The sequence below is a fragment of the Flavobacterium sp. MMS24-S5 genome (assembly GCF_050320125.1).
Taxonomy (GTDB): Bacteria; Bacteroidota; Bacteroidia; order Flavobacteriales; family Flavobacteriaceae; genus Flavobacterium; species Flavobacterium tyrosinilyticum.
The window spans coordinates 1,499,458-1,614,800 of record NZ_CP190016.1 but is presented as its reverse complement, the minus strand read 5'-3'; the positions used below and the strand labels follow the sequence as shown (position 1 = coordinate 1,614,800).

Below are 115,343 nucleotides of genomic sequence, written 5' to 3'. Positions count from 1 at the left end.
CCAGAAACCTGATCGCTTACGGCAATAGTTGATAATAAAACAAGCATCAAGATAGCGACGATATCTTCTACAATTAAAGCTCCGAAAACAATCCCGACGAATTTTTTTCCTTTAACTCCCAATTCGTCAAAAGCTCTAATGATAATAGTTGTGGATGAAATAGAAAGTGTGGCTCCTAAGAAAATACTATCCATTTTTCCCCAGCCCATCCATTGCCCAACGCAATAACCAATTACGGTCATAAATAGAATCTGGGTTATGGCGGTGACAGATGAAGTCCCTCCAACCTTCATTAGTTTCTTAAAGCTGAATTCGAGTCCTAAACTGAAAAGTAAAAATATAACCCCGATTTCGGCCAGACTTCAACACTCTTCATGTCGGTTATGGATGGGAAAAAATCAAAATGGTTTCCAGCCAAAAAACCTGCAATCAGGTAGCCTAAAACCAAAGGTTGTTTCAATCTTCTAAATAATAGAACGGCAATTGCGGCAGTCATTAGGATTAAACCTAAATCACTAATTAAAGGTTGTAAGTGGTGTGTAGTTTCAGCAGTGGCGCTTAGTGCAATCATAGGTGGTATTTTAGTTTTCAGTGAGCTTGATCCAGCTTTTTATTTAAAGTTTTTTGTTCAAACTCTGGCTTTCTGAACAAAAGACTTTTTTAATGTAATTCACTGAACTCCAACTAAAATAAAGTTAAGTGAAGTAATCTGGACTACCCCGGGTTAAATAAAAAAAGCTATCTCGATAAAGATAGCTTTTTTTGATAAAATATTTGGTATTTTTCTTAAATTCCTGTGTAGTTACTAGGTGTTATCGCTAATAATTCTGCTCTAACTGCATCTGAAACTTCCAAGGTTGCAATGAAGTTATGAATCGCATTTTTGTCAATTGCTTCATTCGTTCTTGTTAGACCTTTTAAAGCTTCATACGGGTTTGGATAAGCTTCACGACGTAAAATTGTCTGAATAGCTTCAGCCACAACTGCCCAGTTTCTCTCTAAATCTTCAGCAAATTTGTTTTCGTTTAAAAGTAATTTGTTTAAACCTTTCAAAGTAGCTTCAAAAGCAATAATAGTATGTCCGAAAGGAACACCAACATTACGCAAAACAGTGCTGTCAGTTAAGTCACGCTGTAATCTTGAAATAGGAAGTTTTGCAGCCAAGTGTTCGAAAATTGCATTGGCAATTCCTAAGTTTCCTTCAGAGTTTTCAAAATCAATTGGATTTACTTTATGAGGCATTGCAGACGAACCAATTTCTCCAGCTTTAATTTTTTGCTTAAAGTAATCCATTGATACATATGTCCAAATATCACGATCTAAATCAATGATGATCGTATTGATTCTTTTTAAAGCATCGAAGAAAGCGGCAAAATGATCGTAATGCTCAATTTGAGTTGTTGGGAAAGAATGCTTTAAACCAAGATCGGTTTCAACAAATTTATTTCCAAACTGTTTCCAGTCAATTTGCGGATATGCTACGTGATGCGCATTAAAGTTTCCTGTTGCTCCTCCAAATTTAGCAGCAAACGGAATATTGAATAACAAACGCATTTGTTCTTCTAAACGTTCTACGAAAACCAAAATCTCTTTTCCTAAACGAGTAGGAGAGGCTGGTTGTCCGTGTGTACGTGCCAACATCGGGATGTCTTTCCATTCAACACTTAATTCTTTTAATTTTGCAATTAACGCGATTAAGGTTGGCATATAAACTTGCTCAAACGCTTCTTTTGTAGAAAGCGGAATAGCAGTGTTGTTAATATCTTGAGATGTTAATCCGAAGTGAATGAACTCTTTGTACTGAGATAAACCTAATTTCTCAAAAGCATCTTTAATAAAGTACTCAACTGCTTTTACGTCGTGGTTGGTTACTTTTTCTGTTTCTTTAATCCAAAGCGCATCTTCTGTTGAGAAGTTTTTGTAGATATTTCTCAAGCTTTCAAATAAACTAGAGTCAATACCTTGTAACTGAGGTAATGGAATTTGGCATAAAGCAATGAAGTATTCCACTTCAACCAAAACGCGGTATTTTATTAAAGCTTCTTCAGAGAAGAAAGGTGCTAGATTTTGAGTTTTATTTCTATATCTTCCATCAATTGGTGATATAGCATTCAATTCGTTTAGAGTAGTCATTGTTATGTTGTTTTTCGAAAGGTGCAAATATAAGGTATTGTTAAAACTTCTGAAAGCTATATTATAGCTTAAATTATGGTTTTGAAAATTTTATCCCAGATTGTAAAGTAAAAACCATAATTGCGAGATTCATTTTTGTGATGATCATTATGAAATTTAGTAGTCGAAATCCATTTTGTGAAGTAATTGTTGTACCAGAAAGATGGAAATATGTCTTTTTTTAAATGTCCAAATATTCCATAAGAAAGATTGAGAATCAAATAAATAATGATACTCAAATAATTAAAATTAAAAATCGTAATTAAAAACAGCCATATAAAACCGAAACCTAGAGTTTCTATCGGATGAAGCACATATAAACTATAAACATTCGTTTCAACATGTGTATGATGCAGTTTATGAATGGGGTAAAGCCATTTTAAATAATGAACCAGAAAATGAAAAATAAACATAAAAAGATCCATTAAAAGAATCAATAATAGTATGTCAAAAATGATAAGTTTTAAGGATCCAGAAAAATCTACTTTCAGTATTCCGTAGCGATATAATTCAAAACCTATTAAAGTGATGAATGTGTTACAAAGCAGTGTAGAAAATACCCATTTTCGATCTTTATTCTTTAAAACGGTGTTCTCAGATTCGATTACTTTTCCAATTAAAACAGATAAACCTACTAACGTAGCATTTTCTATTAAAAAGAAAACAAAGAGCCAAAATATATTAAACGGAAATAACTGTTGTAACCAGCTTTGAAAAATCATGTTGTTTTTTCTAAGGTCAGTAATTTTTCTCTTAAATCTGCGACTCCTTCAGAAGCAAATTTGGCAATAGTTTCGACTTTATTTCGAAGGTTCGGAATCGAAATGGGTTTCGGATCAATATAGAAAACCAGTGTTGTACTTGGAGTATAAGCAATTAACCCAGCAGCTGGATAAACCTGAAGCGAAGTTCCAATTACGGCAAAATAATCTGCGGTTTCTGTAATGTCAATAGCTTCTTCGAGTGCAGGAACTTCTTCGCCAAACCAAACAATATGCGGACGTAATTGATGCCCGTTTGCATCAAAATCTCCAGTAAGTAAATCTTCGGTTCAGTCTAAAATTAGATTTTTATTTTGTGTGCTGCGTACTTTTAATAATTCGCCATGCAAATGCAAAACATTTGTGCTTCCTGCACGTTCATGGAGATCGTCAACATTTTGAGTGATAATTTGTACATCAAAATCTTTTTCCAATTCAGCCAAAATGATATGCCCAAGATTCGGATTGACTTCTTTTAACTGCTGGCGTCTTTTGTTGTAAAAATCGAGAACCAATTCTTGATTTTTATGCCAGCCTTCCGGAGTTGCAACTTCCATCACATCATGCCCTTCCCAAAGACCATCACTGTCTCGAAAAGTTTTAATTCCGCTCTCAGCACTTATTCCTGCTCCTGTTAAAACAACAAGTTTCTTTTTCATTTTTAGTTTAATTAAAAGATAAAAATAGTGATTTCTTTGTTCAAATGGCTAGTAAATAAAGGGTATTTATACTCTTTGTCTCTCGTTCTAAATTATTTAGTTTTAATGTCACGTTTTATAAAAGTGATGCTAAAATGATTTTAATTCAATTTACAGGATTATCTGGTTCGGGAAAAACGACATTGGCAGAAAATGTCAGACATCTTTTGCTTCAAAATAATTTTGAAGCCGAAATTGTAGATGGTGATGTGTACCGACAAACGATTTGTAAAGATTTAGGGTTTTCTAAAGATGACCGTTGCGAGAATGTAAGACGTCTTTTTAATGTTGGGCGAAATCTAATTGAGGAAAAGAAAATAGTTCTCATGTCGGTTATTAATCCATATGAAAATCTTAGAAATGAATTAAGGTCTTTTGAATTTGTAAAAACGGTATTTCTGGATTGCGCCATTTCTAATTTGATCGAAAGAGATCCAAAAGGATTGTACAAAAGAGCCTTGTTGCCAGACAGTGATCAAAATAAAATTAAAAGTTTTACAGGAATAAGCGATGTTTTTGAAATTCCGAAAAAAGCCGATTTAGTATTGAAAACAGATTCTGAAACCGTTTCAGCTTCTACCCATAAACTCTACCATTTTATACTTAGCAATTTAAATTTTTAAGGTTATGAATCCTTCATCCTGTCAGCTTCCCATTTCTTTCTCAATAGAAAAACTGCAAAATGATTTATTGATTTGCGAAACCAATTTATGGACACCACATTTTAATACCAATCGATATGAAGGAAATTGGACAAGTGTTTCTTTACGATCGCAATCGGGTTTAGAGAATGATATTTTTTCTTTTCCAGACAAAGAGTATAAAAATACGCCTTTGCTTGACAGTTGCTCTAATTTTAAAGAAATAATGGATTGGTTTGAATGCGAAAAAGAAGCCGTAAGATTATTAAGACTTGGGCCTAATAGTGAAATTAAAGAGCATGTTGATAATGATACTTCGTATGAAGATGGATTTTTTAGAATTCATGTTCCAATTATTACAAACTCGGAAGTTTATTTTTATGTCAATCATGATCAGGTTCCAATGAAAATGGGAGAGTGCTGGTATGCTAATTTTCAATTACCGCATAGTGTTCAGAATAAAAGTTCAGAACCTAGAATTCACTTAACGCTCGATTGCATAAGAAATGATTGGTCTGATGAATTGTTTTCTAAAATGGGTTTTGATTTGAATTTTATACCCAAGAGAAAATATTCAGATGAGGTAAAACAACAGATTATTGCAGAGCTTTCAAGAAATCCATCTGAAACTAGTGCTAAGATTATTGCCGAAATTCAATCACAAATGAATTTATAAAAATGGAAAATGTAGAAAAACTTATTTCAAATTGGATTCCGATTAAATTGATTGAAAAAGAAAATGAAGTCTATTTTGAATGGATTTATCTTTCGGATATACCTTTTACAGATCCTTTTTTTGATGAAACAATTGCAAAATGTAGAAGTCGCAGCTATAATTCAAAACCGTTTAAATTAATAAGTACAGCAGAGAATATTATTGACTGGTCTAAAGAACTCGATTTTGTAGAATTAAAAGGATTGGTTTTTCATGTGTCAAGATGCGGATTTACCATGTTGAGTCAGTCTCTTGCCACTTCATCTGAAAATATAATGGTTTCTGAAGCTCCTATTATCGATCAGATTTTAAGAAGTAATGCTTTTGATTGCGCAATCAAAACCACTTTGCTGAAATCGGTTTTGAGATTCTTGGGGCAAAAAAGATTTTCTGAGCAAAAACATTTAATTATAAAACTAGATGCTTGGAGTATTTTTAAAGCTTCTTATTTAAGATCTGTTTTTCCTGAAATTCCGTTTGCATTATTGTACCGAAATCCAGGAGAAGTTTTGAGATCGCACCAAAAAAAGGCAGGCATGCACATGATTCCAAATTTAATTCCTTCAAGTGTTTTCGGAATCACTTCTAGAGAAATTGAAGAAATAAGTTTTCAGCAATATCAAGTTTTGGTTTTAGAAAAATATTTTCAAAGTTTTCTAGATTTTTATGAAAGAGACCAAAATATAATAATGCTTAATTACAATGATGGAATGAAGAATGTAATAGAGCGATTTATAGCTTTTATTAATGCTGATTTTTCTGAAAGTGAATTGAACGCGATGCTGGAACGTCTTAAAAAACATTCTAAAAATGAAAAAGCAGTTTTTACGGGAGATTCGTATAAAGACGATATTTTGTCTGTGAATTTGACTCAGCTTCATGCTTTGCACGAAAAACTTAATGCCAATTTTATTGAAGATTTAGCAGGTTGAAAAATAAGGTGAAGTCTTCTTTCTCATTTATTTATTATTTTTGCGCCAAACATAAATAAAATGATTGATTTAGATTACCTCGCATTCTTAGAAAATATATTGACAGAAAACAGAAAAGCAAATTTTTTAAAAGTACTAGAAAATAGAACAAAGCATTTTACAGTTGCAGTAGAAGATGTTTATCAAATGCATAATACAAGCGCAGTAATGCGAAGCTGTGAAGTTTTTGGAATTCAGGAATTAAATGTAATTGAACAGCGTTTTGGAAAAAGAATCGACAAAGAAATTGCTTTGGGTGCGCAAAAATGGGTTGACATTAATCGATTTGATTCGGTTTCAGGATGCCTTTCTGATTTAAAAAGTAAAGGATATCAAATTATTGCGACTACTCCACATGAGAAAGATTGCATGTTGGAAGATTTCGATATTACAAAACCAAGTGCTTTATTCTTTGGAACAGAAAAAGAAGGATTGTCACAAGAAATTATGGACAACGCCGATGGTTTCTTAAAAATACCAATGGTTGGTTTTACAGAAAGTTTGAATATTTCTGTGTCGGCTGCCATTATCATTCAAAGTTTAACCAATAGACTTCGCAGATCTGATATTAATTGGAAATTGACAGAGGAAGAAATTTTAGTAAAACGTTTACTTTGGGCAAAAAACTCTATCAAAGATATAAAACGAATTGAAGAACGTTATTATCAGGATAACCCGAGAGATTAGTGTTCAGTATTTAGTGATCAGTCTCAGTTCTAGGACGAGGGAGTGAATTGGAAATAAAGATAATTTTCTAAAAAATAAAAGACCGATAGTTTAAACTATCGGTCTTTTTTATGGATTTAAAATATCAGTTGGTAAACTGTGATTGAATACTGCGACTGAATACTTAAAATAGTATTAGTTAATTAAAACCCAAGTTCCAGCTGCGATTAAAGCTTCAGCTTTTTTGTATTTCATTGTTTCTGTTTTACCAGTAGCAACTTCTTGAACTACAACCGTATCATTTCTGTTGATTTTTGGCATATCTCTAACGATAGTTTCAGTAACTTGACGTTGTTGAGTTTCTCCAGCCTCACGGTTGATGCTTTCGCTATTTGGAATTTCGTCTTTACTTAATTGTAAATTTTCTTTTGGACGAGCTACTTCTCTTGCTTCGTGAATTTCAGGAGCGTTTTGAGCTGGTAAATCACCTTTGAATAAGAATGAAATAACTTCTTTGTTAACGTTGTCCAACATTCCTCTAAACAAGTTGAAAGCTTCTAATTTATAGATAAGCAATGGATCTTTTTGTTCGTGAACAGCCAATTGAACAGATTGTTTCAATTCGTCCATTTTACGCAAGTGTTTTTTCCAAGCTTCATCCACAATAGAAAGTGTGATGTTCTTTTCGAAATCAGCGATTAATTGAGCGCCTTGGCTATCATAAGCTTTTTTCAAGTCAGTTACCACATTCAAAGTTTTGATTCCGTCTGTAAATGGAACTACAATTCGTTCGAAATGGTTATTTGGCTCTTCGTAAACTCCTTTGATAATTGGGAAAGCTTCTCTAGCGCTTCTTTCTGTTTTTTCAGTATAGAAAGCTAAAGCTTCTTTGTACACTTTTCCAGTAACTTCAATATCAGATAATTTTAAGAAATCTGCTTCAGAAATTGGAGAAGTGATTCCGAAATAACGAATTAAATCAAACTCAAATCCTTTAAAATCATTTGTTACTTTACTGTTGCTTACGATTAATTCGCAAGTATCATAAAGCATATTTGCAATATCCAGTTTCAAACGCTCTCCGAACAATGCATGACGACGACGTTTGTAAACTACTTCACGTTGCGAGTTCATTACGTCATCATATTCTAATAAACGTTTACGAACACCAAAGTTGTTTTCTTCTACTTTTTTCTGAGCACGTTCGATAGATTTAGTCATCATAGAATGCTGAATAACTTCACCTTCTTTCAATCCCATTCTGTCCATTACTTTCGCAACTCTTTCAGAACCGAATAAACGCATTAAGTTATCTTCAAGAGAAACATAGAATTGAGAACTTCCTGGATCTCCTTGACGACCAGAACGACCACGTAACTGTCTGTCTACACGACGAGAATCATGACGCTCTGTACCAACAATTGCTAAACCTCCTGCAGCTTTTACTTCTGGAGATAATTTAATATCGGTACCACGACCAGCCATGTTTGTTGCAATAGTTACAACTCCAGCTTTACCTGCTTCTTCAACGATTTGTGCCTCTTGCTTGTGCATTTTAGCGTTCAATACGTTGTGTGTGATTCCTCTCATTTTAAGCATACGGCTTAATAATTCTGAAATCTCTACAGAAGTTGTTCCAATCAAAACTGGTCTTCCAGCTTGAGATAGTTCCGTAACATCTTCGATTACAGCGTTGAATTTCTCACGTGTTGTTTTGTAGATGTAATCTTCCTTGTCAATTCTTGCAATTCCACGGTTTGTTGGAATTTCAACAACATCCAATTTATAAATCTGCCATAACTCTCCTGCTTCTGTAACAGCTGTACCGGTCATACCAGCCAGTTTGTTGTACATTCTGAAGTAATTCTGTAATGTAACAGTTGCAAAAGTTTGAGTTGCAGCTTCGATTTTTACGTTTTCTTTTGCTTCGATCGCTTGGTGAAGACCGTCTGAGTAACGACGCCCGTCCATGATACGACCTGTTTGCTCATCGACAATCATAATTTTGTTGTCCATGATCACGTACTCTACATCTTTTTCGAATAAAGCATACGCTTTTAAAAGCTGAGTAAGAGTGTGAATACGCTCGCTTTTTACTCCAAAATCTTGGAATAATCTTTCTTTAGCTTCAGCTTCAGCGTCTTTATCTAATTTTTGTTTTTCAATTGCAGCGATTTCTGTTCCAATGTCTGGTAAAACGAAGAAATCAGCATCAGTATCTCCAGAAAGGTATTTAATACCATTGTCTGTTAATTCTACTTGATTGTTTTTCTCTTCAATCACAAAATACAAAGCTTCGTCTACTTTGTGCATTTCGCGATTGTTATCTTGCATGTATTGATTTTCAGTTTTTTGAAGTAATTGTTTAATTCCTTCTTCACTTAAAAATTTAATTAATGCTTTATTTTTAGGTAAACTTCTGTAAGCTCTTAATAATTGGAAACCTCCATCTTTAGTATTACCTTCTTTAATTAATTTTTTAGCTTCAGCTAAGAAACCATTCGCTAACTGACGTTGTTGTGCAACTAAGTTTTCGATTTTTGGTTTCAATTCGTTGAATTCGTGACGATCTCCTTGCGGAACTGGTCCAGAAATAATAAGAGGTGTTCTAGCGTCATCAATTAATACAGAGTCAACCTCGTCGACAATTGCAAAATTGTGTTTTCTCTGCACTAAATCGCTTGGAGAGTGCGCCATATTATCTCTTAAGTAATCGAAACCAAACTCATTGTTCGTTCCGTAAGTAATATCAGCATCGTAAGCTTTTTTTCTTTGCTCTGTGCTCGGCTGGTGATTATCGATACAATCAACAGATAAGCCGTGGAATTCGAATAAAGGAGCTTTCCAAGTACTATCACGTTTTGCCAAGTAGTCATTCACTGTTACTAAGTGAACTCCATTTCCAGTCAAAGCATTTAAATAAAGTGGAAGAGTAGCAACCAAAGTTTTACCTTCTCCCGTTTGCATTTCAGCAACTTTACCTTCGTGCAATACCATACCACCAATTAACTGAACATCGTAGTGAATCATGTCCCACGTGATGTCTTTTCCAGCAGCATTCCATTTGTTTGCCCAGATCGCTTTTTCGCCATCAATAGTAATGTATGATTTTGTTGCTGAGAATTCGCGGTCTTTTGGAGTTGCAGTAACTTCAATATGAGAGTTTTCCTTAAAACGACGAGCCGTTTCTTTTACTACAGAAAACGCTTCTGGAAGAATTTCCAATAAAGTTTTTTCAGAGATTTCATAAGCCTCTTTTTCAAGAGCGTCTATTGCATCATAAATGTCTTCTCTTTTATCGATGTCTTCGATGTTTTCTACTTCTGCTTTAAGCGAAGCAATTTTAGCATCTTTATCAGCTCTAGCTTCTTTTATTCTGTCTTTAAAATAAACGGTTCTTCCTCTTAATTCGTCGTTTGATAGACTCATTAAAGGAGCTTCGAATGTTTTAATTTTGTTTAAGTAAGGTTGTAAAGCTTTGACATCTTTCTGCGACTTATCGCCGACAAAGACTTTAATAATACTGTTTATGAAACTCATGATTTATTGTATTTCTTTATTATATATATGTATTTGAACCAAAAAAAAAGTCTCTATGATGAGAGACTTTTTCCTTTGGTTTATTTTTTAATATTCATCCTCATTCCAAAGATAATCTTCGTCTGTTGGATAATCAGGCCAAATTTCTTCCATTGATTCATATATCTCACCCTCGTCTTCGATTGATTGAAGGTTTTCTACTACTTCTAATGGAGCACCTGCTCTGATAGCGTAGTCTATAAGTTCATCTTTGTTAGCAGGCCATGGCGCATCACTTAAATAAGATGCTAATTCTAATGTCCAATACATCTGTTATCTGTTTAGTTTGTGCAAAAATAAATTTTTTACTGAAAAAGACAAGTAAATTTTGATTTATTTTAATAAAATTTAAGAACGTCGATTATTAAATTCCAATTTTTAAATTCCAAACTTCAAAAAAGAAGTTTAAAAACCAATATTTAAATTCCAAATCCCAATGTTGGAAGGCTTTTTTGTTTTTTATAAATTCAAAAGAATTTAAATTTCTCTCTTGGAATTTGGGATTTCAAAAATTTGGAATTTTCAGAAAATTCATTTTCTGGGTATCCATTTCACTTCCTCCGCTTTTAAGTCTGAGGACAACTTTCGTGCCAAGACAAAAAGGTAGTCAGAAAGTCGGTTTAAGTACGTGATTGCTATTTCAGGAACGTGTTCATTATGACTTAAATGTACTGCTAAACGTTCTGCGCGACGACAAATACAGCGCGCTATATGACAATGTGACACGGTAGGATGGCCGCCTGGTAAAACAAAATGAGTCATTTGCGGAAGGCTTTCGTCCATTTTATCTATTTCGTTTTCCAGTAATTCGATATCTGAGTCAATTATGCCAAGATTTTCTAAGCGAAGTTTTCCGTTTTTCAAAACTTCTTTTTCTTGTGGAGTTGCCAAAATGGCACCAACAGTAAAAAGGCGGTCTTGAATCTCTATTAAAATAGTTTTATAATGAGAATCCATTTCCTGATCGCGAATCAATCCGATATAAGAATTCAATTCGTCAACAGTTCCATAACTGTCAATTCTGATATGGTCTTTTGGTACACGCGTTCCTCCAAAAAGAGCTGTTGTCCCTTTATCGCCTGTTTTGGTATATACTTTCATTTTTTTAAAGATGCTAAGGTTCTGAGATTCTGAGATGCTAAGTTTTCTCTTCTTTGAGCTTATTTTTCTAGATTCTATCCCTAGAATTTATCTGGATTGAACTGAAATTATAAGTTTTTCTTTTTCCGATTAAACGATTAACCAAATAAACGATTAAACAGTTTTTCTCGTGTCGCTTTCAATTAGACCATCTCTTAAACGGATAATTCTGTGCGCATAAGCTGCAATATCTTCTTCGTGTGTTACTAGAATTACGGTATTTCCTTGTGCGTGAATATCTCCAAAAAGTTTCATGATTTCTACAGAGGTTTTACTGTCTAAGTTTCCTGTTGGCTCATCGGCTAGAATAATAGAGGGTCTGTTGACTAATGCTCTTGCAACCGCAACACGCTGACGCTGTCCTCCAGAAAGCTGATTTGGCTGGTGATCCATTCTGTCGGCAAGATTAACCTGTTTTAAAACTTCTGTGGCGCGAGCAATTCTTTCAGATTTTCCGTAACCGGCATAAATCATTGGTAAGGCAACATTATCTAAAGCCGTAGTTCTTGGCAAAAGATTGAAAGTCTGAAACACGAAACCAATTTCTTTATTCCTGATTTCTGCCAATTCATCATCTTTCATTTTACTCACGTCTTTTCCATTTAAAATATAACGACCCGAAGTTGGAGTATCTAAACAGCCTAATAAATTCATTAATGTAGATTTTCCTGATCCGGAAGGCCCCATTAAAGCGACATATTCACCTTTTTGTATTTCTAGATCTATTCCTTTTAAAACATAAACGATTTCATTTCCTAAAGTAAAATTTCGTTTGATGTCGGTTATTTTAATTAATGGTTCAGCCATTTTGTTTTACAATTTTGGATTTAAAAGTACAAAACACTTTTCAATAAAAAGGATAAGTAGTTGAGAATTGGTTTTTGTTACAAATGCTCTTTCGTAAATACAGTTTTGTATAAAATGTTATAAAAAAAAATGTTATATCTTTTTAGAATTATATTGTAATATTATCATTATTTTAAATGTTTTATAGTTTTAAGATGTTTTTTATTTTAAAAACATGATAATAATGTAATTTATTAAGAAAAGCATTTGGTAAATTTGATTAATCAATTAATTAAATAATCAAGATTATGAAAAATATCAAAATAGCTACAGGAATTGCTTTATTAGTATTAGGGTTAACATCGTGTAAAGATGAAAAACAAGAAAGAGCTCAAAAAACAGTAGACAACTATGTAATCTATGTTGACTCTGTGAAAAATGTTGCAGCTACTGACTTAAAAGAGAATTGGAAAAGTGTAGAAGCAGAATATGATAGAAGATCTCAGGAAGCGCAAGCTGCGTTAGCTGATATTAAAGACAATTCTGCCGCAACAGAAAAAATAAATGCAAGCAAAATTAAGTACGAGGAATTTAAAAATGAAATGACCGCCCAATTTGCCCCTCCAGCTCCTAGTCCGAAACAACAGTTAAGAGATGCTTTGTTTGGTGCAGGAAAAATTGGTGATGATATGAGTTTCAACTGGGTTAATGCCCAAAACATTCATAGCGTTTATCAGCAGTTTGTTCATACTGTAGAAAATAATAAAGATAAATATTCTAGAGAAGACTGGGATGAAATCAAATTAATGTATGAAGCTCTTGACAGCCGTAAAAATACAGTTGAAAAAGAAGGTTTAACAGCTGAAGATAATCGTAAAATTGCTGGTTTGAAAGTTAAATTTGCACCAATGTATACTGTAAATAGAATGGGAGCTAAGTCTGAAGAAAACAAAGACGCTAAAAAATAAGATTTTAAAATTTTGAATTAGAAAATAAAAAAGACGATCAGAAATGATCGTCTTTTTTTATGCTCGAATAATAAAATGCTCTTTAGGTTGTTCTCGTCTAAAGAATGCAAATCCCCATTGAAAAGTATCAATCGTAACTTTTACTTGAGGATGATTTTTGATGATTTCCCAAGCTTCTTCCATGTCTTCTGACCAATGAATATCGTCGAAAATCCATACAGAATCATTGTCGATTGTTGGTAGTAAAAGATCAAAATAAGCTAGAGTTGCTTTTTTAGAATGATTTCCGTCAAAATATATGAGGTTGTAATTTGTTGCTTGAATGTTCTCAGAAATTAAAAAAGATTCAAATTCAGAAATTACATTTTCAACATTATTACAATCAAATTCAGCCAATTGATTTTGGGCAACATTTGCAGTATTTGGACAGCCTTCAATAGTAACGACTTTTGCTTTCGGGTTTCCTAAAGCTAGGGCAGAAGTAGCCAAACCCAAAGAAGTTCCAATTTCTAAAATATTCTCTGGCTTAAAATAATTGGTAACACGAAACAGCAATTCTGCTCGTTTTGGTGAAATTCCTGCTGTTTGTGCAATTTTAGAAATTTGTCTTCGATTTGATTTAAAAACTCTCGAACCTGCCCCAAAATCGGTTACTTCAATGAAGTTTTTGTTTCCTAAAAGTGATTTTCTATATTTTTTTAGAATTGCATATTCAGGTTTTGTTTTCTTATCATAAAAACATTTTGTCAGTAAATTAAAAACAAACGGCGAGTGAACGGCATGTTCGTTCTTAGAATGCCAAAGAAAGCTTAGATAAGATTTTATTTGAAAAAGCATTTAGAAATTTAGAATGAAAGATTAATTTACTTTAATCAATTTTACGTCGAAAATAAGTACAGAACCTCTTGGTATTGTCATATAATCATAACTTCCGTAACCTAAGCGAGATGGTATTAATAGAACTCCAGAATCCTCCTTCTTTAAAATAAGGAATACCTTCTGTCCAACCTTTAATTACTTGATTCAAACCAAATGAAATACCTGTATCTTTGCTTTGATCAAAAACTTTTCCGTTTGTATAATAACCTTTATAAGCAACTGTTACATTAGAAGTAGAAGTTGGTTGAGCGCCATTACCTGGTTCTGTAATGATATAATAAAGACCTGAATCGGTTCTGGTTGCAGTTAAATTATTTTTGGCTAAGTAATCTTTAATATCCTGTTCGTTTTGTTCTGTGAAATCTTTTGCTGGTTCAGATGTGTCTTTTTCCGTACTGTTGCAAGAAATAAATAAGGTTAAAGTAAATACTGCGGCTAATAGTTTTTTCATTGTGGATTTTTTTTAAAATATTTAATATAGTAAAATTAGTTTTTAGTCTCAGTCACGGTCTCAGTTTTCAGTTTGTTGCAGTCTTTAGTTTTTTTCGCAACCAAACTTATTTGGATTGTTAATCATATAATTTATCAATCTTCCTATTTCGAGACTTTTAATATTTAGTTTTTCAAATGTTTCTTTTGTAATATATTGGCATTCTAATGAAAATTCAAGCCAAGTATTTGTTTCTGAGTTTTCAGCATCGCTATCAGTTAATTTACTTATAAAATGATTTGGGTATCTTCTTTTTCTGTATGATTCAGCAATATTTGCACTAACACTTCTCGAAGATCGACGTATTTGATCAGTTAATGAAAACTTTTCTTCTTTTGGAAATGTTTTTGACAATTCAAAAATTTCCATTGCAAGCTCAAATGACTTCTTATAAGCTAATAATTCTTTAAAATCCATAATTTAATTTTTATACTAAATTAAGATTTTTCTTTCATTATTTAAAAAACTGAAAACTGTTACTGCGACTGAAAACTAAACTTATCCTTCAAGTTTAGCAGAAAGTTCAAACCAGCGTTCTTCTTTTGCTTCGATTTTATTGATTATGTTTTGAAGTTCGTTTGCTTTTTTCTCGATATCGGCATCTGCAATTTTTCCGTCAGAGAATAATTGTTCGATTTTGGCTTTTTCAGCTTCTAAATCTTTAATTTCTCTTTCGATTTTCTGATATTCTTTTTGTTCGTTAAAACTTAGATTTCCGGTTGGATTATTTTGTTTCCATTCTTTCTTTTCTGCTTTGTTTTCTTCTTTTTGAGCAACATCAGCACTGTCTTCGTAAGCACGGAAATCAGAATAGTTTCCTGGGAAATTTTCTATTTCGCCTTGACCTCTAAAGACAAATAAATGATCGACAATTTTATCCATGAAATAACGGTCGTGAGAAACTACCAATAAACATCCAGGATAATCCAAAAGGAAACTTTCTAGAACGTTTAGTGTTACAATGTCCAAATCGTTTGTAGGCTCATCTAGAATCAAGAAGTTCGGATTCTGAATTAAAACCGTACACAAGTATAAACGCTTTAATTCTCCACCACTTAATTTCTCAACATAATCATATTGTTTTTTGGCATCAAAAAGAAAACGCTCCAATAATTGCGAAGCCGAAATAATTTTTCCTTTTGTCAACGGAATATACTCTCCGTACTCTTTTATAATATCAATAACACGCTGACCTGGTTTTGGGTTAATTCCAGACTGTGTATAATATCCAATTTTTATAGTATCTCCTTTAACAACACGTCCGCTGTCTGGAGGAATTGTTCCTGTCAAAAGATTTAAGAAGGTCGATTTTCCAGTTCCGTTTTTACCAATAATTCCGATTCTTTCTCCACGTTGAAAATCAAAACTGAAATTGTCAAGAATAACGCGGTCTTTGAATTTTTTAGAAAGTTTATGAAGCTCAATGATTTTGCTTCCCATTCTTTCCATATTAATTTCAAGCTCAACTTTATTTTCTTTTCGTCGGCTTTGCGCTTTTTCTTTAATAATGTAAAAGTCATCCTGACGTGATTTAGATTTGGTTGTTCTCGCTTTTGGCTGGCGGCGCATCCATTCTAATTCTTTTACAAACAAGTTTTTAGCCTTGTCAACACTAGCGTTTTCAGAAGTGATTCTTTCTTCTTTTTTCTGTAAGTAGTAAGAATAATTTCCTTTGTATTGGTATAGTTTTCCGTTGTCTAGTTCTATAATTTCGTTACAAACGCGCTCCAAAAAGAAACGGTCGTGCGTTACCATAAACAGAGTGATGTTTTCTTTAGCAAAATAACTTTCAAGCCATTCGATCATTTCTAGATCTAAATGGTTGGTTGGCTCATCTAGAATCAATAAATCGGGACGATTGATTAGAATTATGGCTAGCGAAAGACGTTTTTTCTGTCCTCCAGAAAGATTTTTAACTTTAAGTTTAAAATCTTCCAGCTTTAATTTGAATAAAATCTGTTTGTATTGCGTTTCAAAATCCCATGCATTATGCTGATCCATAGCGTCAAAAGCTTTTTGGTAAGCTTCTTCGTCAGCAGGATTTTCTAAAGCCTTTTCATAAGCTTCAATAACTTTAAGTGCTTCATTATCTGAGGCAAAAATACTTTCTTCGATCGTAAGTTCATCTTGAAGATTATTGTCTTGTGACAAAAATGCCATTCTGATTCCTTTTCTTAAAACAACTTGTCCCGTATCTGGTTCTTCCAAACCATTAATAATGCTCATTATGGTTGTTTTTCCAGAACCATTTTTTGCAATAAAAGCGATTTTTTGATCTTTATTAATTCCAAAAGAAATGTTGTCAAAAAGGACTCTTTCTCCAAATGACTTTGATATATTTTCGACTGATAAGTAATTCACTTTGTAATTATAAGTTATAAATTATGAGTTATGAATGTTTTCTAAAACATAACTTTCTGCAAAAGTAAACTATTATCTTGCATTTGCGAATTATTTATGGAGATACAACCTTAGAACGGAACTTAAATCGAAATAATGAATTTGCTGAAGAACATTTATAACTGGTTTTCGAACAAGAGATTCATTCGTTAAGAAATAATGTAAACCATCTTTCGTCGCAATTCCTTCAATTTGATGAAAAGGAAGTTTTAAATCGATTCGCTTTTTATTTCCAGATAAAAAATCTTGATCTTTAAAATCGTAAAGCAGATATAAAAAAGGTTTTCCCACTTTAGTATAGCCGCACAAAGTAATTAGTTTTTTGTTTTCTAAATAAGTGGCACCAGTAACCAGACCCTTGGTGTCAAGTGTTGCTTTAAGTTTTGCAATTTGTGTCCCTTCTTGCTTTGATAAAGCGTAAATATTGGTCTTAGACGATTTCCATTGTTTGGTAAACAGATAGATACTGTCTTTAGAAACAATAAATGCCTCACAATCAAAATCGGTTTTGTTTGGTTTTGATGGAGAAAAATCAGTTTGGTCAGAATAAGAAAATACAATAGTTTCAATTTTCGGATTTTCCTCTAAAAAAGATCTTTTTTCAATTTTAAGAATTTTCAAATCGGTTCTATTTCCAGAATAATTATTACCAAAATCGCCGATATAAAGATGTGTGCTGTCTTGCGAGATTTCTTCCCAATCGTGATTGATAGTTTCGGGAAGAATAATTTTCTTTTTGATTTTTCCTAAAGTATCCAAGCCATAAATTGCGGTATCATGATCGTCATTATGTGTCCAGAGTAAATTTTGAAAAGCAATTAAGCCAGAGGTTTCTCGTATAGAATCGCTAAGATGATGAGAATATATAGGTCTGATTTTTAGTTTTTTGTAATTGCAACTTCCATTGTTTTGTAGAGATGATGAACTGTAATTTTCTGCTTGCGGATTGGTACAGCTAGGAATTTGACTATGGGCTGACGTGAAAAATAATAAAAAAAATAATAGCGTTTTTTTCATTTAAAGATTTGGTTTAATTCCTCTGTAAAAATAGCTTTTAAAACTAAGACGAGTTGTCATAGATTTTAAAATATTTTGAGTATTGCTTTTTTTTGAAAGAGGAAGAGTACGTTTTTTTTGTATTAAAATAAGACATTTCTTTCATTTTGACTTTTAAATATACCTTGTCTAAATTACTTTTGCATAAAATAAAAAAGTTTACCTCATTTAAAATTACGATTTTTTTAAGGTTTTTTATTTAAAAACTAGGATTTGAGTCTGATTCATGTGAGTTGGAAGAGCGGAGCTATGCTTTTTTATTTTTTTGCTAATTATTACTAGATATGAAGATAGGAATTACGTTTAGTGCTTTTGATTTACTGCATGCTGGTCATGTTAAAATGTTAGAAGAGGCTAAAAACCAATGCGACTATTTAATTGTTGGATTACAGATAGATCCTGCTTTAGATCGTCCTGAAAAAAATAGTCCTACACAAACAGTCGTTGAAAGATATATCCAACTTAAAGGATGCAAATTTGTTGATGAAATTATTCCTTACACAACAGAGCGAGATTTAGAAGATATTCTGCGTTCCCATAAAATTGATGTTCGTATTATTGGTGAAGAATATCAGAATAAAAACTTTACAGGGAAAAATTATTGCGCTGAAAAAGGAATAGAGCTATATTTTAACAAACGTGATCACCGTTTTTCTAGTAGTGGGTTGAGAAAAGAAATTGCTGTTAAAGAGTTAATAAAAACAAAATAACTTTTGTGAGAATAAACAGCTATTATATTATTTTAATTTCCCTTTTATGTATTAACGTTAAAGGCAATCATAATGAATTCAAAACTCCTATTTATGCTATTGTGAGAAGTAATACCTCTGATGCGAATTTAATTAAGGTATTAGAAAATCCTCAAGTAGCGGGTATAACATATTATGTCGGTTGGTCTAAGTTAAATCCTGAGGAGAATATATATGATTTTGCTTCTTTGGAGAGAATTTTGACTATAACTAAACAATATAACAAAAAAATAAACTTAGGAGTTCTAACTGGCCGATGGTCTCCTGATTGGTTAGAAAACAAGCATGTAAAATATTTGTATTGGGAACATTCCGATAATTATGTTGAAAAAGGAAAAGTTTGTCAAGCAAAGTCACCATTGCCTTGGGACAAAACTTGTAATGATTTCTTTAAGTTTTTTTTATTACAACTAAAAGTTATCGTAGATCAAAATCAAAATATTTTTAATGCAATTGAAATTACTGGAGGAAGCAATACTAATGGTATTGAAACTAATTTAATTTGCTCTAATAAAGAATTAAGTAGAGTTAGCTTTAGTTATTTCAAATACACTGAAAATTGGAAGAAAATTATTGATGAGTTTATAGAGCTGTTTCCTCATACAGTTTTAACATTAGCCATCCATGATACCTATGGCTCTGAAAGAACCGATTTAGTTTCTAAGGAACTGATTAGATATTGTACTTTAAAATACAGGAAAAGAATAAAAATTGCAGCTTTTGCTTTTACTGAAGAGCAATGGTTTAATAAAGGGAATCAATATGCAGATCTTGTTCTGCAATTGCATACTCAAAGTATAATGTTACAAGCAATACGTATATATTCTAATATAAGTAATACAAACCAAGATTTTTACAATATGTTGTTAAAAGCAGATAAAATTGGACCTGCATGGTTAGAAATTTGGAGCGAAGATGTTATTGCAGGATTTTTAAACCCGAGATAAATGATTTTATTTTTTATAAGTTTTGTCGTTTATTTTTTTTCAATTTATAATAAAAATAATAAGGACTTTTTTCAGCCTGAAATTTTTCTTAATTTATACTTTATTATTCTAATAGGAATTGGTCCTATAGCACTTTATTTCTTTTCAGCAGAACTTTTTAACACAGCAAACTATCAGCTTGTATCTTTTATAATATTATTAGGATACTCATCTATTAATTTAGGATATTACGCAGCTGCATCTGGAAAATTGGTTTTTAATAATAAGACAGAATTTGTTATTTGTAAAATTAGAAAGCAACGCAGAAGCTGGAAATTTAAATCAACAGGATATTTATTTATCATAATAGGCTTAGTAGCTGCAGTTATCTTTTTTATGAGAGCTGGCAGTATACCTATTCTTGCTCCTAATAAAGAAGTCGCAAGAGTAATGGCGCTGGGTGTGGGCGGTAATGGGTATTTTCTTTATTTGATGACGTTGAGTATGTATGGAATTTTATTATTGGCATTGTATACCTACTTATATGATAATAAACAAGCCTTCTTATTTGTCTTAACCATTCTCGTTGGAGCTGTCATGACAGGAACTGGTTCGCGAAGATATTTTCTATGTCTCTGTTTGTACGTATTTATGGCTAGACATTTTCTATACTCGTTTATTCCAATAAAAAAAATGACGATTTTTACGATAGCGGGATTACTTTTTGTTAATTTATTTGAAATGTTTAGAAATCCTGACAGCATGACTACTGTTGATTTGAAAACAACATTTCTTTATAGGTTCTTGATCTATATATCAAATTTAGAAAAAGTATTATCTGCTTTTATAAAAAAAGATAGTTTTGAATATGGAGGAACTTTTTTCATGGACTTGTTGACTGCTCTTCCAGGTAAACAAATAGATTATCAATCATGGCTCAAAGAGGTTACAGAGTTAGAATTTGAAGGATTTGGAATTCCTCCCACAATTATGGGAGATTTTTATGTCAATTTTGGATATCCCGGAATTATAATTGGATGTTTTTTATTTGGATATATAATTAGGAGATTGTATAACAGGTTTATTATAGAAAAGAAAACACTATTTGATATATTCTTGTATATAGTGTGTTTAGAAATTGGATCAAAGATTATTACCTCGGGTATTTCTGCACAGTCTGTTAGTATTGTATGGCTGTTTGTATTCATATCTATTCATAAATTCTGCCACTCGATGATAAATGCCAAACGACCATTCTTTTATAAAAGATCTTCATTATTATTTAATAAATGTTAAAGTTAGTAAGAATACTATGTTCTGGAGTTGGCGCAGCTGGAGCAACTTTTCTCTTGCAGGTTTTGTTAAGTCATAAATTGCCAATGCATCAATTTGGTATTTATGCAGCGGCAAATTCTTCACTTACGATGATTGGCAGCTTTTGCAGGAATGGGTGTTGGAGGTTTGTTCTTACGTAAAGCATGTGTTGATGAAAATAGATACGATGAATATTTTTCCGTAGCTCTAAAATGCGTTTTCATAAACATAATCATTGCAATCATTGTTAGTCAGTTTATTTTTTTTAATACAGGATTAGATATTATTCAGGCACTTTGTTTGGCCTCTTTTTATTTGCCAATTGCATTTCAATATTTTGTTATTTCTTATGCTCAGGTTTCAGAAAATTTTGCCAAGGTTTCGATAGCACAGATCATTAATCCCTTATTACGAGTTGCTACAATTTTATTTCTATTCCTTCTATCACCAACTTTAACCAATACAACTATTTTACTGTTTTTTGCAAATCTAGGCTCCTTTGTAGTCCTTTTGAAACTTATCGATCAAAATAAAATATTTCAACTTTTATTTTTTAAGCAATCTAAAAGTGTATTCTTTTCTTTTTTTAAAGAATCATTTTTGTATTCTTTTAATGGAACTATAAATGTTGTCCAGATCCAATTATCCATTATTATGGCAATGTATCTTTTTGGATTTAATACTTCAGGGATTTATTCTTCTGCTATTGTATTACTTACCGCATGTTATATACTTCCTAATATAATATTTGGAACATATCTTCTTCCTCAATATCATAAGTTAGAAAAAACCGTATTAAAAATCACAAGTCTGCAACATTCCATTGTCGCATTTGTATTGGGTATATTGTTTTTTATTGTGGTTTATGCATCTTCAGAAATAGTTATAAAATTATTGTATCCCGCTACCTTTAAAAATTCAGCCCATTTATTAAATATTTTGGCTATTAGTTTACCATTTCGTTTTTACTCAACAGGAATTGGCGCAGCTCTTTTAAATGAAAAATGCATAAAACGCAAAGTTTCAGCATCATTTTTAGGACTTATATTCCAGGTTTTTTTGATGCTTTCTCTCCGAAATATAGGAGAAGAATCTTTATCAATATCTTTTGTTTTAAGTGAGGTTCTTACGGCTGTTATTTACACGATAATTTTTTTAAAATATTTTAACAATAAGGCAATAAGTTAAAAATGAAGATTTCGTTTATAGGCTATTACGGAAGTAATTTTGGAGATTTATTAATGCTTACTTCACTTATTGATTATTATGGTCAGCATTATAATCAAATAAATATTTATACATATGGGAATGAGGATAATTTGTGTGATTCACTTTTATTGAATGCTCATAGAAATAAAATTCAAATTTTTGGTCTAACGGGAGATAAGAAAGTTAGCTATAGTAATTTTTTTAAAACAGTAAAAGGTTCTAAATATATTATCTGGGGCGGTGGGACTTGTTTTATGGATTAAGGAGGAACAGGAGGACTAAAATATATGATCGAAGCATATTTTGCTAAAGTTTCAATATTGTATTTAGGAGTCGGAATTGATTCAGATCATAAAGCAAAAACTAAACTTATAGTTTTTACAGCTGTTTTATTATCTAAGGCATTATATTTTAGAGATGAAAAATCTTTACTGAGAGCTAATAATTTAACGTTTAATTTATTTAAACATAAGATTAAACATGTGCCTGATATAGCGCATATCAATACAATTCAAAACAAGTCTGATTCTAGTGATTATATTGTTTTTTGTTGCCGTGATTTATCGAGTTATGAATACGTAAATAATGAAAAAGTAAACAATTATTTAACTGGTCTTGCTATTGCTGTTTGTAAACATTTAAGTATAAAAAGAATTGTCAATTTAATTTGCGATTTGGAAGTAGATGATAAACAAAGCCGAATAGCGAATGAATTATTTGTGCAAAATGGAATTGTTGTAAATAATGTTTTTGGATACGAAGTTGAAGATTCTCTTATAGCTATTAAAAATTCAAAATTTGTAATTAGTTCACGTTTGCACCCTGCGGTTATAGCGCAAAATCTGAGTGTTCCGTATGCATTGTTTAACTATTCAGATAAGAACAAAAAATTTGTAGAAGATACAAACGAAAATTCAAGGTTGATTGGCAGGAATAATTTCGAAGAATATATTCCAGATTTTCAAAAGCCTAAAATAGGTAATCTTGAAAATAAGAGACAAAGTATTCTGAATGTACTTGCAAAATATAGTAAATAATGATCATGAGGGTAAAGGATTTTTCAATTGGTTTAATTGAACCAGTAGGAGGGCATGGAGGAATGGATTATTATGATTATGGCTTGGCAATGGGATTAGCTGAGAATAATGTAAAAGTAGTTTATTATACGTGTAGTGAAACCAATGAAAGAAAATATGATAATGTACAAACTTTCATTTGTTTTAAAAAAATGTGGAAAAGAAACTTTTTTATTAAAGTTTTTAAGTATCTAATTGGCCACTGTTTGGCAATTTCAGATTTAAAAAAAAGAAATATAAAAATTATTCATTTGCATTTTTTTTCATTTAGAAGCATTGATCTGTTTATTCTTTGGTATGCTCGAATGAATAATTTTAAAATGATAATTACACTTCATGATATCAATTCTTTTTATAAAAAAGCAAACAGAATTATTGAGAAAAGATGTTTTAAGTATATCGATGGTATAATTGTTCATAATAAAAGTTCGTTAAAAGCTTTAGATAGTAAATTTAAATTACCTATTCCAAAAGCGATAATTCCACATGGTAATTATTTACCATTTATTAATAATTTGCCAAATGTTGAATCTATAGACAAAGACAAGTTTTCACTCTTGTTTTTCGGACAAATAAAAAAAGTAAAAGGGTTAGATGTTTTACTTAAGGCAATAAGTATTTTGAAAAAAAAAATGCTACGTTGAGTTAACCATAGCAGGTAAGGTCTGGAAAGATGAACTGGGAAAATATCAAGAAATAATAAAGACACTTGAAATAGAGGATAGAATTATAACGGATTTTAGATATATTCCAGACAACGAAGTCGTTACATTTTATCAAAAAGCAGACTTAGTTGTTTTGCCCTACCGCAATATTTATCAAAGCGGGGTATTGCTTCTAACTCTAAGTTATGGAAAGCCTGTACTTTGTTCTGACTTAGATCCTTTTAAAGAAATTATTAATCATAATGAAAACGGTTTCTTATTTCAAACTGAAAACGCTCAAGATTTAGCTCATAAAATTCGAGAAATAATTTCTAATAAGTCTAATCTAATGAAAGTTAAAAATAATGCAGATCTTATAATTCGAGATAATTATAACTGGATTAGAATAGGACAATTGACTAAAAAATTTTATGATCTAATTCTTTCAAAATAACTCAAAATTAAAAGTCACATTTTCTTTTATGCAAATAACTACTTGTTCTAGACAGTTTAATCAACTTTTTAGTCAAGTATATTTTATAAATTAATTAGTAATTTAAATGAAAATCGCAATTATAGGAACAAGAGGAATTCCTAATTATTACGGAGGCTTTGAGCAATGTGCCGAATATTTAGCTTTAGGATTAATAAAAAGAGGTTTTGAAGTTATTGTTTACAACTCTCACAATCATCCTTATAAAGAAAAACAGTGGAAAGGTGTCAAAATTGTACACTGTTATGATCCTGAAGATAAATTAGGAACTGCAGGACAGTTCATTTATGACTTAAATTGTATTCTCGATGTTAGAAAACGCGACTGCGATATTATTCTGCAATTAGGGTATACAAGCAGTGCAGTTTGGAATTGGTTAATGCCAAGAAAATCTATTGTTACAACTAATATGGATGGCCTAGAATGGAAAAGAAGCAAATACTCTAAAATAATTAGAAAATTTCTTCATTACTCAGAATCACTGGTAATAAAACATAGCGACTACTTAATTTCTGATTCAATCGGTATTAAAAATTATTTAGAAAAGAAATACAAAGTGACATCAACTTATATTGCTTATGGAGCCAGTCTCTTTGTTAATAGTAATGATATAGTTATAGAACGTTATGGTTTAAAGCCTTATAAATATGATATGCTAATTGCCAGGTTAGAACCAGAAAATAGTATAGAGATAATCCTTGATGGAGTTACAAAATCAAATCCTTCAAGACCTTTTTTAGTTATTGGAAATCATAATACTAAATATGGAAATTATTTAAAAATGAAGTATTCTTCATTTGAGTACATTCAGTTCTTAGGAGGCATTTACAATATAGAAATTCTAAATAATCTTCGATATTACTCTAATATTTATTTTCACGGACATACTGTAGGCGGGACAAATCCTTCTTTATTAGAAGCAATGGCGTCTAATAGTCTGATTTGCGCACACAATAATGATTTTAATAGATATATTTTAGAAGAGCATGCTCTTTATTTTACAAATGATGATGATGTGGCACAGCATTTAATGAATGCAAAATATGAAGATTCTGGGATTCAGTCCATGCTAATTGAAAACACAAAGAAGATAAACGAGATGTATGATTGGGAGATTATTATTGATCAATATGTTAATCATTTCACCTCTATTGTAAAATAAATTTTAGTAGAAATCTTTATGAAAATTTTACAAAAATTATCGCAATATAGTTTTTCAAGATATTTCCAGATTATATTTATCCTTTGGGATATTGTATTAATAAATATTTCAATTCTCATTTCTGGATTACTTAAGTTTGAAAGTTTAGACAAGTTTTTTTTGAAGGAGGTACAAACGATATCTTTATTAGGGAATTTAATTTGGCTTGGTCTTCTTTTATATAAAGACTCCTATAGAATTATAAGGGTAGAAACCATAGAGTCTATATTGTCCAGAACCATAAAAAAAGTTATTATCCATAGTGCTATTGTAGCCATTTTTGTTGTCTTTTTAGATTATTCGGATATTTCAAGATTACAATTGTTTTATTTCTATATTTTTTTCTTTTCATTTTTAATTTTTTCACGAATTTTTTCGATGAAACTTCTGAAATATGTTAGAGCGAGGGGCTATAATTTTCGCAATGTTATTATTGTAGGTGCAAATGACGCAGGAAAACGTATTCGTAAAATTTTAGCTAAAAATTTGACTTATGGTTACAGATTTCTGGGTTTTTTTGACAAACCAGAAAACATGTCAAATTCAGTATTAGCAAATTTTTTAGGAGGATTTGATGATATTCAAGATTTTATAAAAAAAAATCATGTTGATGAAATGTATATAACGCTTCATATTGATGATATTGATGTCATCAATAAGCTAATTGAAATATGTGAACAACAGATGGTACGAATTAAATTTATTCCAGACTTTCAATTATATACTAAGTCTAGTAGAGTTGAAATTTCTTTTTATGAAAATACGCCTGTTCTAATGTCTAGAAGAGAGCCATTAGAAAACACATCAAATAGAGTTTTAAAAAAGATTTTTGATATTTGTTTTTCTTTCTTAATTATAATATTAATATTTCCTTGGCTGTTTCCTGTTCTCATGGCTATTATTAAAATTGAATCTCCAGGACCAGTTTTTTTTAAACAAGAGAGATCAGGAAGAGATAATAAAACATTTTTATGTTTAAAATTTAGAAGCATGCATGTAAATGATGTTTCGAATAAAAAACAAGCTCAGAAAGGAGATAAGCGTGTTACAAGATTTGGCGCTTTTATGAGAAAGACAAGTATCGATGAACTCCCGCAATTTTTTAATGTTCTGTTTGGGCATATGTCAGTTGTTCTGACCAAGACCTCACATGTTATACCATACAGAAGAATATAAAGAATTAATCAATAATTATTTGGTTCGTCATTATGCAAAACCAGGTATAACAGGTTGGGCTCAAGTTAATGGATATCGCGGTGAAACCAAAGAACTTATCGATATGGAAAACAGAGTAGAGTTTGATATTTGGTACATTGAAAATTGGAGTTTGCTCTTAGATATAAAAATCATAATAAAGACAGTTCTCAATGCTTTTCATGGAGAAAAAAATGCCTACTAATTTTACTTCTATAATTAAAAAATAAGATTCCTTATAATGTAATACGCTAGCAGAATAGACTTTTTTATTTTGTTATTGATGTTTACGATTAAAAAAAATAAAACAAATGAAATTTTATTGTATTTTTTTGATGAAAAAAATTGTTTTTTTATCTCTTTTGTTTGTGTTTTTTTCTTGTGCTTCAAGAAAAAATATAGTCTATTATCAAGATATTGATTCGTTATCAAAAGAACAAAATCTGAGTTCTTACGAAATTAAAATACAACCTGATGATTTGTTAATGATTCTCGTTTCTTCTGATGATCCCGAAGCAGCTGTACCTTTTAACTTAAAGACTTACAGTATTTCGAACAATAATAAAGCAGATATTGCCCGTGCTCAGGAAACGGTACAGACGTATCTGGTTGATCAAAATGGAAATATAGAATTTCCGGTATTGGGAAATATTAAAATAGGTGGACTTACTCGTACAGAAGCACTTCAGTTCATGCAAAGTAAAATCGCTAAGTATATTAAAAATCCAATCATAAATCTTCGTATAACAAATTTTAAAATTTCATTACAGGGTGAGGTTAATTTACCTGGAACTTATTCAGTTGTTTCAGAGAGAATTACTTTGATAGAAGCTTTAAGTATGGGCAAAGATTTAACTATTTATGGTAAGAGAAATAATATTCTGGTTATTAGAGAAAACAACGGACAAAAAACTTATAATAGAGTTGATATAACAAAATCAGACTTTATTAATTCCCCTTTTTACTATTTGGCTCAAAATGATGTAGTGTATGTTGAACCTAATAAAACAAGAGTGAATTCTTCGGCCGTTGGTCCAAATACTTCTGTAATCATTTCTGCGATCTCTATTTTAGTTTCGCTTTCAGTTCTAATTTTTAAATAAAATCGAAATAATAAATTATAATGAAAGAGTTTTATAATGATGTTGATGATGATGATATCGAAGATCTTGGTCTTAAACAACAATTAGAAAAATATTTAGTTCATTGGCGTTGGTTTTTATTGAGTATTATAATAGGCCTGTTGTTGGCTTTCTTATATTTAAGATTTTCAACAGCTTTTTATGAGGCTTCAACTACAATACTTGTTAAGGATGAGAAAAAAGGAGGAATGCTTTCAGAACTTTCCGCTTTTTCAGATTTGGGTTTGGGGGCAAGTGTGAAGAGTAATATTGACAATGAAATTGAAATTTTAAAATCAAGAACTTTGGTAGAAAGTACAATTTTGAAACTTAATTTAAATGTTGCTTTGTTTCATGAGGAAAATTTTATAGAACGTGATATATATGGCGAAGCTCCGATAAAAATTCATTTTGTAAACAAAATGCCATCATTTAAAGAGGCAAGTATTAATCTTAATTGCGAATTAATAACTGCTGAAACTTTTTCATTGGTAGAGAAAACTGAAAATAAGGAAAGCTCTATAGTATCGCCTAAGAAAGGGTTTAGATTTGGAGAAAAAATTTTCACGAAAATAGGAACTTTAGTGGTAAACAAAACAGCTTTTTTTTCTGATTTTTATTCAAATGGAGAGAAATCTATCTGTATTTTGATAAAACCATTAGATGATTTGACAGAAGATTTTAGAAAAAAACTCAAAGTAGAGCCTATTAGTAAAACCAGTAGTGTGGTTAGTATTTCAATTTCAGATCCAGTTGCAAAAAAGGCAGAGGAGTTTTTAAATAACATGGTTGAGATTTATAATGAGAGTGCAAAACAAGATAAAAATTTCATTTCAGAAAACACCTCTAATTTTATTTCCAACAGGCTTGCTCTAATTACTAAAGAACTTGATGGTGTAGAACAAAATGTTGAAAGTTTCAAAAAATCAAATCGACTAACTGATATTGAATCTGATGCAAAGCTGTATGTTGAAAGTTCAAATGAATATGATAAAAAAGGGATTGAAACTGAAATTCAGTTAAACGTAGTTTATTCGTTGCTTGATTTTATTAAAAAAAGTTCAAATTCAGATTTGTTACCTTCTAATCTAATTTTAGATAAAGGAGATGCATCTAATTTGATTAATTCCTATAATCAATTGGTTTTAGATCGTAATCGAGTTTTGAAATCGGCAACAAATGAGAATCCAACAGTTGTAAAATTAGACCAGCAAATAAGTTCGTTAAAACTTAATGTAGCAGAAACTTTAAATAGGATGCAGTCTAATTTACAAATTCAAAATCGCGATCTAAAAACTAAAGAAGGAGTTTTGAATAGTAAAATTGAAAAAATTCCAGTTCAAGAACGTCAATTTAGAGTAATAGCAAGACAGCAAAAAGTAAAAGAAGAACTGTATTTATACTTATTGCAAAAGAGAGAAGAAACTGCAATTTCATTAGCTGCAACTGAACCTAATGCTCGAATAATTGATACGGCAAAAGCAGAAAAAAATCCAGTAAGTCCAAAGAAAAAGATAATTTATTTAGCAGGAATTTTATTTGGGATATTGATCCCATTGAGTATTATTTATGCGGATGATTTATTAAATACTAAAATTAAAAGCAGAGATGATTTAGAAGGGAAAACGCAAATTCCGTTTATAGGAGATGTGCCTCATTGCGAGCATGTATCAGAATTAATCAAACCTAATAGCAGGAGTAGTTCTGCAGAAGCGCTTCGTATTGTTAGAACCAATCTTGGATTTATGCTGAATAAAGGTGAAGAAGGTAAAGCAAAAACGATATTTGTAACTTCAACTTTAGCTTCCGAAGGAAAAACATTTATTTCGACAAATTTAGCAGCCAGTTTTGCATTACTAGAAAAAAAGGTTTTACTCATTGGTATGGATATTAGAAGTCCAAAACTGAATGAATATATTAATCTTCCTCCTGAAGGGCTTACAAATTATTTGTCTTCAAACAATAAAGAAATTGAGGATTATATTGTAAAGCATGATAAATATGAGAATTTTTATATTTTGCCGGGAGGAATAGTCCCCCCAAATCCGCCTGAATTGTTGACGAATAAAAAAGTAGATCAGTTATTTGAAAAATTAAAAGCAGAATATGATTATATTATAGCAGATACTGCTCCAGCTAGTCTTGTAACAGATACATTGCTTATAGCAAAAAATGCTGACACGTTTGTTTATGTAATGCGTGCCAGATTTTTAGAAAAAAGAATGATATCTATTGCAAACAGATTTTTTAGAGATAAAAAGCTTCCTAATATGTGTATTGTTCTTAATGATACAAATTCGAAAGGAAAGTATAGTTATGGTTATGGAGAGAAATTGGAGAAAAGAGGATGGATTAAAAAAATTATCGGCTAAAATAAGAAAACGGTTCAAAATATTTTGAACCGTTTTTTTTTGCAAACAATTGATCTGTATTGTTAATTTAATGTTTCACAAGAATTGACTTAAAAATAGTATATAGCAATAATTAAAATACTATTTTCGTCATTTAGACTAAAAACAAATCTTACTCAGACAAAAAGCTTGAAAATGAATTTTTTACAAAACCTATCACGATATCGTTTTTCGCGTTACTCTAAAATATTATTTGTGTGCTGGGATCTTTTATTATTAAATTTTGCTGTATATCTGTCTGCTATGACAAGATTTGGAGATACAGACAAGCTTTTTTTGAAAGACGAAAAAACGATTTCATTATTAGCGAATTTGATCTGGATTGTTTTACTAATGCAAAAAGATTCTCATAGAATTATAAGGATAGAATATATCGAATCAATTTTAAAAAGAACAATTAAAAAGATTCTTATCCATGTCGCATTAATAGTCTTTTTTGTGGTTTTTTTAAAGTATACAGACATTTCAAGGCTCAGGTTGTTATATTTTTACCTGCTTTTTTTCACTTTACTGATGATATCCCGATATATACTAATGAAACTCTTAAAATATATTAGAGCTAAAGGTTATAATTTTAAAAAAATTATTATTGTAGGTGCTAATGAAACAGGAGAAAAGATGCGGAAAATATTAGCTAAAGATTTAACATATGGATATAAATTTTTAGGTTTTTTTGATCAAAAGAATGAAATCGAAAATCAATATATTCCAGTTATAGGAGGATTTGATGATGTACAGGAGTTTATTATTAGAGAAGAAATAGAAGAAGTGTATGTCGCTTTGCATATAGATAATATTAAAGTAATAAATGAGTTAACAAAAGTATGTGAGCAAAACTTGGTCAGAATTAAGTTTGTTCCTGATTTTCAGTTGTATACAAAATCCAGTAAGGTTGAGGTAGCTTTTTATGAAAATACACCTGTGTTAATGCTACGTCCTGAACCTTTAGAATTAGCAATAAACCGACTTTTAAAAAAAATATTTGATCTTTGTTTTTCTACACTTGTTATAATTTCGATCTTTCCTTGGCTCTTTCCAATAGTCATGATAATTATAAAATTGGAATCAACTGAACCTGTATTTTTTAGGCAAGATCGTTCTGGTCGCGACAATAAATCATTTTCATGTTTTAAATTTAGAAGCATGCACCTAAATGATTTGGCACATAATAAACAAGCAAAAAAAGGAGATTTACGTATAACAAAATTTGGAGCCTTTATGCGTAAAACAAGTATTGACGAGTTGCCTCAATTTTTTAATGTCCTTTTCGGAAACATGTCTGTAGTAGGTTCCACGACCCCATATGGTCAATTTAGCCAAAGAATATGGGGAACTTATAGATAATTATTCAGTTCGTCATTATGCTAAACCAGGAATTACGGGTTGGGCACAAGTAAATGGTTATCGAGGAGAAACAAAAAAGCTTTCTGATATGCAAAATAGAATAGAATGTGATATTTGGTATATAGAAAATTGGAGTTTGCTATTGGATATTAAGATTATAATTAGAACAATTATGAATATTATTCAGGGAGAAGAAAATGCTTATTAGTAAGTTTTAGATTTTTTTAAAATTTGAAAAAGGAATTATTTGCAATTACTTCTTTCAAAATGGAAACATCGCTAATATTTACCTTCTGCTCAAAAGATTTAACATGCTTATTGTGATGTACATCAGTTCCTGTAAAATCATACATTCCTTTTTTGAGAATCTGTTCGGCTATTTTGTTAATTTCACTTCCATAATAGCCAACAACTGAAAGTAAGTTTAGCTGAAATCTGCATCCCGCTTTTTTTAATTTATCGTATTCATTAAAGTTTTTATGATAAAATAAATATCTTTCAGGGTGAGCCAGAACAGGAATATATCCTGCTACTTGTAAGTCAAAAAGTGTTTTATAAAGTTGTATTGGAGCATTCATGTAAGACATTTCTACCAATACGTAATTGTCTTTTAAAGTTAAAAGCTTTTCATTTTTAAAGTGATTCTCAAACCAGTCGTCCATGAAATATTCTGCAGCTGCTTTAAGAGGAGCATTTATATTTTCCTTTGTTATAATCTGTTTAGTTTCTAGACAAGAATTGATAATAGTCGAAGGAGAGTTATCCCAAAGATAGTGGCTAATATGTGGAGTAGTAATAAATTGAGAGACTCCCAATTCCTGTAAAGATTTAATGAGCATTTTAGTATTATCAATAGTTTTTGCGCCATCGTCAATTCCTGGTAACAGGTGAGAGTGAATATCTACAAAGTTACCGCCCAGCAGATCTCGTAAAAGAGGTTTCGATTTAAAAAATGATAACATAATATAAAAAAGGTATAGCTCAATTCATTGTGTTGCAAAATTAATCTAGAATTTGTAACAAGACATTTTAGATTTATGTTATATTTGATTTTTAGTAAAAAAGTAAAAAATTATGAAAATAAAAGAGAATTTGTTTAATCAGCGTATTATTTCTATTGATGCTTTGCGTGGAATTACCATTTTTGTAATGATTTTTGTAAATGAGCTTGCGAGCATTCAAAACGTGCCACAATGGTTAAAACATATGCCTGCAGATGCCGATGCAATGACTTTTGTTGATTTAGTTTTCCCTGCTTTTTTATTCATTGTTGGAATGTCTATTCCGTTTGCTTTTAATGCCAGATTGATAAAAGGTGACAGCCCAAAAACAATTTGGACGCATACTCTTAAAAGAGCGATTGCTCTTATTGTAATTGGCGTTTTTATGGTCAATGCCGAATATGGTTATGATGCTACAAAAATGATAATCGCACCTGCGTTTTGGGGGCTTTTAGCCTATGCGATGCCAATTCCGATTTGGAATAAATATCCAAAAGATTTTCCCCTATGGTTAAAAAATATACTTCAATACGGAGGGATTTTAGTTCTAATAGCACTGTATTTTTTATATGTTCAAGAAACCGGAGATCGAGGAATGACTCCAAAATGGTGGGGAATACTTGGGTTAATCGGTTGGGCGTATCTTTTTACAGTAGTTTATTATTGGCTAGTTTCTGGAAATTTATGGGCAATGATTGCATTTTTAGCTTTTTCTGTTGCAATGAATTCGCTTAATCTAACTGAAAACTCTTTTGTACAAAATACTTCTTGGTTAAGTTTTATAGCTGGACATTTAACGCATGCTTCTTTAGCTTCGGCTGGAATAATAGTTTCGTTATTGTTTTTTGATCGAAAAATTAGTTCCAAATTCAACTGGCCAGTAATTGGTTTTGTTGCGCTATTTACAATCACGGCTATTTTGCTTCGTCCTTACTTTGGAATTTCAAAAATTAAAGGAACACCATCGTGGACGATGTTTTCGGCAGCGATATGTACCGTTTTGTTCTATTTGTTGTATTGGCTGATGGAAGTTAAAAAACAAACCAAATGGAGTGAATTTTTTATGCCTGCAGCGGCAAATCCGTTATTGATTTATATTTTGCCAGGTGTAATTTATTATTTCTGTAAAGCGTTTAATCTCCATATTATTCCCGGATATTTTAGAGAAGGAGTTCCTGGAATTATTTGGTCTCTAGTATTTTCTATCATTATGCTTTTCGTAATGAAAATCTTGAATAGATATAAGATTCAGCTGCATCTTTAATGTTTCAAGTTTTATGCAGAACTTGAAACTTGAAACCTGACCATGGAATTTTTATTGTAGAAAAGCGTTTAGGAGAAGCAGGTATAGAAACTTTTGGATGCGAGCCTCCTTACACACAACCGGTACCTTATTGATGTGTAATTTAGATTAGCATAAAAAAATGATTGATATTCTTAATAAAATTCTAAATTTGTAAGAGGGTGTTTTTAAAATATTGTGTGTGAATGGTTTAAAGAATAAATACATTGTAGTTTTATTTTTAATTGGATCGTTTTGTCAAGCTCAAAATGATAGCACAAATGTGGGTACACGAGATATTTTGGATGTTATACATCGAGTTTTTGATAAGCAGGACACCATTCGCCCAGAAAGAAATAAAAAACTGGCTTTTTCCTTATTGCCAGTTCCAGTTGGCGTTAATTCCAGTACAGGTTTGGTGGTTTCTTTTCTGACTACATTTTATTTAGGAGATCCCAAAACAACCAGAATGTCTCAGGTTACTTTTTCGCCTTATTTTAGTTTTAGTAAGCAATTTGTATTTCCAATCCAGTCTTACATCTATTCAAAAGATAATAAATGGAGTCTTATTGGAGATTATCGATACATGATTTATCCCCAAGATACTTACGGTTTGGGCGAAGACAATTCAGATAAAGAAATGTCAACGCTCGATTACCAGCAATGGCGTTTTTATCAGTTTATTACCAGACAGGTTATTGGAAATTATCGTTTAGGAGTTGGCTTTCTTTTAGATAATTATAATAATATTTCGGAAGAATCTTATATAGATGGAGAAACCGATTATTACCAATATATGAATGGTGATTATTCTGATGAGACTTCGTTTGGTTTTGCCTTGCAAGGACTTTACGATTCGAGGGAAAACATTATTAATCCCGAAAAAGGTTTGTATGTCGAAGCCGATTTTAGAATAAATACTAGCGGTGTAGAAGGAGACAAATGGCAATCTTTGTATTTTGATGCTCGAAAATATCATTCTTTCAGTAAAACTAAACATCGGGTTTGGGCTTCAAGAGCTTTTTACTGGTCAACGTTTGGCGGAAAACCCCATTACTTAGATTTACCAAGTATTGGTTGGGATCGTGAAGGAAAAACAGGACGAGGATTTACTAAAAATAGATACCGAAGCAATGCCCTTATTTATTTTGAAACCGAATACAGAACAGACATAAGCCGAAACGGATTTTTTGGGGCTGTTTTTTTTACTAATATTTCTTCGGTTTCTAAGTTAGATACCTATCAATTTAAAAAATGGAATCCTGCGGTTGGAACAGGAATTCGTATTAAATGGAATAAACGTAATGGCAGTAATTTGGCATTAGATTACGGAATTAGTAAAAACGATTGGTCACTGCGTTTGGGGTTATCAGAAAATTTCTAACTTCGGCCAAAATCTACAGATTCAATTTTCATGCAGTTATCGGTTGTCATTTTAAATTATAATGTGCGTTACTTTCTAGAACAATGCGTTTTAAGTGTTCAGGAGGCAATTGCGGCAATCGATGCAGAAATTATTGTGATTGACAATAACTCATTAGACGAAAGTGTTTTGATGATGAAGGAAAAATTTCCAGACGTAAAACTGATCGAAAACAAAGAAAATTTTGGATTCCCAAAAGGTAATAATATTGGTGTTCGTCAAGCGAAAGGAAAGTATATTTGCATTTTAAACCCAGATACCGTTGTTGCAGAAGATACTTTTACGAAGATTTTGGCTTTCGCCGAAAGGCAAAAAAATCTCGGAATTGTTGGCTGTAAATTAATTGATGGAACAGGGGAGTTTCTTCCAGAAAGCAAACGCGGAATTCCTTCGCCTTGGGTTGCTTTCACCAAAATTTTCGGATTGTATAAAGTTTTTCCCAAATCCAAACTCTTCAATCAATATTACGCACAGCATTTAGATGAAAATAAAACGGGGGAAGTAGATATTCTTGTTGGCGCTTTTATGCTTTTGAAAAAAGAGCTTTATGAAGATTTAAAAGGTTTTGATGAAGATTGTTTCATGTATGCTGATGATATCGATTTATCGTATAGAGCATTGCAAAAACAAAAGTCAAATTTTTACTTTCACGAAACTACAGTTTTGCACTATAAAGGAGAAAGCACCATAAAAGACGAAAAATATATGAAACGTTTTCAGGAAGCTATGAATTTCTTTTATCAGAAGCATTTTAAGAAATCACTGTTTTTTAGTTTCTTCATCCAAATCGGAACTTGGTTTTTCTCTTTTGTAAAAATGTTTCAAGGCAAAACAAGAATAAAACCAAATCCAGAATTGCATGTTTTTTATTCTTTAAACGAAGATTTGTCTCACAAAATAGCCCTAATTTTAAAAAATAAAGTCCAGTTTTTAAAAATCCCGAAAGAAAAAATGGTAAATTCGTGCCTGATTTTTAAGGGAAAAAACGTCGAAATAATTTTGGATAATCAGTACATTTCATTCAAAAAATGTATCGAAATCATAGAAACTATTAAAGATAAGAGTATTACTTTTAAAGTTTTGCCTAAAAATACCCATTTTATTATTGGAAGTAATTCCAGAAATGACAGAGGGCAAATTATAAAAATCGAGTAAAAAATTATATTAAATGAAATTTATGTTTAAAATATTCATTAATTTCGCAATCTGAAAATCAAAAACATCTTTTAGATTAACAATATGGCAAGATTTGAATTAAAGCTTCCTAAAATGGGAGAAAGTGTCGCTGAAGCAACTATTACAAATTGGTTGAAAGAAGTTGGAGACAAAATTGAGGCTGATGAAGCTGTACTCGAAATTGCAACAGATAAAGTTGACAGCGAAGTGCCTAGCGAAGTATCAGGAATTTTAGTTGAGCAATTGTTTGGTAAAGATGATTTAGTGCAGGTAGGGCAGACTATTGCTATTATTGAAACTGAAGGCGGAGAAACAGCAACTCCAGAAGCTGCAAATACAGTTCAAGAAACTGCCGCTCCTGCAGAAGCTGCAGAAATCGAAAAAACAATCGAATCGGTTAAAGAAACGGTAACTTCTCAAGATTTCTCAGGATCAGATAAATTCTTTTCTCCATTAGTAAAAAATATTGCAAAAGAAGAAGGTCTTTCTTTAAACGAACTCGAAAACATTCCAGGTTCTGGAAAAGATGGACGTGTGACTAAAGAGGATATTCTAAAATATGTAGAAGCTCGTAAATCGGGTTCTATTAAAGCTCCGCAAACAGTTGAAGTTGCTCCAAAAGTTGTTGCAGAAACTCCAAAAGCTGAAGCTCCAAAGGCAGTTGAGCCAGTTGTTCAAAAAAGCCAGCAGGCAGTACCAGTTTCTGTAAATGGTGGTGACGAAATTGTTGAAATGGACAGAATGCGTAAACTGATTTCGGGTTACATGGTAGCATCGGTTCAGACTTCGGCTCACGTGCAATCTTTCATTGAAGTAGATGTAACGAATATTGTAAAATGGAGAGATAAAGTAAAAGCCGCTTTCGAAAAAAGAGAAGGCGAGAAACTGACTTTTACTCCAATTATGATGGAAGCAGTTGCAAAAGCTTTAAAAGATTTCCCAGGAATGAATATTTCTGTTGACGGAGATTATATCATTAAAAAGAAAAATATCAATTTAGGAATGGCAGCAGCATTGCCAAACGGAAATTTAATTGTTCCTGTAATCAAAAATGCAGATCAGTTAAATCTTGTTGGAATGGCAAAAGCGGTTAACGATTTAGGAAACCGTGCAAAAGCTGGAAAACTAAAACCAGACGATACTCAAGGCGGAACTTACACGGTAACCAATGTTGGTACTTTTGGAAGCGTTTTTGGAACTCCGATTATCAATCAGCCTCAAGTTGGAATTCTAGCGCTTGGCGCAATTCGTAAAGTGCCTGCAGTTATTGAAACTCCAGAAGGTGACTTTATCGGAATTCGTCAGAAAATGTTCTTATCGCACTCTTACGATCATAGAGTCGTAGATGGTGCATTAGGAGGAAGTTTTGTGAAACGAGTAGCAGAATATTTAGAAGCTTTTGATGTAGATAGAGATTTCTAAAAATAAAATATAAATAAACTCAAAATCCGATAGGTTTAAAACCTGTCGGATTTTTTGTTTTGTAAGAAAAGAATTAAGCAGTACTACGCAGACTTATTAAAAGCTTGTTTTTGAAAAGTTAAAATTGAGTAATTGAAAGCATTTTTCGACAAAAAAAATCAGAATAAAGAGAGATATTCCGCTTTAAAAATTACATTTGTAAACTTATAAAAATTAGAAATGGAATTAAAACTTAACAAGCCAATTTGCTTTTTTGATCTCGAAACAACGGGAATTGATATCGGTAAAGATAGAATCGTAGAAATTTCAATATTCAAAGTTTTTCCAAACGGAAACAAAGAAAGTAAAACCTGGTTGGTTAATCCAACAATTCCAATTCCTCCACAAACAACTGCAGTTCATGGTATAACAGACGAAAAAGTTGCCAATGAACCCACTTTTGCAGAACTTGCTCCGCATATTCATAATATGATAAAAGACAGTGATCTTGGCGGATTTAATTCAGATCGTTTCGATATTCCGCTGTTAGCAGAAGAATTACTTCGCGCAGGAGTTGATTTTGATATGAAAAACAAAGTTTCTGTAGATGTGCAGACTATTTTTCATAAAATGGAAGAGCGTACTTTAAGTGCTGCTTTGAAATTTTATTGTGGAAAAAGTTTAGACAATGCGCATTCGGCAGAAGCAGATACAATGGCAACATACGAAATCTTGAAAGCACAATTAGATCGTTATCCAGAATTAGAGAACGACATGAAATCTTTGTCTGAATTTACGACACGTAAAAAAATCGCCGATTTTGCAGGAATGATTGCTTTTGATAAAGATGACGAAGAAATTTTTACTTTTGGAAAACATAAAGGTGCTAAAGTGGAGAAGGTTCTAGAAACAGAACCAGGGTATTTCAGCTGGATTCAAAATGCTGATTTTCCGTTGTACACCAAAAAAGTTTTGACAGCAATTAAATTAAGAAAATTAAATACTAAATAAGTTTCTAAGATGCTAAGATTCTGAGATTCTAAGTTTTTTAGATTCTTAGTATCTTAGCATCTCAGTATCTCAGTAACTTAAAAAAGAATGAAAATTATCTGTGTCGGCAGGAATTATGCCAATCATATAGAAGAGTTGAAAAACGAACGCCCAAGCGAGCCGGTTGTTTTTATGAAGCCAGATTCAGCGGTTTTGTTGAAACAGCATCCTTTTGTTATTCCAGAGTTTTCTGAAGATGTTCATCATGAAGTCGAAATAATCGTAAAGATTAATAAGGTCGGGAAATATATTGAGCCAAAATTTGCTCATAAATATTATGATGAAATAAGTGTGGGAATAGATTTTACAGCGCGAGATCTGCAAAGTAAATTGAAAGAAAAAGGACTTCCGTGGGAAAAAGCCAAGGCCTTTGACGGTTCTGCAGTTATTGGAGATTTTTTGCCAAAAACTGATTTTGTTTCTATGGAAAATCTTAATTTTGAATTAAGAAGCAATTCGGAAACAGTTCAAAAAGGAAACTCAAGTATGATGCTTTGGAAGATCGATGAATTGATTTCTCACGTGTCTCAGTTTTTTACCTTAAAAATTGGAGATATTATTTTTACAGGAACGCCTGCAGGTGTTGCGGCTGTAAAACCAAATGATGTTTTAGAAGGCTTTTTAGAAGATAAAAAATTATTCAGAATACAAGTAAAATAATGGCTTTAAAGTACAACCTTTCGAAAGTTTATGCGCTTTCAGATAATGACCCTGAATTTGTAAATCAAATTTTAACCTTATTTGTTACAGAAGTTCCAGAAGATTTAAAACAAATTAAAGAAGGAATAAAAAAGAAGGATCATAAATACGCCTATTCCTATGCTCATAAAATAAAGCCTACACTTGATTTGATGGGGTTAAATGTGGCTTTTGAAGAAATTTTGCAGGTAGAAGCTTGGACAAAAGCTGAAGGCAAGAAAAAAGATATTATCGAAACTTTTAAAAGTATTAAAGTACAAGTAAAAGAAGCGATTAAAGAAATTAAAAAAGATTTTGATCTTTAATATAAAATTTGACTTATTCCTGTTTTTATAAAAGGAATAAGTCAAAATATTTTTTAAATTTTGTAAACGGGCTTATAGTTTGTAAAAGCCGTTAATACCTTCCTCCTAGACAAAATTTAATTTTCTACTTATAAATTTTAGCTTATTTATTTAAGCGACACAAATATTTCACTGATTATGAAAGCAGCAATTATTACTATTGGAGATGAAATCTTAATTGGTCAAATCGTAGATACAAATTCGGCTTTTATTGCCAAATCACTCGATAGAATTGGAGTTGAGGTGGCAGAAATGCTGTCAATAAGCGATGACAAAAAACATATTTTAGGCACTTTTGCGCAACTACAAAACAAAGTAGATGTTGTGATTGTGACAGGCGGATTAGGCCAACCAAAGATGATGTAACAAGGAAAACTTTCTGTGAATACTTTGATGATGAATTAATTGTAGATCAAAAAGTTTTGGCGCATGTGACGGAATTAATTGAAGGGTTTTATAAAAGACCCATTTCTCAATTGAACAAAGATCAAGCTCTTGTTCCGTCAACCTGTACTGTTTTGCATAATAAAGTTGGAACTGCGCCAGGAATGTGGATGAAGAAAGAAAATACCGTATTTATTTCGCTTCCGGGAGTTCCGTACGAAATGAAATATTTGGTAGAAGAAGAAATAATCCCGAAAATTGTCCGCGAATATAAACGTCCTTACATTATTCATAAAACCATTTTGACGTATGGGCAAGGAGAAAGTTTAGTTGCAGAACGTATTGAGCAATGGGAAAACAACCTTCCTGAATTTATAAAACTGGCTTATTTGCCCAATCCAGGGCGAGTTCGTCTGCGTTTAACTGCTCGTGGGACTAATAAAGAGGAATTAGAAGAAGCTATAGAAAGCAACGTTCAGTCCTTGGATGCCATCATTCACGATATAATTGTAGGTTACGAAGAGAATGAAACAATTGAAACAGTAATTGGTAAGCTGCTTTTGAAGCAAAATAAAACCATCTCAACAGTAGAAAGTTGCACAGGTGGGAGAATTGCATCATTATTGTCATCTGTTCCAGGTTCGTCAAGCTATTTTAAAGGAAGTATTGTTTCTTATGCCACAGAAGTCAAAATAAATGTTTTGGGAATACCGAAAAATTTAATTGATCAATTTTCGGTAGTTAGTGCTGAGGTTGCATCGGCTATGGCTTTGAGTGCTAAAGATTTGCTGAAAACCGACTATGCGTTAGCAACGACGGGTAATGCAGGCCCATCAAAAGGCGATTCTGATGTTGAAATAGGCACTGTTTTTATTGCTTTAGCAACGCCAGACGGGGTAATTGTCGAGGAATTTAACTTCGGACAACCTCGTGAAAAAGTGATAGATAGGGCGTCTGTCAAGAGTTTGGAAATATTACAGAAAGAAATTTTAAAATTTGTGCAATAATTTTTTGCTACAATGGTTTATTTTTCTTTTCTTTGCACCCTGATTTTGAATAACGATAAAAGATAAGTATAATGTCAAGAGTTTGTGACCTTACAGGTAAAAGAGCGATGGTAGGAAATAACGTTTCTCACGCTATGAACAAAACTAAGAGAAAGTTTTCTGTAAACTTAGTTAAAAAGCGTTTTTATCTTCCAGAAGAAGATAGATGGATTACTCTTAGAGTAGCAGCATCTACGATAAAAACAATTAATAAAAATGGAATCACTGCTGTTTTGAAAAAAGCACAGTCAGAAGGATTTATCAAATAATCTTTTCCTAAATAAATATATAGCAAGATGGCAAAGAAAGGTAATAGAATCCAAGTAATTTTAGAATGTACTGAACACAAAGCTTCTGGTGTTGCAGGAACTTCTAGATATATTACAACTAAGAACAAAAAAAATACTCCAGACAGATTAGAGATTAAAAAATTTAATCCAGTTTTAAAAAGAGTAACTGTTCACAAAGAAATTAAGTAATAATTAGAGATTTTGATTAAATCTCAAATGGTTTTTCATTTGAAGATTTAATGAATTTCAAATAACATTTGAATCATGGCAAAGAAAACCGTAGCATCGTTACAAACATCTTCTAAGAGATTATCAAAAGCCATCAAAATGGTAAAATCTCCTAAAACTGGTGCATATACATTCGTAGAATCTATTATGGCTCCTGAAGAAGTTGATGAGTTCTTGAAAAAGAAATAATTACAATTACATTATATAGAAAAGCTACTTTCTTTCGGAAGTAGCTTTTTTATTACCTATATTTGTCTAAAAATTTAAAGAATCGTAACAATTGGCCTTTTTTGGGAAAACAATTGCGCTTTCTTTAAAGATTTTGATTTCTTGCGTGAAAATCAAGAAATCTAGTAAATCTAAATAATCTACAAAAAATGAGTTTTTTTAAAAAATTATTCTCTACCGAAAAAAAAGAGACTTTAGACAAAGGTCTTGAAAAAACGAAAACTACTTTTTTCTCGAAGTTAAGTAAAGCCGTTGCAGGGAAATCTAAAGTTGATGATGATGTTTTAGATAATCTGGAGGAAGTTCTTGTAGCTTCTGATGTTGGGGTAGATACTACTTTGAAAATTATTACAAGAATTGAAAAGCGTGTTGCTGAAGATAAATATCTAGGAACAGAAGAATTGAATCAAATTCTTCGTGATGAAATTGGTGCTTTATTATCTGAAACGAATACAGGTGAGGCAACAGAATTTGAAATTCCGAAAGATAAAAAGCCTTACGTTTTAATGGTTGTTGGAGTAAATGGAGTTGGAAAAACTACAACAATTGGTAAATTGGCTTATCAATTTAAAAAAGCGGGTCATAATGTTGTTTTAGGTGCTGCAGATACATTTCGTGCTGCTGCGATCGATCAATTGCAAGTTTGGGCAGATCGTGTAAATGTGCCTATTGTAAGACAGCAAATGGGAAGCGATCCTGCTTCTGTAGCTTTTGATACTTTACAATCTGCAGTTGCTCAAAATGCTGATGTTGTAATTATCGACACAGCTGGACGTCTTCATAATAAAATCAACTTAATGAACGAGCTGACAAAAGTAAAACGTGTAATGCAGAAAGTGGTTGCTGATGCACCTCATGATGTACTTTTGGTTTTGGATGGCTCTACAGGTCAAAATGCTTTTGAACAAGCTAAACAATTTACGGCAGCTACAGAGGTTACTTCATTGGCTGTTACAAAATTGGATGGAACAGCAAAAGGTGGAGTGGTAATTGGAATTTCAGATCAATTTCAAATTCCTGTAAAATATATTGGTGTTGGTGAAGGAATTGAAGATTTGCAAGTCTTCAATAAATATGAATTCGTTGACAGTTTCTTTAAATAATTTACAATGAAAAATATATCAGCTTTAACTTTTTATTTTGCTAGTGTAATATCTTTTGTTTTGGCAAATGTTTTAAAAGATAAAAATCTTTCGATATATTATATTTTACTAGTTCTAGGAATTGTTTTATTCTTTTTGGGAGTTCTTAAAAGAATACGTTCTAATCGATAAATATAATTGAAAATTTATTGAGTCTTTAAATAGGATTCGTTTAGGCGTTTCTATTTAAAGACTCTTTTTTATTGGTAATGCCTGTTTTGAAAAATAGTTGAATGTGTTTTCGATTTTTATTTCTTTTGATGATTATAAGGTTATCTTTGTAGTCTGAGAAATTCTCTTTTGAAAACGGGAGCCCTAGCCCTGATGGGAGCGGCATCCTTTTGTGCCGGGGTTCGGCGCAAAAGATACAGCGGACAGCAGGAAATAGCTTCTAATTCTTCGACTTCATTCAGATTAAAAAAGAATAAATTTTAATATTTTTATTTATGAAAAACACTTTTATAGTTTTGTTTTGTTCACTTTTATTTGTGAGCTGTAAACAGGAAATAAAACCTGCAGACCTCGCCAAATTAAATGGTTATTGGGAAATTGAAAAAGTGGTTTTTGAGAAAGGCGAGGAGAAGGAATATAAAATGAACGAGACTTTTGATTTTTTTCAAATTAAAAACAATAAAGGAGTTCGAACGAAAGTGATGCCACAATTTGATGGTACATTTTTGACAACAGACACTTTTGAGAATGTTTCGGTTCGTTTTACTGGAGAACAAGTTTTCTTAGATTATAAAACGGATTATGCAAAATGGAGTGAGGAAATTATTTCGCTCTCCGATGACAAATTAGTGGTTAAAAATCCACAAAAAATTGAATATCATTATAAAAAAGCTGAACCAGTAAATTTATTAAACGATGGCGAAAAGACTAAATAACGAAAGTACTATTAGTGCTGTATTACAGCAAATTATTCAAGTGAATAAATTACAGCCAGGTATGGATCAAATTGATGTTCGTGACGCTTGGAAAAATCTTATGGGGAGCGGGGTCAATACTTATACTCGAAATGTTGTACTGAAAGGCAGTACACTTTATGTAGAATTAGGTTCGTCTGTTCTGCGCGAAGAATTAACTCATGGAAAATATAAAATTGTTAAAATGATTAATGAAGAATTGGGACGTGAGGTAGTGAAGGATGTGGTTTTACGCTGATTTCATTAGGTTTTTTTTAATAAGATTAACTTTAAAAATAATTAACACTTCTATTGTGAAGTGTTTTTTTTTTGCGATACATTTGAGCGTTATTTTTTGTAAGTAGCATCTTTTAGTAACCCAAAAACAATTAAAAAAACAATGAAAAAAATTTTACTTATTTTAACCGTATTATTTGCTTTTACTAGCTCTGCACAAAAGAAAAAAGTTGCTGTTGTCTCTTTTTATACAGATAAAACAATAGATCTTTCTGAGCTTGGTTTAAATGGTCTGGCTGCAGTGACAGATTTAGGAAGTAATCCGAATTTTAATTTATTGCCAATTTTGGAGAAGTATCATAATGCATTTTTCAATGATTATTCTAAAAAATTCCCATTTGATTTAATTCCTGAGACGGAGGTAACTCAAAAACAAGAATATATTGATTACGTTCCTCATTTTGATAAAGAAGGAGATGCTGGAAAATATATTATCAACTATCCTGGATACAAATATATTTATGAAGGAATAAATGGTTCTGCAAACGAAGTAGCAACAGCGACTATGTTTAAAGATAATGCTGATGGTGTTTTGTTTACTGAAATTCATTTTGCTGTAGTAAAAGGATTTGCTGTGGGTGGAACAGGAACTATTAAAATGAAAGCTTATGCAAGAATTGCTTTGTATGACAAAAATGGAAAAAAATTATTTGCTTTCAATGAAGGAGCAACATCTAAGAAAACTGGAACAATTGTAGGAGGTATTCCTGTTTTATCTTTTGATAAAGTATTACCAATGTGTGAGAGTGCATTAGATGAGCTTTTGAAAGATTTGGATGGAAGAATCGAGAAAATGGTAAAAAAGACTGCTAATACTCTATGATCAGTTCGTAATAAGAATAAAAAACCCGCTTCAATTTGGAAGCGGGTTTTTTTGTTTGATTTGTAATTCTTATTAGAATTGCTCTCTTCCTGCAAAGTGGAATGCGCTTTCGATAGCAGCGTTTTCGTCGCTGTCAGATCCGTGAACTGCATTTTCTCCAATTGAAGTAGCGTATGCTTTACGAATAGTCCCTTCAGCAGCTTCAGCTGGATTTGTAGCTCCAATTAAAGTTCTGAAATCTTCTACTGCGTTATCTTTCTCTAAAATAGCAGCAACAATTGGTCACGAGACATGAATTCAACTAATTCTCCGTAGAAAGGTCTTTCTGCGTGAACTGCGTAAAATGCTTTTGCATCTGCTACAGTTAATTGAGTTAATTTTAATGAAACGATTTTGAAACCACCATTAGTAATCATTGCTAAGATATTCCCGATGTGTCCGTTTGCAACAGCATCTGGTTTAATCATTGTAAAAGTTCTATTTGTTGCCATTTTATATTTTATTAAATTTTGTGCAAAAGTATACTTTTTTTATGAATTGATTTTAATTAATTCGTAATTAAAACATAGTAGAATAATGTTTTAACCAAGAATAGGTTTTTTTTGAGTCATTATGTAGAGATGCACTGCAGTGCATTTAGCACAAAGTAAATATTTAATGAAAAAAGACGCACTGCTGTGCGTCTCTACAATTGTGTTTCTGTCTATATATCGTGTAAAAATTAGACTTTAAAGATTAATTTGTTTCTGTAGAATACCCACAAAATAAATGTCCAGATTGCAACGTATGTTAATGCGCCTGCCAAAGAAGCAGTCATAGGATTGCTGAAAAATGGTGCAATTCCGAAACGATATAGATAATCTAAGAGGTTAATTTGTTCGCCAGCAAGCGATGGATGTTGAAAACGAATGAGTACCAAAGCTTGAGGAATAATCTGTGAGGCAAAGAAAACAATCATTGGGTTTACTCCCCAAATAACAAATAGTTTAAAGCCTTTTTTGAATTCTTTTATGTCAATTATATAATATAGTGCTGTAAGACAAATTGTTGCCAATCCTGTTGTATATAAAACGTAACTGCTTGTCCAGATTGATTTGTTTATTGGAAAAACTAAATCCCAGATTAAACCGAAAAAAATTAACGCAGTGCCGATCATTCCCATTCTTTGGGCTTTTTGGATTTTAGTTACATTAAGCAATAGAATTTGTCCGATGAATAAACCAATAATGCCGTTTACAATTGATGGCAAAGTGCTTAAGATTCCTTCTGGATCCCAAGTATTGGTTTCATGGTACATATGTCCTTTCAAGAAAATGCTGTCAACCCAAGCGGCTAAATTAGTGCCTCTTTCTAAATTTGCTTCTCCAAAACCCGGAACAGGAATTAAGGTCATAACCGCCCAATATCCTAGAAGTAAAATTGCTCCCGTAATAATTTGAGTTTTTCGAGATGTCTTTAAATATAAAAGCGAAACGACAAAATAGACTACTGCAATACGCTGTAAAACTCCAGGAAGTCGAACATCTTGATAATTTTCAAATCCGCCGTAGGCTAAAATGAGATAAATAGCCAATATGCCAAATGCAAAAATGTTTTTTAGACGCGTGCTAAAACTTCCCATCAAAGCATAACCAACTGCAAAAGTAATGACCAATCTTCCAATTAGAAGCGGAATTCCATCCAATCCAAAAAGCTGAATTTTTCCGAAGAAATTAAAGAAAATCCCTAAACAGAACATTCTTAAAGAACGAATCAGGATTTTGTTAAATGTTGTTTCGTCATATGCTTTCTCTGGCATTGCAAGCGGTACAGCAACTCCCATTATAAAAATAAAAAACGGGAATACAAGATCGGTTGGTGTACAGCCATTCCAGTGCGCGTGTAAAAGCGGAGGGTAAACATTTCCCCAATCACCAGGATTGTTTACAATAGTCATTAATAGAATTGTCAGTCCGCGAAAGACATCAAGCGAAATTAATCGTTCTCTTACCATTAGGTTAGTTAGTTAATAGGTTATAAAATATAATTCTATTTGGTTTGAGAGAGTAAAGATTTAGAAAATGTGCTGGTTATTTGTTCCTAAATCTGTACTTTTTAATTTCTAAAGATAATTATTTTAGATTATTATGATGTCAAAATTATGTTCTAAAGGTTTTAATTTCTGAATTATAAGCGGAATCAATTGTTCTCCTTTTTCTAAATAAAATTCAGAAAAATTGGCTTGGCGTTCTTGAAGGCTATTGTTTGGAAATAATTCGCATTGCAAATCGGTTACACGCTCCAATTGGTCGGCTAGTTTTCTTTTTTGTGCTTTTAACAAACGTTTTTCTAAATTTTCTATACCTTTCTTTTGTTTTACTTCTTGAGCTTTAACTGCTCCAGAAAAAGATTTGTCGGTCTTTTCGGCCAATTCAAAAAGATAAGCAAACTGTTTTTCAAGCGCTTCTTTTTGAGGAGTTAAATCTATTGGAAATGGAGAAAGTTTATGCGTAATTTCATTGACTAAATTCTCTGATTTACTGAATAAATCTTTCCAAGTTAAATTTAAATTATCGGCTTTTTTAACTTGTTTTTCGGTTGCTAAAAGAACTGAATTTCGAACTAATAATATTGGGAAAGTAATGTTTGCTGCCTCAAAGAAAGCTTTTAATTCTAACCAATAAGCAATTTCCCCGCCTCCGCCAATGTAGCAAAGATTAGGAAGAATAATTTCCTGATATAGCGGACGCATAATTACATTGGGACTGAATTTTTCAGGATTGCTTTCTAATAGTTTTAGAATTTCTTCTTTCGAAAATGAAATTCTAGTGTTGTTAACCAGGTATTTATCATTTTCAAAAATGATTCTTTCTCGCAGTTTATCTTCAATGTAAAATAAATTTATTTCACGAGGATTTACTTGAACAGTATAGGCAGAAAGTGCTTCAATTGATTTTTGAACGGCTTTAAATGAAGTCTGATTTTCTAATTCTTCTTTTACAAACGGAATAAAAGCACGTTTTAAATTGGTGTCGTCTGCATCTATAATTACTAAGCCATAGCTTGAAAAAAGCGCATTGGCCAAAAAGCGAGTTGCATCGGCTAGATTTTCGTGTTTTAAATACGCATTTTCAAAAAGCTTCTTAAGTGCGTTTGCATTGGTGCTTGAACCTAATTCTTGAGAGTAAATTTCAAACAAATTTTCTAAGCCTTCAGTTGAAAGCCTTCCAACGGGACCGGTACTTTCTGCATTCCAACGGATTTTTTTTCCTTTAAAATTAAAATAATTAATTTCTTCAAAATCGTGATCTTCAGTCGCCATCCAATAAACTGGAACAAAATTGTATGAAGGATATTTCGATTTTAATTCTTTAGTTAAATTAATCGTAGAGATGATTTTATATAAAAAATATAACGGTCCGCTAAATAGATTTAACTGATGTCCAGTTGTAATGGTAAATGTATTTTCGAGTTTTAAAAGCGCAATATTATGTTGAGTGGATTCCGAAATTTCAATATTTTGATATTGTTTTTCCAGTGTTTCAACCAATGCAGTTCTATTGTTATGATCAAAATTGGCTGATTTTTCAGCTATTTGTTTTCCAAAATTTTCTAGGCTTGGAAAATGGTTGTACAGCGGTTTTAACTCTGGTTTCTGATCTAAGTAATCTTGCATTAATTTAGAGAAATATCCAGAAGATTGAAAGCTGATACAGTCGGTTGGCATAATTTTAAATTTATTTTTGACAGCTGTAAATTTAATGAAAATATACAGGTAAAAACGCTTTTAACGAATGCTTAAGATTTGATTTTTAATTTTTGTTTTAAAGTACCTTAAATCAAGTTTTTAAATTGAAATAAAATTCGTGTTTTTAAAATGGAAAAAACATCATATTTGTTAAAAAACGTATGATGTTTTAAAACTAATTCTTTGAAATATGAATTATTAATAATGAAACTATATTTTTGTAATCAAAAAAAAGTTATATCTATTTTACATGAAAACTAACGAGAATAAAAAGAACTCTCTAAAACATGTTCTTTTTGGAAGCCTTATTGGTACCACAATTGAATTTTTTGATTTTTATATTTATGCCAATGCAGCAGTGTTGGTCTTTCCTCAATTATTTTTTCCTAGTTCAGATTCAACAATGGCGACTCTGGAATCTTTAGCCACTTTTTCTATTGCCTTTTTGTCGCGCCCTTTAGGTTCGGCATTTTTTGGCCATTATGGTGATAAGATCGGACGTAAGTTTACCCTTGTTGCAGCTTTATTGACAATGGGAATTTCTACAGTAACAATAGGATTTTTGCCAAGCTATGCGAGTATTGGTGTAGCTGCTCCGTTATTATTAATGCTTTGCCGATTCGGACAAGGTGTTGGTTTAGGAGGCGAATGGGGAGGTGCTGTTTTATTGGCGATAGAAAATGCACCACCAAATAAACGTGCTTGGTACGGAATGTTTCCACAATTAGGCGCTCCAATAGGATTATTGCTTTCTGGTGGAACTTTCTTGTTATTGACAGATTCTATGAGTAATGAAGATTTTATGAATTATGGTTGGAGAATTCCTTTTATTGCCAGTGCATTTTTAGTGATAGTTGGTTTTTATATTAGGACTAAAATTACAGAAACGCCTTCGTTTGAAAATGCCAAAAAAGAGGAAGAAGAGGTAAAAGTTCCTTTTCTGGAATTAGTAAAATCATACAAAAATCAGTTGATTTTTGGAACATTCGCGGCAATAACAACATTTTTGGTTTTCTATTTAATGACCGTATTTACACTTAGCTGGGCTACTTCAGATTTAGGAATTGTAAAAAGAGACGGATTATTGATTCAATTATTCTCAGTATTGTTTTTTGCGCTTTTTATTCCGGTTTCTGCGGTTGTGGCTGACAAAATTGGTCGCCGCAAAATGCTTATCGTCGCAACTGCGGCTATTGCCGTTTTCGGATTTTTCTTTTCTTACTTTTTAAGCTCTGGAAATATCGTTTTGGTTACTATTTTTGCCTGCATCGGAATGTCATTAATGGGTTTTACTTACGGACCTTTGGGAACTTTTCTGTCTGAATTATTCCCAACAAATGTTCGTTATTCTGGAGCCTCTTTGACTTTTAATATGGCGGGAATTTTAGGTGCTGCCTTTGCACCAATGATAGCAATTTGGTTGGCTAAGACCTATGATGTGAGTTATGTAGGTTTCTATTTGGTAACCGCTGCACTTATATCTTTAGTTTCATTTTTGGTCATTAGTAAAGACGAACATAAGTTTTAGATTATAGATTTTAAATATTTCAAAAGCAGTAATGTAAAAAATTACTGCTTTTTTTTGTTTGTTAGAAAAGTATTTAGATATTTGTCTAAATATATAAATGTAATGAATGATATTTTTAAAGCATTAAATGATGCCACTAGAAGAGAGATTCTGGATCTTTTAAAGGAGAAGGATTTATCTGCAGGAGAGATTGCAGACGCTTTTAATATTTCTAAACCGAGTATTTCACATCATTTGGATATTTTAAAACGAGCCGATTTAATTACATCTGAAAAAAACGGACAATTCATCATTTATTCCATCAATACCACCATAATGGAAGATGTTTTACAATGGATACTAACCTTTAAACAATAATAATATGAATTTAGAATTAAGAAAAGAACTCCCTATAATTGGAATTGTTTCGATTCCTTTTATTTATTTGGCAACAGTTTGGAACAAACTACCTGAAATAGTTCCTATTCATTGGAACATTAAAGGGGAAATTGACGGATGGGGAAGTAAATTTACTTTGATTGGAATGCTTTTTATTCTTCCTGTTTTGACTTATGTCATTATGTCGACGATTACTAAGATTGATCCTAAGAAAAGAATGTCTTTAATGGGAGGGAAATTGTACCAGCTCAAATTTGTTTTGGTTCTTTTTATGTCAATTTTAGCTTTGTTTATTATCTACAGCACAAAAAGTCAAAGTACTTCTAGTCCTAGTTTTATTTTTGCTTTAATTGGTGCTTTATTTGTGGTTTTGGGCAATTATTTTAAAGTAATACAGCCTAATTATTTTATCGGAATCAGAACACCGTGGACTTTGCAACATGAAGGAGTATGGAAAAAAACTCATGCATTTGCTGGTAAACTTTGGTTTATTGGAGGTCTGATTATAATTTTAGGAAGTTTGATTTTTGAAAGCGCTACTTTTTCTACATTCTTTTTAACTATTGTTTTTGTTATTGCATTTGTACCATTAATCTATTCTTTTTTAAAATTTAGAAGTCTCGATAAAAAAGAAGAGAATCTTTAACTAACTAATTACTAAAATGAAAAAGAAAATACTTTTTGCACTTCTAATTTTTAGCTTTTTTAATTCATTTGCGCAGGATATTTCAGGACAATGGAATGGTATCTTAAAAATTCAAAATAATGAACTTAGGGTTCTCTTTAATATTACCAAAACAGAAAAAGGGTATAGTTCTATAGTGGATAGTCCAGATCAAAATGCAAAAGGTATTCCTGTTGCCTCTACTACTTTTGAAAATTCGGTATTAAAATTAGATATTGCAGCTATCGGGGGTGTATACGAAGGAAGATTGGGGTCTGATAATGTTTTTGTTGGAAAATTGATTCAAAACGGACATACATTAGATCTTAATTTATCAAAAGGGAATGCTGAAATTATAAGACCTCAGGAATCTAAACAGCCATTTCCTTATTATACAGAAGAGGTGAAATTTGAAAATAAAACAGATAAAGTGACTCTAGCAGGGACGTTATCAATGCCTAAAAAAGAAGGTAATTTTCCTGTAGTTATTTTGATTTCTGGAAGTGGCGCGCAAAATCGAGATGAAGAAATGCTAGGGCACAAACCATTTTTAGTTTTAGCAGATTATCTTACCAAAAAAGGAATAGCTGTTTTACGTTTTGATGATCGTGGTTTTGGTCAATCTACAGGCGATTTTAAAAAAGCAACTACTATGGATTTTGCAAAAGATGTACAAGCTGGGGTAGACTATTTGAAAACGAGAAAAGAAATCGATAAAAATAAGATTGGTTTGATCGGACATAGCGAAGGCGGTATAATTGCTCCAATGATAGCTGGAAATTCTAAAGATGTTAAATTTATAGTTCTACTTGCACGGACCAGGAATTCGTGGCGATAAATTGCTACTACTGCAAAGAGAGTTATTAGAAAAACAAATGGGAGTTCCAGATGCGGTGGTAGAGCAGAGTAAAGAAAATTTTAAAGGTGCTTATGATCTTATTATTCAAAGCACTGTTAATGATGATGATTTGAAAGCCAAAGTCAATTCGTATTTTAAATCAAAATTAGGGAATGATGATATGGCTAAAACCACTACAGATCAAATTACAAGTCCGTGGTATTATACTCTTTTAAAACTTGATCCAAAGCCTTTTTTAGAAAAAGTAAAATGTCCAGTTTTGGCACTTAACGGAAGTAAAGATTTGCAGGTTCCAGCTCAAGTTAATCTTGAAAACATTAAAAAAGCCTTGACAGAAGCAGGAAATAAGAAAGTAACCATTAAAGAATTACCAAATTTAAATCACTTATTTCAAGAATGTAAGACAGGTTCTCCAACTGAATATGCCACTATTGAACAAACCTTTTCGCCATTAGCTTTGGAAGAAATTTCGAGTTGGGTTTTAATGCAAACGAAATAAAACCATGTAATCGCAAAGATGTATACAGTTCAAAGAGCTTCTTTTCAGTATAAATCTTTGCGATTTTTTTTAACGTTTTAAAGAAAAATGACCTCTATATTCTGTCCCATTCATTCTCGTAACCGTAAACCAATAGTCTGATGCAGGCAGTTGATTTCCGAGATAAGTTCCGTTCCAAGAAGTGTTTAATGCCAATTCTTTAACTAATCTTCCGTACCGATCAAATATTCTAATAGACGAATTAGGAGCTAAATAAGCAGGATCAATTGTCCACGTGTCATTATAACCATCTCCGTTTGGAGTAAAGAATTTTGGGAAAGGAAGCTCCTCAGTCAAATTGACGCAATCTCTACTTTTTGCTTCTAGAATGACTATTGCTACAGGAATTCTATCGCTTTCACAACCACTTATGGTTTGAGAAGTATAATAGGTAATTCCGTTTTCAAGTGCAGTTGATTCTGCTAAACTACTTGTAGAAGAATAACTTTCATACCATTTGACGTTTTGACCATCAATTATGATATCACTAATTTTTACATTTTTTTGAATACAGAATTCCTGTGGAGAATTTGCAATTGGACTCGGTGTGTCTTGTATTTTTACTGTAATTGGTAATCTTTCACTTTCGCAATCGTTTTGTGCTTGCGAAACATAATAAATACGACTTTCCAATAAAGTTGTTTCTGGCAGAACAGATGCTGAAAAAAAAGTATCAAACCATTTTATATTTTGCCCAATAATCGGAATATCACTTAAAGTTGCGTTTTGCTGTACGCAAAATGTATGTGAAGAATTTACTTCAGGAAGTTCATTTGTAATAATAACGGTTTGATTCTGAGATGATACATTTCCGTTTCCATCATCATAATCCCATTTTATGGTATAAGTTCCAGGAACAGAATAAGATAAAGGATCCGCGGTTGTGGCAGTAATTGTTCCAGCACATTTATCTGTGGCTGTTGGAAATATTTTTACTTCAGTATGACAATCTCCCGATATAGTTGGAAGATCCGGAATGTTTGCAACTGGAGCTTGTATATCTCCAATTACAACATCAAAAGTGTATGTTTTTTCACAGTTGCAATCATCGCTTACCACTAAATGGTATTGTCCATTATTTACACTTGATGGATTTGTAATGATTGGATTAGACAGAGTACTTGTAAAACCATTTGGTCCAGTCCATAAATAATTATATCCAGAATTAGAATCAGCTTTAAAAGATAATGTTTCGCCAAGACATACAGGTGAATTTGTTGACGGATGCACATCAATGTTACAGCTTTTTTCTTCAGAAAAATTGATTAAATAAAAATTCTTTCTTCCGTTAAGATTTTGCTGATAAGAATTCGAATCTGTTATTTTGTTATTTTCAATAGGTGTATCTGCAAAGACAGCATCTTGGGCTGTAGTTCCTCCAATAACAATATTATTATTTTCAAAACAAATTTTGTTTTCAGAATACTGATCGAATCCATTAACATAAGTTCCAAAAACTAAACTACCAGATTTAGTAAATTTTCCGATATAACCCTCTGCAAATCCTTTTCTTTTATAGGCGCATGGAGTAGTTATCGATTGATCGCCACCTTCGCCACCAATGTAAATGTGATTGTTTTTAAAAATTAATGAATATACAGCCGATGATGTTCCTAGATAGGTTCCCCAAATTCGCTGGCCGTCTTTATTTAGTTTTGCTAAAAAACCAGTTTGAGACCATTTATTGTAGTCATCAAAACTTCCTGGCGAGGCAATATTATCATCATTGTCACTTCCGAATAAATCTCCTCCAATGTAAACATTGTTTTCGTCATCATTTACAACAGCTTTTATTCTATTGCCAGAACCATAATAAGTGCTCCAAATTCTATTTCCATCCAAACTGAATTTATAAACCGTACCATTTACACCATTTTTATAATTGGTTTCTTGAAATGTTCCAGAGGTAGAAATATAATTTAAACTAAAAGTTTTTCCTCCTAAAATAAGATAGTCAGATGCGACTTTTATAGTATGTAAATAATCATTGCTTTCCCCGCCTACATAGGTACTCCAAACAAGATCGCCACTAGGGTTGAACTTAGACAAAAAACCATCGAACGAACTATTTCCAGGCATACCAGAGTGATTTAATAAAGGCTGAAAATTATTGTTTGTAGAAAATCCAATGTAACTGTTTGTGCTTCCTACAATATAGATATTGTCATTACTATCAATATCTACATCTTCGGCAGAATCTGTACCAGTATTACCCATGTATGTTGCCCATAATCTCGTTCCAGAGGAGTTAAATTTTGCAAGAAATGCAAAACTAGTATTACTTGTGACAGTTTGTAAATAAGCTCCAGCTGTAGATATGTTTCTTTTACTATCTGTAGTTCCAGTAATTACAACATTATTTTGCTTGTCAATCTTTAGGCCAAATGCTCAATCCCAACTTTCTCCACCATAAAAAGTACCCCAAACTCTTTTTCCTGAAGGATCAAATTTTACAATTATTGCGTCAGATTGCATATTTCTCGAATCGAAAGCAGTGGTCTGATGGGCTCCAGATGTAGCATAAATTCCTGATGTACTGCTCGTGTAGCCCGTAAAATAGATATTGCCAAAACTGTCAGTGTCTATATCTCCAAAGTAATTTGATTCGCCTTCACCATAATAAGTTCCCCACAATCTTACCGGAGTGGGATCAATAACAACTGTTTTACCCGCTAAGAAGTTTGCAGAACGAAAGCCATAAACATCTTTTTTTAGCTTTTGATATCCAATAATTATTTCTTTTTTACGTCCTTTTTCTTCAATCCAGCTAGCAGGAATTGTTTCTTCCATTTTTCCAAAACGAACATTCATTCGGATTTTATTATCGACTAAATCGGTTTTGGCGCCGTTAAATTTTAATTGAATATCAGAGATTTTTCCCTTTGGATGAATAACAAAATTATATTCAACAGCTTTTTTGGGATCTTCGGGAATTGTAAAAACGACATCTATATTAGGATAGATGTTTTTGTAGGTAATCTGTTTATACTGATGAACTCCCAGAACGCCTTTTGGTTGATTTGGAACGTTATAATAATTGTCAAAATCAGCTGATTTTTGTTCCGTAATTAATTCAACTTTAGAATTTGAATTGACAAAATCAATGTCTACCCTATGAAAAATGTATTCTAGCTTAAAATCGTCTTTTTCTGTATTATCTTTTTCGGTAAATAGTTTTGCTGTTGACGAACGAACAATTGGCGTTTTTTTTACTTCATAAATATCATAAGAAAATCCATTTTTCTTTAACTGAACATTTAAACCTCCCGAATTCAGTAAATACTTAACGTCGGTATTAGGTTTGCCATTCTGATCGATAATTTGACCTTTATTTTCTTTAAAACCAATTGATTGATTTTTGTTTTGTGAAAACAATTGTAGCGTTAATAAGAAAAAAAGTAAAAGTAATCTATGTTTCATTAGAGTAATTTGGATTGTGACAAATGTAATTAAATGTTTACAAATTCAAATCGAAAATTGAAACGCTAAAAAGTCTCAAAATATCCCGTATTTTTGCAAAAAAATAATTCCCTTTTGAAAACAAAACTTTTCGTAATTACGCCGCCATTTACACAACTGAATACCCCGTATCCGGCAACGGCGTATATAAAAGGTTTTCTAAACACCAAAAATATAGAATCAGTTCAGGCTGATTTGGGTATTGATGTGATTTTAGAATTGTTTTCGAAGAAAGGACTTTTAAATTTGTTTCAGGTTTCAGAGTTTCAGGTTTCAGGTTCTGATGTCTCTGATAACTCTAAAAGAATTTTTGCTCTTCAAGACGAATACATCAAAACCATTGATTCTGTAATTCAGTTTTTGCAAGGGAAAAATCCAACTTTGGCTCTACAGATTTGCCAGGAAGATTTTCTGCCAGAAGCTTCTCGTTTTGCACAATTAGAAGAACTTGATTGGGCTTTTGGGACAATGGGAACGCAAGACAAAGCAAAACATTTGGCAACTTTATATCTCGAAGATATTTCAGATTTTATTGTAGAATGTGTTGATGAGAATTTTGGTTTCAGCCGCTATGCCGAACGTTTAGGGCGAAGCGCCAATTCTTTTGATGAATTGTACGAAGCCTTACAGCAAGAACCAACTTATATCGATTCGATTTTAATTTCGCTTTTAAAAACTAAAATCGAAGCGGTAAGACCAACTTTATTTCTAATTTCTGTTCCTTTTCCAGGGAATTTATATAGCGCATTTAGATGTGCGCAATGGGTAAAAGAAAATCATCCAGAAATTAAAATTTCAATGGGAGGAGGTTTTCCTAATACCGAATTGCGTTCGCTTTCTGATAAACGTGTTTTTGAATTTTTCGATTTTATCACTTTAGATGATGGAGAAGTTCCAATCGAAGAATTAATTTTTCATTTAGAAAACCCAGATTCGAATTCTTTCAAAAGAACATTTTTATTAGAAAATGGAGAAGTAGTCTATAAAAACAATTCTTTAAAACACGATTATAAACAAGCTTATGTAGGAACTCCTGATTATTCAGATCTGCCTTTGGATAAATATATTTCGGTGATCGAAATTGTTAATCCGATGCATAGAATGTGGAGCGACGGAAGATGGAATAAGCTCACCATGGCACATGGCTGTTATTGGGGAAAATGTACTTTCTGCGATATTTCTTTAGATTACATCAAAGTATATGAGCCCGTTGCGGCAAGTTTGCTATGCGACCGAATAGAAGAATTGATCGAAAAAACAGGTCAGAACGGATTTCATTTTGTTGATGAAGCCGCACCGCCAGCTTTAATGCGTGCTTTGGCGCTTGAAATTCTAAAAAGAAAGCTAGCCGTAACTTGGTGAACCAATATTCGTTTTGAAAAAAGTTTTTCAAAAGATTTATGTTTATTGCTGAAAGCTTCAGGTTGTATTGCCGTTTCTGGCGGTTTAGAAGTTGCTTCAGATCGATTATTGAAACTGATAGACAAAGGAGTAACTGTTGAGCAAGTCGCAAAAGTGACTCGTAATTTTACCGAAGCAGGAATCATGGTTCATGCGTATTTAATGTACGGATATCCCACCCAAACCATTCAAGAAACGGTCGATAGTCTAGAAATGGTTCGCCAATTGTTTGAAGCTGGAGTTTTACAGTCAGGATTTTGGCATCAATTTGCGTTGACGGCTCATAGTCCGGTTGGATTGTATCCGGAGCAATTTGGTGTGACAAAAAAGACCGAAGCGATTGGAACTTTTGCAAATAATGATATTGAATATACTGATTCAACAGGAATTAATCACGATAAATTTAGTTTCGGATTAAAGAAATCGCTTTTCAATTTCATGCACGGAATCTGTTTCGATTATGAACTTCAGGATTGGTTCGATTTTAAAATTCCGAAAACCAAAATTCACCCTGATTTTATTTTTAATGCTTTAGAAGAACAAAATGATTTCAATACGAAACCAAATGCAAAAGTAGTTTGGCTTGGAGGAAAACCTACTGCAGAAATCTTCGTAAAATCAAAAAAAGGAAGAAGCTGGGAAATGATGTCGCTAACCTTTCATGATAAAAAAGAAAGTTTCGATATACAAACTAGTAAAGAAGAAGGCGAGTGGCTAGTTTCCATTTTATCGAAAATAGGCGTTTCAGGTTCTAAAAATTATACTTTTCAAGAAGTCAAAAATGATTTTGAAACTTCTTTAGAAGATTTCGAGTTGTTTTGGTATTCTAAACCTATAAACACTTTGCGTGAATTTGGGTTATTGGTACTTTAATATTCAATACATTCTCCGTCATTCGGAATAGAAGTTTTGTTTAAAAGACCATGATCTGAAAGAGCAGTTCTTAACTGTAATCGTGTTGTTGGACAATGATTTAAAGCTTCTAAATGATTGGCAAGCACTTTTCCTGGTGCTAATGTTACGAACTTTAAAATATCGTCCATTCGCATTAACAAAGGTTGGCCGATATCTAATCTTGCTGTACCACAGGCCACAATCGAAATGTCGGGTTTAAATTGCGTTAAAACTTTATTTACATGTTCTGTAAAAATAGTATCAGAACTGATGTAAATCGATTTTTGATCTGCCAGTTCAATAAGAAATCCCATTACATTTCCCATTAATTTGGCAATGAAACCATAACCGTGAATGGCTGGAATTCCGGTAATTTTTCCATCCAGAAATTTTTGAGGTTCCCAATATTCAAGAGTCTGAATTACACTAAGACCTCTTTGCACAAGAGCTTTTTCATCTTTAGAACTGCAAATTACAGGAATGCTTTTTCTTCTTAAAAAAACTTCACCAGCTTTGTCTATATGATCAGGATGCAAATGAGTGATCAAACAATGCGTCACTCGACTTAAAATGTCACGACTGTTTTTTGGCAAAGCCACGAGCGGATTTCGTTTCGGTTTGTATCTGAAAATAGTAAAAGGCGGAATTGTTTTTCTTTTACCTAACATTGGGTCAACTAAAATGACATGCTTTTCTGTTTCAATTACCAAAGAGGCATTTCGCAAATGATGTAATTTCATATCCGAGAAAATTAGATATTAAAAATACAAAGTTTTTCGAGAAACTACTTACAGATTTTTCTTTGTTTTTAACAGAATTGTGATTTATCCTATTGAAAACCTAAACCCAATTCCATGAAGGTTTTCAATCGAAATTCCTTCTTCATTGGCAAGGATTTTACGAAGACGCGAAATGAAAACATCCAAACTTCTTCCCATAAAATAGTCGTCGGTTCCCCATAAAGACGTTAAAATTTGTTCTCTTTTCAAAACAGAATTTTTATGATCTAGAAAAAGTTTTAATAATTCGGCTTCACGCTGAGTTAAACCAACCTTTTCTTCATCATTAAAAAGAATGAAATTTTTAGTATCAAAATGATATTTTCCTACTTCATAAATTGTTTTTGCAGGAGAAATATTTTTCTGTGAACGTTTCAAGAAAATTTCAATTTTAAGCAATAATTCTTCTATGCTGAAAGGTTTTACCAAATAATCATCTGCACCGATACGAAGACCTTTTATGCGGTCTTCTTTTAAAGTTTTAGCCGAAAGGAAAATAATCGGAACATCGACGTCAATTTTTCTAACTGCTTCAGCAAGCTCAAAACCATCCATTTTTGGCATCATAATATCAAAAATGCAAACATCAAACTCTTCTTCTTCAAAAATTTTAAGCGCAGATTTTCCATCAGAACAATGAATAACTTCATAATTATTTTGCTCCAAATTATCTTTGGTTAAAAACGCAAGAGTTTCGTCGTCTTCGGCATATAGTATTTTGAAGTTTCTCATTTTTTGTTAGGAATTGATAAAGTTATAGTAACACCTTTTTCTTTATTATTTTCGGCTTTTATTTTCCAGTTTTGCAGACTGCAGATTTCTTTTACATAATATAAACCGAGTCCAAATCCGTTAACTTCATTGCTCTTTTCATTTTGAACTCTATAAAACTTATCAAAGATAAAAGATATTTTTTTAGGATTAATTCCAATTCCGTTATCTATAAATTCTAGTTTTAAACAATTGTTTTCTTCTGTGAATTTAATCGTAATTTCTGGTTTTTCATTACAATATTTCACTGCATTATCCAGTAAATTATAAACTAAATTGCCAAAATGAAAAATATCGGTTTCCAGCAAATATTCTTTTGAAGAAGTTTCGATTTTAATAGAAGCTTCAGGATATTTTAATTGGATGTTCTCAATTGCTTCTTCAATTATAGGCACAATTAAAATACTTTCTTTTTTAAGTTCTAAAGGAGCATAATCGGATTTTGCGATGTTTAAAATCTTTTCGATATGGCCGTTTAATTTATTTCCTTGATTGATAATAATATCGGTGTAAGTATACAGTTTTTTGTCTTCTTTAATTGGTTTTTGTTCAATTAAATATTTAGAAGCGATAAGAATTGAAGCCAGAGGTGTTTTAAATTCATGCGTCATATTATTAATGAAATCACGCTGCAGTTCCGAATATTTTTTATGCTGTAAAAGCTTAAAAATCGAATAAACGTAAATCAGTAAAATCAGAATCAATGCCGTTGAAAGTATAAACCAAAATCGCATCGAACTAAATAAATAAGTAGTTTCATTTGGAAAACGAACGGCAAAATAATAGACTAGATTTTTATGTTTAGGGAAATAAACAGTCTTTTTGCATTCTGCTTTTTTCTTATAAAGTGAAATGTAATCACCATAAATCATTTCGTCGCTTTGACAATTGTACATCGCGTATTCGAAATCGGTCGTGATGTTCATTTTTTTGAATTCTGTCTTTAGATAAAATTCTAAAATATCAGGTTCAAACTCGTTATCGACATTTACTATATAATAGTCGTTGGCAATTTTCTGAACCGGATTTTGAAAAGGCAGTTCGTGGTTGGTTCCTTCGTATAATTTTTTAGCTACTTCCAACAAAGCAATATGAGCTTTTTGGCTAAGCTTTTTTTGTTCAATTGTAAAAGCTTCTTTTGTCCATAACAATTGTGCAACCAAAATACTAATGATGGCTACCAATCCTAAGAGAATGATGCTGTTGAGTTTATTAATTTTCAAGAATAACAAATTTTGAGAGTGTAATATTAATCAATTTTAGCCTGAAAATAAGCGATTAACAAGTCATTAACAAACGTTTGAAAGCGGTTAACAGCGTTTTGATTTTGTCTGAATTACCTTTGTAATATCAAAATGAACTATAAACCATTTTAAATATATCAGTTATGAAAATTATCAAAATTTCGATGTTAGCTTTGGCTTTAGGCCTTATGTCTTTTTCGGCAATTGCACCAGTACAATCTTTAGTTTCAGAGAATGAAATTTCAGAAACTACTGCTGCTTCTACAATTGTTTGGAAAGCAGAAACAATAGATGTTGGACAAATTCCGCAGGGAACTCCAAAAGCAATTGTTTATGAATTTAAAAATACAGGAAAAACAGCTGTAGTTATTACAAACGTTCAAGGATCTTGCGGATGTACAGCGACAGATTACACAAAAGAACCAATTCAGCCAGGTAAATCTGCAAAAGTTACTGCAACTTACAATGCTGCAAACAAAGGTGCTTTTACAAAAACAGTTACGGTAACAACTAGTGCAGAAACAACACCAAAAGTGCTTACTTTAAAAGGTACAGTTATCTAAGATTTTTAATAGGTTGGTTATATGGCGAAAGCTCCAGACATGCAAATGGTTTGGAGCTTTTATTTTTTATTAACCGTTTAAACTTCAAAAAATAAGGATTAAGAATTATTGCCGAGAACTTTTTTTTAATAGAATTTTTTTTACTTTTATTCAAAAATTTTAAGCTATGAAAATTTGGTATACGCCTATAGTTGCAGTTGTTTTTTTTGTTGTTTTTTCGTGTAATTCGAAAGCGGATAAAAATGAGGAAAAAGCGATAAAAACAGTTGAAAAAATTCCAGAATTAAAACTTACTATTGATACTGCCCGAATCGCAAAGTTTTATGAAAATTATCCGAAACTGGAGAAATTTAAAGGCGATGTAACTTCTTTGTATCAAAAAAACAAATCGACTCAATTATGGCAGGATAATAAAGGAGTAGTGGAGTTTGGAAATACACTGTTCAATCAATACAAAAATTTAGATCAAGAAGGATTGAAAGCTAATTATCCTTATAAAGAAGAACTAAATTCTGTTTTCGAAAATAATCCAACTAAGAAATTATCCAAAGAAGATACAGATTTACTGCTGTCAAATTTGTATTACTACTATGCAGAAAAAGTATATGCAGGTTTTGATGAAAAAACTAGTATCTCTTTAGAATGGCTTTTACCTCGCAAAAAGTTCAATTACCAAGTGCTTTCTGATTCTATCTTTAAAAAATCAACCATTTTGGATGATAAGAAAAAAAGATGTTCAGCCAATATTACAAACTTCGTGATGCTTTAAAAGAGTATAGAGAAATTGAAAAAAATGGAGGTTGGAAAACGATCGAAGCAGATGAAGACTATAAAGCTCTAAAAGTTGACGATTCATCAAATGTTGTGGCTCAGATAAGAGAAAGGCTTTTTGTTACCAAAGATCTTAAAGAAGACAATAAAAGTGCGGTTTGCGATACGACTTTAATGAAAGCAATGAAAAACTATGAAGTTCGTCATGGCTATACTCCCAAAAACACCATTTTATTAGAACATATTAATGACTTGAATATTCCAGTTTCGGAACGCATTAAAACGATTATTGCTAATATGGAGCGTTGCCGTTGGATTGATCCTGAATTAGAAAAAGGTCAAAAATACATTGAAGTTAATATTCCTGAATTTAAATTATATATAGTTGAAGACGGAAAAATCGCTTTTGTGTCGCCAGTTGTGGTGGGACGAGCGATGACAAAAACGGTTATTTTTAGCGGAATGATGAGCAATATTGTGTTCAGTCCGTATTGGAATGTGCCGCCAAGTATTATCAAATCGGAGATTAAACCTGGAATGGCAAAAGATAAAAACTATTTGCAGAAAAAAAATCTAGAATGGAATAACGGCGCAGTTCGTCAGCTTCCCGGAAAAAATAATTCTTTAGGTTTGGTGAAGTTTTTATTTCCAAATTCAAGCAATATTTACTTGCATGATACACCTTCAAAAAGTTTGTTCGAAAGAGAAAGCCGAGCTTTTAGTCATGGGTGTGTACGTGTAGCAAAACCTCGAGAATTGGCAATAGAATTATTAAAAGTCGATCCGCAATGGAATCCTGCAAGAATTGATAAAGCAATGCACGCCGGAAAAGAAAGCTGGTACACTTTAAAGAAAAAAGTTCCAGTTTATATTGGTTATTTTACCGCTTGGGTAGATCGCGAAGGAAATCTAAACTTCTATAAAGATATTTACGGAAGAGATGAAAGTTTGATTAAACTCTTAACAGAGGAATAAAAATAATTTTCACGCAGATTTAAAAAGATTTAAGCTGATGCTCGCAGATTTTAAACTAGAAAAATCCAATTAAATCTGCTCTAATCTGCAAAATCTGCGTGAAAAAATAATGATAAAAACTATTTAGACAAAACATCAACACATTTATAAAAACGTTTGGTGTAGTGTTCTGTATCAAGTGATGTTATAGTTACTTGCTGCGCTTTTCCAGATGAAGCGTGAATAAATTTCGACTGCATTCCGTTGGCTTCACAAATTATTCCGAGATGTCCAATAATCGTTTTGTCTTTATATCCGTAGAAAACTAAAATATCTCCAACTTTAAATTCTTCTGGTTTTAAAGTTTTACCGATGTTTTTATAGCCGCTTGAACTTCTAGGAAGCGTCATTCCAAAATTTTTAAACACATAACTCACAAAACCCGAACAGTCAAAACCTTTTTGCGGATTACTGCTTGCGTATACATAAGGCGTTCCTAAATATTTTTTTGCATAAACAATTAGAGAATCACGATTAATTTCGGTTGGAGTTTGAGGCAGGTTTTCCTTTTCCTTCTTTTTAAAATTAAAAGAGGAAAATAGAATAAAGGCTGATAGAAAAATAAAAAAATGTGATCTCATTTTGTATACAAAAAGCGTTAAACGGTAAAGATAAGCCTTAAATCTAGAATTTCAATAGAATACCTTTGTTTCAATTGTAAGAATTAACGTTCTATCGACAAATGTTGATGTGTTTATGTGGTGTTTTTTTATTACTTTTTGACATTTTAGTATCTTTTTAGATAATCTCTTTCCAATATATTTGTGAATCGTATTTAGATTTTAACAAATAAATTATGTTTCCCAAAAAAATAGCACTTTTAATTTCGTTTTTGCTGATTTCGATCATTTCGAACTCACAAACACTAAATTCAAATAAAACTTTCTTGTATCAAGGTCGCATAGAAAAATTGCAGCAGGATACTGTCATTTTAATTGGAACAGCTTCTTCGGTTTCATTCAATTTTACGGGAAACGAATGCTCGATTTTACTTCAAAGTGTAGATGCTTACGAACATCATAATTATGTTCAATTGGTTTTGGATGGAAAATATATTGGGAAAATTAGAATTGAAAAAGGTGCGGTTCAATCTTTTCCAGTAAAAATCACTTCAAATCAGAAAGAACATCGTTTAGAAATTTATAAAAACACAGAAGCCCATACAGGCGGAGTTTTGTTCGCTGGAACAACGGCAAAGCTGACGTTAATTTCGTTTAAAAAGAAAAAGAAAATCGAGTTTATCGGAGATTCGATTACTTGCGGTGCAGCAAGCGACGGTTCTGAAATTCCTTGTGATAAAGGAGAATATTACGATCACCATAATAGTTATTATGCTTACGGTCCAACACTTTCAAGAGAAATTGGTGTCGATTATTTAATGAGTTGCGTTTCTGGAATTGGAATGTACAGAAATTGGAATGATGAGAATAAAGACGAAGTTATAATGCCTGATGCTTATCCAAATTTATATCTGACGAAAGACGCTTCAAAACCTAAATATGATTTCGCTTTTCAGCCCCATATTATCAGCATTGCTTTAGGAACAAATGATTTTTCTGGCGGAGATGGTAAAAAAGAACGTCTTCCATTTAACGCTGAAAAGTATGTTTCGAATTATGTTGACTTCATCAAAATGCTTTATAAGCATAATCCGAAAGTGCAGATTGTAATTACGAATAGTCCAATGGTTGGAGGAGAAAGAGGAGCTGTTTTTGAAGATTGCCTAAATAAAGTTAAAACCGCTTTCGCAAATGATAAAGCGCATAAGCCCATTCAGATTTTTAAATTCAAACCGATGACTCCAAATGGATGTACAGGACATCCAGATGTGGCAGATCATAAGGTTTTGGCCGATGAATATGCTCCATTTTTAAAGAAGTTACTAAATGAAAAATAATATCTATAAGTTTGTTTTCTTTTTATTGATTTCCAGTACTATGATGGCAAACGTTTCGCTTCCGAATATTTTTAGTGATAATATGGTTTTACAGCGTAACTCTGAAGTGAAAATTTGGGGTTGGGCAAATCCGAAAGAAGAAATTAAACTGGTTTCGAGTTGGAACAATCAGGAGTATAAAACCGTGGCCAGTAATCAGGCAAAATGGGAATTAACGATTAAAACTCCAGAAGCTGGCGAGCCTTTTACTATTTCGATAAAAGGCTACAATGAAGTTATTTTAAAAAATATTCTAATTGGTGAAGTCTGGCTTTGCTCTGGACAATCGAATATGGAAATGTCGGTAAGCTGGGGGATTGACGATGGCGAAGAGGAAATGAAAAATGCCACAAATCCAAACATTCGTTTTTTTACGGTTCCGAAATTAACTGCTACAAGTCCGCAGAATAATTTGTTGGGAAATTGGACAGAATCGACTCCAGAGACCATGAAATATTTTAGCGCTATTGGTTACTTTTTTGCCAAACGCCTTCGCGAAGATTTAAAAAATGTTCCGATCGGATTAATTTCTTCCAACTGGGGAGGAACTCCTGCAGAAATCTGGATGCCAGAAGAGGTGGTAAATAATGATCCGCTTTTATTAGAAAATGCTAAAAAACTAAACGAACAGGAATACGGACAAGACAGCCAGGACGTGCTTACAATGCCATGATTTACCCGATTGTGGGATTTAAGATTGCAGGAACGCTTTGGTATCAGGGAGAATCAAATGTGGGTTCTTTGGTTTATGATAAAACTCTGGGAGCTTTAATTACTTCTTGGAGAAAGGAATGGAATGATAATTTTCCGTTTTATTATGTTCAGATTGCGCCGTTTAAAACGGGTTCAAATAATTTCTCAAATGTCACAGTTAGAGATTCGCAACGAAAATTATTAAAAGAAGTTCCAAAGACAGGAATGGTTGTGATTAGCGATATTTCGGATACGATTGATATTCATCCCAAAAACAAAAAATCAGTTGGAATTCGTTTAGCGAATCTGGCTTTGAAGGAAACGTATAAAACCAATTCTAATTTGGTAAATGGTCCCTTGTTTAAAGAGGTTAAGATTGAAAAAAACAAGGCAATTGTTTCTTTTGATTATGCTGACCGACTTTATTTTAAAGATAAAAAATCGAATCAATTTGAAGTAGCTGGAACGGATGGTGTTTTCTATCCAGCCGAAGCTTCGATTAAAAATAACGAAGTGATTTTGACAAGTAAAAAAGTTGTAAATCCTGCAAAAGTGAGGTTTGCATGGGGAAATACAACGCAATCAGATTTGTTTAATAAAGCGAATCTGCCGGCTTCTTGTTTTACGACTGAATTTTAGATTTTAGAATATAGAATATAGAATATAGAATATAGAATATAGATTTTTAGGTTATTGATCTGCTTTGTCAGGCTGAGCGAAGTCGAAGCCCCGCAAAGTGAGACATAAAAGTTTGTCATCCTGAGGAACGAAGGATCACACACGTAACTCGACAAAGTTTGGTGAAGTTCTGTACGGAGTTTCTTGTGTGATCCTTCGTTCCTCAGGATGACAAAATGACCAAAACGCTCTTTTGAAAACGATTTGCGTGAGGGATAGCAGTGGAAAGCCCACAGCCTGACGAAGGAAGTGCGAGGACTTGAAACGAATAGCCCGATTCGCCGCGGCGAAACCACGCCCAACAAAAACTTAGAATCTCAGCGTCTCAGAACCTTAGAATCTTAAAGAAAAACTAACTAAACCACATATGAAAAATAAACAAATACTAATTATTGGGGTATTTTCCCTGTTTACTGTTGGAAATATGAGTGCACAAAAAAAGCCGTATCTGGATAAAAATAAAACTGTTGAGCAACGTATAGATTTGCTTCTGCCATTAATGACGCTGGAAGAAAAAGTGGGACAGATGAACCAATATAATGGGTTTTGGGATGTTACTGGACCTGCGCCAAAAGGTGGAACAGCCGAATTAAAATACGAACATTTAAGAAAAGGATTGGTCGGTTCGATGCTGACCGTTCGTGGCGTAAAGGAAGTTCGTGCGGTGCAGAAAATTGCGGTGGAAGAAACACGTTTGGGAATTCCGTTAATTATCGGTTTTGACGTAATACATGGTTATAAAACGTTAAGTCCGATTCCGTTGGCAGAAGCTGCTAGTTGGGATTTAGAAGCGATTAAAAAATCGGCGGCGATTGCGGCAGATGAAGCTTCGGCATCTGGAATTAACTGGACTTTTGGACCAAATGTTGACGTGGCAAACGATGCGCGCTGGGGTCGTGTGATGGAAGGTGCGGGTGAAGATCCGTATTTGGGAAGTAAAGTGGGTTATGCTCGTGTGAAAGGTTTTCAAGGAGAAACCATTGCAGATTTGGCCAAAGTAAATACGATTGCGGCTTGTGCGAAACACTTTGCTGCTTATGGTTATGTTGAAGCAGGATTAGAATATAATATTGTAGATATCAGTAATTCGAAATTGTACAATTCGGTTTTACCCCCTTTTGAAGCAACGGTTGAAGCTGGAGTTCGTACATTTATGAATTCGTTTAATACTTTGAATGGTGTTCCAGCAACTGGAAATGCTTTTTTACAGAGAGATATTTTAAAAGGAAAATGGAAGTTTGACGGATTTGTAATTTCTGATTACGCTTCGATTCGCGAAATGATTGCACATGGTTATGCAAAAGACGAAGCTGATGCAACAGCAAAAGCAGTTATTGCAGGTTCTGATATGGATATGGAGTCGTATTTATATGTAGCGAAACTGGTTGATTTGGTAAAATCGGGAAAAGTAAAAGAAGCTTTGATTGATGATGCTGTCCGCAGAATTCTTCGTGTAAAATTTGAATTGGGATTATTTGATGATCCGTACAGATATTGTGATGAAAAACGCGAAAAAGAAGTGGTTGGAAGTAAAGCCAATAACGATGGTGTTTTGGATATGGCAAAGAAATCGATCGTTTTATTGAAAAATGAAAAGAATTTGCTTCCGCTAAAGAAATCTGGGCAGAAAATTGCTTTAATTGGAGCTTTGGCAAATGACAAAAACAGTCCGCTAGGAAGTTGGAGAATTGCTGCTTCTGATGATACAGCGGTTTCGGTTTTAGAAGGAATGCAACAATACAAAGACAATCAGCTAACTTTTGAAAAAGGGGTTGATTTACTGAAACAAAAAGCAACTTTCTTAACTGAAACAGTTTTCAATACAACAGACAAAAGCGGCTTTGAAGCAGCTAAAAAGCAGCAAAAAATGCTGATGTCGTGGTAATGGTTTTAGGTGAATACGGTTTCCAAAGCGGTGAGGGAAGAAGTAGAACGGATTTGAACTTGCCAGGTTTGCAACAAGAATTGCTAGAAGAAATTTATAAAGTGAATCCGAATGTGGTTTTGGTTTTAAATAATGGTCGTCCGTTGAGTATTCCGTGGGCAGCAGAAAATGTTCCGGCAATTGTTGAGGCTTGGCATTTAGGAACTCAGACTGGAAATGCAGTTGCTCAGGTTTTATACGGAGATTATAATCCGAGTGGAAAATTGCCAATGTCGTTTCCTAGAAATGTAGGTCAAGTGCCAATTTATTACAACAAATACAGTACAGGAAGACCAATAGACAGTGATAAAAATGTTTTTTGGTCGCATTACATGGATGTAGAGAAAACTCCTCAGTTTCCGTTTGGTTTTGGTTTGAGTTATACTAAATTCGATTACAAAAACCTGAAAGTAAATAAAACTGCTTTTGCAAAAGGAGAAAAAGTTGAGGTAAGTGTTGAGGTAACGAATTCAGGAAATTACGACGGAAAAGAAGTAGTTCAGTTATATATTCATGATGAATTTGCAAGTATCATTCGCCCAATAAAAGAATTGAAAGGTTTTGAATTGGTTAATCTGAAAAAAGGAGAAACTAAAACGGTAAAGTTTACTTTGACAGATAAGGAGCTTGGTTTTTATAGTAATGAAGGAGATTATTTAGTAGAACCGGGAACTTTTAAAATCATGGTTGGAGGAAGCTCTGATAAAGGTTTGCAAAGTGGGTTTGAAATTAAAGAGTAAAAGTTTTAATCTCGCAAAGACGCAGAGTCGCAAAGTTTAGTTTTTAAAAATAGGATTGAATAGCGTCCAGCTTTAGCTGGATGAAAATATAAACACAATCGAAAGGGCTTTAGCCAAACTTGTAGGTTTGGCTAAAGCCCTTTCTTATTCAAATCTTATTCCCCTAGCTGAAGCTAAGGGCTATTTAAAAGAAACTTTGCGACTCTGAGTCTTTGCGAGATTAAAAAAGCGAAATTATAAATTAATAAATCTCTAAAATCATTAATTCATCATTCAATACAAATGATTCAATAATTTCTTTTTTTGAAATTAAAAGTTCAGCTATTTGTTTTGTGTTTTTATTAAAGGTTTTTAAAATAATCACTTTTGGAGGAACTCCTTTAAGCAGTAACAATTTTTCAAAATCATCATCATGCGTGAGAATAGTAAAGCTACTTTTTCTAGCATACTCCCAAATTTCTAAATCTTTTGCAGGTTGATTTACGAGAATATCTTTGGAATGAAAACAATCAGGAAAATCATTCTCGATAAGTTTGATTATTCTCCAAGATATATTGGCATCTAAAAGAAGTTTCATTATGCCGCAATTATTTTGGTAATGTTTTCTCTATTGGCGGCAAAAGCTAAAGCAGCAAGAATATGTTCCTTATTTAATTCTGGAAAATCTTCGATAATTTCTTCAAAAGACATTCCTGTGGAAAGCCACGAAAGAATATCTGAAACACAAATTCTTGTTCCTGTTATTACAGGTTTGCCAAATCTGATATCAGGATTTATTGAAATTAAAGTTTGCCAATTATTATTCATAATTTTAAAATTTAAACAAATTTACAAAATTAAAAATGAATTAGATTTTTAATTATTGACGTTTGTTTTTTACCTTTAAAATCTATTAAAACTCCAACTTTTAAATTAAAATAATGAAATATAACAGATGCGGAAAAAGTGGATTGCTGCTTCCTGAAATTTCTTTAGGATTATGGCATAATTTCGGTTCGGTTGATAATTTTGAAAATGCCGAAAGTATTGCCATTGAAGCTTTTGATAAAGGAATTACTCATTTTGATTTGGCGAATAATTATGGTCCGGTTCCAGGTTCTGCCGAAGAGAATTTTGGTAAAATCTTATGGCATAATTTTCAGGGAAATCTGCGTGATGAAATCGTGATTTCTACAAAAGCTGGTTATACGATGTGGAAAGGGCCTTATGGAGATTGGGGCTCTAGAAAATATCTTTTATCTAGTTTAGACCAAAGTTTAAAACGAATGAGCATTGATTATGTCGATATTTTTTATTCACATCGTCCAGATCCAGAAACTCCTATTGAAGAAACGATGATGGCTTTGGATCATGCTGTTAGAAGCGGAAAAGCTTTGTATGTCGGAATCAGTAATTATTCTGCAGAACAGACTCGAATTGCTGTTGATGTTTTAAAACAATTGGGAACGCCTTGTTTGATTCATCAAGCAAAATACTCGATGTTGGAACGCTGGGTCGAAAATGGTTTATTGAATGTTTTGGAAGAAAAAGGAGTTGGCTGTATTGCGTTTTCACCTTTGGCACAAGGACTTTTGACCGATAAATATTTAAACGGAATTCCTGAAAATTCACGTGCCCATAATCCAAACGGGCATTTGAAAGAAGATGAGGTGACGCAGGAGCGTATTCAGAAATTAATTCAGTTGAATGAAATTGCTCAAAACAGAAATCAGTCTTTGGCACAAATGGCTTTGGCTTGGCTGCAAAAAGATAAACGAATTACTTCTGTTTTAATTGGGGCGAGTTCTGTAAAGCAATTGTGTAATAATATTGACTGTTTGCAGAATACAGAGTTTTCTCATGATGAATTGAATGCGATTGAGAGTATTTTATCTTAATATTCAAACCTAACAGGTTTTAAAAACCTGTTAGGTTTCTAAATCATCAATTATTTTATAATTATCGCCAATCCGCCTCCGCTAGCCAAATGATATTTTAACTTAGTTGTCGAATCAACAGTAATTATTTCTTTTTTATAATCGGTTGCAGCTTTGTCGGCATTGACACCGTCTGAGAAAACTTCTGCTTGAAATTTTTTGCCTTTTTCAAGGAAAGAAAAATCAATTGTAATATCTCTAGAATCCCAGTTTGTAATCGCGCCTAAGTACCAAGTATTTCCTTTTCTTCTAGCGATAGAAACGAATTTTCCAACTTCACCATCAAGAGCAACAGTTTCATCAAAAACCGTTGGAACTTTAGCTATAAAATCTGTGCTTTCTTGTTCCTTCATAAAAGCGGTTGGACTGTCGGCCATCATCTGCAAAGGCGCTTCAAAAATCGTGTAAAGTGCCAATTGATGACATCTTGTACCTTGACTCATTGGAGTAGAATGACTTGGTTTGAATTCGCTTTTGGTAGCATTTCGCATGGCGCCGGGTGTGTAGTCCATTGGTTCAGCGATCATCCTGATAAATGGAATTGTGGTATCGTAAAGCGGAACATCATCATTTGGTGTCCATTTATTATTTTCTAAACCTTTTACGCCTTCAAAATTTAAAATGTTAGGGAAGGTTCTCTGGATTCCAGTTGGTTTGTACATTCCGTGAAAATCAATAATCAATTTATGATTGGCTGCTTTTTGGGCAATATCATAAACCGAATTGACCATTTTAGCATCGTCACGGTCAATAAAATCTACTTTAAAACCTTTTACGCCAAGTTTTGCATAATTGTCAAAAACGGCTTCTGTTTTATCATTTATTGCCATCCATGAAGCCCACAAAATAATGCCCACGTTTCGTTCTTTCGCGTAAGCGATTAAAGCTTCCAGATCCACATTCGGATTGTGTTTCATAATGTCGGTTTCTACGCTCCATCCTTCGTCTAAAACGACATATTCGACCTTGTTTTTAGAAGCAAAATCAATATAGTATTTATACGTCTGTGTATTAATTCCAGCTTTAAAATCTACATTGTAAATATTCCAATCGTTCCACCAATCCCAAGCTACTTTTCCAGGTTTTATCCATGAAATGTCTTTTATTTTGGAAGGCTCGGCTAATTTCTGAACCATATCGTTATTGGCTAAAGCAGCATCATTTTCAGAAATGACAATCGCTCTCCACGGAAAAGTTCTCGTTCCTTTTGTTTTTACCAAATAATTAGCTCTTTCGGTAATTAGTTTGTTGAGGTAATTAAATCCGCCGTTGGTTTCTTGGGTTGGATATTTAGAAAAACGAGATTCAAAACCTGTTTTGTTTTTATTATTTGTGACAAATAATCCCGCATAATTTTCGAGATCAGCTTCTAGAAAAACGGCTTTTTTATGGTTTTTGTAATCAATTAGAAAAGGTAAAAACGCCAAAGTATCTTTAGTAAATTCGCTTATTTTTTTGTTTTCATAATGCGATTCAAACGAAGAAATAAACTGATCTTTCGGGTTTCTTAAATCACGTACATACGGCATCAAAGTATTATAATCCTGATCGAAATTCAAAACGACTTCTTCGTCTTTAACCGTAATCTCTTTTTTCTTTTTTGTGACGAAACGATACGCGGCACCATCATCAAAAACACGAAATTCGAGAGCAAAATCATTTTTAAAATTTAGAATCAGTTTGTTGTATTGATCTTTAACCGCTTTCTTTTTGTATAAGGGCGTTTCGAAAGAAGTATTTTTGCTTTCTTTTTTTGAATTTAAAACTGCTGGATTTTTTCCTAAAATTTCATTTTGATCTAAAGTCAAAGACATTTCAGACGGAGCCAAAATCAAATCTTTTTCATGCGAGATTGACCAAGATATTTTATCATTTACAGCAATTTTGACTTCGATTTTTCCGTCGGGAGAGTTTAGAATGAAATCTTGTTTCTTTTGAGAAAAAGAGAGGTTAAGAAATAAAAAACAAAAAAGAATAAATGTATTTTTCATGCTGTATTTTTTATCAAATTTCGATTTTGTTGTCCTGTAGAGACGCACCGCAGTGCGTCTAACGTATTGTGAATATTCGTTGTGTAGACGCACTGCGGTGCGTCTCTACAGAAAATGGGAATGAATGATTCTTTTATTTCTTTAATTCTGAATTGTATTTTTTTACAATTTCTAATGTCGATTTATCTCCGTTAAAAACAGAATTTAAACCTTGCGGTTCTTGCGGAGGATCTGTAGTCAAAGGCTCTCCAGGATTCCATTTTCCGTCTTGATGAATTGCTTTTCCTTCGCCGCCATAACCCCAGAAATTGGCCGCTCGTAACGGAACTATTATTTTTAACGCTTTCTACAACTCTTCCAAAAATATAACTGTAAAATTGATTTCTATAAATAGAAGATGCTCCCGCATTCAGGTTTTCATTTTCTCTCGGAAGTCCAAATTCTTCAATGATAATAGGTCTTTTCAGATTGTTGGCAACCTTGATGTGATCGTCAATATATTTTCCAGCGTTTTCGATTGTTGTAGGCATTGTCGCTTCGGCATTATCGGCTTTAAACCAATTCCAGTTTTTGGGCCAGATGTGCATCGTCAAATAATCGATATTCGGATTTTGATGCGTTCTTTCGAAAATTTCCATGCTATCGTTCGAACTATTTTTCCCTTCAGAACCTGTAGAAACTAAATGATTTTTATCTAAACTGTCAATTAAATCAACAATGTTATTGAGCCATTTCGTGAATTTAACTTCATTTTCTACCGTAAAAAGTCTCGGTTCATTTCCTACCTGCCACGACATAATCGTGTTGTCTTCGTTGTATTTCTTTTTAGAATACGCATTAGTTCTGCCAATAATAAACTTCACATGATTATTTAAAGCTTCCATGCAAGGTTCACAACTATGAAACTGTTCTGTATACGACATAAACTGAGGCCAAGTATTCGGCGGAATATTCGGAACCGGAATTGCTCCTTTGCCATTCCATTCCAAGTATTGCGACATTCCGCCCGACCATTCCCAGTTGTTGGTTAAGTACAAAACGGCATACATGTTTCGTTTGCTCATTTCGTTAATCAAGAAATCCAATCCGTCCAATAAATCTTCATCATATTTTCCCTGTTCATATTGCAGTGCTGGACGAACGGTAAAATCATATTTTCCACCATCGGCACCCACTAAAACACGTAAATTGTCGATTCCGTTTTTTTTCATTAAATCCAACTCGCGCAAAAGCCTTTTACGATCGCCTATTTTTTTAGAAGCCAACATACTTCCATACCAATAATTGGTTCCAATATAAGCGTACGGTTTATCGCCTTTGTAAAATTCATTTCCTTTTACGGTGATTTTTTCCTGCGCCTGACAAGCAATTGCGGTAAAAATCAAGGCCAATGAAAGGGTTTTAAAAAATCTGTTTTTCATAATTTATATTTTAAGGAGCTAATCCCGCTATCCGCTGTATCTTTTATGGTGAACCCCACCATAAAAGGATGCCGCTTCTATCGGGGCTAAAACTTTACGTTCTGTAAGACGTTCTGATTTTTATTTGAAACCTTAATTTTCAATTCGATGAATAAGCTCCAGACAGGCACGGCTGTTATGATAAGGACATTTCCAGAATCCGGCTTTGTCTTTTTTAATTAAGCTATAATCGTCATAAACTCCCCAATGCCATTCTCCATTTTGCTGATCGATCATGTATTTTTTTATGAATTTCCAGTTTCTGTAAACGATATCCAGATATTCTTCTTTTCCGGTTAATTGATAGGCGTTGTAAAAACCAATTAAAGCCTCAGCTTGTGGCCACCAATGTTTTTCTGCAATCAACTCATTTTTTTCAGGATCATATTCGTACCATAAACCGCCATCAGCATCTAAACCTTTTTTGGTTACTTCTGCAATTTGAATGGCATGTTTTTTATAATTGGCAATCAAAGTTTCATTTCCCGAAATTTCGGCACATTGCTGTAAAAGCCAAGCTGCTTCAATATCGTGTCCGTACGAGATAACATCTGGTTTTTCTTTCCAGTTTTCGTCAAAAAACAAGCGTAAATGTCCCGTTTCGGTATTGATAAAATACTTCTCGATGGTTTCTAATAATTCGATAATAGTGGCAAGCAGTTTCTCATCTTTCCAGACTTTATATAAATTCGCATAACCTTCAATAATATGAAGATGCGTATTCATGGTTTTCTTTTCGTTGGCATCTTTTTCGCTTAAACGCAAATCATCAATGGGTTGCCAATCTCTGGTAAAAGCTTCAAAATAGCCTTTGTTTATCTTATCATAGCTATGTTCTTGAATTTTTGCATATAAGTTTTTAGCAATTTCTAAAGCTCTTTCTTCTTTTGAAATGGCATAATATTCAGACAATCCATAAATCGCAAAAGCCAATGCGTAAATCTGGTTTTTGGTGTCTTTTGGAGTTTTATCCTCATTTATACTCCAAAAAAGACCTCCAAACTGTGTGTCATAAAAATAAGAAGCAAGAAATTCGAATGCTCTTTTTGCCAGTTTTTTGTGGTTTTCGTTTCTAGTGGTTTGATAACTGGCAGAGAACGTCCAAAGAATTCGGGCATTCAGAACCGAACCTTTTTCTGCATGAGCAATTTGATGATCGTTAAAATCGATTTGGCCAACATAACCTCCATTTTGATCGTCAATAGTACGCTCCGACCAATAATTTAGGATAGAATCCAGTTCTACGGTTAGTTCCGATTTTAAAAGCTTTCTTTGTAATGACACGATATTTTAAATTGCGTTATTTTTTTCGATTTGATTAATGATGGTTTGCACTGAACCTGCCGAAATAAAAGTATCTGCTGGAGTATTTATTACATAATCAACAAGTTTATCTACAGATGAAACCGCCACGTGCATTCTAGTATCTGAAGAAGCGTAATAAACGTAAACCGTTCCATCTTCGTCTTCGATCCATCCGTTAGAAAACAAAACATTCGATACGTCTCCAACTCTTTCAATTCCTTCAGGTCCCATAAAATGTCCGGCAGGAACGTGTGTTACTTTTGTAATATCATTCAAATCGGTCATGAACATATACAAAGTATAGCGTAATCCTGCAGCAGTATTTCGAACTCCGTGCGCTAAATGCAACCAGCCTTTTGATGTTTTAATTGGAGCTGGACCCAAACCGTTTTTCAGTTCGTAAATCGTATGATATTGTTTTCCAAAAATGATTTTTTCGTCTTTTACAACAGGATTGGTCATGTCTTCAACGTAACCTAAACCAATTCCTCCACCGCTTCCAACATCAATAAAACCATCTTGTGGACGTGTATATAAAGCGTATTTTCCGTTTACAAATTCTGGGTGTAAAACAACATTTCGCTGTTGCCCTGTGTTCGAAATCAAATCTGGCAATCTTTCCCAGTTTACTAAATCTTTAGAACGCACAATTCCCGCATTGGCTAAAGCTGAACTTGTGTCGCCTTTTGGGGCTTTTGGATCTTTTCTTTCGGTACAGAAAATTCCGTAAACGTAACCGTCTTCGTGATTAATAAGACGCATATCGTACACGTTTGTATCGGGTTCTTCAGTTTGTGGAATCACGCATGGTTTATCCCAAAATTTGAAATTGTCAATTCCGTTTGGACTTTCGGCGATAGCAAAAAAAGATTTTCGGTCAATTCCTTCTACTCGAACAGCCAATAAATATTTTCCATTCCATTTTATTGCTCCAGCGTTGAAAGCGGCATTCACGCCAATTCTTTCTTGTAAAAACGGATTTGTATTTTCGTTAAAATCAAAACGCCAGTTTAATGGGATATGTGCCGCAGTAACGACAGGGCTTTTGTAACGTTCATATATGCCGTTTCCAACTATTTCTTGAGGTTCGTTTTTTTGCTCAAGCAGTGTTTTATGTTGTTTTTCTAATGCCGATTTTCTTTCTTGAAAAGTGGCTGAAGATGTTATCGTTGTCATATCAATTGATTTCTATGTCTTTTGTTTTTAATGATTTTGATCTCTTTTTTCGTTTAAATCTTGTTCTATAATCTGTAATTTCTCTTCTGATAAAGGGTAAAATGCTATAAAAGCTACTGAAATTGCTGCCGCAATTGCTGGTAATATGCTTAACATTAGCTGAATTCCGTTTTGTGCTGTTGCTGTCTGCTCAACATTGGCCTGAAAGCCGTAATATCCTAAAAGCCATCCAGCTCCTGCGCCACCAATCGTCCATCCAAATTTTTGCGACATAGATGAAGCAGAGAAAACTAATCCTGTTGCTCTACGTCCTTGTTTCCATTCAGAATAATCGGCACTGTCGGCGTACATGGACCAGATTAAAGGAAAAATACAGCCCGCACAAATGCTGATTAAAACTTGAAAACTCATAATTAAGAAAACATCTTCTTTTCCGAATAAATAGAAAATCAGACTTAAAATGGCTGCCAAAGCCATTGCACCAAAAAAGGTTTTCTTTTTACCAATTTTATTGGCAATTGGTGTTGCAATAATTACTCCGATAATGTTTGCTGCTTGTCCTAAAACCAAATAAATTGAAGTTGGTGTCATATGGAAATCGGTTCCGAAAAGCGAAAAATCAAAATTTACAGAACTGCTTACATAATATTTGAAGTAGTAAACGGCAGCCCCATCACGAATTGAATTGAATACCAAAGCTCCAATTCCGGCTCCCAATAAAATCCACCAAGGTTTATTTTTCCAAAGATCTTTTAGATCTTCTTTCAAGTTATTCTGTTCATCTGCAATAGGTTTGATTCTTTCTTTAGTGAAGGCAAAACAAGCCCAGAAAAAGACAGTTGTAATTAACCCAAAAACGGCAATTGTTGCCAACCAGCCTGTTTTAGAATTTAGATTTCCGCCAAAATAATTTACCAAAGGTTCAATTAACCAAAGCGCTAAAAGACTTCCTCCAAAAGCAAAAACCATTCGGTAAGACGAAAGTGTATTTCTTTCTTTTCTATCAGATGACATTACGCCCAAAAGCGATGCGTAAGGAACGTTGATTAAAGAATAAATCATCATCATTAAGGAATAGGTCACATAAGCATAAATGATTTTTCCTTTTTCATCAAAATCTGGAGTGTAAAAAGTTAAAACTCCAATCACGGCAAAAGGTATGGCAACCCAAAGTAAATAAGGTCTAAATTTTCCCCATTTGCTTTTGGTTCTGTCAGCCAGAATTCCAACAATTGGGTCAAAACATGAGTCCCAGATTCTAGTAATTAAAAACATAGTTCCTACTACAGCAGGCGCCAATCCGAAAACGTCGGTGTAGAAAAACAGTAAATACATACTGAAAATTTTCCAGAACATAGAAGAAGCAGCGTCTCCAAGTCCGTAACCGATTTTTTCTTTTAAACTAATTTTGTCGTGCATTGGTTATTTTTTAAGGTTGTAATTTAATTCGGGGCAATTATTTTAATTTTTTCTGAATGTCTTTTTCAAAGATAGTCTGGTCAAGATTGTAAAAATCGATAAAATCTTTTTCGCTTACTTGGCCTGAAAATGGCGCATAATAATGCATTTTTTGCTCTTTTTCCTGCCATCCGTGGTTTCTCCAAAGCAATACATAAGAAATTTTATAATCTCCAATTGCTTTTAATAGAGTTCTCGTCCACCATTTTGGGTCTGGAACGGCTTCATAACCAGCTTCAGCGAGTGCCATTAATTTGTGTTTTTTTGAGCTGATTTTGTTTAATATTTTAAACTGATTTTGAACTTCAGCAACGAATTTTTCGCCATTTGGATCATTACTGTTTTGGTAGGTGTCAAAACTCAACATGTCGGTATAATTATCTCCAGGATAATTGGCTAGAAAGTCGTTTTCGCTTCCAAAACTTCCTGTGTTATAAACATAAATCAAGTTGTGAACCCCTTTTTTCTGAAGGTAATCAAAAGTGAATTTCCAAGCGGTTTTGAATTCCTCTGGAGTGCAGTTTCCTTTTCCCCACCAAAACCATCCGCCAGTAAGTTCGTGAAAAGGTCTGAAAAGTATCGGAATGTTTTTACCATTTTTATCTTTTAAAGACAAAAAGAAAACAGCTGCTTTATCTAACCAAGAAGTAAATTTTTTATGATTTTCGGCTCCAGGCAAAATCGTTTTTAAAGAATTTGGAACATTATCCCAAGCATTTTTTCCTGTTGCAGGATTGTCAAAATGCCAGCTGATAGTCGAAATTCCGCCTCTAGAATCTGCTTCAATAATATATTGTTTCATTTTAGCAAAAGGAACTCCATCAATATTATTCGGACTGTCATTTTCTAATCCCGCAATATCCCAGCCATAAACCGCAGGATAATCTCCAACGACATCTTTTATGTCACTGCGTCCGTCTTCGTATTTCCATTTTACTCCATAAGCCAAATCGTCTTGATGTCCGAATAAGAAACCTTTTTGAGTTAAAGTATTAAGTTCTTTATATAAAGTTTTAGTTTCTATTGTTGCTTTTTTATCTGAAAGTGACAAATTAGTATTACTAGTGCTTTTTTGAGACCAACACGAACTGCTTAGTGCAGTTACAGTTAAAAGCGTTAAAAAATGTTTTTTCATCGAAAAATAAGAGTTGGCTGTTTAGCTAAATGCTAACTAAACAAGGGTTTACGTTTTTTAAATAATAGCATTTCTTCTGTCGAAAATTCTCTATGCTATTAGCGTTAAAATTATTAAAACTATAAAAAGTTATTTAATAAAAAATGATTAATGTTTATTATTAATGTTCTTTTTAAAGAAATGATAAATTAATTTTTTCAAAGATAAACGGATGATTATAGTGTAATTAATATTATTTTATCAATTATATATCATATTATTGCATCAAAAAAAGAACATTTGTTTTCCTGAAATAGTTTTTAAGATGAGTAATACGAAGAATTTTTATAGAGAAATAGCACCGCTTGCTGCGAGTGACAGCTTTTTGGTTTTTGATCGTGTAAAAGATAGTTTTGATTTTCCAGTTCATTATCATCCGGAATTTGAGATCAATTTTATTCAGAATGGAAAAGGGGTTAAAAGGGTTGTAGGAGATAATATTGAAGAAATTGATAATGTCGAGCTAGTTTTGATTGGTCCCAATTTATATCACGGTTGGGAATTGAATAAATGTACAAATAAAAAGATACACGAAATTACGATTCAATTTCATAACGATTTATTTCATGAATCTTTGCTTGCGCGACGTATCATGAATCCGATTCGCGATATGTTTAATAGATCAATTCACGGAATTCTTTTTTCTAAAAAAACAGCCGAAGAATTGATGCCAAGACTCGTAAGGCTTTCTAAGCTGGATGGTATGGATTATTTTTTAGAGATTACTTCCTTGCTGTATGATCTGGCCAATTCTAGAAATCAGCGTTTGCTTTCGACTTATACAGTAGACTATGATACTTTTGATGATTATGATAAAATGAAATTGGTTTACGAATATGTGCAAAAACATTTTGCTGAAAAAATTACTTTAGAAGACGTGGCAAATGTAGCGAGTATGTCGATAATTTCTTTTAACCGATTCATTAAAAAGAGGACTGGAAAAACTTTTGTGAATTATATAAATGACATTCGTATTGGTTATGCGGCGCGTTGGCTGGTAGAAAAAGATATGAGTGTTTCTGAAGTTGCTTTTAAATCTGGTTTTAATAATATAGCAAATTTCAATCGTAGTTTTAAAGCTACAAAAAATTGTACACCAAGCCAATATCGTGAAGAGTTTTCTGGTTTAAAACGAATTTTATAGTGATACTTTTTTATCACAAATAAATATTATTTTTAACGAAAACGTTTGATTTTTAAGATTTCATTGGTTTTTTTGCATCGTTTGTGTTCTAGAGAGAGGTATGATTGCGAATAATTTAAAATTTATACGCTTTTATTTTTATATGTGTTTTTTTAAGGGCTTATAGTAAAAATATTATCATTAAATGATATAATACTATCGATTTGATAATCCTCTCTGTTATAGATTTGTTAAATAATTTAAAAGTAAAAATTACCCAGGCATTTACTTTTGGATTATGCAATAAACAAATTTAACTAACCAAACACTTATTATGAAAAAACTATTGACTAGCTTCATTCATTGGAGGGCTGACCACAAAGCCATTCCTTTGATATTATTTTTGTTACTGACTAGTAATTTTATTACGGCTCAGGTAAAGGTTTCGGGAACTGTATCTGATGAAAAAGGGTTATCTATACCAGGTGCCAATATCATAGTTACAGCTACAAAGAAGACGGCTTCAACAGATTTTGATGGTAAATATTCTATCGAAGCACCTGCAAACTCTACTATTTCTGTTTCATTTATTGGATATGTTTCGCAAACTATCAATGTTAAAAATGGCGGAACAGTAAACGTTGTCTTGAAACTTAGCGCAGAAGATTTGCGTGAAGTTTTGGTAAACGTAGGTTATAGAAGCGTAAAGAAAAAGGATTTGACAGGAGCTATTTCTACTGTTACTACTAAGGATATTGCAGACTCTCCACAAGTATCTGTAGATCAATTGTTACAAGGACGTGCTGCTGGGGTAACAGTAACGAACAATTCTGGACAGCCAGGAAGTAGTGTATCGGTTAAAATACGTGGAACTACCTCTATCTCTGGAACCAATGAGCCATTGTATATTATAGATGGTATTCCGATTTCTGGAGATGCTGCCAATACTGCAACTGGAGGTTCAATTGTTACAGGTTATTTAGGATCGAATACAGGAAACGTAACTTCTAGTCCGATAGCTTTTTTAAATCCTAACGATATCGAAACAATGGATATTTTGAAAGATGCTTCTGCAACTGCTATCTATGGTTCTAGAGCGTCGAACGGAGTTGTAATTATTACTACAAAAAGAGGAAAAAAAGGGGCAGGAAAAATTACTTATGACACCTATTTTTCTATTCAAAATGTTACTCGTTTATTAGACACTATGACTTTGAGCCAATACGCAGAACAGCAAAATGCTTTGGCTGCAGTTTATGGTGTAGCACCAAGAGATGAATTTGCTGTTCCATCTGTTTTAGGTAAAGGAACAAATTGGCAAGATGAGATTTATAAAACTGCGATAATGAACAATCACCAGATTTCATTTTCGGGAGCAAAAGATGGTACTAACTATTATATTTCAGGAGGTTATACTAATCAGGAGGGTATTGTTATCGGTTCTGGTTTCAAAAGATATAGTTTTAAAACAAATGTTGACAGCAAACTAAAAGATTGGCTTACTGTTGGAGTGTCTGTTGGAGCAGGTGTAACCAATGAAGATATTACAATCAATGGTGCTAGCAATGGTATTATCAGTACTTCTATTTTGTCTACGCCAGATGTTGCGGTAAAAGATACGAATGGCAACTATGCTGGTCCGCCAGCAGATGGATCAATTGGGGTTTGGATCAATCCAGTAGCTTCTGCATTGATGAATACTAATAAGTTGATTAAGAAAAATTTTATAGGAAATTTTTATGCTAACTTTAGAATTGCCAAAGGATTGGAGTATCGTTTTGACTTTGGTGGATCTACTAATATAGATAATTTTGAAGGTTTTCAGCCTACTTATAAATGGGGTTCAGCGGTTAGAGAAACCAATATGCTGACAGAGAGAGCAAACAATTGGTATGGACTTAACGTTAAAAACGTTTTAACGTATAAAGTTGATGCTGGAAATCACCATTTTAATGTTTTGGCTGGTCAAGAGGCTAATGATAGTCATTGGTTTGGTAATTCGCAATCTGTTTCTGGGTTATTAAGTAATGATATTCATTCTATTAGTTTAGGAGATCCCGATTCAGTTGTAGCTTCAGAGTATAAAGGAAGTTCTGCTTTATATTCTTTCTTCGGATCTTTTAATTATGACTATGATAATCGATATGGTTTGCAGGCAACCATGAGAGCAGACGGAAGTTCTAATTTTGGTTCAGGTGAAAAGTGGGGTTACTTTCCTTCAGTTTCTGGTTATTGGAAACTTTCGAACGAAAAGTTTATGGAAGGAACTAGAGAATATATTGATAATATCAAGTTTAGAGGTGGATATGGAGAGACTGGAAACCAAAATATTGGTGGTGGAGGTTACATGAGCACGGTTCGTGCAATCAAATCGGCAATGGGGAACTTCTTTACGGTTAACAATATTGCAAATCCTGATTTAACTTGGGAAACTTCTAAACAAACCAATTTAGGTTTAGATTTTACACTTTTCAAATCAAAACTTCAAGCAACATTTGATGTATACAGAAAAGAATCTGAAGGATTTTTATTTGTGTTGCCATTGCCTTACTACGTTACAGGTACAGATGCGTATCAAGGAGGTTTAGGAGCGCCAAGTGTAAATTTAGGAAGCTTAAGAAATCAAGGTTTTGAGATGACTTTAGATTATAATGAGAAGTTTGGAAAAGATTTTTCATGGAATTCAAAAGTAATTTTCTCTACAAACAAAAATAAATTGTTGAGCCTGCAGGATAATTTTGATTTGACGAAAGATGTATTGCTTAATGATTATACGACAAAAGCAGTAACCAAAACTATAGTTGGTCAGCCAGTAGGTCAATTTTACGGATATCAAGCAGTTGGTATTATCAGAACGAACGAACAGTTGGCCAATGCACCAATTCCATTTACAGGAAATAAAGCTGTAAAAAGCCAGTTGGGAGATGTTGAGTATGTAGATCAAAACAAAGACGGTTTGATTGATGATAAGGACTTAACCTACATTGGCAATCCAGCACCAAAATTCACTTACGGTTTCAACAATACTTTTAAATATAAAAATATTGATCTAGGAGTCTTTTTGCAAGGATCATATGGTAACAAAGTAATGAACTTAACAAGACGTGCAGGTACTAAAAACCAACGTTTGTATGAAAATCAATTGGCAGAAGCTGCGGATTTTTGGACACCAGAAAATACGGATGCAAAATATCCAAGACCTGATGGCGGAGACGGACATCCAAATATTGCAATCTCAGATCGTTATGTAGAAGATGGTTCGTATTTAAGAATTCAGCAAGTTACTTTAGGGTATAATATGCCTTCAGATGTGCTCTCAAAAGCGAGCATTAGTAAATTAAGATTTTATTTTGGTATTCAAAATCTTTACACATTTACCAAATATACAGGCTATGATCCTGAAATCGGATCATATAACCAAGATCCATTATTATCAGGAATCGATTCAGGGCGTTACCCAACCAATCGTAGTTTCACTTTTGGAATGAATTTAGAATTTTAATTACTACTCTTATGAAAAAATATATCAATATAAAGACCTTAGTTTTATTCTTAACGCTAGGTTTGGCAACTACTTCTTGCAGTGAAGATTTCTTAGATCGACCTTCTGAAGATAGTTACAGCAGTGATCAGTTTTATAATACCGATGAGCAGGTAGCAAGAACTACTTACGGAATGTATGGTGCCATGTGGGCTCCTTATTATACAAAGAATTTTTATGCATTGTCTGAATTATCATCTGGAAATTGTTTGGCTTATGCTGATGAACCAGAGCTGATTCAGTTTAAATTGACTTCTGATAGTCCAATATTATTAGATCCCTGGAGGGCTTGTTTTGCAATCATAGCACAAGCTAATAACTTGATTAATAATATTGAAAAAAATGCTACTGCAGAGGTGAATAAGGCAGTTATTAAAAACACTATTGCAGAAGCGCACTTTTTTAGATCGATAGCTTATTTTTATTTGGTTCGTTTATATGGGCCAGTGCCTATTATTGAAGATAATTTGGCTTTGGCCAAAGATCCGATGGTGAATACCAATAGAATTGAAGATGTTTACACATTCATCGAAAACGACTTAAAATTCGCTGCAGCCAATCTAAAATCAAAAATTAGATCTAGAACTCCTGGCGGCGAGAATATTTTTGTGACGCAAGGTTCTGCTGAAGCATTTTTAGCCAAAGTATATTTATATGAGAAGAAATATGCAGATTCTAAATTAATGGCAGAAAAAGTGATTAATTCAGGAGAATTTGGATTACTGCCAAATTTTGCAGATTTGTTTTTGACAAGTAAAAATAACAACGAAGAATCTATTTATTCTTGGCAATGGTCTGGCGCTATCAATACTTATGGAGGAGGAAATTTCTCTAATATTCAATATGGTTTGGATATTTTGAATGATAATGCTTCATACGGTGCTACTTATGTGCCAAGTAATGACGTTCAAGATGCTTTTGAAATTGGAGATTTAAGAAGAAAAGAATCTTTTATGATTTATGGAGATTCTTATCCTAACATTAAAGGAGATGGTGTTGTAGGTTTTGTTATGGATAAAACGAAATATCCAGATGTATTAGCCAATACAGGAGCAGCTGTTAAGAAATATGTTGTAGGGCAAGTTACTAGCGAGACATGCCCAGCTGATGGATGGGGCGGAATGAATAACTGTAATTATATTATGCGTTATGCCGATCTTTTATTAATACATGCTGAGGCAACTATGGCTGGAGCGGATGAAACTACTAATGCAGCGGCAAAAGAATCATATAACAAAGTGAGACTTAGAGCGGGTCTTGCAACTTTAGGGAATAATGTGCCTTTAACAAAAGCGGCTTTGTTTCGTGAGCGTAGAGTTGAATTTGCTTTTGAAGGAGAATTTTGGTTCGATTTAGGAAGGTTGCCACGTCAGGAAGCAATCAATATTATTTCTCAGCAAGATAGAGGTTTCGATTCGCAAGGGGTAATACATTATACGCCAACGCCAACTGATTTTATTTATCCAAAACCAGATGTTGAAGTTAGAAAAAATCCAAAATTGAAAGAGGCACCAGTTCCTTACACTTTCAAATAATTTTTTAAAAGTAAATCACTATGAAAAATATAAAAAATAGAATGTTATTGAAGTTGTATTTTTTGGCTTCGATTTCAATTTTGCTGTTCGCTTCTTGTTCCAATGATGATTCGGCAGGTGGTTCATCTGGAAAGCTTGAAGTAACTGGAATTAGCAGATCTGTTGTTGATGATCCTTTGGTTGAAGGAGATAGAAAAGTAGATGTGCCTACAGATGTTATTAATGCAGGAAATTACTATATCATTAGAGGATCTGGTTTTGCGACATTGCAATCCATTTCGTTTAACGGATTAGAGTCTTATTTTAATCCGACATTCGTAACAGACAATGCAATTGTGGTTATGGTAGATTCAAAAACGCCATACTATAATGAAATGGACGAAATGAAGATCGTAACCAACTTAGGTACTCTGAACTATAAAGTGGCGATTAGACCCCCAAGTCCTAATATTAAAGGGTTTCCTGTCAATGCAAATCCAGGAGATGTCATTACCATTACAGGAGAATATTTCTTGCGTCCTGTAGTTAATTTTGGAGACATCCAAGTTGAGCCAATATCTTCTACATTAACTGAGATCGTAGTTAAAGTTCCTGAAGGAAGTTACTTGAAAAGTTTATCGGTAACAAATGTGTCTGGAACAACAGTAGCTCCACAAGTAATAGGTTCTGAAATATATGACGATGCTTTCACTAATATTTGGGGCTGGCAATCTCTGTGGGATGGAACAAATGAGTTTGATGCAGCCTACGCTAAAGATGTTTATCAAGGAACTAAGTGTGTTCAATGGAAAGCGGGTGAATGGGACGGATATGTTATTGGGATTAACAACTGGTCTTATCATGATACAGATAAATTCAAAGCGGTAAGATTTTGGGTTAAAGGTGAAAAAGCAGGAAAAGTGAAGTTTTTTGCTAATGGAGATACTGAGAAAAATATCGTGATCGTTGATGTCAGAACTTCTTGGACTTATGTTGAGGTGCCTTATACTTCGCTAGGTAATCCAACTGAATTATCTCAAATTGGATATCAAGAATTTGGAGGTTTCGGAGGAAATGTGATCTATCTAGATGATATCGGATTGGTGTTAAAATAATTGTTAGGATTCAAATAGAGATTTCGACAAAGTTCGGTCTATTAATCAGAATCCATAATTAAAAAACTAAAAGAGAATTTATGAAAAATATATATAGTAAAATAAAACATATTGCTCTAAGTGTCTTTTTGGTTGTTGCAGCTTCTTCCTGCGATAACGAAATTGAAGATATTGGTGGAGCAGAGCAAAATTATAATACAGCATATGGCCTAATTCAGGCAAATAGTAATTTAACTTCGTTTACAAAAGCAATAAAATTAGCGGGTTTAGAATCGACATTAAATACAGCTGATAATTACACGTATTTTGTTCCTAACGATGCCACTTTTGATGCTTATTTGGTAGCCAATGGATATGTAAATGATCTGGGATATCCAGATATAACACTGGTTCCTGTAGAAGATTTAAAACAACTTGTTTTAAGTCATGTTATTAAAGGTGTCAAAAAAAGAGTGGGCAAACTTGCAGGGGTTGAAGCCGATTATTTAGAAACGGGAGATTATGCTACAATGGCAAACGCTGTAAATTCAGATTTATACTTGTTAAGCATTAACGTAACCAACGGTGTTTTAAAGGTAAACGGATCCGATAAAGAAGCGCCAGGATTAGATTATTACGGAACAAATGGTTTTGTGAATGTTTTGAGCAATGTTATTGAGTTAACTCCGCCAGCTCCAGTAATTTCAGGGTTATCGCAAGTGTTAGCTTCTGCGGGAGATGTTATTACAATTACGGGACAAAATTTTGTAAAAGTTAAAAGTGTAAAATTCGGATCTACTGAAGCGACATTTACTGCGGTTTCTAAAACAGAAATAAAAGCAACCGTTCCAGCCGATTTTGATTCGTATGCGCTTATTGTTGTAGAAACGGAGTTTGGAGTATCTGCTCCAAGCGGAATCGGACTTAAATATTTATTATACGAAGACTCATTGAAAGGATGGGGCTGGGGCTGGGGAGGAGACATTACCTGGGAAAGCACAGAAAAAGTGAGCAGAGGTACACATGCAATCAAAAAAGTTGCAGAAGCTTGGAGCGGACTTTTCATGCACTCAGATCTTCTTCTAAAAGCGACAGATTATCAATTTGTCAAAATGTCTATATTCCCAACAGAAAGCACTAAAATAATGGTGACCATAAATAGTGATACGGGCGATTCTGCTAAAGGTACAACTGTAACTTTAGTGCCAGGACAATGGAATAATATTTCAATTCCTATTTCAGCGTTACATCCTGAGCTTTTAACTGATGGAAATTTTGATAGTGTGTTTATTCAAGAATTTTCTGGAGGAACAATTACTCCGTCTAGTGTATTTTATATAGACGATATCGGATTTTTATAAAAAATAATATGTTATGAGTTAGTTTGAGGTGTTCCCTAATTGAGAAATTAGGGAATATCTTTTTTAAATAGATAAAGAATGAAAAAAATAATTTTAGGGTTTCTTCTTAGTATTTCGAGTTTTGCTTTCAGCCAAGGAAATACTCATAAACAACAAGGCGGAAAATTTGAAGGATTGGCAATGACACCGCCAATGGGATGGAATTCATGGAATACGTTTGCAACTAATATTGACGAAAAGTTAGTAAAAGAAACGGCAGATATCATGGTTTCTTCCGGTTTGGCTGCTGCGGGTTATAATTATATAGTTCTAGATGATGGCTGGATGACGCACGAGCGTGACGCAAACGGCGATTTAGTGCCTGATCCAGAAAAATTTCCAAGCGGAATGAAAGCACTTATAGATTATGTGCATAATAAAGGTTTAAAGTTCGGATTGTATAATTGTGCAGGAACAAAAACTTGCGCAGGTTATCCCGGAACTAGGGGTTACGAATATCAAGATGCGAGATTTTATGCAAAACTCGGAATCGATTTTTTGAAATACGATTGGTGCAATACAGAAGGGATCACAGCAAAAGAAGCTTATACTACAATGAGTAATGCATTAAAAACTGCTGGCAGACCAATTGTTTTTAGTCTTTGCGAATGGGGAGATAATCAGCCGTGGGAGTGGGGGAAACCTATTGGAAATCTTTGGAGAATATCTGGAGATATTTATCCTTGTTTTGACTGCGAATTCAAACACCCAGAAAATTGGTCATCTTGGGGATTCATGAAAATTGCCGATATGCGAAAAGATATTCGTAAATATTCAGGTCCAGATCATTGGAACGATTTTGATATGATGGAGGTTGGAAATGAAATGAACGATACCGAAGATAAAACGCATTTTGCAATGTGGTGCATGCTTTCTTCTCCTTTATTTACAGGAAACGATTATCGTAAAATGTCAAAAGAAACTTTGGCAATTTTAACCAACAAAGAATTACTTTCAGTAAATCAAGATAAACTAGGAATTCAAGGTTTTAAATATGTAATTTTAGATGGAGTAGAAGTATGGGTAAAACCGCTTTCAGATGGAGCTTGGGCAGTAAGCTTTGTCAATAGAACCGAAACTTCAAAAAAAGTGAATTTCGATTGGAAGAAAAACAATATAAAAGATGCTGATTTTGGTTATGAAGCCGATTTTAGCAAGACAATCTTCAAAATAAAAGATCTTTGGAAAAACAAAGAAATTGGAAATACGAAAAAGGCTTTTGTTGCTGAAGTAGCTTCTCATGACGTAATTACTTTAAAGTTAATTCCTTAAAATTATATAGTATGAAATCGAAGGTTTGGTATGCTGCTTTTTTTCTTTTATTATTTGTAAATCTTTCAAAAGCACAATTTGTGAAAAAACACGGGCAATTGAGTGTTCTAGGTGCTCAGCTTGTGGATAAGGAAAATAATCCAATTGTGCTACGCGGCTTAAGTTTTGGATGGCATAGTATGTGGCCGAGATTTTATAACGAAAAAGCAGTAAGTTGGTTAAAAAAAGATTTTAATTGTAATGTGGTCCGCGCTGCAATGGGAATCGAATTAGGAGACTACTCCTATATAAAAGATCCGCAATTTTCTAAAGAGAAAATAGAGGCTGTTATAAATGGAGCTATAAAATCGGATATATATGTCATTATAGATTGGCACAGTCATAATGTAAATTTGAAAGAAGCAAAAGAATTTTTTGCAGAGATATCAAAAAAGTATGCCAAGTATCCCAATATAATATATGAAGTATTTAACGAACCGGATTATGAGACTTGGTGGGAAGTGAAAAGCTATGCGGAAGAAGTTATTAAAGTTATTAGGGAGAACGATCCTAATAATATAATATTAGTAGGCTGCCCGCATTGGGATCAGGATATCGATCTTCCTGCAGAAGATCCGATAAGAGGTTACACTAATTTAATGTATACTATGCACTTCTACGCGGCAACGCACGGTAAGGAATTAAGGGATAGAACAGATAGGGCGATAAAAAGTGGTTTACCAGTTTTTATTTCGGAATCGGCAGGAATGGAAGCTTCTGGCGACTGGACCTCTAAACTATACTGCTTGGCAAGATTATATTGATTGGATGGAAGCTCGAAAATTAAGCTGGATTACGTGGTCTGTTTCAGATAAAGATGAAACGTGTTCTATTTTGAAAAAATCGGCAAAATCGGAAGGAAAGTGGAAAGATGAAGATTTGAAAGATTCAGGAATCAAAGTCCGAGAATATTTAAAGAAATACAATAAAGAAGAATAATCTTTTTTTTTATAGTTTAAATAAAGAAAGTCTGCTCGTGTTAGAGCAGACTTTTTTGTTTTTTAAACTTCTGTTTTGTGCTAAAAATACAGAGGTAATTAGTGTCTAAAAGGTAATATAATTTGATGTTGTTTTTGTAGGAATAATTTTCATGATTGTAATTATGTTTTTGAGTTTGGTTATTTGTGTTTTTGAAATCTTGTTTGTTTTGTTTTTAAATATAACCCCTAAAATTTTAGGGGTTATGCTATTTTTTATTCTTTTTATTGATGGTATTTTGTAGTTTTTATCTGTTTTATTTTTAAAATACCCCTTTAAAAATTAAAATTACGTCTAAATTATGTTGTTGAATTTTTAAAAACAAATATCTATAAATATCAAATATTGATTATTGTGGAATTAATTTTTGTAATCCGTAATTCTTCGCCTAAAACGTCAAAAAAGCAGTTTCGAATTATTCTACTCATACAAAAGTTAATAAATTCGCTAATGAAAATGATGATGATTTGAAGGGCGCATGAAAGGTTTTAGAAATGACTTATACTATTAAAATAGATATATAAAAGATTAACTAACCAGAATCAATTAATAACTAAAAACCAAATTAAAACATGAAAAAAGCATTTCACATTTTAGCCGCGATGTTAACAAGTTCTTTTGCCTTTGCCCAAGAAGAGGAAGCAGCCGCTACCGCTCCAGCAACCACATGGGGAGGTTCTGCAGATGCGTACTATAAATATGATTTTTCAAAACAAATGAATGGATTAACGAGCTTTACCAACTCACAGAATTCATTCGAATTAGGAATGGCGTCGATTGAAGCAGGTCATACTTTTGGAAAAGCTTCTGTTTTTGTAGACTTAGGTTTCGGAAAAAGAGCAGCAGAATTTTCATATAATGAAACGCCAGATAAAGATGCAAGCGCAAAATTTATGATTAAACAATTATTTTTTACATACAATTTAACTGAAGAGTTTAAGGTAGTGGCGGGTAGTTTCGGAACCCATATCGGATATGAAGTGTTAGATGCAGTAGATAATAAAAATTACAGTATGTCGTATGCGTTTTCTTATGGGCCATTTTTTAATACTGGGGTTAAGGCGCAATATACTTCAGGTCACTTTACTGCGATGTTAGGATTAACCAACCCGACAGACTTTAAATCGGCTATGGACGCAGGTTCTTACCAAAAGACGTTCATTGGACAAGTAGGGTATATAGGAGATACAGGAAGTGCTTATTTGAATTTTACAACAGGAAGTAGTAATCCAATTCCAGGAAGTACAATTCCAGTTTCAGACGAAAATAAAACGCAGTTTGATTTAACCGCATCTAAAACGATTAGTGATAGTTTCGCTCTTGGATTAAATGCAACTTATGCTAAAACAACAAATGATTTTGATAGTAATTTAGATGGAGATTGGTTTTCTGTAGTGGGTTATGCTAATTATACTTTCAATCCAGCATTACTTTTGGCTTACAGAATAGAATATTTTGATGCTAAAGATGCCGCTCCAAGTTTAGGAACTTTAGCTGGATCAAGTGTATTTGCTAACACAGTTTCTTTAAATTACAAAGTTGGTAAACTTACCATAATTCCTGAGTTAAGATACGATGCGGCTTCTGAGGATATATTTTTAGACAAAAATGCATTACCAACAGGTGGAAGCTTCTATGGTTTAATTGCAACAACATACTCTTTCTAGAGATAAAGATTGATATTTTTTTTTTTTTGGAGCTGTCGAAACATTCTAATGTTTTGGAAGTTTTTCACATTGTGATGAGTTTTAAGTTATGAGTTATTGGTTATGAATGCTGTTTAATCATTGTTTAAAATTGCTGTGTGTTTTATTTATATGATTGTAAAGACGCACCGCAGTGCATATTTTCGCGAATCGTAAATGATGAATTGATCAATAATATGGTTTATATTGTGGAAATGCCTCACAGGATGTCTTTTTCAGAATCTTAAATAGTGAATGCATTAATATGATTGTAGAGACGCGCCGCAGCACATTTTTTTTGATAATATGAATCGTTAACTGTATTATGAGTATATTATTATGGAATAAAAAACGCATTTCTAAAATCTAGAAATGCGTTGTATATTTTTAAAAATTAATTTTTATTTATTGGACTTGTTTTTTGTAAATCGAATAAATAGTGTCTATTGTTTTTCTGTCTAAAACTGAGGTTGCATCAGTTTGTATATAATGTAATTTAAATGCTTGAATTGCGGCACTTAAATTTTTAGTATTATAACCTATTATTCTAAGTGCGGGTTCAATTTTAAAATCAAAAGGAGCAGGTTCTAAGACTTCGTCTGGCCAAATTCCGAATCCCTTTTCTGCTAAAATTTTCCATGGAAATAATGCGCTCGGATTTTGTTTTCTTCCTGGTGCAATATCGGCATGGCCTAAAAAGTTTTGCGTCGGAATGTTGTAATCCTTTTTTAGTTTAGTTAATAAAGCCAGTAAGCTGTTAATTTGCGCCTCGGTAAAAGGTTTAAAACCATTATTGTCTAATTCAATACCAATCGAACAAGAGTTTAAATCTGTTGTTTTTCCCCAAGTAGAATTTCCAGCATGCCAAGCTCTTAGATAATCATTAAGCATCTGTACCACTTTTCCGTTTTCAGAAATGATATAATGAGCGCTTACCTGAGTTTTGGTTTTTGTAAAAGTATTAATCGTCTGTTGCAGCGAATCTTGTGCAGTATGATGAATAATAACAAAACTTGGTTTTCTTAAATTAAAATTTACAGTACCAACCCATTCCGTATTTATTCCGTTTACCAAATAAGTAGAGCCAGTTTTAGATAAAGTGTCTTTTACGATTCCCAGTTGTTGTGCATAAGAAGTGTCAATTGCCAAAGGTGGAACCGCAGGAATTGTTTTGGATTCTTTGCTTGTAATCTGGTTTTCTAAAGTTTTCAGTTGCTGATCATAAGCTTTTTCAGTAGTCTTGTACGGATTTGTAGAGCAAGAACTAATTATAATAGCTAAAATGAGATAACAAAAATGCTTTTTTGTCATAATTCGTTGTTTTATAGTTAATAACGATTATTCTGAAATTTTCGTATCTGGTGCGTCTTTTACTTCTTTGGTGTCTTCTTTAGAATCTTTATCTTTTTTCTTTTTTGATTTGGTCTTTTTTACTTCTTTTAAAGAATCCATAAAAGTTTTATATTTTTCAACTTGGTCTGGATTTAAAAAAGCGCTAATTTTTTTATCGGTACTTTCGCGTAAAGCTTTTATCTGCTCAATTTTTTGATCTTGATTACTGCTTTCGTTTTTTAATAAAATACCTTGCTCACGTATACTGTCAGCCAAAACATTCGAAATTGCAATTGACTGCAACTCATCTAAATTGATCTGCTGTTTCATCTGATCTACAATCAATGCTGCAGTTTGCTCAGGAGGAGTTTCTTTAGGTTTACTTGGCGTGCTTTGTGAACCAGCCATCATACTTCTATCCATGCCCATTCCACCACCTCGTCCATAACCGTTACCATAGCCATTATTGTAGTATCCGTTTCCGTATTGAGCAGAAACAGTGCTGAAACAGAATAAAGTGAAAACGAAAATAATTAAGTTGAGAGTAGGTTTCATAAAAGTATTTTGTCTAATGTTAGCAATAGTTATGTGTAAATTTAAGCAGGTTCTCCGTATAAATCAAATTCTGTTGCTTCAATTATCTTGATATTAACAAATTCTCCAGTTTTTACATAATGTTTAGAAGCATCAATTAGAACTTCGTTATCAACATCTGGACTGTCAAACTCTGTACGTCCCACAAAATGAGCGCCTTCTTTTCTGTCAATAATACATCTGAAAACTTGACCAACTTTCTCCTGATTCAAATCCCAAGAAATTTGAGATTGAAGTTCCATAATTTCGTTTGCTCTAGCTTGTTTTACATCATCTGGAACATTGTCTTCGAGTAAATAAGCATGAGTATTTTCTTCGTGAGAATAAGCAAAACATCCCATTCTGTCAAATTTCACTTCCTGAACGAAATCTTTCAAAATTTCAAAATCTTCTTGAGTTTCACCTGGATAACCAACAATAAGAGTAGTTCTAATTGCCATTCCAGGAACTGCTGCACGGAAATCTTTTAATAACTGAGTAGTTTTAGCTTGAGTTGTACCACGTCGCATCGATTTTAGAATAGAATCTGAAATGTGTTGCAATGGGATATCTATATAGTTACAGATTTTTGGCTCACGTTTCATTAATTCTAAAACGTCCATAGGGAAACCAGTAGGGTAAGCATAGTGTAAACGAATCCATTCGATTCCTTCAACAGCTGCTAAAGCTTCTAATAGTTCTGCTAAATTTCTTTTTTTATAAAGATCAAGTCCGTAATAAGTTAAATCTTGAGCAATTAATATTAATTCTTTAACGCCATTTTTAGCAAGACCTTGAGCTTCTTTTACTAATTTTTCAATTGGTTGGGAAACATGAGAGCCTCTCATTAACGGAATTGCACAAAAACTACAAGGTCTGTCGCATCCTTCAGCAATTTTTAAATAAGCGTAATTTTTAGGAGTTGTAGTTAAACGCTCTCCAAGTAATTCATGTTTATAATCTGCACCTAAAGCTTTTAGCAATTGAGGTAATTCTGTTGTTCCAAAATACTGGTCAACGTTCGGAATTTCTTTTTCTAAATCTGGTCTATAACGCTCAGATAAACATCCTGTTACGAAAACTTTGTCTACAAGTCCTCTATCTTTTTTGTCTGCATATTCCAAAATCATATTTACCGATTCTGCTTTTGCATTATCAATAAATCCGCAAGTATTGATTACAATAATGTTTCCTTCTTTTTCTGCAGGAGCTTCATGTTCAACTTCTTTTCCATTTGCACGCAGCTGTCCCATAAGGACTTCACTGTCATAAACATTTTTTGAACACCCAAGAGTGATTACGTTAATTTTGTTCTTTTTTAAAGACTTGGTTCTCATACTTTTATAAATTGGAGTGCAAAATTACACTTTTTTTATTCAAACAACACTAGTTTCCAGTTTGTTTTTAGCTGTTTTTTATGAAGTTAACTCTTCTGGTTGCTTGTGCTTTTTGAGTTAGATTTAAATTAAAGGGTTTTTAAAAGGATAAAAAAAATCCGCCAGATAAAAACCTGACGGAAATTTCAATCATCTATTTTGATTTTTAATTACAATTCAAATAATAAAGTCATAGTAACATTGTTCAGTTTTGATGTAATGTTAGCTCCATCTGTGAATCCTCTTGTAAAGAAACCTTGATTTGACTCTCTTTCTAAATAAGAGTAAGCTAAGTCAAGTTTTGTAGATCCGAAATTATAACCTAAACCGGCAGAATAGCTGTTTAATTCACCAACTGTAATTCCGTTTTTATAAGGGCTTCCTTCATAACGATATCCGCCTCTTAGGCTTAACTGTTTGATTTTATATTCTGCACCAATACGAAGTTCGCCAGTGCTAGTTAAAGTATTGCTGATGTCATTGTTGATTCCTCTAAAACCAGGATCATTTGTAGGTTTAAATTTGCTGTTGCCATAATTTCTTATGCCGTAATCAACGCTTAATAAACCAGATTTGCCAAAAACATAAGCAGCACTAAAAGTCCATTTGTCTGGAGTTTGTAAAGTGTACGATTCGTATACGTTTATGATGTTTGGGTTTACTGGGTTACTAAAAGTTTCACCTGAGCTAGTTTCGGTAGTGGAATATAAACTTTGTGAAAGTTCATCGTAAAGTTCGTACCATGTATTTGATTCGTAAGCTATCCCCAGTCTGAAATTGTCTGTTACTTTTCCAATTGCTCCAAGCTGGAAAGAAAAACCATTTCCATATGTGTAAAGTTCGTTGTTGAAACGCACATTAGATATTGTTTCGTATGTTTCTAAAGGGTTGTTATTGTATTCGTAAAAGCTTGAAGATCTTCTGTAGTCGGTTATGTGAGCATTTAAATTGGCTCCAAAATAGAGTCTGTCTTTGTATGAAGTTGCAATGTTAAAGCTTATTTTGCTATTATATCCTCTAGTATAAACATCATTTTCTTGGTGATAATTTCCTCCGGCAGGCACATTTGTGTAGTATTGTGTATTGTTGTCATTGCCTGTAACTGGGTTGATCACGTATCCTTCAAGACCAAAAAAAGCTTGTTGTTCAGAATATGTAAGGTTTCTGAATGGGATTTTAGTGATATTGCCCAATTCAAGTCCGTTTGCATAGTCTAAAAAATAGCCATCTATTGAATTTGTTGGATTTGTTCCTGCAGAAAAAACTTCATTATTGAAATTATTGGTGTTTTCATAAGTTGCACCAATCGCAATCTTGTTCCATCCAACATTTGGATTATTGTTTTTAAATACAAAAACACCTCCTGCTTGATTTAAGATAAAAGAGTTCTCTTTATCTGATGTTTCAGTTCCGAAGTAATTAGAATTGTTTTTAATATTCTGATTGCTAAATGTTACTCCAACTTGATTGCTGTTAAAAATTGCAGATCCAGCTGGGTTAACACTTAAAGAAGAAATGTCTCCTCCAACTGCTCCAAAGGCACCGCTCATGGCTCTATAGCGTGCAGTTCCGGTAAGGTTCTCTTGAGAATAACGTAAAGCATCTGAAACTTCTTGTGAATATGACGCGCTGACAGTTAGTCCTGTTATAAATAGGAAAAATATTTTTTTCATTTTGATAAGTTTAAGTTAGAAATTGAGAGGGTTGAGGAAGAATTATCTTCTGCCTCCACCGCCACCGCCACCAGATCTCATTCCGCCACCGCCGCCACCGCCGCCGCTGTATGATCTAGAACCTCCACCGCTATTGCTAGGGGCGTAGCTTCTTGATGAACCACTATTGCTAGGAGCATAGGTTCTTGATGAGCCACTGTTGTTGCTAGGTGCGTAAGTTCTATTTGTCGTGGTATTTCCGCTATTATTATAAGATCTTCTGTTGCTGTAATTGCTATTGTTGTAGTTTGAGCTATTGTCGTAAGATCTTCTGTTTGTAAACGTAGGACTGCTTGTTCTTCCGTTCATATTAGAACGTCTAAAGTCAGTGTATCCGTTTGATCTGTTTGTGGTATAATTTCTATTTGTTGTGTAGTTTCCTCTATTTGTAGTGTAGTTTCTGCTAGTGTTATAGCCTCTATTGGTGCTGTAATTTCTGTTATAAGCATAGTTTCTATCGCCATAATAACCTGCAGAGCCTCTTCTTCCATAGTTGTAAGAATAGTTTCCATAGTATGAATAGCCCCAACCTGGGTAACCCCATCCCGGATATCCCCAGCCCGGGTAGCCCCATCCTGGATATCCCCATCCGTAATAAGGGTAGCCCCATCCATATCCATAACCGTATCCATAATAAGGGTAGCCCCATCCAAATCCGAATGACCATGATGGACTAGAGTAAAAATTTACAGAAACATCAGAGCTGCTGCTTCCCCATGCAGGATAACCTACAGAGGCAGTTTGTGTGCTGTCTGAATAATTAGTGTAATTGTCAACGTCTGTAAATATCTCAGTCGGCTGATTGTCATCTTGTAATGATCTGAAATATTCTTTGTATTGATTGTTTGTACCTATTTGTACATATTTAACTGATGAACCACCATATACTCCATCATTATCATAATAAGATGAATTTTGGTAAGAACCACATGATGCAAGCAGTAAACTCAGTAATCCGATTAAGTAAAAATGATTAGAGTTTTGGCGGAGTGAAAGGTAAGTTTTCATATCTGTGGTGTTTTTTATTGTTGCACATTACAAAATTAGTTAGTTTTGTCAAACTATTTAGTTAAAATTGTATAAAACAAAATTTGTGCCAAAAAATATAATATGAGTAAGAACCTTACTACAAGATCAGAAGATTATTCGAAATGGTATAACGAACTGGTTGTAAAAGCAGATCTAGCTGAAAATTCAGGAGTTAGAGGATGTATGGTAATAAAACCATACGGATATGCTATTTGGGAAAAAATGCAAGCTGAGTTGGATCGTATGTTCAAGGAAACTGGACATCAAAATGCATATTTTCCTTTGTTTGTACCGAAAAGCATGTTTGAGGCAGAGGAGAAAAATGCTGAGGGATTTGCGAAAGAATGCGCTGTTGTAACGCATTATAGGTTGAAAAATGATGAGGATAGACCTGGGAAACTAATGGTTGATCCAAATGCAAAATTAGAGGAAGAACTTATTGTTCGACCTACAAGTGAAGCTATTATTTGGTCTACATATAAAGGATGGGTGCAATCTTATAGAGATTTACCTTTGTTAATTAATCAATGGGCTAATGTGGTTCGATGGGAAATGCGTACACGTTTATTTCTAAGAACTGCTGAGTTTTTATGGCAAGAAGGGCATACTGCTCACGCTACAAAAGATGAGGCAATTGAGGAATCAGAGAAAATGATGAATGTTTATGCTGATTTTGCAGAAAACTTCATGGCAATTCCGGTTGTAAAAGGTTTTAAAACTGAAACAGAGCGTTTTGCTGGAGCAGATGAAACGTACTGTATTGAAGCATTAATGCAAGACGGAAAAGCATTACAAGCAGGAACATCCCACTTCTTAGGGCAGAACTTTGCAAAAGCATTTGATGTTAAGTTTGCTAATGCTGAAGGAAAGCAAGGGCATGTTTGGGGAACTTCTTGGGGAGTGTCTACTCGTTTAATGGGGGCGTTAATTATGACGCATTCTGACGATCAAGGATTGGTGTTGCCTCCTAATTTGGCTCCAATTCAAGTAGTAATTGTTCCTATATATAAGACAGACGAACAATTGGCTCAAATTACAGAGGCAGTTAAGGATTTGACTGCTAAATTGAGAAAATTGAAAATCACTGTCAAATTTGACGATAGAACAACGCAAAAGCCAGGATTTAAATTTGCAGAATGGGAACTTAAAGGAGTGCCTGTTAGAATTGCGGTTGGTCCGAAAAGATTTGGAGAACGGAACTTTTGAGGTGGCAAGACGTGATAATTTGACAAAAGAAGTTGTTTCTAACGAAAAAATCGTTGAACACGTAAATGATCTTTTAGAACAGATTCAAACGGACTTATTTACAAGAGCATTAGATTATCGTAATACTCATATTACGGAAGTAAATAATTTTGAGGAATTTAAGGAAGTTTTAGAAGGAAAAGGAGGCTTTTTATCTGCTCATTGGGATGGAACTGCTGAGACAGAAGAGAAGATAAAAGAATTGACAAAAGCGACGATTCGTTGCATTCCTTTGGATGCTGTAGAAGAGGCGGGAACCTGCGTGTTTACTGGGAAACCTTCTTCTAAAAGAGTGCTTTTTGCTAAGGCGTATTAAAAAAATATAGATTTTTTTGCATTAGGTATTGCGCAAATAAAAAATAGATGTATCTTTGCATCCGCAATACAGAAGCGCGGTCCGTTCGTCTATCGGTTAGGACGCCAGGTTTTCATCCTGGTAAGGGGGGTTCGATTCCCCCACGGACTACAAGTTATATTACATATTGAAAAGTTTCCAACTTAGGAGAATATTGGTCCGTTCGTCTAGGGGTTAGGACGCCAGGTTTTCATCCTGGTAACAGGGGTTCGATTCCCCTACGGACTACAAATTAGTTGTAAATAAGTTTTGTAAAACAAAAATTGGTGTCTCGGTTTTTGTTTTATTAGTTAAAACCAAAGTGATTGTTTTGCAATTGTGGGAGGTTTTTCTTTTTTAACTAGTATTTATAATAATTATTACATCTAAAATTAAAAGAAAATGGCAAATCATAAGTCAGCATTAAAAAGAATCAGAAGTAACGAAAAAAGAAGAGTTCTTAACAGATACCAGCATAAAACTACTCGTAATGCTATTAAAGCGTTAAGATTAGCTACTGATAAAGCTGATGCTACTGCAAAATTATCAACTGTAATCTCTATGATTGATAAATTAGCTAAAAAGAACATCATTCACGATAATAAAGCTTCTAACTTGAAGTCTAAATTAACGAAACACGTTGCTAAATTGTAATTAAATACAATTTGTAAGATATATAAAAGTCCTCTTCTTAGAGGACTTTTTTTGTTTTAACTCCAAAGTAAATGAAATTCCAATAGAAAAATAAATTCCAAATTCCAATCTTTATGAATAGTTGGAATTTGGAATTTTGTTATTTGTGAGATTCAGAATTTTATAAACCTTAATCTAATTTTGTACTGAAGGTTTTGGTATTTGGAATTTAATTTTTGGAATTTTTCACTCTAAATCAATCTTCTTTTTAAGATATTCCAGCATTGGCTGTGTAATAGGTTTGGAAAGGAAATCTATTATAATGGGATATTTTTTTGCTTTAGCAAGATCTTCGGGGTCAATTGTAGAAGATAATACGATTACTGGAACGGTATTAAATTCTTTGTAATCTGAAGAAGTGAAATGATCCAGAAATTCCCATCCTCCCATAATTGGCATGTTTAAATCTAAAAAAATTAATTCTGGTCTTTTCTTAGCTTGATCGTTGGTATATTTTAAGGTATTGAAGTGATGAAGAGCTTCTTCGCCATTTTGAGCTGTAATAACTTCATGTGAAAATGAGGATTTTGAAATTACCTTTTTGCATAGCATCAGTGTGATAGGGTCATCATCGATGCATAAAATCTGCTCAAGCATAATAATTAATTTTTAAATGTTATTGTAAATGTGGTTCCTTTATTGACTTCGCTTTCGATAGAGATTGTTCCTCCCATGGTTTCTACCTGCGATTTTACAAGGTATAACCCTAAACCTTTGCTGTCGGGATAATTGTGGAATCTTTGATAAAGTCCAAATACTTTGTCGCGATTTCTTTCTAAGTCAATTCCGATTCCGTTGTCTTTAAAGGTTAAGATTGTTTTTTGTTCTATTTGTTCTGCCGTTATTGATATTTTTAATTTTCTATTTTCCGATTTGTATTTTATAGAATTAGTAAGCAGATTTAATAGAATGCTTTCTATGTAGGCTTTGTTTGTAATAAGTTCTGGGACTTTATCAAATTTAAGCTTAATTATAGGTTTGTGTAATTCAATCTGAAATGAAAGCTGGCTGAATACATTTTCAAAAACTTCTTTTAGAGACACTTCCTCTTTTTGCATTGAAGGATTGTCTTTTATAATAATAACCTTTACTAAATCATTTATGGTTTCGTTTAGTAAATGAGTCGATTTTGTAAATCCAGCTAATATTTCTTCTAGCTCTTCATTTTCGATCGGAATATCTTCTATTAAATTTAATAGTCCGATTAAGTTAGAAAGTGGAGCTCTAAGGTTGTGCGATGTGATGTAAGAAAACTGCTTTAAGTCTTTATTGTTTTGTGTTAATTCTCGAATAAGATGTTCTTTTTCTGTTTCTAGTTTTTTCTCATCTGTAATATCTCTTTGTATCGAAATCCAATGCGAGATAACGCCTTCGTTATTAAAAATAGGAATCATAGAAAAGCGTACCCAATATTCTTCTTTGCTTTTAGTGTATGTAATGGTTTCAATTAAGCATTCCTCTTCATTTTTTATGGCTCTCAGAAGTTTTTTTAATTCATCAGAATCCGATTTTGGTCCTTTGAAAATGTTTGGCGATTTGCCGATGATTTCGTTTGACTGATAGCCTGACATTTGAGAAAATGCAGGGTTTACATAAACTATTTTCGGTATTTTTCTTTCAGAAGAATTGGCTTCGGTAATTAAAATAGAATCTTTAGATTGTGTAATTACGGTTTCTAAAAGTTTTAATCGCTGTTCTTCTTCTTTTTGCTTTGTAATATCTTGAATGGCTCCAATCATTCTGATGGCCCTTCCGTTTTCATCTTTTAATAAAAAACCTCGATCCAGAACATATTTGTACGATCCGTCTGCACACCTAAAACGGTATTGATCTTGCCATTTTTCAGTTTTTTGCTCTATAAAAGAATATAGTTTTATTGACATTCGGATACTGTCTTCCGGGTGAATTTTGTCAAACCACCATTTAGAAGTTTTTCCTACTTCTTTGGGGTCATAACCAAAAACACTTTCAATTCCTTTGTTCCAATTAATACTATCCTCTTGAATTTTCCAATCCCAAATAGTATCGCTTGTCGCTTTTGCTACAATGTCATATTTCTCATTAGATTCTTTTATTTCTTCGTTGGTTTTGTTTAACTTTTCAAAAATGGTTATGTTTCTTTTTTCGTTTTTTGAAAGGATAAAGCTAAAAACCAATACTGTAATTAGAATAAATATAACATCTTTTACTAAGGATAGATATAGATATTCTGATGAGGAAAAGTAGATTATGAGTAATTTATGACATAGCGACCGCCATAATTATCGAGATGATGGTATAAATAAGAGTAATTTGGAGAGTTTTACTTTTCATCACTTCAAATATAGTTAATTTAACTATAACTAAACGTATGTTAATGTCATTTTGGAACCGATATTTTTAGGATTTATATTAACTAATTGATTGTATATACGCAAACTATGGCAGAAACATTTTTTTTTAAAAAATAAAGTGTACCTTTGCGCCCATTAAAAATCACAGATGGAATCTATTAGAAACATTGCAATTATTGCCCACGTCGATCACGGTAAAACAACTTTGGTTGATAAAATTATGTATCACTGTCAGTTATTTCGTGAGAACGAGAACACAGGTGATTTAATCTTAGATAATAATGATTTAGAGCGTGAGAGAGGTATTACAATTACTTCTAAAAACGTATCGGTTCAATATAAAGGAACAAAAATCAATATTATCGACACTCCTGGCCACGCCGATTTTGGAGGTGAAGTAGAACGTGTATTGAACATGGCCGATGGTGTTTGTTTGCTAGTTGATGCTTTCGAAGCTGTCCAATGCCTCAAACTCGTTTCGTTTTGCAAAAAGCGATCGATTTAGGATTGAAACCTTGTGTAGTTATCAATAAAGTAGATAAAGAAAACTGTACTCCAGAAGAAGTTCACGAGAAAGTTTTTGATTTAATGTTTGAATTAGGTGCTACTGAAGAGCAGTTGGATTTCCCAGCGGTTTACGGTTCTGCTAAAAACAACTGGATGTCTGATGATTGGAAAAATCAAACAGAAAACATAGAGCCATTATTAGACATGGTTATTGCTAATGTTCCAGCTCCTAAAGTTTCTGAAGGAACTCCTCAAATGTTGATCACATCTTTAGACTTCTCTTCATTTACAGGTCGTATCGCTATCGGACGTCTTGAAAGAGGAACTTTAAAAGAAGGAATGCCAATTTCTTTGGTAAAAAGAGATGGTAAAATCATCAAATCTAGAATTAAAGAATTACACACTTTTGAAGGTTTAGGCCGTAGAAAAGTAGAAGAGGTTGTTGCTGGAGATATTTGTGCTGTTGTAGGTATTGAAGGTTTCGAAATTGGTGATACTATTGCTGATTTTGAAAATCCAGAAGCTTTACAAACAATCGCTATCGACGAGCCGACTATGAGTATGTTGTTTACAATTAACGATTCTCCTTTCTTTGGTAAAGAAGGTAAATTTGTTACTTCTAGACATATTCGTGAGAGATTAACAAAAGAGCTTGAGAAAAACTTAGCGATGAAGGTTGGAGAAACTGATTCTGCTGATAAATTCATGGTTTTTGGTCGTGGTGTACTTCACTTATCTGTTCTTATTGAAACAATGAGAAGAGAAGGGTACGAGCTTCAAATTGGTCAGCCACAAGTTATCATCAAAGAAGTTGATGGTGTGAAATGTGAGCCAATTGAGGAATTAACTATTGACTTACCAGAAAACCTTTCAGGTAGAGCGGTTGAGTTCGTAACAATCCGTAAAGGAGAAATGCTTTCTATGGAAGGTAAAGGAGAGCGTATGATTGTTAAATTTAATATTCCATCTCGTGGAATCATTGGTTTAAGAAATCAATTGCTTACTGCTACTGCTGGTGAAGCTATTATGGCACACCGTTTCATCGGGTACGAACCATACAAAGGAGAAATTCCTGGACGTAACAACGGTTCATTAATCTCTATGGAAAACGGAAAAGCTATTCCTTACTCTATCGATAAATTACAAGATCGTGGTAAATTCTTCGTTGATCCTAACGAGGATATCTATGAAGGTCAGGTAATTGGAGAAAACACTCGTAGCGACGATATGACTGTTAACGTTACTAAAACGAAAAAACTTTCTAACGTACGTTCTTCTGGAGCTGATGATAAAGCTAGAATTATTCCAGCTATCAAATTCTCATTAGAAGAAGCTTTAGAGTACATCCAAAAAGATGAGTATGTTGAAGTTACTCCAAAATCTTTACGTTTAAGAAAAATCTACTTAAGCGAAACAGATAGAAAAAGATATAAAATCTAATTCGATTTAATTTTCAATATAAAAAATCCCAAATTCCAATTCTGGAGTTTGGGATTCTTTTTTATGTATAATGTTTTTATTGGAATTTGGAATTTAAAAAAAATGGGATTTATTAAAAGTTATCTTTTTAAACTAAAGTGCCCTTTGACATTTTTTCCATTAGCAAAAAAGAGCGTAAACCAATAATCGTCTGAAGGCATTTGTCTCCCGTTAAAAATCCCGTTCCAACCTGCTCCATTTTGATTCATTTGTTTTAGCAGATTTCCGTAGCGATCAAAAATAGAAATGGTGTAATCTGGCATTTGATCAATATTTTTAATAACCCATAAATCATTGAATCCGTCTCCGTTTGGAGTAAAGAAACGCGGATAATCCAAAACATATACTAAAAACGAATTAGATAAACCACACCCATTTTTGTCTCGAGCTTTTACATTATATACGCCTGGGCTTACTTGTGTAAAAGTAGTACTGTCTTGAAAAACAGTTCCGTCCAGAGAAAATTCATAATTTCCAACACCCGTGTACTGAACTTGAATTGTATTGTCAGTTCCAGAAAAATCTTTTACATCTGCTCCGGTAATTGTAGCTGGTTCGGATAAAATTATTTTAAAATTTTTAGTTTTTTCGCAACCATTTGCATCTTTTACAGTTACGGAGTAATCACCAGCGCTGTTAATTACGGTAGAATTTGTACTGCTTCCATTAGACCATGCATAACTGCTAAAGCCAGTTGCAACGGTTAGCATCATTTCGTCTCCTTTACATAAATAATGCGTTTCGTCTTCAAAATTAGGAGGATCAAATGTGTGTACAATTAATTCTATTGAAGTAATATCATAACAACTTGGACCATTTACAACGCGAGCATAAATCGTTTGGCTGTTTGGAGTTGTATTTTTGAAAATATTAGGTAGCTGATTGGTTTCGGTAAGGGCATCAGTAGCGGTTAAAAAATAATTGATTGCTAAACCTGCAGGCAGACCTGTTAAAATTTGAGGAGTCACTTCTGCATTTAAATCAAATTGATACAAACCGTCTTGTATATCGTCTCCATCGCAAGTTGCTACGGGAGATTGGTTTGGGATCGCAGAATTAGAGATGTTTAGTGTAATTTCAGCTATTTTATAACAGCCAAAGGTGTTTTCAATTCGGGCAAAAATAATTTGATCTGCACCTTTATTGGTGTATCGTTCCGGATTTAAAATTGGATTTGTTTTTGCCTGAGCATCAGCCAAAGTTTCATAATATCCCTGATTAACAAATTGAGAATCATTGTTTTTGATGAAATTGCCAGATTTAGTCAAATCAAAAATTGAAATACCATCAGTATCATCATCACATTGCAGTAAAGAAGTATTTGTAGATGGAATTTCGGGAGCAAATTCAACAGTGATTTCTCCAACAGAAACACAAGTTGTATTGCCCAAGGTTGCCTCCACTTTATACGTTCCCGATGATGTTACGTTGTAAGAAGGAGATGTAACACCTGGAAGTTCAGAATAAGTGTTAGACGCATCTTTTTTAAACCATTTAAAAGTATAACCTGTAGCACTCAAGTTGGTGTTTAAAGCATAAGTTTGGCCATAACAAACTGGATTGTTGTTGGCTACAGTTCTGTTTTCTCCAAAATTTATTTTAGTTACAAAACTGCCCGCTTCTATAAAAACAGCAGAGTTGTATTGTCTGGTTGCATCATCGGCAACGACCAATTTTAGATGGTATGTTCTGTTCGGAATCACACTTGTAGAGGCATTCATTACAATAGTTTGCCCTGCATAATAGATCGGGCTTCCATTTGCATTATAACCATTAAAATAGTTTTCGTTTAAAGCTTCACATCCTTCTAAAGGCTGGCCATAATTGTCATTTACGGTTTCAATTTTAGGATGAACCGTTGTAGCTGAAACTGCCGTAGTTGAATTAGGTAGAACGGCAAGATTTTTATATTCTTCAGAACTTCCGACTTCTTTAATTAAGAAAGCAAATCCATCTGAATAAGTGCAAGGAAAATTAGTTTGATATTCATTCGAAGCAAAAATATAATTGAAGCTTATTGAATTGGTCTGCGCTGTAAAATCAAATTCTATAAGTGTTGCTTGCGTGCTATTCGTAATTCCTAAAGCTTTATTAAGATCTGCGTCACCATTCCAACCTAAAATCCTTACTCCTTTGGAATCTTGTTTGTAAAACGGTCCTTCTGCATTTTTGCTAGGCGAAGTAGCTAAAACAATTCCTCCTGAAAAAGGAAAATTGGCACCAGCTGTAAAGGAACCGTAACTCTGTCCACTTAGATTCGGGTTTCCTGATGCCGTTACACTTTGTACATCAATACAAGAACTGTTTATTAAAACATTTTGAATTAAATCTGTTGGTGTTGCTGTGTCGGTAACAGAAATATTTTGCGCACTGATTTTATGGAAAAAACAGCACAAAATTAGAATTAGAAATGTTCTTATTTGACTCATAGTAGCAAATATACTACAAATCTCTATTTTTTAATAGTTTGTAAGAAAAATATATAAACACAAAAGTCCAAGCTAAAACGATTAATACAGCAGTATAATCTACACTGAAATTGCCTTCTGTTTCGATTCCCATTTGAGTGCCAATATTTTTAATTACCGATAATCTTGGTCCAGGATTAGCAATTAGATTTGACATTGATTCTAAAGGTAAAAACTGTGTGATTTTTTCCTCAGTATCGCTATTTGGGAAAATTTTAAAAGCCAAAGTACCTCTTATGATTGCTTCAATAATGCTCCAAACTAAAAGAAAACCAAGCGCAAAGGCAGAACGTTTTACTAAAATTCCTAAAAACAAACAGAACGAAAAGAATCCTGTTAACTTTACAAAAAAGGCTAAAAGATAATCTAAGTCAGAAAAAATAATTCCAAACTCGGTATAAGATGAAAAAGACAATCCTAGAAGCAAGCTCATGATAAAAACAAAAACAGTAGATCCAAAAGCAAATAAAACTACAGTTAAGAATTTAGATAGAATAAATTCTTTTTTGCTTAAACCATCAATTAAGTTCTGTTTTAAAGTTCCGTAGCTGTATTCATTCGCCATCATAGAAACAATTACAATAGCCAAAAAGAATTTAAGCCAAGCAGCAACATATGTATTGAAATGCCAGATAAAAGGAAAATTGAAGATTCCCATTTCTGCCAAATGAAATTTGAAAGCTGCCTATATCAAATTTTATTGCAGCGATTAAGGCTATAAAAGAAAGTAATACAAAATAAGTTAGGGTTAATATACGGCTGGCTTTGTTCATCCAAATTTTTTGTAATTCTATAGAGAGAAGTCTTTTCATGGTTTAGTTTTTTTGAGCGATGGCGTTTTTGGTTAATTCTAAAAATTGAGCTTCTAAACTGTTTTTACGTTTTACTAAATGGCTTAAAACAATATTTTTAGAAAATAAAAATTGGTTTAACTCTGAGGCAGATAAGTCGGAATTTAGGTAAACTAAAACTTTTCCATCTTCTTCAGCAATTCTATCAACAGCAGGATGTTCTGATAAAACTGTTTTTAAAACTAAATTATCTTCGGCTTGCAACTCAAAGAAACCTTCGTTAGAAGACATTCCGTCAACATGACCAGAATGCAAAACTTCGCCTTTTCTTAAAACAATTACTTGCGAGCAAACTTTTTCTACTTCATCCAATAAATGGGAAGCCAATAAAATAGTAGTTCCTTGCGATGCAATTTTTTTAATGATATCTCGAATCTGATGAATTCCCTGTGGATCTAATCCGTTGGTTGGTTCGTCTAAAATTAAAATTTCAGGATCGTTTAAAAGTGCCGATGCTATTGCCAGACGCTGTTTCATCCCTAAAGAGAAAGTGCTGAATTTGCTATCTTTTCTTTCGATTAAACCTACTAATTCCAGTTTTTCATTAACTTTAGAATAGTTTATATTTTTGATTTTACAAACCAATTGGAGGTTTTGCTCGGCTGTCATGTACGGATAGAAATTGGGCCTTTCTATAATGGCGCCCACTTTTTTTAAGGCATCGTGCGTTTCTACATTGCCATCAAACCAGCGATAATTGCCAGACGATTTATTAACAACATTTAAAACAATTCCTAATGTAGTCGATTTTCCGCTGCCGTTTCGGCCATAGAATGCCATAAACGCGACCTTTTTGTATTTGAAAAGATACATTTTTCAAAGCCTGAATTCGGCCGTATCTTTTACTTAAATTCTCAATGGTTAATATGGTTTCCAAATTTTTCTGGTTTTAGTTTTTAGTATGACGAGCCAAGTTGATTTTTGTTACTTTAAATTCTAACTTTAAATCGTATTGATGTAAATTTGTAATAAAGATATTCAAAATGAGCGAGCCTTTAATGGTTTTAAAAAAACCGTCTTACCCTTTAACACAGCCACTTTTAAGCTATTTAGAACGATACGAACGTATTTCTAAAGTTTCTGTGTTTTATGATGACTTGCTTCGTTTTACGGGTTCTATAAATGTTTATGACAAATATGATAACGATACACTCTGGATTCGGGTATATTACGGTGAATTTGAGCGCAATGAAATTGATTTAAATCTAAAAAAAATATATTCGCTTCTGCATTCTGATGGAAATAGCGAAATCATTCAATTTCTGAATGTTGATGCTATTGATTATTGTACTTTCGGAAATTCGAAGCCTTTTAGAATCAAAGTTCGAAATATTCTCAATGACAACTATGTTCATTTTTACATTAAAAAAGCAGATGCTTCCCGTATTTACGGATTAGAATTGGAAGATATTCTTTCGCCAGATAAAATCAACTTTTTGGTTTATAAAGATACCTTGATCGAAGAGCATATTATCGGAATTCCAGGGGATGTTTTTATGGACACACTTCTGGATAAATGCAGCGAAATGGAGAAAGCGCAGATTGCAAAAGAATTTGTAAAATTTAACGAACGCTGTATGATTCGTCTTTTGGGAGATATGCGCGCTTACAATTATGTAATTGTTCCAATTCACGATTTTGATCAGGTTGTTTATAAAATTCGTCCAATCGATTTTGACCAGCAATGTTACGAAGGGAATTTTAAAGTTTATCGCCCGCAGTTTTTTAAAGAAAATTTCCCAATGATTCAGTTGATCAAAGAGAAATTAGAAGAACGTTCCATTATTCAGTATAAAGATGAAGAAAGAGCAATTTTGGCAAAACGTATTCATTCTGCCGAAACCAGAATAAAAAAATTACTGAGTATAATGTGTCACGATACCATTTCTACTCATGAACATCTGACGCAGTTAAAAATGGAATTGTATCGTTACACGAACGATATGAAATTTAAAAATGCAAAATCAATGGGGCACGTTATGCAAGCCGCGTTTGAATTTATTACACGTAATTTTAAAAACACTAACTTAGTTTAAAGTTTTAGCCACAGATTTCACAGATTAAAAGAATTTTGAAATCATTATAATCCTTTTAATCTGTGGCAAAATAAAAAATAATATTATGAAAAAATCTTTTTTAGTAGCCGTTTCTATAGTTTTATTGGCGTGTCAACAGCAGTCAGATAGCAAATTAAAAGAACTTTATTCCCTTCCGAAAAAATTAAAAGAAGTTTCGGGAATTGCCTATTTTCCTGAAACGAATTTGCTTTACACTTTAGAAGATAGCGGAAATAAAAATGCTATTTACGCCCTTGATTCTAAAGGAAAATTAGCTAAAACAATCACAATTTCTAATGCTACAAATGTCGATTGGGAAGATATTACAAAAGACAAATCTGGAAATATTTATATCGGAGATTTCGGAAACAATGATAACGAAAGAAGAGATTTGTGCATTTATAAAGTTGCAAAAAATCAATTGAATAATGATTTGGCCAAAGCCGAATATAAAATTTCATTTTCGTATCCAGAACAAAAAGAATTTCCGCCTAAGAAAAAAGAAATGTTCTACGACGTTGAAGGTTTCTTTGAGCAAAATGGGTATTTCTATCTTTTCACCAAAAACAGAAGCAAAGGTTTTGACGGAACTGCTTTTATCTACAAAATAAAAAATGCTGCTGGAACTCACAAAGCAGTGAAAATAGGCGAATTTAAAACGTGCAACAATTACAACCATTGCGTATTAACAAGTGCAACAATAAGTCCAGACGGGAAAAAAGTGGCTTTATTAAGTCATGATAAAGTACTTTTATTTAAAGATTTTAAAGGAGATTTATTCCATAAAGGAACGCATACAGAACTAAATCTAAATCACTTCTCACAAAAAGAAGCCATCGTTTTTAAAGACAACAATACTTTATTAATCGCCGACGAAAAAACAAATAAAATTGGAGGAAAGGTTTATGAGTTTAGACTCTAAGATTCTAAGATTCTGAGATGCTAAGGTTCTAAGTCTTAAAGCAAAAAAAGTAGCCACGAATTCACGAATAATTTAATTAAAATTCGTGAATTCGTGGCTGTTTTTTTAAACTCAGAGCTAAAAAACTTAGAATCTCAGCATCTCAGAACCTTAGCAACTTTTTTAAAAGCTATATGCCGCTCCAAAAATCACCCTTCCAATTTCGTCAGGAGATTTAAAATAAGAAATTCTGGCTGTGATAACATTTATGGCATTCAACCAAAGTCCGCCACCGTAATCGTGATGCCATTTTTTAGAATCTTCGCCATCAAGCCAAACTCTTCCGTAGTCGAAACCACCTAAAATTCCGTATGTAAAAGGAACAATCGTTTTGCGGATTTTTCCAATACTTAAGCGTAAATCTGAACTTTGAGAGAAATACGAACTTCCTAAGAAACGCTCATTTCTAAAACCTCGTAAATCGGTATCACCACCAAGAGAAGCACCTTGATAGAATTCGTAATTATTGTTGAAAATAGCCTTTCCTTTTACGTAAGTAGCCAATATCAATTTTCCGTTATGATCAATCTTGTGTGTAAAACCTAAGAAACTCTCCAGAGTAGGGAAATTTTTCTTAGTATCATCCAAATTCGTTGTCCAAGTGGCAGCAACCATAAAAGCCATACCTAAAGTTGGTTTTGCAGCGAAATCTGAATTTTTAAAGAGATATTTTATCTTTAGACTTCCAAAATTCTGGCTATTAAATACATCAGGATTTACGATTCCAGGAATATTAATATATCGGTTTTCGGTTTCTTCAACTGTCATTCTCTGAAAAATAGGCTGTATGCTAAATTCACTTCCATATCTTCCAACGTGTCTCACAGCACCCGAGGCATTAAATTTTCTAATACGAACACGATTATAATCCAATCCTAAATCATCATCATACTGCGATTCATTTCCATAACCAAAATAGTTCATGGCAAAGTTTGGAGTCGTATATAAAGATTCCACATCAATAACCCATTTTCCTAATAAGCCTGGGAAATGTGCTGCATAATTAAATTCTAAACCACCGGTAGCGAAATAGTAAAAAGCATTAAAAATATGTCTTTGCGTGTAAGGATTTTGTTTAAAATTATTAACGGTATAATTTAAGTTAACGCCCATTTTTACACCATCATCAGGATTATATCCAATGTTCGGAAGTCCAGCAATTACGTTGTATTTAGGTTTTTCGTAGTTATACAAATTAACATCATAGTCATCTGTCAGTTGCGTTTGTGCCTTTGAATCTAAGTTATAAGTGTTTTCTTTTGATTTGAAGTCGTAAACAATCACTTTTCTTCCGTTTTCAATGTTATAAGTGTCATTGTTTTGACCTCCAATCAAACGAATTTTAATGCTTGATTTTTCTTCCCCTTTTACTTCAAAAACATCATTATCGTCTAGTCCGTAAATCCAAAGATTTTTGGTTTTATCATCCGTTACATTTTTAGTGTAAAGCAATTCATCTCCTTCTTTTTTAATTCTGAAAACCTGAATTTCAATTCCTTTTTTTACATTATGGTTTAAAACAAATTTGTCTTTTTTGTCTGTTCCAGCAATCATAATGGTTTTGCTTAAAACATCAGAATATCTGCGAGCATACTTTTGAAGATCTCTTTTTCTGCTTTTTAGTTTTGCTTTTATTTCATCGACCGTTTCATCCTGAACTTCTTTAGGCATATTTTTGAAAGCCTCATCAATATCAGCATCTGTCAAGCTTTCCTGAATATATTTAGCCTGTTCAACCCAATCTTTTTCTTGAGCAGTTTTTAAAAATGCCAAATCCATCGGGTAAGGTTCTCTTCCAAGCCATTTCACATTGATTCTGTCGCCTTTAAAAGAACGCATATGACGAAGCGGAGGCATATTCATTAAAAGGGAAAGCAAAGCACCATCGTATTTTACAAAAGCCTGATCACGATCTCTCGGAATTGGTCTATAAATTACTTTTCCATCTTCTTTGTATTCAGCCCAACGCCATTGATCGCTGTGTCTGTCCCAATCTCCTAGAAGGATATCAAATAAACGTGCTTTTATATATTCTTTTTCATCAACCCCATATTTCTCATCTTTATGAAGATTTAGCATCATATCATCAGTTCCGATGATGTTGCTTGGCTTACCGAAATTTTTACCATCCAAATGATTATCAGCCGGTCTTTCTTCTACCATATATAGTTGATCTCCAAAACTGGCATTAAATTCGCCCAAACCATTTTGTTTCGGAATATAATATAAAATCGGATTGGTATGTCTCAAACCAATTTGATCAGACATGCTCCCAATTGCAAAAGAAGAATAGGGGTGAGAAGTCGTATAAAAATCAAATAAGAAATCTTCTGCATATGTTTTTTGAAAATCATTTACCACATATTGATCTTTAAAAGCTACTGATTGTAAAAATACAGTGGCACTTTTTTTCATTGCACGCATTACATATTCACGTCCTTGAGGATCAGACATTCTTAAGGAAACCGATTGATGTCCGCCGCCTTCGCGAATTGGTTTCAAGCCACCTTTTAAAGTATCAACCGTTGCTGTTGTAGCTTCAATTGGCATACTGTAATATTTTCTGTAATGTTGCCCAAATAAAAATCTGTGAAACGCACCTTTTTGAGTCATTTTTGGAGAATAAATAGAAGTGGTCACTGTAGAAGGAAATTTATTCGGAATATCTGAAGCCCAGTTAATCTCTTTAGCTTTTATAATTTCACGTTCAAAAAGAAGCTTCTCTTTGTTGTTTTCATTTCCATAGTACGAAACTTTAGCATCACCGCTTTTAAACATTGTTAAGACAGCATAACCATTTCCGCCATATGAAAAATCATAAGGATTAATGGCTCTTGCGGCTTCAGATTTTGATCCTGCACCACTAATGATCTGCTGAATGTTTTCTTTACTGATATATTGCAGATTGTGATCGTGTCCAGAAACTACAATGACATTTTTCTGCTTTTGTAAAAGTGTTTTTATTCTTTTAGCATAAATAGTATATTGCTTATTTTGAATATCCTGCGGACTAACTCCAGATGTTTTTCGAACTAAATTAATAAAAGAGCCAATTACCGGAAGCGGAATTTTCTGTTCTAGAGGGAATAATTGTTTTTCTAACGAAAATTGTCCACCGTGGGTTCCATTGCTTAATAATGGATGATGAATAGCTAAGACAACTGTCTTTTCTTGATTTTTGTTTAAAAGGCTTTCTAATTCTTCAAAAAAAGCTTCTCTAGTTTTTATTTCACAATTATCATTTATAGTTGGATGATCGTTCCAATCCTCCAAAAACCATTCACTATCAACAGCTATCAAAGTAGTAACGCTATCAATTTTTACATCTTCAATCGGGCATGATTTTCTCGGAAGAAATCCTTTTTTGTCGTTCAAATATTTCG

At 33.0% G+C, this 115,343-nt stretch carries 94 protein-coding genes, 2 tRNA genes and 12 pseudogenes (2 of these 108 only partly in view); 66 read left to right on the top strand and 42 right to left on the bottom strand.

Annotated elements, in window-relative coordinates:
- The 4 genes and pseudogenes from ACPWTF_RS07205 to ACPWTF_RS07190 form a co-directional block, all read right to left on the bottom strand.
- Positions 1 to 571: pseudogene (locus tag ACPWTF_RS07205) on the bottom strand (cation:proton antiporter) (it extends 1,666 nt beyond the left edge of the window).
- A gap of 215 nt (positions 572 to 786) precedes the next feature.
- Positions 787 to 2,133 (bottom strand): adenylosuccinate lyase, encoded by a 1,347-nt coding sequence (gene purB / locus ACPWTF_RS07200; RefSeq protein ID WP_427874975.1) that lies wholly within the window; start codon positions 2,131 to 2,133, stop codon positions 787 to 789.
- A gap of 68 nt (positions 2,134 to 2,201) precedes the next feature.
- Entirely contained in the window at positions 2,202 to 2,894 is a 693-nt protein-coding gene (locus tag ACPWTF_RS07195; RefSeq protein ID WP_427874974.1) for a sterol desaturase family protein, read from the bottom strand.
- Positions 2,891 to 3,592, bottom strand: a pseudogene (locus ACPWTF_RS07190) (SIR2 family NAD-dependent protein deacylase). The gene ACPWTF_RS07195 and the pseudogene ACPWTF_RS07190 overlap by 4 nt, the downstream one beginning before the upstream one ends.
- Positions 3,593 to 3,726: 134 nt before the next feature.
- Between ACPWTF_RS07190 and cysC the strand changes: the two are divergent.
- The 4 genes from cysC to ACPWTF_RS07170 are packed head-to-tail and all read left to right on the top strand — an operon-like array spanning position 3,727 to position 6,645.
- On the top strand, positions 3,727 to 4,254 hold the full coding sequence (gene cysC, locus ACPWTF_RS07185; RefSeq protein WP_427874973.1) for an adenylyl-sulfate kinase: 528 nt from the start codon (positions 3,727 to 3,729) through the stop codon (positions 4,252 to 4,254).
- 4 nt (positions 4,255 to 4,258) lie between these two features.
- Entirely contained in the window at positions 4,259 to 4,948 is a 690-nt protein-coding gene (locus tag ACPWTF_RS07180; protein WP_427874972.1) for an aspartyl/asparaginyl beta-hydroxylase domain-containing protein, read from the top strand.
- Positions 4,949 to 4,950: 2 nt separating this feature from the next.
- Positions 4,951 to 5,919, top strand: a complete 969-nt coding sequence (locus ACPWTF_RS07175; RefSeq protein ID WP_427874971.1) for a sulfotransferase family protein — start codon at positions 4,951 to 4,953, stop codon at positions 5,917 to 5,919.
- A gap of 60 nt (positions 5,920 to 5,979) precedes the next feature.
- Positions 5,980 to 6,645 carry a TrmH family RNA methyltransferase gene (locus tag ACPWTF_RS07170; protein ID WP_095931076.1) on the top strand — a complete coding sequence of 222 codons (666 nt, stop codon included), beginning with the start codon at positions 5,980 to 5,982 and terminating at the stop codon, positions 6,643 to 6,645.
- Between the two features lie 174 nt (positions 6,646 to 6,819).
- Here ACPWTF_RS07170 and secA read toward each other — a convergent pair whose 3' ends face one another.
- From secA to ACPWTF_RS07150, 4 genes are all read right to left on the bottom strand, one after another.
- A complete protein-coding gene (gene secA, locus ACPWTF_RS07165) occupies positions 6,820 to 10,164 on the bottom strand; it encodes a preprotein translocase subunit SecA (protein ID WP_427874970.1) in 3,345 nt (1,114 codons plus the stop codon).
- 87 nt (positions 10,165 to 10,251) lie between these two features.
- Entirely contained in the window at positions 10,252 to 10,473 is a 222-nt protein-coding gene (locus tag ACPWTF_RS07160; protein ID WP_007138072.1) for a DUF2795 domain-containing protein, read from the bottom strand.
- Between the two features lie 261 nt (positions 10,474 to 10,734).
- Positions 10,735 to 11,304: a cob(I)yrinic acid a,c-diamide adenosyltransferase gene (locus ACPWTF_RS07155; RefSeq protein ID WP_427874969.1), complete on the bottom strand. Its 570-nt coding sequence runs from the start codon at positions 11,302 to 11,304 to the stop codon at positions 10,735 to 10,737.
- A 153-nt stretch (positions 11,305 to 11,457) separates the two neighbouring features.
- A complete protein-coding gene (locus ACPWTF_RS07150; protein WP_095931073.1) occupies positions 11,458 to 12,150 on the bottom strand; it encodes an ABC transporter ATP-binding protein in 693 nt (230 codons plus the stop codon).
- A 287-nt stretch (positions 12,151 to 12,437) separates the two neighbouring features.
- On the opposite strand from ACPWTF_RS07150, the gene ACPWTF_RS07145 reads away from it, so the two are divergent.
- Positions 12,438 to 13,097: a DUF6565 domain-containing protein gene (locus ACPWTF_RS07145; protein ID WP_427874968.1), complete on the top strand. Its 660-nt coding sequence runs from the start codon at positions 12,438 to 12,440 to the stop codon at positions 13,095 to 13,097.
- A 57-nt stretch (positions 13,098 to 13,154) separates the two neighbouring features.
- On the opposite strand, the gene ACPWTF_RS07140 is transcribed toward ACPWTF_RS07145, so the two are convergent.
- From ACPWTF_RS07140 to ACPWTF_RS07120, 5 genes and pseudogenes are all read right to left on the bottom strand, one after another.
- Positions 13,155 to 13,934: an O-methyltransferase gene (locus ACPWTF_RS07140; RefSeq protein ID WP_427874967.1), complete on the bottom strand. Its 780-nt coding sequence runs from the start codon at positions 13,932 to 13,934 to the stop codon at positions 13,155 to 13,157.
- A 21-nt stretch (positions 13,935 to 13,955) separates the two neighbouring features.
- Positions 13,956 to 14,427 (bottom strand): annotated as a pseudogene (locus ACPWTF_RS07135) (FKBP-type peptidyl-prolyl cis-trans isomerase).
- 84 nt (positions 14,428 to 14,511) lie between these two features.
- Entirely contained in the window at positions 14,512 to 14,883 is a 372-nt protein-coding gene (locus ACPWTF_RS07130) for a four helix bundle protein (protein WP_427874966.1), read from the bottom strand.
- Between the two features lie 81 nt (positions 14,884 to 14,964).
- Entirely contained in the window at positions 14,965 to 16,827 is a 1,863-nt protein-coding gene (locus ACPWTF_RS07125) for an ABC-F family ATP-binding cassette domain-containing protein (protein ID WP_427874965.1), read from the bottom strand.
- Between the two features lie 90 nt (positions 16,828 to 16,917).
- Positions 16,918 to 17,883: a T9SS C-terminal target domain-containing protein gene (locus tag ACPWTF_RS07120; protein WP_427874964.1), complete on the bottom strand. Its 966-nt coding sequence runs from the start codon at positions 17,881 to 17,883 to the stop codon at positions 16,918 to 16,920.
- A gap of 323 nt (positions 17,884 to 18,206) precedes the next feature.
- Between ACPWTF_RS07120 and ACPWTF_RS07115 the strand changes: the two genes are divergently transcribed.
- The 15 genes and pseudogenes from ACPWTF_RS07115 (at position 18,207) to ACPWTF_RS07045 (ending at position 31,812) form a co-directional block, all read left to right on the top strand.
- Entirely contained in the window at positions 18,207 to 18,632 is a 426-nt protein-coding gene (locus ACPWTF_RS07115; RefSeq protein WP_427874963.1) for an adenylyltransferase/cytidyltransferase family protein, read from the top strand.
- Between the two features lie 5 nt (positions 18,633 to 18,637).
- Positions 18,638 to 19,618 carry a beta-galactosidase gene (locus tag ACPWTF_RS07110; protein WP_427874962.1) on the top strand — a complete coding sequence of 327 codons (981 nt, stop codon included), beginning with the start codon at positions 18,638 to 18,640 and terminating at the stop codon, positions 19,616 to 19,618.
- Entirely contained in the window at positions 19,619 to 20,893 is a 1,275-nt protein-coding gene (locus ACPWTF_RS07105) for an O-antigen polymerase (RefSeq protein ID WP_427874961.1), read from the top strand.
- 132 nt (positions 20,894 to 21,025) lie between these two features.
- Entirely contained in the window at positions 21,026 to 22,099 is a 1,074-nt protein-coding gene (locus ACPWTF_RS07100; RefSeq protein WP_427874960.1) for a hypothetical protein, read from the top strand.
- Positions 22,100 to 22,101: 2 nt separating this feature from the next.
- On the top strand, positions 22,102 to 22,383 hold the full coding sequence (locus ACPWTF_RS07095; RefSeq protein ID WP_427874959.1) for a hypothetical protein: 282 nt from the start codon (positions 22,102 to 22,104) through the stop codon (positions 22,381 to 22,383).
- Positions 22,384 to 22,404: 21 nt separating this feature from the next.
- Positions 22,405 to 23,157: pseudogene (locus tag ACPWTF_RS07090) on the top strand (polysaccharide pyruvyl transferase family protein); the annotation flags it as partial.
- Positions 23,157 to 23,840, top strand: coding sequence for a glycosyltransferase (locus tag ACPWTF_RS07085; protein WP_427874958.1), 684 nt, complete (start codon positions 23,157 to 23,159; stop codon positions 23,838 to 23,840). The pseudogene ACPWTF_RS07090 and the gene ACPWTF_RS07085, both read left to right, overlap by 1 nt.
- Before the next feature lie 7 nt (positions 23,841 to 23,847).
- The gene (locus tag ACPWTF_RS07080; RefSeq protein WP_427875740.1) at positions 23,848 to 24,294 is read left to right on the top strand and encodes a glycosyltransferase; all 447 of its coding nucleotides are present in this window, start codon (positions 23,848 to 23,850) and stop codon (positions 24,292 to 24,294) included.
- A 106-nt stretch (positions 24,295 to 24,400) separates the two neighbouring features.
- On the top strand, positions 24,401 to 25,495 hold the full coding sequence (locus ACPWTF_RS07075) for a DUF1972 domain-containing protein (RefSeq protein WP_427874957.1): 1,095 nt from the start codon (positions 24,401 to 24,403) through the stop codon (positions 25,493 to 25,495).
- 18 nt (positions 25,496 to 25,513) lie between these two features.
- Complete coding sequence (locus ACPWTF_RS07070) at positions 25,514 to 26,710, top strand: sugar transferase (protein WP_427874956.1); 1,197 nt, start codon at positions 25,514 to 25,516, stop codon at positions 26,708 to 26,710.
- A complete protein-coding gene (locus ACPWTF_RS07065) occupies positions 26,685 to 26,933 on the top strand; it encodes a sugar transferase (protein ID WP_427874955.1) in 249 nt (82 codons plus the stop codon). The genes ACPWTF_RS07070 and ACPWTF_RS07065 overlap by 26 nt, the downstream gene beginning before the upstream one ends.
- Positions 26,934 to 27,063: 130 nt before the next feature.
- A complete protein-coding gene (locus ACPWTF_RS07060) occupies positions 27,064 to 27,831 on the top strand; it encodes a polysaccharide biosynthesis/export family protein (protein WP_427874954.1) in 768 nt (255 codons plus the stop codon).
- A gap of 20 nt (positions 27,832 to 27,851) precedes the next feature.
- On the top strand, positions 27,852 to 30,221 hold the full coding sequence (locus ACPWTF_RS07055; protein WP_427874953.1) for a GumC family protein: 2,370 nt from the start codon (positions 27,852 to 27,854) through the stop codon (positions 30,219 to 30,221).
- 174 nt (positions 30,222 to 30,395) lie between these two features.
- Positions 30,396 to 31,604 carry a sugar transferase gene (locus tag ACPWTF_RS07050; protein WP_427874952.1) on the top strand — a complete coding sequence of 403 codons (1,209 nt, stop codon included), beginning with the start codon at positions 30,396 to 30,398 and terminating at the stop codon, positions 31,602 to 31,604.
- Entirely contained in the window at positions 31,564 to 31,812 is a 249-nt protein-coding gene (locus tag ACPWTF_RS07045; RefSeq protein WP_427874951.1) for a sugar transferase, read from the top strand. Before ACPWTF_RS07050 ends, ACPWTF_RS07045 begins: the two co-directional genes overlap by 41 nt.
- 16 nt (positions 31,813 to 31,828) lie before the next feature.
- On the opposite strand, the gene ACPWTF_RS07040 is transcribed toward ACPWTF_RS07045, so the two are convergent.
- On the bottom strand, positions 31,829 to 32,566 hold the full coding sequence (locus ACPWTF_RS07040; RefSeq protein WP_427874950.1) for a tyrosine-protein phosphatase: 738 nt from the start codon (positions 32,564 to 32,566) through the stop codon (positions 31,829 to 31,831).
- Positions 32,567 to 32,678: 112 nt separating this feature from the next.
- Between ACPWTF_RS07040 and ACPWTF_RS07035 the strand changes: the two genes are divergently transcribed.
- From ACPWTF_RS07035 to ACPWTF_RS06960, 16 genes and pseudogenes are all read left to right on the top strand, one after another.
- A complete protein-coding gene (locus ACPWTF_RS07035; protein WP_427874949.1) occupies positions 32,679 to 33,869 on the top strand; it encodes a DUF5009 domain-containing protein in 1,191 nt (396 codons plus the stop codon).
- Positions 33,870 to 34,089: 220 nt separating this feature from the next.
- Complete coding sequence (locus tag ACPWTF_RS07030; protein WP_427874948.1) at positions 34,090 to 35,271, top strand: BamA/TamA family outer membrane protein; 1,182 nt, start codon at positions 34,090 to 34,092, stop codon at positions 35,269 to 35,271.
- A gap of 30 nt (positions 35,272 to 35,301) precedes the next feature.
- Positions 35,302 to 36,465, top strand: a complete 1,164-nt coding sequence (locus ACPWTF_RS07025; RefSeq protein ID WP_427874947.1) for a glycosyltransferase family 2 protein — start codon at positions 35,302 to 35,304, stop codon at positions 36,463 to 36,465.
- Between the two features lie 84 nt (positions 36,466 to 36,549).
- Positions 36,550 to 37,908, top strand: coding sequence for a dihydrolipoamide acetyltransferase family protein (locus ACPWTF_RS07020; RefSeq protein WP_427874946.1), 1,359 nt, complete (start codon positions 36,550 to 36,552; stop codon positions 37,906 to 37,908).
- A gap of 219 nt (positions 37,909 to 38,127) precedes the next feature.
- Positions 38,128 to 38,898, top strand: coding sequence for a 3'-5' exonuclease (locus ACPWTF_RS07015; protein ID WP_095931062.1), 771 nt, complete (start codon positions 38,128 to 38,130; stop codon positions 38,896 to 38,898).
- 87 nt (positions 38,899 to 38,985) lie between these two features.
- Positions 38,986 to 39,597: a fumarylacetoacetate hydrolase family protein gene (locus ACPWTF_RS07010; protein WP_111289096.1), complete on the top strand. Its 612-nt coding sequence runs from the start codon at positions 38,986 to 38,988 to the stop codon at positions 39,595 to 39,597.
- On the top strand, positions 39,597 to 39,941 hold the full coding sequence (locus ACPWTF_RS07005) for an Hpt domain-containing protein (protein WP_008468078.1): 345 nt from the start codon (positions 39,597 to 39,599) through the stop codon (positions 39,939 to 39,941). The genes ACPWTF_RS07010 and ACPWTF_RS07005 overlap by 1 nt, the downstream gene beginning before the upstream one ends.
- A gap of 177 nt (positions 39,942 to 40,118) precedes the next feature.
- A pseudogene (locus ACPWTF_RS07000) lies at positions 40,119 to 41,371 on the top strand (CinA family nicotinamide mononucleotide deamidase-related protein).
- Positions 41,372 to 41,442: 71 nt separating this feature from the next.
- The gene (rpmB, locus tag ACPWTF_RS06995) at positions 41,443 to 41,679 is read left to right on the top strand and encodes a 50S ribosomal protein L28 (RefSeq protein ID WP_008468080.1); all 237 of its coding nucleotides are present in this window, start codon (positions 41,443 to 41,445) and stop codon (positions 41,677 to 41,679) included.
- Between the two features lie 27 nt (positions 41,680 to 41,706).
- Positions 41,707 to 41,889, top strand: coding sequence for a 50S ribosomal protein L33 (gene rpmG, locus ACPWTF_RS06990; protein ID WP_011963553.1), 183 nt, complete (start codon positions 41,707 to 41,709; stop codon positions 41,887 to 41,889).
- Between the two features lie 75 nt (positions 41,890 to 41,964).
- Positions 41,965 to 42,117 carry a DUF4295 domain-containing protein gene (locus ACPWTF_RS06985; RefSeq protein WP_008468081.1) on the top strand — a complete coding sequence of 51 codons (153 nt, stop codon included), beginning with the start codon at positions 41,965 to 41,967 and terminating at the stop codon, positions 42,115 to 42,117.
- Between the two features lie 188 nt (positions 42,118 to 42,305).
- A complete protein-coding gene (gene ftsY, locus ACPWTF_RS06980; protein ID WP_095931059.1) occupies positions 42,306 to 43,259 on the top strand; it encodes a signal recognition particle-docking protein FtsY in 954 nt (317 codons plus the stop codon).
- Positions 43,260 to 43,265: 6 nt separating this feature from the next.
- Positions 43,266 to 43,430: a hypothetical protein gene (locus ACPWTF_RS06975; RefSeq protein WP_427874945.1), complete on the top strand. Its 165-nt coding sequence runs from the start codon at positions 43,266 to 43,268 to the stop codon at positions 43,428 to 43,430.
- Positions 43,431 to 43,744: 314 nt separating this feature from the next.
- Positions 43,745 to 44,185 carry a lipocalin family protein gene (locus ACPWTF_RS06970; RefSeq protein WP_427874944.1) on the top strand — a complete coding sequence of 147 codons (441 nt, stop codon included), beginning with the start codon at positions 43,745 to 43,747 and terminating at the stop codon, positions 44,183 to 44,185.
- A complete protein-coding gene (locus tag ACPWTF_RS06965) occupies positions 44,166 to 44,462 on the top strand; it encodes a DUF721 domain-containing protein (protein WP_095931056.1) in 297 nt (98 codons plus the stop codon). The genes ACPWTF_RS06970 and ACPWTF_RS06965 overlap by 20 nt, the downstream gene beginning before the upstream one ends.
- Before the next feature lie 141 nt (positions 44,463 to 44,603).
- Positions 44,604 to 45,323, top strand: a complete 720-nt coding sequence (locus tag ACPWTF_RS06960) for a hypothetical protein (protein WP_427874943.1) — start codon at positions 44,604 to 44,606, stop codon at positions 45,321 to 45,323.
- Between the two features lie 72 nt (positions 45,324 to 45,395).
- Here the strand turns inward: ACPWTF_RS06960 and ACPWTF_RS06955 are convergent.
- From ACPWTF_RS06955 to bshC, 3 genes and pseudogenes are all read right to left on the bottom strand, one after another.
- Positions 45,396 to 45,814: pseudogene (locus tag ACPWTF_RS06955) on the bottom strand (nucleoside-diphosphate kinase).
- Between the two features lie 230 nt (positions 45,815 to 46,044).
- Positions 46,045 to 47,316, bottom strand: coding sequence for an acyltransferase family protein (locus tag ACPWTF_RS06950; RefSeq protein WP_427874942.1), 1,272 nt, complete (start codon positions 47,314 to 47,316; stop codon positions 46,045 to 46,047).
- 123 nt (positions 47,317 to 47,439) lie between these two features.
- On the bottom strand, positions 47,440 to 49,029 hold the full coding sequence (gene bshC / locus ACPWTF_RS06945) for a bacillithiol biosynthesis cysteine-adding enzyme BshC (RefSeq protein WP_427874941.1): 1,590 nt from the start codon (positions 49,027 to 49,029) through the stop codon (positions 47,440 to 47,442).
- A 271-nt stretch (positions 49,030 to 49,300) separates the two neighbouring features.
- Here bshC and ACPWTF_RS06940 point away from each other — a divergent pair, with 271 nt between their 5' ends.
- The 5 genes from ACPWTF_RS06940 to ACPWTF_RS06920 all read left to right on the top strand — a co-directional run bounded on the left by ACPWTF_RS06940 (position 49,301) and on the right by ACPWTF_RS06920 (position 52,978).
- A complete protein-coding gene (locus ACPWTF_RS06940) occupies positions 49,301 to 50,578 on the top strand; it encodes an MFS transporter (RefSeq protein ID WP_095931052.1) in 1,278 nt (425 codons plus the stop codon).
- Positions 50,579 to 50,680: 102 nt separating this feature from the next.
- Entirely contained in the window at positions 50,681 to 50,935 is a 255-nt protein-coding gene (locus ACPWTF_RS06935) for an autorepressor SdpR family transcription factor (protein ID WP_250837105.1), read from the top strand.
- Between the two features lie 4 nt (positions 50,936 to 50,939).
- A complete protein-coding gene (locus ACPWTF_RS06930) occupies positions 50,940 to 51,602 on the top strand; it encodes an SdpI family protein (RefSeq protein ID WP_427874940.1) in 663 nt (220 codons plus the stop codon).
- A gap of 16 nt (positions 51,603 to 51,618) precedes the next feature.
- The gene (locus ACPWTF_RS06925) at positions 51,619 to 52,458 is read left to right on the top strand and encodes an alpha/beta hydrolase family protein (protein WP_427874939.1); all 840 of its coding nucleotides are present in this window, start codon (positions 51,619 to 51,621) and stop codon (positions 52,456 to 52,458) included.
- Positions 52,430 to 52,978, top strand: coding sequence for an alpha/beta hydrolase family protein (locus ACPWTF_RS06920; protein ID WP_427874938.1), 549 nt, complete (start codon positions 52,430 to 52,432; stop codon positions 52,976 to 52,978). The genes ACPWTF_RS06925 and ACPWTF_RS06920 overlap by 29 nt, the downstream gene beginning before the upstream one ends.
- Positions 52,979 to 53,047: 69 nt before the next feature.
- Here ACPWTF_RS06920 and ACPWTF_RS06915 read toward each other — a convergent pair whose 3' ends face one another.
- Together ACPWTF_RS06915 and ACPWTF_RS06910 are read right to left on the bottom strand one after the other, a co-directional pair.
- Positions 53,048 to 55,234: a T9SS type B sorting domain-containing protein gene (locus tag ACPWTF_RS06915; protein ID WP_427874937.1), complete on the bottom strand. Its 2,187-nt coding sequence runs from the start codon at positions 55,232 to 55,234 to the stop codon at positions 53,048 to 53,050.
- A gap of 171 nt (positions 55,235 to 55,405) precedes the next feature.
- Complete coding sequence (locus ACPWTF_RS06910) at positions 55,406 to 56,437, bottom strand: hypothetical protein (RefSeq protein WP_427874936.1); 1,032 nt, start codon at positions 56,435 to 56,437, stop codon at positions 55,406 to 55,408.
- Between the two features lie 114 nt (positions 56,438 to 56,551).
- On the opposite strand from ACPWTF_RS06910, the pseudogene ACPWTF_RS06905 reads away from it, so the two are divergent.
- A pseudogene (locus ACPWTF_RS06905) lies at positions 56,552 to 58,750 on the top strand (B12-binding domain-containing radical SAM protein).
- Here ACPWTF_RS06905 and ACPWTF_RS06900 read toward each other — a convergent pair.
- The 3 genes from ACPWTF_RS06900 to ACPWTF_RS06890 form a co-directional block, all read right to left on the bottom strand.
- Positions 58,747 to 59,511 carry an MBL fold metallo-hydrolase gene (locus ACPWTF_RS06900; RefSeq protein ID WP_250837101.1) on the bottom strand — a complete coding sequence of 255 codons (765 nt, stop codon included), beginning with the start codon at positions 59,509 to 59,511 and terminating at the stop codon, positions 58,747 to 58,749. The pseudogene ACPWTF_RS06905 and the gene ACPWTF_RS06900 sit on opposite strands and share 4 nt — an antisense overlap.
- 84 nt (positions 59,512 to 59,595) lie before the next feature.
- Positions 59,596 to 60,282 carry a response regulator transcription factor gene (locus ACPWTF_RS06895; protein ID WP_095931045.1) on the bottom strand — a complete coding sequence of 229 codons (687 nt, stop codon included), beginning with the start codon at positions 60,280 to 60,282 and terminating at the stop codon, positions 59,596 to 59,598.
- Entirely contained in the window at positions 60,279 to 61,544 is a 1,266-nt protein-coding gene (locus tag ACPWTF_RS06890) for a sensor histidine kinase (RefSeq protein ID WP_427874935.1), read from the bottom strand. The genes ACPWTF_RS06895 and ACPWTF_RS06890 overlap by 4 nt, the downstream gene beginning before the upstream one ends.
- Before the next feature lie 164 nt (positions 61,545 to 61,708).
- On the opposite strand from ACPWTF_RS06890, the gene ACPWTF_RS06885 reads away from it, so the two are divergent.
- The 3 genes from ACPWTF_RS06885 (at position 61,709) to ACPWTF_RS06875 (ending at position 63,874) form a co-directional block, all read left to right on the top strand.
- The gene (locus ACPWTF_RS06885; protein WP_427874933.1) at positions 61,709 to 62,128 is read left to right on the top strand and encodes a DUF1573 domain-containing protein; all 420 of its coding nucleotides are present in this window, start codon (positions 61,709 to 61,711) and stop codon (positions 62,126 to 62,128) included.
- Positions 62,129 to 62,294: 166 nt separating this feature from the next.
- The gene (locus ACPWTF_RS06880; RefSeq protein WP_427874932.1) at positions 62,295 to 62,897 is read left to right on the top strand and encodes a hypothetical protein; all 603 of its coding nucleotides are present in this window, start codon (positions 62,295 to 62,297) and stop codon (positions 62,895 to 62,897) included.
- Positions 62,861 to 63,874 carry a L,D-transpeptidase family protein gene (locus ACPWTF_RS06875; RefSeq protein ID WP_427874931.1) on the top strand — a complete coding sequence of 338 codons (1,014 nt, stop codon included), beginning with the start codon at positions 62,861 to 62,863 and terminating at the stop codon, positions 63,872 to 63,874. Before ACPWTF_RS06880 ends, ACPWTF_RS06875 begins: the two co-directional genes overlap by 37 nt.
- Positions 63,875 to 63,993: 119 nt before the next feature.
- Here the strand turns inward: ACPWTF_RS06875 and ACPWTF_RS06870 are convergent, their stop codons facing one another.
- Positions 63,994 to 64,494, bottom strand: a complete 501-nt coding sequence (locus ACPWTF_RS06870; protein ID WP_427874930.1) for a C40 family peptidase — start codon at positions 64,492 to 64,494, stop codon at positions 63,994 to 63,996.
- Positions 64,495 to 64,709: 215 nt separating this feature from the next.
- On the opposite strand from ACPWTF_RS06870, the gene ACPWTF_RS06865 reads away from it, so the two are divergent.
- The 4 genes and pseudogenes from ACPWTF_RS06865 to bglX all read left to right on the top strand — a co-directional run bounded on the left by ACPWTF_RS06865 (position 64,710) and on the right by bglX (position 69,884).
- Positions 64,710 to 65,810, top strand: coding sequence for a GDSL-type esterase/lipase family protein (locus ACPWTF_RS06865; protein ID WP_427874929.1), 1,101 nt, complete (start codon positions 64,710 to 64,712; stop codon positions 65,808 to 65,810).
- Positions 65,800 to 66,522, top strand: coding sequence for a sialate O-acetylesterase (locus tag ACPWTF_RS06860; protein WP_427874928.1), 723 nt, complete (start codon positions 65,800 to 65,802; stop codon positions 66,520 to 66,522). Before ACPWTF_RS06865 ends, ACPWTF_RS06860 begins: the two co-directional genes overlap by 11 nt.
- The gene (locus tag ACPWTF_RS06855; protein WP_427874927.1) at positions 66,519 to 67,181 is read left to right on the top strand and encodes a sialate O-acetylesterase; all 663 of its coding nucleotides are present in this window, start codon (positions 66,519 to 66,521) and stop codon (positions 67,179 to 67,181) included. Before ACPWTF_RS06860 ends, ACPWTF_RS06855 begins: the two co-directional genes overlap by 4 nt.
- Before the next feature lie 406 nt (positions 67,182 to 67,587).
- A pseudogene (gene bglX / locus ACPWTF_RS06850) lies at positions 67,588 to 69,884 on the top strand (beta-glucosidase BglX).
- 241 nt (positions 69,885 to 70,125) lie between these two features.
- On the opposite strand, the gene ACPWTF_RS06845 reads toward bglX, so the two are convergent.
- Both ACPWTF_RS06845 and ACPWTF_RS06840 read right to left on the bottom strand, forming a co-directional pair.
- Complete coding sequence (locus ACPWTF_RS06845) at positions 70,126 to 70,461, bottom strand: DUF5615 family PIN-like protein (protein WP_427874926.1); 336 nt, start codon at positions 70,459 to 70,461, stop codon at positions 70,126 to 70,128.
- A complete protein-coding gene (locus tag ACPWTF_RS06840) occupies positions 70,461 to 70,691 on the bottom strand; it encodes a DUF433 domain-containing protein (protein ID WP_253788729.1) in 231 nt (76 codons plus the stop codon). The genes ACPWTF_RS06845 and ACPWTF_RS06840 overlap by 1 nt, the downstream gene beginning before the upstream one ends.
- Positions 70,692 to 70,804: 113 nt before the next feature.
- On the opposite strand from ACPWTF_RS06840, the gene mgrA reads away from it, so the two are divergent.
- Positions 70,805 to 71,761 carry an L-glyceraldehyde 3-phosphate reductase gene (gene mgrA / locus ACPWTF_RS06835; RefSeq protein WP_427874925.1) on the top strand — a complete coding sequence of 319 codons (957 nt, stop codon included), beginning with the start codon at positions 70,805 to 70,807 and terminating at the stop codon, positions 71,759 to 71,761.
- A 50-nt stretch (positions 71,762 to 71,811) separates the two neighbouring features.
- On the opposite strand, the gene ACPWTF_RS06830 is transcribed toward mgrA, so the two are convergent.
- The 6 genes from ACPWTF_RS06830 to ACPWTF_RS06805 form a co-directional block, all read right to left on the bottom strand.
- A complete protein-coding gene (locus ACPWTF_RS06830) occupies positions 71,812 to 73,791 on the bottom strand; it encodes a glycoside hydrolase family 97 protein (protein ID WP_427874924.1) in 1,980 nt (659 codons plus the stop codon).
- Positions 73,792 to 73,982: 191 nt separating this feature from the next.
- Positions 73,983 to 75,212 carry a glycoside hydrolase 5 family protein gene (locus ACPWTF_RS06825; protein WP_427874923.1) on the bottom strand — a complete coding sequence of 410 codons (1,230 nt, stop codon included), beginning with the start codon at positions 75,210 to 75,212 and terminating at the stop codon, positions 73,983 to 73,985.
- Between the two features lie 132 nt (positions 75,213 to 75,344).
- Complete coding sequence (locus ACPWTF_RS06820; protein WP_427874922.1) at positions 75,345 to 76,535, bottom strand: AGE family epimerase/isomerase; 1,191 nt, start codon at positions 76,533 to 76,535, stop codon at positions 75,345 to 75,347.
- A gap of 6 nt (positions 76,536 to 76,541) precedes the next feature.
- Positions 76,542 to 77,732 carry a glycoside hydrolase family 130 protein gene (locus tag ACPWTF_RS06815; protein ID WP_427874921.1) on the bottom strand — a complete coding sequence of 397 codons (1,191 nt, stop codon included), beginning with the start codon at positions 77,730 to 77,732 and terminating at the stop codon, positions 76,542 to 76,544.
- A 27-nt stretch (positions 77,733 to 77,759) separates the two neighbouring features.
- Positions 77,760 to 79,151 carry an MFS transporter gene (locus ACPWTF_RS06810; RefSeq protein WP_095931033.1) on the bottom strand — a complete coding sequence of 464 codons (1,392 nt, stop codon included), beginning with the start codon at positions 79,149 to 79,151 and terminating at the stop codon, positions 77,760 to 77,762.
- A gap of 37 nt (positions 79,152 to 79,188) precedes the next feature.
- Complete coding sequence (locus tag ACPWTF_RS06805; RefSeq protein ID WP_427874920.1) at positions 79,189 to 80,325, bottom strand: glycoside hydrolase family 26 protein; 1,137 nt, start codon at positions 80,323 to 80,325, stop codon at positions 79,189 to 79,191.
- Positions 80,326 to 80,629: 304 nt separating this feature from the next.
- On the opposite strand from ACPWTF_RS06805, the gene ACPWTF_RS06800 reads away from it, so the two are divergent.
- The 9 genes from ACPWTF_RS06800 to ACPWTF_RS06760 all read left to right on the top strand — a co-directional run bounded on the left by ACPWTF_RS06800 (position 80,630) and on the right by ACPWTF_RS06760 (position 92,992).
- Entirely contained in the window at positions 80,630 to 81,508 is an 879-nt protein-coding gene (locus tag ACPWTF_RS06800; protein WP_095931031.1) for an AraC family transcriptional regulator, read from the top strand.
- A 313-nt stretch (positions 81,509 to 81,821) separates the two neighbouring features.
- Positions 81,822 to 84,989 (top strand): SusC/RagA family TonB-linked outer membrane protein, encoded by a 3,168-nt coding sequence (locus tag ACPWTF_RS06795; protein WP_427874919.1) that lies wholly within the window; start codon positions 81,822 to 81,824, stop codon positions 84,987 to 84,989.
- Positions 84,990 to 85,000: 11 nt separating this feature from the next.
- A complete protein-coding gene (locus tag ACPWTF_RS06790; RefSeq protein ID WP_427874918.1) occupies positions 85,001 to 86,563 on the top strand; it encodes a RagB/SusD family nutrient uptake outer membrane protein in 1,563 nt (520 codons plus the stop codon).
- 20 nt (positions 86,564 to 86,583) lie between these two features.
- Positions 86,584 to 87,657: an IPT/TIG domain-containing protein gene (locus ACPWTF_RS06785; protein ID WP_427874917.1), complete on the top strand. Its 1,074-nt coding sequence runs from the start codon at positions 86,584 to 86,586 to the stop codon at positions 87,655 to 87,657.
- Between the two features lie 80 nt (positions 87,658 to 87,737).
- Positions 87,738 to 88,997, top strand: a complete 1,260-nt coding sequence (locus tag ACPWTF_RS06780) for a fasciclin domain-containing protein (protein ID WP_427874916.1) — start codon at positions 87,738 to 87,740, stop codon at positions 88,995 to 88,997.
- 78 nt (positions 88,998 to 89,075) lie between these two features.
- Positions 89,076 to 90,308: a glycoside hydrolase family 27 protein gene (locus tag ACPWTF_RS06775; RefSeq protein ID WP_427874915.1), complete on the top strand. Its 1,233-nt coding sequence runs from the start codon at positions 89,076 to 89,078 to the stop codon at positions 90,306 to 90,308.
- Positions 90,309 to 90,319: 11 nt separating this feature from the next.
- A complete protein-coding gene (locus ACPWTF_RS06770; protein ID WP_427874914.1) occupies positions 90,320 to 91,111 on the top strand; it encodes a glycoside hydrolase family 5 protein in 792 nt (263 codons plus the stop codon).
- 4 nt (positions 91,112 to 91,115) lie between these two features.
- On the top strand, positions 91,116 to 91,286 hold the full coding sequence (locus ACPWTF_RS06765) for a hypothetical protein (RefSeq protein ID WP_427874913.1): 171 nt from the start codon (positions 91,116 to 91,118) through the stop codon (positions 91,284 to 91,286).
- A 611-nt stretch (positions 91,287 to 91,897) separates the two neighbouring features.
- Positions 91,898 to 92,992 carry an outer membrane beta-barrel protein gene (locus ACPWTF_RS06760; protein ID WP_427874912.1) on the top strand — a complete coding sequence of 365 codons (1,095 nt, stop codon included), beginning with the start codon at positions 91,898 to 91,900 and terminating at the stop codon, positions 92,990 to 92,992.
- A 423-nt stretch (positions 92,993 to 93,415) separates the two neighbouring features.
- On the opposite strand, the gene ACPWTF_RS06755 is transcribed toward ACPWTF_RS06760, so the two are convergent.
- The 5 genes from ACPWTF_RS06755 to ACPWTF_RS06735 all read right to left on the bottom strand — a co-directional run bounded on the left by ACPWTF_RS06755 (position 93,416) and on the right by ACPWTF_RS06735 (position 99,011).
- Positions 93,416 to 94,321, bottom strand: a complete 906-nt coding sequence (locus tag ACPWTF_RS06755) for an N-acetylmuramoyl-L-alanine amidase (protein ID WP_427874911.1) — start codon at positions 94,319 to 94,321, stop codon at positions 93,416 to 93,418.
- A 27-nt stretch (positions 94,322 to 94,348) separates the two neighbouring features.
- Positions 94,349 to 94,897 carry a hypothetical protein gene (locus ACPWTF_RS06750; protein WP_427874910.1) on the bottom strand — a complete coding sequence of 183 codons (549 nt, stop codon included), beginning with the start codon at positions 94,895 to 94,897 and terminating at the stop codon, positions 94,349 to 94,351.
- Positions 94,898 to 94,938: 41 nt separating this feature from the next.
- Complete coding sequence (gene rimO, locus ACPWTF_RS06745; RefSeq protein WP_427874909.1) at positions 94,939 to 96,252, bottom strand: 30S ribosomal protein S12 methylthiotransferase RimO; 1,314 nt, start codon at positions 96,250 to 96,252, stop codon at positions 94,939 to 94,941.
- 209 nt (positions 96,253 to 96,461) lie between these two features.
- Entirely contained in the window at positions 96,462 to 97,964 is a 1,503-nt protein-coding gene (locus ACPWTF_RS06740; protein WP_379796854.1) for an OmpP1/FadL family transporter, read from the bottom strand.
- Between the two features lie 42 nt (positions 97,965 to 98,006).
- A complete protein-coding gene (locus ACPWTF_RS06735; RefSeq protein WP_427874908.1) occupies positions 98,007 to 99,011 on the bottom strand; it encodes a hypothetical protein in 1,005 nt (334 codons plus the stop codon).
- Positions 99,012 to 99,113: 102 nt separating this feature from the next.
- Here ACPWTF_RS06735 and proS point away from each other — a divergent pair.
- The 4 genes and pseudogenes from proS to rpsT all read left to right on the top strand — a co-directional run bounded on the left by proS (position 99,114) and on the right by rpsT (position 101,265).
- Positions 99,114 to 100,593, top strand: a pseudogene (proS, locus tag ACPWTF_RS06730) (proline--tRNA ligase).
- A gap of 78 nt (positions 100,594 to 100,671) precedes the next feature.
- Positions 100,672 to 100,743: transfer RNA gene (locus ACPWTF_RS06725), tRNA-Glu, on the top strand.
- A 45-nt stretch (positions 100,744 to 100,788) separates the two neighbouring features.
- Positions 100,789 to 100,860, top strand: a tRNA-Glu gene (locus ACPWTF_RS06720).
- 153 nt (positions 100,861 to 101,013) lie between these two features.
- The gene (rpsT, locus tag ACPWTF_RS06715) at positions 101,014 to 101,265 is read left to right on the top strand and encodes a 30S ribosomal protein S20 (protein ID WP_073417115.1); all 252 of its coding nucleotides are present in this window, start codon (positions 101,014 to 101,016) and stop codon (positions 101,263 to 101,265) included.
- Between the two features lie 225 nt (positions 101,266 to 101,490).
- Here the strand turns inward: rpsT and ACPWTF_RS06710 are convergent, their stop codons facing one another.
- On the bottom strand, positions 101,491 to 101,901 hold the full coding sequence (locus ACPWTF_RS06710) for a response regulator (protein ID WP_379796848.1): 411 nt from the start codon (positions 101,899 to 101,901) through the stop codon (positions 101,491 to 101,493).
- 5 nt (positions 101,902 to 101,906) lie between these two features.
- The gene (locus tag ACPWTF_RS06705; RefSeq protein WP_427874907.1) at positions 101,907 to 103,460 is read right to left on the bottom strand and encodes a PAS domain-containing sensor histidine kinase; all 1,554 of its coding nucleotides are present in this window, start codon (positions 103,458 to 103,460) and stop codon (positions 101,907 to 101,909) included.
- A 325-nt stretch (positions 103,461 to 103,785) separates the two neighbouring features.
- Between ACPWTF_RS06705 and typA the strand changes: the two are divergent.
- Positions 103,786 to 105,584: pseudogene (gene typA / locus ACPWTF_RS06700) on the top strand (translational GTPase TypA).
- 119 nt (positions 105,585 to 105,703) lie between these two features.
- Here typA and ACPWTF_RS06695 read toward each other — a convergent pair.
- The 3 genes and pseudogenes from ACPWTF_RS06695 to ACPWTF_RS06685 form a co-directional block, all read right to left on the bottom strand.
- On the bottom strand, positions 105,704 to 108,052 hold the full coding sequence (locus ACPWTF_RS06695) for a choice-of-anchor L domain-containing protein (protein ID WP_427874906.1): 2,349 nt from the start codon (positions 108,050 to 108,052) through the stop codon (positions 105,704 to 105,706).
- A 13-nt stretch (positions 108,053 to 108,065) separates the two neighbouring features.
- A pseudogene (locus tag ACPWTF_RS06690) lies at positions 108,066 to 108,903 on the bottom strand (ABC transporter permease).
- Between the two features lie 3 nt (positions 108,904 to 108,906).
- A pseudogene (locus ACPWTF_RS06685) lies at positions 108,907 to 109,819 on the bottom strand (ABC transporter ATP-binding protein).
- A gap of 106 nt (positions 109,820 to 109,925) precedes the next feature.
- Between ACPWTF_RS06685 and ACPWTF_RS06680 the strand changes: the two are divergent.
- Positions 109,926 to 110,978 (top strand): hypothetical protein, encoded by a 1,053-nt coding sequence (locus ACPWTF_RS06680; protein WP_427874905.1) that lies wholly within the window; start codon positions 109,926 to 109,928, stop codon positions 110,976 to 110,978.
- A gap of 85 nt (positions 110,979 to 111,063) precedes the next feature.
- Positions 111,064 to 111,921, top strand: coding sequence for a hypothetical protein (locus tag ACPWTF_RS06675; protein ID WP_427874904.1), 858 nt, complete (start codon positions 111,064 to 111,066; stop codon positions 111,919 to 111,921).
- A gap of 162 nt (positions 111,922 to 112,083) precedes the next feature.
- Here ACPWTF_RS06675 and ACPWTF_RS06670 read toward each other — a convergent pair whose 3' ends face one another.
- Positions 112,084 to 115,343, bottom strand: partial view of a metallophosphoesterase gene (locus tag ACPWTF_RS06670; RefSeq protein ID WP_427874903.1) — the 3' portion only. 472 nt of this gene lie beyond the right edge of the window; 3,260 of the gene's 3,732 nt are visible here — the last part of the coding sequence; the start codon falls outside the window, past its right edge — the gene reads right to left on this strand; its stop codon occupies positions 112,084 to 112,086.

What these genes read in the sequence shown, in the direction of transcription:
- ACPWTF_RS07150 (WP_095931073.1), bottom strand. Translation starts at nt 12,150, where the DNA reads ATGGCTGAACCATTAATTAAAATAACCGACATCAAACGAAATTTTACT.
- ACPWTF_RS07155 (WP_427874969.1), bottom strand. Translation starts at nt 11,304, where the DNA reads ATGAAAGTATATACCAAAACAGGCGATAAAGGGACAACAGCTCTTTTT.
- ACPWTF_RS06915 (WP_427874937.1), bottom strand. Translation starts at nt 55,234, where the DNA reads ATGGGTAATACTGGTACAGATTCTGCCGAAGATGTAGATATTGATAGT.
- ACPWTF_RS06785 (WP_427874917.1), top strand. Translation starts at nt 86,584, where the DNA reads ATGAAAAATATAAAAAATAGAATGTTATTGAAGTTGTATTTTTTGGCT.
- ACPWTF_RS07055 (WP_427874953.1), top strand. Translation starts at nt 27,852, where the DNA reads ATGAAAGAGTTTTATAATGATGTTGATGATGATGATATCGAAGATCTT.
- ACPWTF_RS06675 (WP_427874904.1), top strand. Translation starts at nt 111,064, where the DNA reads ATGAAAAAATCTTTTTTAGTAGCCGTTTCTATAGTTTTATTGGCGTGT.
- ACPWTF_RS06780 (WP_427874916.1), top strand. Translation starts at nt 87,738, where the DNA reads ATGAAAAATATATATAGTAAAATAAAACATATTGCTCTAAGTGTCTTT.
- ACPWTF_RS06710 (WP_379796848.1), bottom strand. Translation starts at nt 101,901, where the DNA reads ATGCTTGAGCAGATTTTATGCATCGATGATGACCCTATCACACTGATG.
- cysC (WP_427874973.1), top strand. Translation starts at nt 3,727, where the DNA reads ATGATTTTAATTCAATTTACAGGATTATCTGGTTCGGGAAAAACGACA.
- ACPWTF_RS07050 (WP_427874952.1), top strand. Translation starts at nt 30,396, where the DNA reads ATGAATTTTTTACAAAACCTATCACGATATCGTTTTTCGCGTTACTCT.
- ACPWTF_RS06870 (WP_427874930.1), bottom strand. Translation starts at nt 64,494, where the DNA reads ATGAGATCACATTTTTTTATTTTTCTATCAGCCTTTATTCTATTTTCC.
- ACPWTF_RS06845 (WP_427874926.1), bottom strand. Translation starts at nt 70,461, where the DNA reads ATGAAACTTCTTTTAGATGCCAATATATCTTGGAGAATAATCAAACTT.
- bshC (WP_427874941.1), bottom strand. Translation starts at nt 49,029, where the DNA reads ATGCCAACCGACTGTATCAGCTTTCAATCTTCTGGATATTTCTCTAAA.
- ACPWTF_RS06775 (WP_427874915.1), top strand. Translation starts at nt 89,076, where the DNA reads ATGAAAAAAATAATTTTAGGGTTTCTTCTTAGTATTTCGAGTTTTGCT.
- ACPWTF_RS06960 (WP_427874943.1), top strand. Translation starts at nt 44,604, where the DNA reads ATGAAAAAAATTTTACTTATTTTAACCGTATTATTTGCTTTTACTAGC.
- purB (WP_427874975.1), bottom strand. Translation starts at nt 2,133, where the DNA reads ATGACTACTCTAAACGAATTGAATGCTATATCACCAATTGATGGAAGA.
- ACPWTF_RS06970 (WP_427874944.1), top strand. Translation starts at nt 43,745, where the DNA reads ATGAAAAACACTTTTATAGTTTTGTTTTGTTCACTTTTATTTGTGAGC.
- ACPWTF_RS06930 (WP_427874940.1), top strand. Translation starts at nt 50,940, where the DNA reads ATGAATTTAGAATTAAGAAAAGAACTCCCTATAATTGGAATTGTTTCG.
- ACPWTF_RS07070 (WP_427874956.1), top strand. Translation starts at nt 25,514, where the DNA reads ATGAAAATTTTACAAAAATTATCGCAATATAGTTTTTCAAGATATTTC.
- ACPWTF_RS07035 (WP_427874949.1), top strand. Translation starts at nt 32,679, where the DNA reads ATGAAAATAAAAGAGAATTTGTTTAATCAGCGTATTATTTCTATTGAT.
- ACPWTF_RS06735 (WP_427874908.1), bottom strand. Translation starts at nt 99,011, where the DNA reads ATGAAAACTTACCTTTCACTCCGCCAAAACTCTAATCATTTTTACTTA.
- ACPWTF_RS07020 (WP_427874946.1), top strand. Translation starts at nt 36,550, where the DNA reads ATGGCAAGATTTGAATTAAAGCTTCCTAAAATGGGAGAAAGTGTCGCT.
- ACPWTF_RS06965 (WP_095931056.1), top strand. Translation starts at nt 44,166, where the DNA reads ATGGCGAAAAGACTAAATAACGAAAGTACTATTAGTGCTGTATTACAG.
- ACPWTF_RS07005 (WP_008468078.1), top strand. Translation starts at nt 39,597, where the DNA reads ATGGCTTTAAAGTACAACCTTTCGAAAGTTTATGCGCTTTCAGATAAT.
- ACPWTF_RS07170 (WP_095931076.1), top strand. Translation starts at nt 5,980, where the DNA reads ATGATTGATTTAGATTACCTCGCATTCTTAGAAAATATATTGACAGAA.
- ACPWTF_RS07085 (WP_427874958.1), top strand. Translation starts at nt 23,157, where the DNA reads ATGATCATGAGGGTAAAGGATTTTTCAATTGGTTTAATTGAACCAGTA.
- ACPWTF_RS06695 (WP_427874906.1), bottom strand. Translation starts at nt 108,052, where the DNA reads ATGAGTCAAATAAGAACATTTCTAATTCTAATTTTGTGCTGTTTTTTC.
- ACPWTF_RS07015 (WP_095931062.1), top strand. Translation starts at nt 38,128, where the DNA reads ATGGAATTAAAACTTAACAAGCCAATTTGCTTTTTTGATCTCGAAACA.
- ACPWTF_RS07115 (WP_427874963.1), top strand. Translation starts at nt 18,207, where the DNA reads ATGAAGATAGGAATTACGTTTAGTGCTTTTGATTTACTGCATGCTGGT.
- ACPWTF_RS07105 (WP_427874961.1), top strand. Translation starts at nt 19,619, where the DNA reads ATGATTTTATTTTTTATAAGTTTTGTCGTTTATTTTTTTTCAATTTAT.
- ACPWTF_RS06855 (WP_427874927.1), top strand. Translation starts at nt 66,519, where the DNA reads ATGATTTACCCGATTGTGGGATTTAAGATTGCAGGAACGCTTTGGTAT.
- ACPWTF_RS06750 (WP_427874910.1), bottom strand. Translation starts at nt 94,897, where the DNA reads ATGAAACCTACTCTCAACTTAATTATTTTCGTTTTCACTTTATTCTGT.
- ACPWTF_RS06765 (WP_427874913.1), top strand. Translation starts at nt 91,116, where the DNA reads ATGGAAGCTCGAAAATTAAGCTGGATTACGTGGTCTGTTTCAGATAAA.
- ACPWTF_RS06885 (WP_427874933.1), top strand. Translation starts at nt 61,709, where the DNA reads ATGAAAATTATCAAAATTTCGATGTTAGCTTTGGCTTTAGGCCTTATG.
- ACPWTF_RS07160 (WP_007138072.1), bottom strand. Translation starts at nt 10,473, where the DNA reads ATGTATTGGACATTAGAATTAGCATCTTATTTAAGTGATGCGCCATGG.
- ACPWTF_RS06940 (WP_095931052.1), top strand. Translation starts at nt 49,301, where the DNA reads ATGAAAACTAACGAGAATAAAAAGAACTCTCTAAAACATGTTCTTTTT.
- ACPWTF_RS07195 (WP_427874974.1), bottom strand. Translation starts at nt 2,894, where the DNA reads ATGATTTTTCAAAGCTGGTTACAACAGTTATTTCCGTTTAATATATTT.
- ACPWTF_RS06985 (WP_008468081.1), top strand. Translation starts at nt 41,965, where the DNA reads ATGGCAAAGAAAACCGTAGCATCGTTACAAACATCTTCTAAGAGATTA.
- rpsT (WP_073417115.1), top strand. Translation starts at nt 101,014, where the DNA reads ATGGCAAATCATAAGTCAGCATTAAAAAGAATCAGAAGTAACGAAAAA.
- ACPWTF_RS07130 (WP_427874966.1), bottom strand. Translation starts at nt 14,883, where the DNA reads ATGGATTTTAAAGAATTATTAGCTTATAAGAAGTCATTTGAGCTTGCA.
- mgrA (WP_427874925.1), top strand. Translation starts at nt 70,805, where the DNA reads ATGAAATATAACAGATGCGGAAAAAGTGGATTGCTGCTTCCTGAAATT.
- ACPWTF_RS07060 (WP_427874954.1), top strand. Translation starts at nt 27,064, where the DNA reads ATGAAAAAAATTGTTTTTTTATCTCTTTTGTTTGTGTTTTTTTCTTGT.
- ACPWTF_RS06790 (WP_427874918.1), top strand. Translation starts at nt 85,001, where the DNA reads ATGAAAAAATATATCAATATAAAGACCTTAGTTTTATTCTTAACGCTA.
- ACPWTF_RS06935 (WP_250837105.1), top strand. Translation starts at nt 50,681, where the DNA reads ATGAATGATATTTTTAAAGCATTAAATGATGCCACTAGAAGAGAGATT.
- ACPWTF_RS06860 (WP_427874928.1), top strand. Translation starts at nt 65,800, where the DNA reads ATGAAAAATAATATCTATAAGTTTGTTTTCTTTTTATTGATTTCCAGT.
- ACPWTF_RS06805 (WP_427874920.1), bottom strand. Translation starts at nt 80,325, where the DNA reads ATGAAAAAACATTTTTTAACGCTTTTAACTGTAACTGCACTAAGCAGT.
- ACPWTF_RS06770 (WP_427874914.1), top strand. Translation starts at nt 90,320, where the DNA reads ATGAAATCGAAGGTTTGGTATGCTGCTTTTTTTCTTTTATTATTTGTA.
- ACPWTF_RS06900 (WP_250837101.1), bottom strand. Translation starts at nt 59,511, where the DNA reads ATGAAATTACATCATTTGCGAAATGCCTCTTTGGTAATTGAAACAGAA.
- ACPWTF_RS06895 (WP_095931045.1), bottom strand. Translation starts at nt 60,282, where the DNA reads ATGAGAAACTTCAAAATACTATATGCCGAAGACGACGAAACTCTTGCG.
- ACPWTF_RS06755 (WP_427874911.1), bottom strand. Translation starts at nt 94,321, where the DNA reads ATGACAAAAAAGCATTTTTGTTATCTCATTTTAGCTATTATAATTAGT.
- ACPWTF_RS07120 (WP_427874964.1), bottom strand. Translation starts at nt 17,883, where the DNA reads ATGAAAAAAACGCTATTATTTTTTTTATTATTTTTCACGTCAGCCCAT.
- ACPWTF_RS07145 (WP_427874968.1), top strand. Translation starts at nt 12,438, where the DNA reads ATGAAAAATATCAAAATAGCTACAGGAATTGCTTTATTAGTATTAGGG.
- ACPWTF_RS06875 (WP_427874931.1), top strand. Translation starts at nt 62,861, where the DNA reads ATGTTCAGCCAATATTACAAACTTCGTGATGCTTTAAAAGAGTATAGA.
- ACPWTF_RS06810 (WP_095931033.1), bottom strand. Translation starts at nt 79,151, where the DNA reads ATGCACGACAAAATTAGTTTAAAAGAAAAAATCGGTTACGGACTTGGA.
- ACPWTF_RS06925 (WP_427874939.1), top strand. Translation starts at nt 51,619, where the DNA reads ATGAAAAAGAAAATACTTTTTGCACTTCTAATTTTTAGCTTTTTTAAT.
- ACPWTF_RS07065 (WP_427874955.1), top strand. Translation starts at nt 26,685, where the DNA reads ATGTTATACCATACAGAAGAATATAAAGAATTAATCAATAATTATTTG.
- ACPWTF_RS07175 (WP_427874971.1), top strand. Translation starts at nt 4,951, where the DNA reads ATGGAAAATGTAGAAAAACTTATTTCAAATTGGATTCCGATTAAATTG.
- ACPWTF_RS06815 (WP_427874921.1), bottom strand. Translation starts at nt 77,732, where the DNA reads ATGACAACGATAACATCTTCAGCCACTTTTCAAGAAAGAAAATCGGCA.
- ACPWTF_RS07025 (WP_427874947.1), top strand. Translation starts at nt 35,302, where the DNA reads ATGCAGTTATCGGTTGTCATTTTAAATTATAATGTGCGTTACTTTCTA.
- ACPWTF_RS07095 (WP_427874959.1), top strand. Translation starts at nt 22,102, where the DNA reads ATGAAGATTTCGTTTATAGGCTATTACGGAAGTAATTTTGGAGATTTA.
- secA (WP_427874970.1), bottom strand. Translation starts at nt 10,164, where the DNA reads ATGAGTTTCATAAACAGTATTATTAAAGTCTTTGTCGGCGATAAGTCG.
- ACPWTF_RS06840 (WP_253788729.1), bottom strand. Translation starts at nt 70,691, where the DNA reads ATGAATAATAATTGGCAAACTTTAATTTCAATAAATCCTGATATCAGA.
- ACPWTF_RS07180 (WP_427874972.1), top strand. Translation starts at nt 4,259, where the DNA reads ATGAATCCTTCATCCTGTCAGCTTCCCATTTCTTTCTCAATAGAAAAA.
- ACPWTF_RS06865 (WP_427874929.1), top strand. Translation starts at nt 64,710, where the DNA reads ATGTTTCCCAAAAAAATAGCACTTTTAATTTCGTTTTTGCTGATTTCG.
- ACPWTF_RS07140 (WP_427874967.1), bottom strand. Translation starts at nt 13,934, where the DNA reads ATGCTTTTTCAAATAAAATCTTATCTAAGCTTTCTTTGGCATTCTAAG.
- ACPWTF_RS06830 (WP_427874924.1), bottom strand. Translation starts at nt 73,791, where the DNA reads ATGAAAAATACATTTATTCTTTTTTGTTTTTTATTTCTTAACCTCTCT.
- ACPWTF_RS07010 (WP_111289096.1), top strand. Translation starts at nt 38,986, where the DNA reads ATGAAAATTATCTGTGTCGGCAGGAATTATGCCAATCATATAGAAGAG.
- ACPWTF_RS06950 (WP_427874942.1), bottom strand. Translation starts at nt 47,316, where the DNA reads ATGGTAAGAGAACGATTAATTTCGCTTGATGTCTTTCGCGGACTGACA.
- ACPWTF_RS06825 (WP_427874923.1), bottom strand. Translation starts at nt 75,212, where the DNA reads ATGAAAAACAGATTTTTTAAAACCCTTTCATTGGCCTTGATTTTTACC.
- rpmB (WP_008468080.1), top strand. Translation starts at nt 41,443, where the DNA reads ATGTCAAGAGTTTGTGACCTTACAGGTAAAAGAGCGATGGTAGGAAAT.
- ACPWTF_RS06760 (WP_427874912.1), top strand. Translation starts at nt 91,898, where the DNA reads ATGAAAAAAGCATTTCACATTTTAGCCGCGATGTTAACAAGTTCTTTT.
- ACPWTF_RS06800 (WP_095931031.1), top strand. Translation starts at nt 80,630, where the DNA reads ATGAGTAATACGAAGAATTTTTATAGAGAAATAGCACCGCTTGCTGCG.
- ACPWTF_RS07040 (WP_427874950.1), bottom strand. Translation starts at nt 32,566, where the DNA reads ATGTTATCATTTTTTAAATCGAAACCTCTTTTACGAGATCTGCTGGGC.
- ACPWTF_RS06880 (WP_427874932.1), top strand. Translation starts at nt 62,295, where the DNA reads ATGAAAATTTGGTATACGCCTATAGTTGCAGTTGTTTTTTTTGTTGTT.
- ACPWTF_RS07045 (WP_427874951.1), top strand. Translation starts at nt 31,564, where the DNA reads ATGGTCAATTTAGCCAAAGAATATGGGGAACTTATAGATAATTATTCA.
- ACPWTF_RS07075 (WP_427874957.1), top strand. Translation starts at nt 24,401, where the DNA reads ATGAAAATCGCAATTATAGGAACAAGAGGAATTCCTAATTATTACGGA.
- ACPWTF_RS06795 (WP_427874919.1), top strand. Translation starts at nt 81,822, where the DNA reads ATGAAAAAACTATTGACTAGCTTCATTCATTGGAGGGCTGACCACAAA.
- ACPWTF_RS06740 (WP_379796854.1), bottom strand. Translation starts at nt 97,964, where the DNA reads ATGAAAAAAATATTTTTCCTATTTATAACAGGACTAACTGTCAGCGCG.
- rpmG (WP_011963553.1), top strand. Translation starts at nt 41,707, where the DNA reads ATGGCAAAGAAAGGTAATAGAATCCAAGTAATTTTAGAATGTACTGAA.
- ACPWTF_RS06975 (WP_427874945.1), top strand. Translation starts at nt 43,266, where the DNA reads ATGAAAAATATATCAGCTTTAACTTTTTATTTTGCTAGTGTAATATCT.
- ftsY (WP_095931059.1), top strand. Translation starts at nt 42,306, where the DNA reads ATGAGTTTTTTTAAAAAATTATTCTCTACCGAAAAAAAAGAGACTTTA.
- ACPWTF_RS06910 (WP_427874936.1), bottom strand. Translation starts at nt 56,437, where the DNA reads ATGAAACATAGATTACTTTTACTTTTTTTCTTATTAACGCTACAATTG.
- ACPWTF_RS06680 (WP_427874905.1), top strand. Translation starts at nt 109,926, where the DNA reads ATGAGCGAGCCTTTAATGGTTTTAAAAAAACCGTCTTACCCTTTAACA.
- rimO (WP_427874909.1), bottom strand. Translation starts at nt 96,252, where the DNA reads ATGAGAACCAAGTCTTTAAAAAAGAACAAAATTAACGTAATCACTCTT.